This is a genomic window from Priestia sp. TRM10 (assembly GCF_057808375.1).
Window position 1 is genome coordinate 861,878 of record NZ_JBJZOT010000015.1, and the last position, 115,343, is coordinate 977,220.

At 37.7% G+C, this 115,343-nt stretch carries 125 protein-coding genes and 1 riboswitch (1 of these 126 cut by a window edge); of the genes, 14 read left to right on the forward strand and 111 right to left on the reverse strand.

What is annotated here, in order from left to right:
• Together der and ACK3CR_RS21140 are read right to left on the reverse strand one after the other, a co-directional pair.
• On the reverse strand, nucleotides 1-1,251 hold the 5' portion of the coding sequence (der, locus tag ACK3CR_RS21135; RefSeq protein WP_243517972.1) for a ribosome biogenesis GTPase Der. The gene continues 60 nt to the left of window position 1, outside the view; the window shows 1,251 of its 1,311 coding nt (coding positions 1-1,251); its start codon is at nucleotides 1,249-1,251; its stop codon lies beyond the left edge, outside the window.
• A 188-nt stretch (nucleotides 1,252-1,439) separates the two neighbouring features.
• Entirely contained in the window at nucleotides 1,440-2,042 is a 603-nt protein-coding gene (locus ACK3CR_RS21140) for a YphA family membrane protein (RefSeq protein ID WP_328122319.1), read from the reverse strand.
• Nucleotides 2,043-2,145: 103 nt separating this feature from the next.
• Here ACK3CR_RS21140 and ACK3CR_RS21145 point away from each other — a divergent pair, with 103 nt between their 5' ends.
• Nucleotides 2,146-2,280 carry a YpzI family protein gene (locus ACK3CR_RS21145; protein WP_019391668.1) on the forward strand — a complete coding sequence of 45 codons (135 nt, stop codon included), beginning with the start codon at nucleotides 2,146-2,148 and terminating at the stop codon, nucleotides 2,278-2,280.
• Nucleotides 2,281-2,322: 42 nt separating this feature from the next.
• On the opposite strand, the gene fni is transcribed toward ACK3CR_RS21145, so the two are convergent.
• From fni to prsW, 10 genes are all read right to left on the reverse strand, one after another.
• The gene (gene fni, locus ACK3CR_RS21150; protein ID WP_276517229.1) at nucleotides 2,323-3,393 is read right to left on the reverse strand and encodes a type 2 isopentenyl-diphosphate Delta-isomerase; all 1,071 of its coding nucleotides are present in this window, start codon (nucleotides 3,391-3,393) and stop codon (nucleotides 2,323-2,325) included.
• Complete coding sequence (gene rpsA / locus ACK3CR_RS21155; protein ID WP_113749155.1) at nucleotides 3,394-4,539, reverse strand: 30S ribosomal protein S1; 1,146 nt, start codon at nucleotides 4,537-4,539, stop codon at nucleotides 3,394-3,396.
• 142 nt (nucleotides 4,540-4,681) lie between these two features.
• Nucleotides 4,682-5,263 carry a lysophospholipid acyltransferase family protein gene (locus ACK3CR_RS21160; protein ID WP_243517965.1) on the reverse strand — a complete coding sequence of 194 codons (582 nt, stop codon included), beginning with the start codon at nucleotides 5,261-5,263 and terminating at the stop codon, nucleotides 4,682-4,684.
• Nucleotides 5,260-5,940, reverse strand: a complete 681-nt coding sequence (gene cmk / locus ACK3CR_RS21165) for a (d)CMP kinase (RefSeq protein WP_243517961.1) — start codon at nucleotides 5,938-5,940, stop codon at nucleotides 5,260-5,262. The genes ACK3CR_RS21160 and cmk overlap by 4 nt, the downstream gene beginning before the upstream one ends.
• A gap of 130 nt (nucleotides 5,941-6,070) precedes the next feature.
• Entirely contained in the window at nucleotides 6,071-6,247 is a 177-nt protein-coding gene (locus tag ACK3CR_RS21170; RefSeq protein WP_158512826.1) for a YpfB family protein, read from the reverse strand.
• 70 nt (nucleotides 6,248-6,317) lie between these two features.
• Entirely contained in the window at nucleotides 6,318-6,566 is a 249-nt protein-coding gene (locus ACK3CR_RS21175) for a PilZ domain-containing protein (RefSeq protein ID WP_410914112.1), read from the reverse strand.
• On the reverse strand, nucleotides 6,502-6,975 hold the full coding sequence (locus ACK3CR_RS21180) for a flagellar brake protein (RefSeq protein WP_243517959.1): 474 nt from the start codon (nucleotides 6,973-6,975) through the stop codon (nucleotides 6,502-6,504). Before ACK3CR_RS21180 ends, ACK3CR_RS21175 begins: the two co-directional genes overlap by 65 nt.
• Before the next feature lie 122 nt (nucleotides 6,976-7,097).
• The gene (gene ypeB / locus ACK3CR_RS21185; protein ID WP_243517957.1) at nucleotides 7,098-8,444 is read right to left on the reverse strand and encodes a germination protein YpeB; all 1,347 of its coding nucleotides are present in this window, start codon (nucleotides 8,442-8,444) and stop codon (nucleotides 7,098-7,100) included.
• Between the two features lie 13 nt (nucleotides 8,445-8,457).
• Nucleotides 8,458-9,429, reverse strand: coding sequence for a spore cortex-lytic enzyme (gene sleB / locus ACK3CR_RS21190; RefSeq protein ID WP_243517954.1), 972 nt, complete (start codon nucleotides 9,427-9,429; stop codon nucleotides 8,458-8,460).
• A gap of 192 nt (nucleotides 9,430-9,621) precedes the next feature.
• Nucleotides 9,622-10,296, reverse strand: a complete 675-nt coding sequence (gene prsW / locus ACK3CR_RS21195; RefSeq protein WP_243517951.1) for a glutamic-type intramembrane protease PrsW — start codon at nucleotides 10,294-10,296, stop codon at nucleotides 9,622-9,624.
• A 114-nt stretch (nucleotides 10,297-10,410) separates the two neighbouring features.
• Here prsW and ACK3CR_RS21200 point away from each other — a divergent pair, with 114 nt between their 5' ends.
• Nucleotides 10,411-11,376 (forward strand): asparaginase, encoded by a 966-nt coding sequence (locus ACK3CR_RS21200; RefSeq protein ID WP_243517949.1) that lies wholly within the window; start codon nucleotides 10,411-10,413, stop codon nucleotides 11,374-11,376.
• A gap of 25 nt (nucleotides 11,377-11,401) precedes the next feature.
• Here the strand turns inward: ACK3CR_RS21200 and ACK3CR_RS21205 are convergent, their stop codons facing one another.
• From ACK3CR_RS21205 to ACK3CR_RS21245, 9 genes are all read right to left on the reverse strand, one after another.
• Nucleotides 11,402-12,361: a YpdA family putative bacillithiol disulfide reductase gene (locus tag ACK3CR_RS21205; protein ID WP_243517946.1), complete on the reverse strand. Its 960-nt coding sequence runs from the start codon at nucleotides 12,359-12,361 to the stop codon at nucleotides 11,402-11,404.
• A gap of 144 nt (nucleotides 12,362-12,505) precedes the next feature.
• Nucleotides 12,506-13,786: a Glu/Leu/Phe/Val family dehydrogenase gene (locus ACK3CR_RS21210; RefSeq protein WP_243517943.1), complete on the reverse strand. Its 1,281-nt coding sequence runs from the start codon at nucleotides 13,784-13,786 to the stop codon at nucleotides 12,506-12,508.
• A 204-nt stretch (nucleotides 13,787-13,990) separates the two neighbouring features.
• On the reverse strand, nucleotides 13,991-14,590 hold the full coding sequence (locus ACK3CR_RS21215) for a genetic competence negative regulator (protein ID WP_488976218.1): 600 nt from the start codon (nucleotides 14,588-14,590) through the stop codon (nucleotides 13,991-13,993).
• A gap of 121 nt (nucleotides 14,591-14,711) precedes the next feature.
• Nucleotides 14,712-15,617, reverse strand: coding sequence for a MerR family transcriptional regulator (locus tag ACK3CR_RS21220; protein WP_243517940.1), 906 nt, complete (start codon nucleotides 15,615-15,617; stop codon nucleotides 14,712-14,714).
• Between the two features lie 90 nt (nucleotides 15,618-15,707).
• Nucleotides 15,708-16,460 carry a metallophosphoesterase gene (locus tag ACK3CR_RS21225; protein WP_328122327.1) on the reverse strand — a complete coding sequence of 251 codons (753 nt, stop codon included), beginning with the start codon at nucleotides 16,458-16,460 and terminating at the stop codon, nucleotides 15,708-15,710.
• A 164-nt stretch (nucleotides 16,461-16,624) separates the two neighbouring features.
• On the reverse strand, nucleotides 16,625-17,083 hold the full coding sequence (locus ACK3CR_RS21230; protein ID WP_243517933.1) for a DUF2663 family protein: 459 nt from the start codon (nucleotides 17,081-17,083) through the stop codon (nucleotides 16,625-16,627).
• A gap of 68 nt (nucleotides 17,084-17,151) precedes the next feature.
• Entirely contained in the window at nucleotides 17,152-17,721 is a 570-nt protein-coding gene (locus ACK3CR_RS21235; protein ID WP_268584484.1) for a CPBP family intramembrane glutamic endopeptidase, read from the reverse strand.
• Nucleotides 17,708-19,240, reverse strand: coding sequence for a RecQ family ATP-dependent DNA helicase (locus ACK3CR_RS21240; protein ID WP_243517926.1), 1,533 nt, complete (start codon nucleotides 19,238-19,240; stop codon nucleotides 17,708-17,710). Before ACK3CR_RS21240 ends, ACK3CR_RS21235 begins: the two co-directional genes overlap by 14 nt.
• Nucleotides 19,231-20,301, reverse strand: coding sequence for a YpbB family protein (locus ACK3CR_RS21245; RefSeq protein ID WP_243517923.1), 1,071 nt, complete (start codon nucleotides 20,299-20,301; stop codon nucleotides 19,231-19,233). Before ACK3CR_RS21245 ends, ACK3CR_RS21240 begins: the two co-directional genes overlap by 10 nt.
• A gap of 360 nt (nucleotides 20,302-20,661) precedes the next feature.
• On the opposite strand from ACK3CR_RS21245, the gene ACK3CR_RS21250 reads away from it, so the two are divergent.
• Nucleotides 20,662-20,910 (forward strand): ferredoxin, encoded by a 249-nt coding sequence (locus tag ACK3CR_RS21250; protein ID WP_019391647.1) that lies wholly within the window; start codon nucleotides 20,662-20,664, stop codon nucleotides 20,908-20,910.
• 37 nt (nucleotides 20,911-20,947) lie between these two features.
• Here ACK3CR_RS21250 and ACK3CR_RS21255 read toward each other — a convergent pair whose 3' ends face one another.
• The 15 genes from ACK3CR_RS21255 to ACK3CR_RS21325 form a co-directional block, all read right to left on the reverse strand.
• Nucleotides 20,948-21,544, reverse strand: coding sequence for an ECF transporter S component (locus tag ACK3CR_RS21255; protein WP_488976089.1), 597 nt, complete (start codon nucleotides 21,542-21,544; stop codon nucleotides 20,948-20,950).
• 143 nt (nucleotides 21,545-21,687) lie between these two features.
• Nucleotides 21,688-21,808, reverse strand: a riboswitch (FMN riboswitch).
• A gap of 104 nt (nucleotides 21,809-21,912) precedes the next feature.
• Nucleotides 21,913-22,602, reverse strand: coding sequence for a peptidoglycan DD-metalloendopeptidase family protein (locus tag ACK3CR_RS21260; protein ID WP_243517920.1), 690 nt, complete (start codon nucleotides 22,600-22,602; stop codon nucleotides 21,913-21,915).
• Nucleotides 22,603-22,750: 148 nt separating this feature from the next.
• Nucleotides 22,751-23,281: a sigma-70 family RNA polymerase sigma factor gene (locus ACK3CR_RS21265; protein ID WP_410914338.1), complete on the reverse strand. Its 531-nt coding sequence runs from the start codon at nucleotides 23,279-23,281 to the stop codon at nucleotides 22,751-22,753.
• Between the two features lie 122 nt (nucleotides 23,282-23,403).
• Nucleotides 23,404-25,170, reverse strand: a complete 1,767-nt coding sequence (locus ACK3CR_RS21270) for an ATP-binding protein (RefSeq protein ID WP_243517914.1) — start codon at nucleotides 25,168-25,170, stop codon at nucleotides 23,404-23,406.
• Nucleotides 25,167-25,883 (reverse strand): response regulator transcription factor, encoded by a 717-nt coding sequence (locus ACK3CR_RS21275; RefSeq protein ID WP_124049494.1) that lies wholly within the window; start codon nucleotides 25,881-25,883, stop codon nucleotides 25,167-25,169. The genes ACK3CR_RS21270 and ACK3CR_RS21275 overlap by 4 nt, the downstream gene beginning before the upstream one ends.
• Nucleotides 25,884-26,007: 124 nt before the next feature.
• Entirely contained in the window at nucleotides 26,008-27,192 is a 1,185-nt protein-coding gene (gene ccsB, locus ACK3CR_RS21280; protein ID WP_328122332.1) for a c-type cytochrome biogenesis protein CcsB, read from the reverse strand.
• Complete coding sequence (gene resB, locus ACK3CR_RS21285) at nucleotides 27,189-28,814, reverse strand: cytochrome c biogenesis protein ResB (RefSeq protein ID WP_243517909.1); 1,626 nt, start codon at nucleotides 28,812-28,814, stop codon at nucleotides 27,189-27,191. Before resB ends, ccsB begins: the two co-directional genes overlap by 4 nt.
• A gap of 12 nt (nucleotides 28,815-28,826) precedes the next feature.
• Nucleotides 28,827-29,354 (reverse strand): thiol-disulfide oxidoreductase ResA, encoded by a 528-nt coding sequence (resA, locus tag ACK3CR_RS21290; protein ID WP_243517906.1) that lies wholly within the window; start codon nucleotides 29,352-29,354, stop codon nucleotides 28,827-28,829.
• Between the two features lie 90 nt (nucleotides 29,355-29,444).
• On the reverse strand, nucleotides 29,445-30,179 hold the full coding sequence (locus ACK3CR_RS21295; RefSeq protein WP_243517903.1) for a pseudouridine synthase: 735 nt from the start codon (nucleotides 30,177-30,179) through the stop codon (nucleotides 29,445-29,447).
• Nucleotides 30,180-30,302: 123 nt separating this feature from the next.
• Nucleotides 30,303-30,836 carry a spore maturation protein gene (locus ACK3CR_RS21300; protein ID WP_019391637.1) on the reverse strand — a complete coding sequence of 178 codons (534 nt, stop codon included), beginning with the start codon at nucleotides 30,834-30,836 and terminating at the stop codon, nucleotides 30,303-30,305.
• Nucleotides 30,836-31,432 carry a nucleoside recognition domain-containing protein gene (locus ACK3CR_RS21305; RefSeq protein WP_019391636.1) on the reverse strand — a complete coding sequence of 199 codons (597 nt, stop codon included), beginning with the start codon at nucleotides 31,430-31,432 and terminating at the stop codon, nucleotides 30,836-30,838. Before ACK3CR_RS21305 ends, ACK3CR_RS21300 begins: the two co-directional genes overlap by 1 nt.
• Nucleotide 31,433: 1 nt before the next feature.
• Complete coding sequence (locus ACK3CR_RS21310) at nucleotides 31,434-32,570, reverse strand: D-alanyl-D-alanine carboxypeptidase family protein (RefSeq protein ID WP_410914335.1); 1,137 nt, start codon at nucleotides 32,568-32,570, stop codon at nucleotides 31,434-31,436.
• A gap of 121 nt (nucleotides 32,571-32,691) precedes the next feature.
• A complete protein-coding gene (locus ACK3CR_RS21315; protein ID WP_019391634.1) occupies nucleotides 32,692-33,162 on the reverse strand; it encodes a DUF3907 family protein in 471 nt (156 codons plus the stop codon).
• Between the two features lie 161 nt (nucleotides 33,163-33,323).
• The gene (gene scpB / locus ACK3CR_RS21320; protein ID WP_488976090.1) at nucleotides 33,324-33,902 is read right to left on the reverse strand and encodes an SMC-Scp complex subunit ScpB; all 579 of its coding nucleotides are present in this window, start codon (nucleotides 33,900-33,902) and stop codon (nucleotides 33,324-33,326) included.
• The gene (locus tag ACK3CR_RS21325; RefSeq protein WP_488976091.1) at nucleotides 33,886-34,641 is read right to left on the reverse strand and encodes a segregation/condensation protein A; all 756 of its coding nucleotides are present in this window, start codon (nucleotides 34,639-34,641) and stop codon (nucleotides 33,886-33,888) included. Before ACK3CR_RS21325 ends, scpB begins: the two co-directional genes overlap by 17 nt.
• Before the next feature lie 170 nt (nucleotides 34,642-34,811).
• Between ACK3CR_RS21325 and ACK3CR_RS21330 the strand changes: the two genes are divergently transcribed.
• Both ACK3CR_RS21330 and ACK3CR_RS21335 read left to right on the forward strand, forming a co-directional pair.
• Nucleotides 34,812-34,904: a YjcZ family sporulation protein gene (locus tag ACK3CR_RS21330; protein WP_019391631.1), complete on the forward strand. Its 93-nt coding sequence runs from the start codon at nucleotides 34,812-34,814 to the stop codon at nucleotides 34,902-34,904.
• 89 nt (nucleotides 34,905-34,993) lie between these two features.
• Nucleotides 34,994-35,524, forward strand: a complete 531-nt coding sequence (locus tag ACK3CR_RS21335; protein ID WP_243517898.1) for a DUF309 domain-containing protein — start codon at nucleotides 34,994-34,996, stop codon at nucleotides 35,522-35,524.
• Here the strand turns inward: ACK3CR_RS21335 and ACK3CR_RS21340 are convergent.
• Both ACK3CR_RS21340 and ACK3CR_RS21345 read right to left on the reverse strand, forming a co-directional pair.
• Nucleotides 35,521-35,898 carry a GNAT family N-acetyltransferase gene (locus ACK3CR_RS21340; RefSeq protein WP_019391629.1) on the reverse strand — a complete coding sequence of 126 codons (378 nt, stop codon included), beginning with the start codon at nucleotides 35,896-35,898 and terminating at the stop codon, nucleotides 35,521-35,523. The two genes, ACK3CR_RS21335 and ACK3CR_RS21340, sit on opposite strands and share 4 nt — an antisense overlap.
• A 300-nt stretch (nucleotides 35,899-36,198) precedes the next feature.
• Nucleotides 36,199-36,636, reverse strand: coding sequence for a peptidylprolyl isomerase (locus tag ACK3CR_RS21345; protein WP_019391628.1), 438 nt, complete (start codon nucleotides 36,634-36,636; stop codon nucleotides 36,199-36,201).
• A gap of 236 nt (nucleotides 36,637-36,872) precedes the next feature.
• Here ACK3CR_RS21345 and ACK3CR_RS21350 point away from each other — a divergent pair, with 236 nt between their 5' ends.
• Complete coding sequence (locus ACK3CR_RS21350) at nucleotides 36,873-37,751, forward strand: DUF1002 domain-containing protein (RefSeq protein ID WP_019391627.1); 879 nt, start codon at nucleotides 36,873-36,875, stop codon at nucleotides 37,749-37,751.
• A 40-nt stretch (nucleotides 37,752-37,791) separates the two neighbouring features.
• On the opposite strand, the gene ACK3CR_RS21355 is transcribed toward ACK3CR_RS21350, so the two are convergent.
• From ACK3CR_RS21355 to ACK3CR_RS21480, 26 genes are all read right to left on the reverse strand, one after another.
• The gene (locus tag ACK3CR_RS21355; protein WP_243517896.1) at nucleotides 37,792-39,126 is read right to left on the reverse strand and encodes a 6-phospho-beta-glucosidase; all 1,335 of its coding nucleotides are present in this window, start codon (nucleotides 39,124-39,126) and stop codon (nucleotides 37,792-37,794) included.
• Nucleotides 39,126-39,458: a PTS sugar transporter subunit IIA gene (locus ACK3CR_RS21360; RefSeq protein WP_488976092.1), complete on the reverse strand. Its 333-nt coding sequence runs from the start codon at nucleotides 39,456-39,458 to the stop codon at nucleotides 39,126-39,128. The genes ACK3CR_RS21355 and ACK3CR_RS21360 overlap by 1 nt, the downstream gene beginning before the upstream one ends.
• A 34-nt stretch (nucleotides 39,459-39,492) precedes the next feature.
• Nucleotides 39,493-40,842, reverse strand: coding sequence for a PTS cellobiose transporter subunit IIC (gene celB, locus ACK3CR_RS21365; protein WP_243517893.1), 1,350 nt, complete (start codon nucleotides 40,840-40,842; stop codon nucleotides 39,493-39,495).
• Nucleotides 40,843-40,862: 20 nt separating this feature from the next.
• The gene (locus ACK3CR_RS21370; RefSeq protein WP_488976219.1) at nucleotides 40,863-41,204 is read right to left on the reverse strand and encodes a PTS sugar transporter subunit IIB; all 342 of its coding nucleotides are present in this window, start codon (nucleotides 41,202-41,204) and stop codon (nucleotides 40,863-40,865) included.
• A 63-nt stretch (nucleotides 41,205-41,267) separates the two neighbouring features.
• The gene (locus tag ACK3CR_RS21375; RefSeq protein ID WP_243517888.1) at nucleotides 41,268-43,208 is read right to left on the reverse strand and encodes a BglG family transcription antiterminator; all 1,941 of its coding nucleotides are present in this window, start codon (nucleotides 43,206-43,208) and stop codon (nucleotides 41,268-41,270) included.
• 98 nt (nucleotides 43,209-43,306) lie between these two features.
• Entirely contained in the window at nucleotides 43,307-44,620 is a 1,314-nt protein-coding gene (lysA, locus tag ACK3CR_RS21380; protein WP_243517886.1) for a diaminopimelate decarboxylase, read from the reverse strand.
• Between the two features lie 162 nt (nucleotides 44,621-44,782).
• A complete protein-coding gene (locus ACK3CR_RS21385) occupies nucleotides 44,783-46,264 on the reverse strand; it encodes a spore germination protein (protein WP_243517883.1) in 1,482 nt (493 codons plus the stop codon).
• Complete coding sequence (gene spoVAEA / locus ACK3CR_RS21390; protein WP_243517881.1) at nucleotides 46,254-46,823, reverse strand: stage V sporulation protein SpoVABEA; 570 nt, start codon at nucleotides 46,821-46,823, stop codon at nucleotides 46,254-46,256. The genes ACK3CR_RS21385 and spoVAEA overlap by 11 nt, the downstream gene beginning before the upstream one ends.
• A gap of 5 nt (nucleotides 46,824-46,828) precedes the next feature.
• The gene (spoVAE, locus tag ACK3CR_RS21395; protein ID WP_019391618.1) at nucleotides 46,829-47,179 is read right to left on the reverse strand and encodes a stage V sporulation protein AE; all 351 of its coding nucleotides are present in this window, start codon (nucleotides 47,177-47,179) and stop codon (nucleotides 46,829-46,831) included.
• Nucleotides 47,179-48,195, reverse strand: a complete 1,017-nt coding sequence (spoVAD, locus tag ACK3CR_RS21400; RefSeq protein ID WP_243517878.1) for a stage V sporulation protein AD — start codon at nucleotides 48,193-48,195, stop codon at nucleotides 47,179-47,181. The genes spoVAE and spoVAD overlap by 1 nt, the downstream gene beginning before the upstream one ends.
• A gap of 20 nt (nucleotides 48,196-48,215) precedes the next feature.
• Complete coding sequence (gene spoVAC, locus ACK3CR_RS21405) at nucleotides 48,216-48,677, reverse strand: stage V sporulation protein AC (protein WP_243517876.1); 462 nt, start codon at nucleotides 48,675-48,677, stop codon at nucleotides 48,216-48,218.
• Nucleotides 48,678-48,691: 14 nt separating this feature from the next.
• Nucleotides 48,692-49,060, reverse strand: a complete 369-nt coding sequence (locus ACK3CR_RS21410) for a stage V sporulation protein AB (protein ID WP_081496068.1) — start codon at nucleotides 49,058-49,060, stop codon at nucleotides 48,692-48,694.
• A 40-nt stretch (nucleotides 49,061-49,100) separates the two neighbouring features.
• Nucleotides 49,101-49,721, reverse strand: coding sequence for a stage V sporulation protein AA (locus tag ACK3CR_RS21415; protein WP_061801882.1), 621 nt, complete (start codon nucleotides 49,719-49,721; stop codon nucleotides 49,101-49,103).
• A 129-nt stretch (nucleotides 49,722-49,850) separates the two neighbouring features.
• Nucleotides 49,851-50,609 (reverse strand): RNA polymerase sporulation sigma factor SigF, encoded by a 759-nt coding sequence (gene sigF / locus ACK3CR_RS21420; protein WP_019391613.1) that lies wholly within the window; start codon nucleotides 50,607-50,609, stop codon nucleotides 49,851-49,853.
• A 12-nt stretch (nucleotides 50,610-50,621) separates the two neighbouring features.
• Entirely contained in the window at nucleotides 50,622-51,065 is a 444-nt protein-coding gene (gene spoIIAB / locus ACK3CR_RS21425) for an anti-sigma F factor (protein WP_019391612.1), read from the reverse strand.
• Nucleotides 51,066-51,413: an anti-sigma F factor antagonist gene (gene spoIIAA, locus ACK3CR_RS21430; protein WP_019391611.1), complete on the reverse strand. Its 348-nt coding sequence runs from the start codon at nucleotides 51,411-51,413 to the stop codon at nucleotides 51,066-51,068. It abuts the gene before it with no gap.
• 92 nt (nucleotides 51,414-51,505) lie between these two features.
• A complete protein-coding gene (locus tag ACK3CR_RS21435; protein WP_243517874.1) occupies nucleotides 51,506-52,672 on the reverse strand; it encodes a D-alanyl-D-alanine carboxypeptidase family protein in 1,167 nt (388 codons plus the stop codon).
• A 149-nt stretch (nucleotides 52,673-52,821) separates the two neighbouring features.
• Nucleotides 52,822-54,132, reverse strand: a complete 1,311-nt coding sequence (locus ACK3CR_RS21440) for a pyrimidine-nucleoside phosphorylase (RefSeq protein WP_019391609.1) — start codon at nucleotides 54,130-54,132, stop codon at nucleotides 52,822-52,824.
• Nucleotides 54,133-54,151: 19 nt separating this feature from the next.
• Entirely contained in the window at nucleotides 54,152-54,973 is an 822-nt protein-coding gene (locus ACK3CR_RS21445) for a purine-nucleoside phosphorylase (protein WP_243517870.1), read from the reverse strand.
• 21 nt (nucleotides 54,974-54,994) lie between these two features.
• Nucleotides 54,995-56,182: a phosphopentomutase gene (gene deoB, locus ACK3CR_RS21450; RefSeq protein WP_430237653.1), complete on the reverse strand. Its 1,188-nt coding sequence runs from the start codon at nucleotides 56,180-56,182 to the stop codon at nucleotides 54,995-54,997.
• Nucleotides 56,183-56,369: 187 nt separating this feature from the next.
• A complete protein-coding gene (gene xerD / locus ACK3CR_RS21455; RefSeq protein WP_328122343.1) occupies nucleotides 56,370-57,263 on the reverse strand; it encodes a site-specific tyrosine recombinase XerD in 894 nt (297 codons plus the stop codon).
• Between the two features lie 6 nt (nucleotides 57,264-57,269).
• A complete protein-coding gene (locus tag ACK3CR_RS21460; RefSeq protein ID WP_019391605.1) occupies nucleotides 57,270-57,497 on the reverse strand; it encodes a YqzK family protein in 228 nt (75 codons plus the stop codon).
• Between the two features lie 136 nt (nucleotides 57,498-57,633).
• Nucleotides 57,634-58,095 (reverse strand): ferric iron uptake transcriptional regulator, encoded by a 462-nt coding sequence (fur, locus tag ACK3CR_RS21465; protein ID WP_061801889.1) that lies wholly within the window; start codon nucleotides 58,093-58,095, stop codon nucleotides 57,634-57,636.
• A gap of 107 nt (nucleotides 58,096-58,202) precedes the next feature.
• Nucleotides 58,203-58,841: a stage II sporulation protein M gene (spoIIM, locus tag ACK3CR_RS21470; RefSeq protein WP_243517861.1), complete on the reverse strand. Its 639-nt coding sequence runs from the start codon at nucleotides 58,839-58,841 to the stop codon at nucleotides 58,203-58,205.
• Nucleotides 58,842-58,915: 74 nt separating this feature from the next.
• Nucleotides 58,916-60,079 (reverse strand): endonuclease Q family protein, encoded by a 1,164-nt coding sequence (locus ACK3CR_RS21475; RefSeq protein WP_488976093.1) that lies wholly within the window; start codon nucleotides 60,077-60,079, stop codon nucleotides 58,916-58,918.
• A 1-nt stretch (nucleotide 60,080) separates the two neighbouring features.
• Entirely contained in the window at nucleotides 60,081-60,632 is a 552-nt protein-coding gene (locus ACK3CR_RS21480) for an NUDIX hydrolase (protein ID WP_019391601.1), read from the reverse strand.
• 74 nt (nucleotides 60,633-60,706) lie between these two features.
• Between ACK3CR_RS21480 and mciZ the strand changes: the two genes are divergently transcribed.
• Both mciZ and ACK3CR_RS21490 read left to right on the forward strand, forming a co-directional pair.
• Nucleotides 60,707-60,844 carry a Z-ring formation inhibitor MciZ gene (mciZ, locus tag ACK3CR_RS21485; protein ID WP_019391600.1) on the forward strand — a complete coding sequence of 46 codons (138 nt, stop codon included), beginning with the start codon at nucleotides 60,707-60,709 and terminating at the stop codon, nucleotides 60,842-60,844.
• Nucleotides 60,845-60,999: 155 nt separating this feature from the next.
• Nucleotides 61,000-61,920, forward strand: a complete 921-nt coding sequence (locus ACK3CR_RS21490; RefSeq protein ID WP_488976094.1) for an aldo/keto reductase — start codon at nucleotides 61,000-61,002, stop codon at nucleotides 61,918-61,920.
• Nucleotides 61,921-61,952: 32 nt separating this feature from the next.
• Here the strand turns inward: ACK3CR_RS21490 and ACK3CR_RS21495 are convergent, their stop codons facing one another.
• Nucleotides 61,953-62,174 carry a YqkE family protein gene (locus ACK3CR_RS21495; protein WP_488976095.1) on the reverse strand — a complete coding sequence of 74 codons (222 nt, stop codon included), beginning with the start codon at nucleotides 62,172-62,174 and terminating at the stop codon, nucleotides 61,953-61,955.
• 70 nt (nucleotides 62,175-62,244) lie between these two features.
• Nucleotides 62,245-63,432, reverse strand: a complete 1,188-nt coding sequence (locus ACK3CR_RS21500) for an acetyl-CoA C-acetyltransferase (RefSeq protein ID WP_124049524.1) — start codon at nucleotides 63,430-63,432, stop codon at nucleotides 62,245-62,247.
• Between the two features lie 208 nt (nucleotides 63,433-63,640).
• On the opposite strand from ACK3CR_RS21500, the gene ACK3CR_RS21505 reads away from it, so the two are divergent.
• Entirely contained in the window at nucleotides 63,641-64,549 is a 909-nt protein-coding gene (locus ACK3CR_RS21505; protein WP_243517853.1) for an alpha/beta hydrolase, read from the forward strand.
• Nucleotides 64,550-64,574: 25 nt separating this feature from the next.
• On the opposite strand, the gene ACK3CR_RS21510 is transcribed toward ACK3CR_RS21505, so the two are convergent.
• Nucleotides 64,575-64,907: an iron-sulfur cluster biosynthesis family protein gene (locus ACK3CR_RS21510; RefSeq protein ID WP_019391595.1), complete on the reverse strand. Its 333-nt coding sequence runs from the start codon at nucleotides 64,905-64,907 to the stop codon at nucleotides 64,575-64,577.
• Between the two features lie 90 nt (nucleotides 64,908-64,997).
• Between ACK3CR_RS21510 and ACK3CR_RS21515 the strand changes: the two genes are divergently transcribed.
• Nucleotides 64,998-65,207, forward strand: a complete 210-nt coding sequence (locus ACK3CR_RS21515) for a YqzH family protein (protein ID WP_243517850.1) — start codon at nucleotides 64,998-65,000, stop codon at nucleotides 65,205-65,207.
• 2 nt (nucleotides 65,208-65,209) lie between these two features.
• On the opposite strand, the gene ACK3CR_RS21520 is transcribed toward ACK3CR_RS21515, so the two are convergent.
• Both ACK3CR_RS21520 and ACK3CR_RS21525 read right to left on the reverse strand, forming a co-directional pair.
• Nucleotides 65,210-66,004 (reverse strand): SDR family NAD(P)-dependent oxidoreductase, encoded by a 795-nt coding sequence (locus ACK3CR_RS21520; protein WP_243517847.1) that lies wholly within the window; start codon nucleotides 66,002-66,004, stop codon nucleotides 65,210-65,212.
• Nucleotides 66,001-66,954 (reverse strand): MBL fold metallo-hydrolase, encoded by a 954-nt coding sequence (locus ACK3CR_RS21525; protein WP_488976096.1) that lies wholly within the window; start codon nucleotides 66,952-66,954, stop codon nucleotides 66,001-66,003. The genes ACK3CR_RS21520 and ACK3CR_RS21525 overlap by 4 nt, the downstream gene beginning before the upstream one ends.
• Before the next feature lie 231 nt (nucleotides 66,955-67,185).
• Between ACK3CR_RS21525 and proC the strand changes: the two genes are divergently transcribed.
• Entirely contained in the window at nucleotides 67,186-68,034 is an 849-nt protein-coding gene (proC, locus tag ACK3CR_RS21530) for a pyrroline-5-carboxylate reductase (RefSeq protein WP_328122357.1), read from the forward strand.
• Between the two features lie 31 nt (nucleotides 68,035-68,065).
• Here proC and rnz read toward each other — a convergent pair whose 3' ends face one another.
• From rnz to mce, 13 genes are all read right to left on the reverse strand, one after another.
• Complete coding sequence (rnz, locus tag ACK3CR_RS21535) at nucleotides 68,066-68,995, reverse strand: ribonuclease Z (protein WP_328122358.1); 930 nt, start codon at nucleotides 68,993-68,995, stop codon at nucleotides 68,066-68,068.
• A 75-nt stretch (nucleotides 68,996-69,070) separates the two neighbouring features.
• Complete coding sequence (locus ACK3CR_RS21540) at nucleotides 69,071-70,420, reverse strand: aspartate aminotransferase family protein (RefSeq protein ID WP_243517838.1); 1,350 nt, start codon at nucleotides 70,418-70,420, stop codon at nucleotides 69,071-69,073.
• A 72-nt stretch (nucleotides 70,421-70,492) separates the two neighbouring features.
• Nucleotides 70,493-72,127: a PucR family transcriptional regulator gene (locus ACK3CR_RS21545; protein WP_243517837.1), complete on the reverse strand. Its 1,635-nt coding sequence runs from the start codon at nucleotides 72,125-72,127 to the stop codon at nucleotides 70,493-70,495.
• Between the two features lie 37 nt (nucleotides 72,128-72,164).
• On the reverse strand, nucleotides 72,165-72,350 hold the full coding sequence (locus tag ACK3CR_RS21550) for a hypothetical protein (protein WP_019391587.1): 186 nt from the start codon (nucleotides 72,348-72,350) through the stop codon (nucleotides 72,165-72,167).
• 146 nt (nucleotides 72,351-72,496) lie between these two features.
• Nucleotides 72,497-72,694 (reverse strand): hypothetical protein, encoded by a 198-nt coding sequence (locus ACK3CR_RS21555; RefSeq protein ID WP_061801905.1) that lies wholly within the window; start codon nucleotides 72,692-72,694, stop codon nucleotides 72,497-72,499.
• 17 nt (nucleotides 72,695-72,711) lie between these two features.
• Entirely contained in the window at nucleotides 72,712-74,190 is a 1,479-nt protein-coding gene (locus tag ACK3CR_RS21560) for an NCS1 family transporter (RefSeq protein WP_243517836.1), read from the reverse strand.
• 66 nt (nucleotides 74,191-74,256) lie between these two features.
• Nucleotides 74,257-75,672, reverse strand: a complete 1,416-nt coding sequence (gene hydA / locus ACK3CR_RS21565) for a dihydropyrimidinase (RefSeq protein ID WP_488976097.1) — start codon at nucleotides 75,670-75,672, stop codon at nucleotides 74,257-74,259.
• A gap of 13 nt (nucleotides 75,673-75,685) precedes the next feature.
• Complete coding sequence (preA, locus tag ACK3CR_RS21570; RefSeq protein WP_243517832.1) at nucleotides 75,686-76,969, reverse strand: NAD-dependent dihydropyrimidine dehydrogenase subunit PreA; 1,284 nt, start codon at nucleotides 76,967-76,969, stop codon at nucleotides 75,686-75,688.
• Between the two features lie 17 nt (nucleotides 76,970-76,986).
• Nucleotides 76,987-78,345 (reverse strand): NAD(P)-dependent oxidoreductase, encoded by a 1,359-nt coding sequence (locus ACK3CR_RS21575; RefSeq protein ID WP_243517830.1) that lies wholly within the window; start codon nucleotides 78,343-78,345, stop codon nucleotides 76,987-76,989.
• Nucleotides 78,346-78,381: 36 nt separating this feature from the next.
• The gene (locus ACK3CR_RS21580; RefSeq protein WP_243517828.1) at nucleotides 78,382-79,269 is read right to left on the reverse strand and encodes a nitrilase-related carbon-nitrogen hydrolase; all 888 of its coding nucleotides are present in this window, start codon (nucleotides 79,267-79,269) and stop codon (nucleotides 78,382-78,384) included.
• A gap of 147 nt (nucleotides 79,270-79,416) precedes the next feature.
• Nucleotides 79,417-80,538, reverse strand: coding sequence for a tripeptidase T (locus tag ACK3CR_RS21585; protein ID WP_243517819.1), 1,122 nt, complete (start codon nucleotides 80,536-80,538; stop codon nucleotides 79,417-79,419).
• A gap of 27 nt (nucleotides 80,539-80,565) precedes the next feature.
• Nucleotides 80,566-82,107, reverse strand: coding sequence for an acyl-CoA carboxylase subunit beta (locus ACK3CR_RS21590; RefSeq protein WP_419182610.1), 1,542 nt, complete (start codon nucleotides 82,105-82,107; stop codon nucleotides 80,566-80,568).
• Nucleotides 82,100-82,516: a methylmalonyl-CoA epimerase gene (mce, locus tag ACK3CR_RS21595; RefSeq protein WP_243517814.1), complete on the reverse strand. Its 417-nt coding sequence runs from the start codon at nucleotides 82,514-82,516 to the stop codon at nucleotides 82,100-82,102. The genes ACK3CR_RS21590 and mce overlap by 8 nt, the downstream gene beginning before the upstream one ends.
• Nucleotides 82,517-82,656: 140 nt before the next feature.
• Between mce and prli42 the strand changes: the two genes are divergently transcribed.
• A complete protein-coding gene (gene prli42 / locus ACK3CR_RS21600) occupies nucleotides 82,657-82,752 on the forward strand; it encodes a stressosome-associated protein Prli42 (protein ID WP_019391577.1) in 96 nt (31 codons plus the stop codon).
• A gap of 29 nt (nucleotides 82,753-82,781) precedes the next feature.
• On the opposite strand, the gene ACK3CR_RS21605 is transcribed toward prli42, so the two are convergent.
• The 19 genes from ACK3CR_RS21605 to ACK3CR_RS21695 form a co-directional block, all read right to left on the reverse strand.
• Complete coding sequence (locus ACK3CR_RS21605; RefSeq protein WP_410914580.1) at nucleotides 82,782-83,222, reverse strand: GNAT family N-acetyltransferase; 441 nt, start codon at nucleotides 83,220-83,222, stop codon at nucleotides 82,782-82,784.
• 22 nt (nucleotides 83,223-83,244) lie between these two features.
• The gene (locus ACK3CR_RS21610) at nucleotides 83,245-84,051 is read right to left on the reverse strand and encodes a M15 family metallopeptidase (protein WP_488976098.1); all 807 of its coding nucleotides are present in this window, start codon (nucleotides 84,049-84,051) and stop codon (nucleotides 83,245-83,247) included.
• Nucleotides 84,052-84,141: 90 nt separating this feature from the next.
• A complete protein-coding gene (locus ACK3CR_RS21615; protein ID WP_410914578.1) occupies nucleotides 84,142-84,660 on the reverse strand; it encodes a L,D-transpeptidase in 519 nt (172 codons plus the stop codon).
• Between the two features lie 82 nt (nucleotides 84,661-84,742).
• Entirely contained in the window at nucleotides 84,743-85,696 is a 954-nt protein-coding gene (locus ACK3CR_RS21620) for an aromatic acid exporter family protein (protein WP_243517806.1), read from the reverse strand.
• 129 nt (nucleotides 85,697-85,825) lie between these two features.
• Nucleotides 85,826-86,542 (reverse strand): amino acid ABC transporter ATP-binding protein, encoded by a 717-nt coding sequence (locus tag ACK3CR_RS21625; protein WP_243517802.1) that lies wholly within the window; start codon nucleotides 86,540-86,542, stop codon nucleotides 85,826-85,828.
• On the reverse strand, nucleotides 86,535-87,194 hold the full coding sequence (locus ACK3CR_RS21630; RefSeq protein WP_061801917.1) for an amino acid ABC transporter permease: 660 nt from the start codon (nucleotides 87,192-87,194) through the stop codon (nucleotides 86,535-86,537). Before ACK3CR_RS21630 ends, ACK3CR_RS21625 begins: the two co-directional genes overlap by 8 nt.
• A 37-nt stretch (nucleotides 87,195-87,231) precedes the next feature.
• Nucleotides 87,232-87,987 carry a transporter substrate-binding domain-containing protein gene (locus ACK3CR_RS21635; protein WP_243520718.1) on the reverse strand — a complete coding sequence of 252 codons (756 nt, stop codon included), beginning with the start codon at nucleotides 87,985-87,987 and terminating at the stop codon, nucleotides 87,232-87,234.
• A 262-nt stretch (nucleotides 87,988-88,249) separates the two neighbouring features.
• The gene (locus ACK3CR_RS21640) at nucleotides 88,250-88,687 is read right to left on the reverse strand and encodes a BrxA/BrxB family bacilliredoxin (protein WP_061801918.1); all 438 of its coding nucleotides are present in this window, start codon (nucleotides 88,685-88,687) and stop codon (nucleotides 88,250-88,252) included.
• Between the two features lie 101 nt (nucleotides 88,688-88,788).
• Nucleotides 88,789-89,796 (reverse strand): methylmalonyl Co-A mutase-associated GTPase MeaB, encoded by a 1,008-nt coding sequence (gene meaB / locus ACK3CR_RS21645; RefSeq protein WP_243517799.1) that lies wholly within the window; start codon nucleotides 89,794-89,796, stop codon nucleotides 88,789-88,791.
• Nucleotides 89,797-91,926 carry a methylmalonyl-CoA mutase gene (gene scpA / locus ACK3CR_RS21650; RefSeq protein WP_488976099.1) on the reverse strand — a complete coding sequence of 710 codons (2,130 nt, stop codon included), beginning with the start codon at nucleotides 91,924-91,926 and terminating at the stop codon, nucleotides 89,797-89,799. It abuts the gene before it with no gap.
• Entirely contained in the window at nucleotides 91,890-93,575 is a 1,686-nt protein-coding gene (locus ACK3CR_RS21655) for a methylmalonyl-CoA mutase family protein (RefSeq protein WP_488976100.1), read from the reverse strand. The genes scpA and ACK3CR_RS21655 overlap by 37 nt, the downstream gene beginning before the upstream one ends.
• A 77-nt stretch (nucleotides 93,576-93,652) precedes the next feature.
• On the reverse strand, nucleotides 93,653-94,912 hold the full coding sequence (locus tag ACK3CR_RS21660) for a dihydrolipoamide acetyltransferase family protein (protein ID WP_328122368.1): 1,260 nt from the start codon (nucleotides 94,910-94,912) through the stop codon (nucleotides 93,653-93,655).
• Nucleotides 94,913-94,926: 14 nt separating this feature from the next.
• A complete protein-coding gene (locus ACK3CR_RS21665; RefSeq protein WP_019391564.1) occupies nucleotides 94,927-95,910 on the reverse strand; it encodes an alpha-ketoacid dehydrogenase subunit beta in 984 nt (327 codons plus the stop codon).
• A 13-nt stretch (nucleotides 95,911-95,923) separates the two neighbouring features.
• Nucleotides 95,924-96,916, reverse strand: a complete 993-nt coding sequence (locus ACK3CR_RS21670; RefSeq protein WP_488976101.1) for a thiamine pyrophosphate-dependent dehydrogenase E1 component subunit alpha — start codon at nucleotides 96,914-96,916, stop codon at nucleotides 95,924-95,926.
• Between the two features lie 18 nt (nucleotides 96,917-96,934).
• A complete protein-coding gene (gene lpdA, locus ACK3CR_RS21675) occupies nucleotides 96,935-98,356 on the reverse strand; it encodes a dihydrolipoyl dehydrogenase (protein WP_488976102.1) in 1,422 nt (473 codons plus the stop codon).
• A 6-nt stretch (nucleotides 98,357-98,362) separates the two neighbouring features.
• Entirely contained in the window at nucleotides 98,363-99,469 is a 1,107-nt protein-coding gene (gene buk, locus ACK3CR_RS21680) for a butyrate kinase (RefSeq protein WP_410914307.1), read from the reverse strand.
• A gap of 118 nt (nucleotides 99,470-99,587) precedes the next feature.
• On the reverse strand, nucleotides 99,588-100,691 hold the full coding sequence (gene bcd / locus ACK3CR_RS21685; RefSeq protein WP_243517779.1) for a Leu/Phe/Val dehydrogenase: 1,104 nt from the start codon (nucleotides 100,689-100,691) through the stop codon (nucleotides 99,588-99,590).
• Complete coding sequence (yqiS, locus tag ACK3CR_RS21690; RefSeq protein WP_243517777.1) at nucleotides 100,691-101,608, reverse strand: phosphate butyryltransferase; 918 nt, start codon at nucleotides 101,606-101,608, stop codon at nucleotides 100,691-100,693. The genes bcd and yqiS overlap by 1 nt, the downstream gene beginning before the upstream one ends.
• A 250-nt stretch (nucleotides 101,609-101,858) precedes the next feature.
• On the reverse strand, nucleotides 101,859-103,904 hold the full coding sequence (locus ACK3CR_RS21695) for a sigma-54 interaction domain-containing protein (protein ID WP_243517775.1): 2,046 nt from the start codon (nucleotides 103,902-103,904) through the stop codon (nucleotides 101,859-101,861).
• Between the two features lie 115 nt (nucleotides 103,905-104,019).
• Here ACK3CR_RS21695 and ACK3CR_RS21700 point away from each other — a divergent pair, with 115 nt between their 5' ends.
• Nucleotides 104,020-104,262, forward strand: coding sequence for a DUF2627 domain-containing protein (locus ACK3CR_RS21700; protein WP_019391557.1), 243 nt, complete (start codon nucleotides 104,020-104,022; stop codon nucleotides 104,260-104,262).
• Nucleotides 104,263-104,300: 38 nt separating this feature from the next.
• Here the strand turns inward: ACK3CR_RS21700 and ACK3CR_RS21705 are convergent, their stop codons facing one another.
• The 4 genes from ACK3CR_RS21705 to ACK3CR_RS21720 all read right to left on the reverse strand — a co-directional run bounded on the left by ACK3CR_RS21705 (nucleotide 104,301) and on the right by ACK3CR_RS21720 (nucleotide 107,052).
• Nucleotides 104,301-105,014: a glycerophosphodiester phosphodiesterase gene (locus tag ACK3CR_RS21705; protein ID WP_061801930.1), complete on the reverse strand. Its 714-nt coding sequence runs from the start codon at nucleotides 105,012-105,014 to the stop codon at nucleotides 104,301-104,303.
• A 144-nt stretch (nucleotides 105,015-105,158) separates the two neighbouring features.
• On the reverse strand, nucleotides 105,159-105,803 hold the full coding sequence (locus ACK3CR_RS21710) for a nitroreductase family protein (RefSeq protein WP_243517772.1): 645 nt from the start codon (nucleotides 105,801-105,803) through the stop codon (nucleotides 105,159-105,161).
• Nucleotides 105,804-105,820: 17 nt separating this feature from the next.
• A complete protein-coding gene (locus tag ACK3CR_RS21715) occupies nucleotides 105,821-106,663 on the reverse strand; it encodes a VOC family protein (protein ID WP_243517769.1) in 843 nt (280 codons plus the stop codon).
• Nucleotides 106,664-106,665: 2 nt separating this feature from the next.
• A complete protein-coding gene (locus ACK3CR_RS21720; protein WP_019391553.1) occupies nucleotides 106,666-107,052 on the reverse strand; it encodes a DoxX family protein in 387 nt (128 codons plus the stop codon).
• 149 nt (nucleotides 107,053-107,201) lie between these two features.
• Between ACK3CR_RS21720 and ACK3CR_RS21725 the strand changes: the two genes are divergently transcribed.
• Entirely contained in the window at nucleotides 107,202-107,519 is a 318-nt protein-coding gene (locus ACK3CR_RS21725) for a winged helix-turn-helix transcriptional regulator (protein ID WP_019391552.1), read from the forward strand.
• Nucleotides 107,520-107,581: 62 nt separating this feature from the next.
• On the opposite strand, the gene spo0A is transcribed toward ACK3CR_RS21725, so the two are convergent.
• From spo0A to dxs, 6 genes are all read right to left on the reverse strand, one after another.
• A complete protein-coding gene (spo0A, locus tag ACK3CR_RS21730) occupies nucleotides 107,582-108,373 on the reverse strand; it encodes a sporulation transcription factor Spo0A (RefSeq protein ID WP_019391551.1) in 792 nt (263 codons plus the stop codon).
• A gap of 245 nt (nucleotides 108,374-108,618) precedes the next feature.
• Entirely contained in the window at nucleotides 108,619-109,896 is a 1,278-nt protein-coding gene (gene spoIVB / locus ACK3CR_RS21735; RefSeq protein ID WP_243517767.1) for a SpoIVB peptidase, read from the reverse strand.
• Nucleotides 109,897-110,059: 163 nt separating this feature from the next.
• Nucleotides 110,060-111,769 carry a DNA repair protein RecN gene (recN, locus tag ACK3CR_RS21740; RefSeq protein ID WP_488976103.1) on the reverse strand — a complete coding sequence of 570 codons (1,710 nt, stop codon included), beginning with the start codon at nucleotides 111,767-111,769 and terminating at the stop codon, nucleotides 110,060-110,062.
• A 14-nt stretch (nucleotides 111,770-111,783) separates the two neighbouring features.
• Complete coding sequence (gene ahrC / locus ACK3CR_RS21745) at nucleotides 111,784-112,233, reverse strand: transcriptional regulator AhrC/ArgR (protein ID WP_019391548.1); 450 nt, start codon at nucleotides 112,231-112,233, stop codon at nucleotides 111,784-111,786.
• Nucleotides 112,234-112,431: 198 nt separating this feature from the next.
• On the reverse strand, nucleotides 112,432-113,256 hold the full coding sequence (locus ACK3CR_RS21750) for a TlyA family RNA methyltransferase (protein ID WP_243517763.1): 825 nt from the start codon (nucleotides 113,254-113,256) through the stop codon (nucleotides 112,432-112,434).
• Complete coding sequence (dxs, locus tag ACK3CR_RS21755; RefSeq protein WP_488976104.1) at nucleotides 113,253-115,157, reverse strand: 1-deoxy-D-xylulose-5-phosphate synthase; 1,905 nt, start codon at nucleotides 115,155-115,157, stop codon at nucleotides 113,253-113,255. Before dxs ends, ACK3CR_RS21750 begins: the two co-directional genes overlap by 4 nt.
• Nucleotides 115,158-115,343: the final 186 nt, after the last annotated feature.

Sequence of the window (115,343 nt, forward strand, 5' to 3'; positions counted from 1 at the left end):
AATTTTATTTTCTAAGAAACGCTGATATGAGAAATGCATTAGCTCTGGTTCATTTACAAATACAACAAATGACGGCGGCTTAACCGCAACTTGTGTTGCATAAAAAATCTTTAATCGTTTTCCGTTATGCGTTGGCGTTGGGTTCATCGCCACAGCATCCATAATAATGTCGTTCAATACGTTTGTTTGAACGCGCATTGCGTGATTTTCACTTGCTGTTTGAACAACAGGTAAAAGAGTATGAACGCGCTTTTTCGTTTTCGCTGATAAGAATACAATTGGTGCATAGCTTAAGAATTGGAAGTGATCACGCACTTTCTCTTCAAATTCCTTCATTGTTTTTTCATCTTTCTCAACTGCATCCCATTTGTTCACAACAATAATAATAGCTTTACCTGCTTCATGTGCATAGCCTGCGACACGTTTATCTTGTTCAATAATGCCTTCTTCTCCATCTAACACAACAAGAACAACGTCAGAGCGTTCAATTGCTCTTAAAGCACGAAGTACACTATATTTTTCGGTACTTTCATATACTTTTCCTTTCTTTCGCATTCCAGCTGTATCAATAATTACGTATTCTTGATCATCTTTTGTAAGTTTGCTGTCAATTGCATCACGTGTTGTACCTGCGATATTACTTACAATAACACGCTCTTCTCCTAAAATGGCATTCACAAGTGAAGATTTTCCTACATTTGGACGACCAATTAATGAAAACTTAATAACTTCATCGCCGTATTCTTCGTCTTCATCGTTCGGAAAATGACGAGCAGCCTCATCAAGCAAATCTCCAAGTCCTAATCCATGTGAACCTGAAATTGGGAATGGTTCTCCAAAACCAAGAGAATAAAAATCATAAATAAGCTCTTTCATTTGTGGATTATCAATTTTGTTAACGCCAAGTACAACTGGAGTTTTCGTACGATATAAAATTTTAGCTACTTCTTCATCAGCTGCTGTAATGCCTTCACGACCGTTTGTTAGGAAAATAATAACATCCGCTTCATCCATTGCAAGTTCAGCTTGCTGACGAATTTGCGTCATAAATGGCTCATCGCTAAGCTCAATTCCACCTGTATCAATAATATTAAAGTCTTTGTTCAGCCATTCAGCAGAACTATAAATACGGTCTCTTGTTACTCCTGGAACGTCTTCTACAATCGACACACGCTCACCGACAATACGATTAAAAATAGTCGATTTTCCGACGTTTGGACGACCTACAATTGCAATAACTGGTTTTGCCATAACTTTGTCTCCTTCATTTGTTCATCATCTAAACGCGATACTTTTTCTTTTAACCATCGCTATGATTTTTTATTTCAAATTTGTCTCATTTCATTTTTCAAATGTTCCGTTTTAAAAAATAAAGGACCCTTTTATTTAATAAGGGTTTTTAACCTTGTTATTTTATCAAAAACCATCATTATGAACAACTACCCTTTTTTGAAAAAGGAAGATGGTCTTTCCTTTAAACGAACAAAACTAATATAATAAAATGCTTTTTTCATGCTCTCCCATAAAAAAAGGGCAAGTGTCACAGCAGCTACTAAGCTTAAAAACGCTTCATTCCCGACTTCAGGTTTTATCCCTATCTTTCCTAGCACAATGGAGAGAAGCGCTTCTCCTATACAAGCTCCATTAATAAAGTGCCACTGCCTCGCTCGATGTGGGGCAACGACAACGCATGTAATGAGGAACATACAAGCGCTCAGAAGCCATAAGTAATCTCCAATGATCCAAACTGGGTCATAAAGAGCAAACAAATAAAAACCGCCATAAAATAGAGCAATTATGAGTGTGTATATCCAGCTTATCATATAGTTTGTTTGATTTTTGTAAGGAATGAAAGAACTTGTGAATAAAACAAGATACGCTACATTAACCTCCCAAATCTCAAAAGAAATAAACGTTGTAGAAAAAATAAGCAACAGTAAAATAAGAGCACTTAAATATGTTCTTTCCTTTGTTTTTTCCATAAAAAAAGCAAGTAAAACCCACCATATCCATGAGAACCAATAAAAATAAAGGACATCCATCCACTAACCTCCCAACATCTCCATTATGTGTAAAAACCATTCAAAATAATCGTATAGGAAGAAAACTGAGCGGGAATCCTAACTTACTAAAGGAGGGGTAACAATGGGAAAAGACCGTCAAGAAAAAAAGCTACGAGAGTCTAAACGTGTGGAGTCTGACCGTGATCAGGGTCTTCATTACAAGGGAGCAACCCATATGCAAAGCCCTGAAGAAGCAAGACAAATTAATAAACGCTAAAAAAAGGCTTGAGTATCATCATACTCAAGCCTCCTTTGTTGCTTACATCTTCGTTCGAGTTCCGTATTTGTTTAAATCAATTCCACGTGAAGATAGCCAATGATGTGTATCACCGCTAATAACGAGCGGAACCTTTTTTAGTTCCTCCACAGTTCGGCAACCAAGAGCAGCCATAATAATTTTCATTTCGTCTTGAATTGTCCAAAGTTCTTCTAAAAGACCTTCCATTCCTTTATCTCTTAGAACTCGAAGGAGCGTCCCTGCCATTCCTACCGCATTCGCACCAATACTTAGCGCTTTCACGGCATCTACAGCAGATTGAATTCCACCTGAACCAATTGTGGATATGTATGGATGTTTATTGTTTACTTCTATTAAAGATGCTGCTGTTGTAATTCCCCAACTATTAAAAAATTCGTAGTGACGGTCGCGTCGTTCATTTTCAATTTTGGAGAAGTTTGTTCCCCCGTATCCACTTACATCTACAATGGAAACACCAACATTTGAAAGTTTTTCAACTGTTTCATGGCTCATTCCAAATCCTACTTCTTTTACGACAACAGGAACGCCAACTTCTTCCACGATTCGTTCGATTCGTTCAAGTGCTTGCTTAAAATTCCGATCGCCTTCTGGCATGACAAGCTCTTGAATAACGTTAAGATGAATCTGAAAAGCATCGGCATCAATCATCTCAACAGCTCTTTTTGCTTGTTCTACTGTAGCTTCACTTCCAAGGTTAGCAAGAATAATACCCTTCGGATTACAGCGTCTTACCACTTCGTATGTTGCCGCTTCCTCGCTATTTTTAATTGCCGCCATTTGGGAACCAACAGCCATGGCAACACCCGTTTCGGCAGCTGCTTTTGCTAAACTTCCATTTATTTGTTCTGTTTCACGTCCGCCGCCACCTGTCATCGCATTGATAAAAATTGGCGAACTTAAGAAAAGCTCGCCAATTTTTGTAGAAATATCAATTTCATCAACAGATGTATTCGGTAAACTATTGTGAACAAATCTTATATCTTCAAACCCATGTGTTCGTTCTTGCCCTGTTGAAAGAGCATGGTTAATATGATCAATCTTTCGTTGTGCTCTGCTCACAATCATCACCATTTATCTCAGTTTTTTTAGCTGATCTCCAATCATTTCTCCAAGTTGGAAACCTGTTGATTCTTCTTTTTTCTCATACTGACTATAGTCTTCTTTTTGTGCACCTTTTCCTTCTTCAAGTTCACGGATGCTTAGTGACAAACGTCTTTCATTCTCGTTCACATCTAAAACTTTCACCTTAACAGCTTCGCCTTCTGATAAAACTTCATGGGGCGTACCGATATGCTGGTTGGAAATATGAGAGATATGAACAAGACCTTCTACACCAGGCTCAACTTCTACAAACGCTCCAAAGGAAACAAGGCGATTCACTTTTCCTTCTAAAACATCTCCTTGTTTGATACGGTCACTAATGTTTGACCAAGGCCCTTCAAGCGTATCCTTAATAGAAAGTGAAATACGAGAATTTTCTTTATCAACAGACAATACTTTAACGTTTACTTTATCACCTTCTGTAACAACATCAGATGGTTTTTCAACATGAGTATGTGAAAGCTGTGAAATGTGTACAAGGCCGTCAACGCCACCGATATCTACAAACGCGCCAAAATCTGTTAAGCGTTGTACTGTCCCCTCAAGAACTTGCCCTTCTTCAAGAGAATGAAGAAGCTCTTGCTTTTTCGCTACTTCCTGCTCTTCTACAACAGCACGATGTGAGAGAATAACGCGGTTTTTCTCGCGATCAAGCTCCATCACTTTTACGCTCATCGTTTTTCCTTTATAATCTTCAAAGTCTTCTACAAAATAGGTTTCTACTAAAGAAGCTGGAATAAAGCCTCGCACGCCGATATCAACAACAAGGCCACCTTTGACAATGTCTTTTACTTCAACGTCAAACACTTCTTTTGATTCTAATTTTTCTTCTAAATCGTTCCATGCTTTATCTGCATCAACAGCACGTTTTGATAAAATTAAAGCTTCATCTTCTACTTTAAGAATCTTTGCCTCAATTTTCGCGCCAACTTCGATCACATCTTCCGCTTTTTCAATATGTAAGCTTGACAGCTCACTAATTGGAATGATGCCATCTACTTTGCTGTTTTCAACTTCTACAAAAACTTGCTTTTCTTCTACTTTTGAAACGGTTCCAGTAACTGTTGCACCCACTTCTAGGTTGTTAATTTCTACACTATTCATATCTTCTACCATTGCCTTAACCTCCTTAGTTGACCAACAACTTACTTATTTAAAAGTTTGAATTTATACTGTCTTCTCGCTAGTCTACGAGAAATCCTCTTTTTTCTAACTTCTAATAAATATACCCTTTTTGTCAAGTGTTAAGCCTTAAATGTTATTGATATTTATCGAGCAGAAGACCGATTTCTTTCATTACAACTTCCGTTACTTCTTCAGAAGAGGCTCGCTCTTTTTTCATCTCGGTCACATCGATTGGTTTACCATATACAACCTGTAGTTTCTTAAACGGTTTATAAGGACCAATAACGGCACATGGAACAATAACCGCATTTGAACGAAGAGCAAAAAAGCCGACACCTGCCATCCCTTTCCCGAGCTTTCCATCTTTACTGCGTGATCCCTCTGGAAACAGACCAAGCGCTCCCCCTTCTTTTAAAATAGAAATTCCTTTGCGGAGCGCGTCTCGATCGCTAAGCCCTCTTTTAACAGGAAAAGCGTAGATTTTTGGCAGTAACGTTTTCAAAACAGGAACTTTAAAAAGCTCTGCTTTAGCCATGAAGTAGACAGGACGAGGAAACGTCATGCCTACAACAGGAGGATCAAAATTTGAAATATGGTTTGAACAAACAATTACGCCTGCATCTTTTGGAATATTTTCTTTACCGATTATTTCCACTCGAAATAGCGGGGTCAAAACGGACTTTACTACCCCACGTGCAAAACCGTAAATGCTCATGAGACATTAATCCTTTCGTCAGCAAGGTCAAGAATCTTAGCTACCACTTCTTCGATTGTTAATGAAGTTGTATCAATTTCTACTGCATCTTCTGCTTTTCGAAGTGGAGAAACTTCTCGTTCAGAATCAAGCTTGTCACGCTTGGCAATATCAAGCTTAAGCTGTTCTAAATCTGAATCAAATCCCTTCAGTTTGTTTTCTTCATAGCGTCTATACGCTCTTTTTTCTACTGAAGCAAGTAAGAAAACTTTTACTTCTGCGTGTGGAAGAACATGTGTCCCAATATCGCGTCCGTCCATTACAACTCCACCGTCTTTTGCTAACTTGCGTTGGCGGTCAACCATTTCTTTACGAACTTCTCCATGTTTTGCAACGATGGATACTTCTTTTGTTACTTCATTTGTACGGATTTGTTCTGTTACATCTTCTCCATTAATGAAGATAAGTTGACCTTGCGGAGAAGGTTTTAATGTAATATCTAACGTGTATAAAAGATCTATTAGGGCTTGTTCGTTTTGAAGATTTACTTTTGTTCTTTGCGCCTCATAAGTTAGGGCTCTATACATTGCCCCCGTATCAACATAAATATAAGATAAGTTAGTAGCGACGATTTTAGCAACAGTGCTTTTTCCTGCAGCCGCTGGTCCATCAATCGCAATTGAAATGTGCTTTTCCATGCGTCCTCCTCTAGGTATTTTAAAATTTCAATTCGTGCATATGTGAACGAAAAAAAAGCAGGGATTTCCACTCCTGCATGCTTTCCTTGAGTATCTTGTTTACTCTCTCTTTATCTTATCATACGTTCCCTTACTGGTCGAACGTTTCCACAATTTTTGTGATATTCTCTTTTGTTACACCTTCGTATTGAGGAATTTTTGAAATATATGGGCTAATAGCTTCGACCCGCAGAAGAGCCTGAGAAAACAGTAAACAAAAGAGCTGGATAATAAGAAGCTTAAAAAGAACCCGTTCTACTTTTTTCAACTATGATCACTCCATTAAGCTATAAAAGTTATTTCTTTATCCATTATGGGGCAATCATTTTTGTTTTATTCTAAAGAAGACCTTTTCTCTTTAGTTCTCTCTGTACTTCCAGCGTGTATCGAATAAGTGCCTCTTGCTCTTTAACTCCAAGCGTTAAAAACTTCACCCCGACATTATGCTGCTTTTCTATATGAGAGGGCAAAATATTAACAATCTCCGCTTCAGTTTGTATATGATAATATTGATCAGATACCTCAAAAACGAGCCAAACGTTTATTGTATCTCCCTTTTGAAAAAAAAACTCCTTTTTCTTTAACAGCTAAAAGAGCTCCGCTTGCGCTGATGTTTTTCGTTATTGTTGTAAAAGGCTCAAATGCTCCATCTAGAGAGTGAAGAGCTGCAGGAAGTGTTGCATCAACGCGGACATACTCACGTCGCTGGTATTTAACTAAGCTTTCTTTTCCTTTATAATAAAGCTGTATCATAGGAATTTCCTTTTTTATACGCCCAACAACTTCCGTTGAAAAATGGTATGTCACTCCATTCTCCTCTACAAAATAAGCTTTTAACCTTGTATGCATAAGAAGAAAGGCACTCTTTTTAGTTGCTTGATGAATAGGATAATCAATATAAATATATCCTTCTCCTTCCTCAACAACTTTGCAATAGTGCTTTCCTTCTCCGTTTACTTCTTCTAACCTCAACGATGTTCCAACCTTCAGCTCCATAAACACTCTCTTCCTCTCTACTTGTCACCGTTCCTTTTTCATATAACAGGATAATCCACTATATTTTACTAATTATTATTAAAACATGAACAAAAAAAAGAGAAAGGGAATCCCTTTCTCTTCTAAACACCATTATAAATTGGTTCTGTGTTATCCATTTTCTTCACATTTTCTTCATTTCCATTTTCAGCATTAATAAAAATACGGTATGTGTCTTTATTAATGGTTCCTAAAAACTCATAGCACAGTACTTCTTCACCAAGATCATTTTGAATAATCGCAAGTCTTTCTTCTTGGATGAGTACATTTTCATTAATTTTCTTTTTAGCTTCATCAGCGTTAAGAGCAGGCTTTGGAATTTCACGGTCATGGTGTGCAGCTAAGAAATCTGCTGCTGAAAACCCGACAATACTTCCATCTCCAAGTGAAACTTTAATTTTCACAGCATCTGGATAAATACGAACTCCTTGTCTCTCTTCTACAAATGTAAAAACTCCTACATTATCATATTGAGCACTATCAGATGCCACAAGACTTTCAAATCTTTGATCTTTTAAAAATTTCATCGCTTTATTCATTGCTGTATTCAAGCTGATATTTTGCTTATCTACGTCAACATGGCGAATAGCCCAAATTGGATAACCACCTTTTTTCGTAATATCCATATTTGTTTCTTGTTCTTTTCCAGGCTCTTGAATACGTAGGCTGTAAAATTTATAGTTTGCTCCATTTCCATTTTTCGTTACATCAATCTTTGCATTTTTGTCTAATTCGAGGAACGAGCGTGCAACTTTCTTTGCTTCATTCTCATCAATTTCTTTTCCTTTTAGTTTTGAGAAGTTTTTATTTCCCTCTTCACTGCTTGCATTTGTTGGACCAAAGTCAGTCTCTGAATATTCTCCAGCTCTCTTTTCAACTGTCTTCAAACCATCAATAATTGTGTTGTCAGCTTGAGCATCGTTTGTGGCAAGCGCCATTTCGACGTCCATCCAGCGAAGATTATCTTCTAATACTAAATTTTGTACTTTCCGTAAATCTTGCTGAATATCTGTGGACTGTTTATAAAGCTCTTCTAGTCTTCCGTACTCCTCATCTGTTAACGGGTTTTTATCTAAATCACGTACGCCAACTCGGTACGAAAAATCGCTAACATTTGAAAGAAACTCTTCTGTTTTATTGAAAGGAACAAGTGTTAAAGGAAGCTGTCCAACGTTACTATGTGCTTCAGATGTTACACGCCAAACTTCCGTTAATGCCGGGGAAAGCTGATCTCTTGAGCTCATAGCAAGCGTTGAACCCATTTTGTCATTCAATAAGCTCATATCATATGTTAAATCATGGAAAGCTCTTTGGTAGTTATTTTCCGCTTGCAAAAGAACTGCTGTTTTTTCTTTATGTTCTTGGTACCCCCAATACCCAACACCTATAATCCCAATAGAAAGGATACAAATCAATATTGTTCGTAACATATTGCTCACCTCTTTATCTACAGAATATATGTTTCCCTATTTTCTTAATTTGCGGTCTTGACCATATCCATGCACTTGTAGCAGTATCTGGATTAAAATAATATTCTGCGTTTCCTGTTGGGTCCATGCCGTTTAAAGCATCTAGAACCGCATTCTTAGCCGTTTGGTTTGGAGTAAGCCAAATTTGACCATCAGCAACCGCTGTAAAGGCCCCAGGTTCAAAAATGACGCCTGCTGGTGTATCAGGGAACGACGGGCTTTCCGTACGGTTGATAATAACAGCTGCAACAGCAACTTGACCGATATATGGCTCACCTCGAGCTTCTCCGTAGACAGCATTGGCCATCAAATTAATGTCATTTTGTGAATACCCATCAGGAACATTTGCTGCTTGTGGTTTATTAGAGTTTCCTGTTTTTGTAGCAGATTGCTGTGTCCCTTGGTTTCCACCAGCGGATGGCTGATTTCCATTAGCTCCACCACTTCCTTTTTGCCCAGCGTTATTTGCGTTTCCTTTAGACGTTCCACCTTTTGTAGAGCCTCCGCCAGCCTGTCCGCCTCCTTTTGATCCACTGCTTCCTTTTTTGGTCTGTTGATCAAGCGGCACATTTCCATAGTGCGAAAAATCTCGCCCTTTTCGGATTTGCTCTTTTACATATCCTTCATGGTACTTTGTTGCAGCAACAAGTTTTCTCTTCATTTCAGGCCCTACTAATCCATCTACTTTCATTCCAAATTCATACTGAAAGTTTCTTGATGCCCAGTACGTTCTCCATCCAAATACTCCATCAATTGGTCCAGTATAAAAGCCTACATATTGCAACCTTGACTGTAGCTCTATTACATCATTACCAACAGCTCCATGCTGAATTACTTGATTTGAAAAGGCTTTGGCTACATTTTTGTCAGAAAAAGTTGGAATAAAGACCCATTGACATATGAATAGTACAAATAAAATATTCCTTACTTTACGAAACCGAATCATCCTATACCCTCCTAAATCATACCTGATTGATGATAAGAGTATTTTTTGTAAAGTCCGCTATTTTATTCAGATCTCACCTTTCCTTCCCTTCATAAGAAAAACCCCTTAAAAGCAGGGGCTTTTAAGGGGTTTACACGTTGAAATCATTTAATTTATCTTTTTTCCATAAACTTCTAAACTTTATCTTTCACATTAAGAAGGAGTAAAAAAATCGCTCACAGGTGGTTTTGTTTTTTTAGCTTTTTTAACTTTCCATAGCCCTAATCCCCATAGAAAAACCATGAATGGAATCATTAATACCATCCAATTATCAATCGTTCTTAAGATATAGTCGTACATTCCATGAAGTAAAATGGGAATAAATAAAGAATATGTGAGCCATTTTCTACGGCTGCTTTTCCCAAAAAACTTTCCTTTTCCAAGATAGTATCCCATAACAACGCCGAAAAGAGCATGACTCGAGACAGGTAAAACTGCACGAGCAAAAGCGTCTTGCACACCGTTCGCAACAAGGTAAAGGATGTTTTCGGCAGTAGCAAAGCCTAATGAAACAGCGGCTCCATATACAATGCCGTCGTAGTGTTCATCAAATTCCACATGCTGGAAAATTGTAAAATAGAGTACAAACCATTTAAAATACTCTTCTAAAAATGAAGTTGTAAGAAAGGAATTTAAAAATGCCCCTTGCAACACTTGCTCTTCTTGCATGACATACTGTATAAACATAATAGGCAACACAAGGACTGCCCCAAAGATAAATGTTTTTAAGACAACTGAGATTGGCTCTGTTTCGTACTCATCTTTTAAATAAAAGTAGCTCAAAAGCGCCAGTCCAGGGGCAATGCCTGCTGAGATGATTGCGAGCATTCAAGCGCCTCTTTTCTCTTTTTTTTAATCGTACCATGTTCATTAGTGATTGAGAATGGTTTCAGTTAAAAGAATTTACTATTCCTAGTTCATAATTCATAAGGAGGGATAAACATGCGAAAGATTCATATCATCCATACTGGCGGAACTATTTCTATGGAAGAAGACCAAAGGGGAGCTGTTAAGCCAGGGGATAAACATCCGCTTAGCGATCTTTCAGGTTTATTTGATATTGAAATTGATGTTCAAATTTCAGAAATTTTTCGTCTTCCGTCCCCGCACGTAACGCTTGCACATATGCGCCAGCTTGCACAAGGGATTGAAGAAGCAATCCAAAAGGGTGCCGAAGGTGTTGTTGTTACACATGGAACTGATACACTTGAAGAAACGGCATATTTCCTTGATCTTGTTCTACAACAAAACGTCCCTATTGTACTAACTGGTGCCATGCGTTCAAACAATGAGCTTGGAGCAGATGGACCGCACAACCTTTTTTCAGCTGTCGAAGTTGCGCTTTGTAAAGAAGCTGGAGATAAAGGTGTTCTCGTCGTCATGAATGACGAGATTCATACGGCAGCTAACGTTACTAAAACACATACAAGTAATGTGGCCACATTTCAAAGTCCTCAGTACGGACCGATTGGAATTGTAACAAAGCGTGGAGTAAATTTCCATCATGCTCCAACATCTCACGACCATTTTCCAATTACAGAAACGAAGAAAAATGTTATTCTCTTAAAAGCTTATGCAGGGATGGATGAACAGATTTTCCAAGCTCTCTCTTCTCTTAAAATAGATGGGCTCGTTATTGAAGCACTTGGTCAAGGAAACATGCCTCCTCAGACTGTACCGCAGCTTCAAAAGTATATTGAAAAAGGCATTCCAATTGTTCTTGTTTCCCGCTGTTTTAATGGTATTGCACAAGATGTGTACGGATATGAAGGCGGTGGAAGAATGCTAAAAGAACTTGGAATTATTTTTTCAAATGGGTTGAACGGTCAGAAAGCTCGTATCAAACTCGCCCTTGCATTAGAAACAACTTCAAATCACGAAGTTCTTTCTCAATATTTCACTCAATGAAAAAAGGCGACAATGCTCGCCTTTTTTATGAAATAATATGTTTGGCAATAAGAGCTCCATGAAAGCGTCCATTTTCAATAAAGATTTCATTTGCATTATTTCCTGCTGCAATGACACCTGCAATATAAATTCCTTCAACATTCGTTTCCATTGTTTCGCTGTTAAAATGCGGGCGACCAGTTTCTTCATCACGCTCAACTCCCATCTTATTCAAGAAGGCATGATCTGGATGGTATCCTGTCATAGCGAAGACAAAGTCATTTTTAATCTTATGAACTTCTGTTCCTTTTACATATGTGAGATGCGATTCCGTGATTTCTTTCACATTTGCTCCAAACTCCATTTGCACGGTTTCATTGCGAACAAGGGCTTCAAACTCTGGCAGCACCCATGGCTTGATGCTTGGTGAATATTCAGCACCACGGTATAACACTGTCACTCGCGCTCCTGCTTTTACAAGTTCAAGCGATGCATCAATACTTGAATTTTTCCCTCCAATTACTACAACATCACAGTTGTAATAAGGATGTGCTTCTTTGAAATAGTGAAAAACTTTTGGAAGATCTTCGCCCTTTACGTTCATGTAGTTTGGATGGTCATAGTAACCAGTTGCAATGATTACCTTCTCTGCTTCATACATTTCCTTATCCGTAAAAACATGAAACATTCCATTTGATTGCTTTTCCACTTTAACGACCTTTTCGAATGCATTCACGCGAATTTGTTTACGTTCAACAACTTCACGATAGTATGCAAGGGCCTGATTACGCTTTGGCTTCCGATTTTCTGTAATAAAAGGAACATCACCTATTTCCAATTTTGCACTTGAACTAAAAAATGTTTGATGTGTTGGATAATGGTAGATTGCGTTCACAATGTTCCCTTTCTCAATAACAAGGGCATCTATCCCTTCCGCTTGCAGAGCAAGCGAGGCAGATAGTCCACAAGGGCCTCCTCCAACAATTATAACTCTTTCCTTTTTCATTGCCGCTCCTCCTTAGTCGTAAAAAAACTTCACTATTTATTAAACTGTATAAGAGCAAGTAAAATTAAAGCTTTTTTCTTATAAATTAAAAAAATCTCCTAATCTATATTAGGAGATTTTTTGAATGGATGCAAATATAGGGATTTAAATCCATCCTCTAAAACGAGAGGCTTCGGCCATTTTTCTAACGCCAACCATATATGCAGCTAAGCGCATATCAACTTTTCTCGTTTTTGATATATTATAAATGTTATGAAATGATTTGACCATTACTGTTTCCAGCTTTTGCTCTACTTCTTCTTCTGTCCAATAATAACCTTGGTTATTTTGAACCCATTCGAAATAAGAAACAGTGACGCCACCAGCGCTCGCTAGCACATCTGGCACAAGGAGAATGCCTCTTTCAGATAAAATTTTAGTTGCTTCAAGCGTTGTAGGTCCGTTTGCTGCTTCAACTACAATGCTTGCTCGTATATCATTTGCATTTTCTTCTGTAATTTGATTTTCGATAGCTGCTGGGACAAGAATATCACACTCAAGTTCTAAAAGCTCTTTGTTTGTAATTGTACTATCAAAAAGCTTTGTTACAGTACCAAAACTATCTCGTCGATCTAGTAAATAATCGATATCAAGACCGTTTGGATCATGAAGAGCTCCGTATGCATCAGAGATGCCAACTATTTTAGCTCCAGCATCATGCATAAATTTGGATAAAAAGCTGCCCGCGTTTCCAAATCCTTGAACAACAACGCGTGCTCCTTCTAGTTCAATCCCTTTTGCTTTCGCTGCTTCACGAATGCAAATTGTTACTCCTTTAGCTGTTGCTGTTTCACGACCATGTGAGCCACCAAGCACAAGCGGTTTTCCTGTAATAAAACCAGGAGAATTAAATTCATCAATTCGGCTGTACTCATCCATCATCCATGCCATAATTTGCGAGTTTGTAAAAACATCTGGAGCTGGAATATCTTTCGTCGGTCCAACAATTTGGCTAATGGATCTTACATAGCCGCGACTTAAGCGCTCAAGCTCACCAAATGACATATTACGTGGGTCACATACAATACCGCCTTTTCCACCACCATAAGGAAGATCAACGATACCACATTTCAAACTCATCCAAATAGAAAGCGCTTTAACTTCTTTTTCTGTTACACCCGGGTGAAAACGAATTCCTCCCTTTGTTGGCCCAACAGCATCATTATGCTGTGCACGGTAACCTGTAAAAACTTTCACAGAGCCATCATCCATACGTACAGGAATCTTCACTGTCATTAATCGTAAAGGCTCTTTCAAAAGCTCAAATACTTCTTCTGGATACCCTAACTTTTCTAAAGCACTATGTATAACAGTTTGAGTTGACTTTAATACATCGTTTTTATCTCTATCATCATGTTCATTGGTTTGCATTTTATCGGCAACCATTTAGAGAACCTCCCACAGTCAAATATAGTAAATGGTGCTTCTTTCATGACATAGTATACACCTTTCATATGCTGATGCAAAGAGAAAAACGCAAAATTTCACATTTAAAAATCGACTTTCTTGAAAGCGATTAATTCTTCTTTAGAAATTTTAAAAAAGAGCGACTATATGACGAACGTTCGTCATATAAAATCGCTCTTCTTTTCATGATGAAAATTTCTCAGTTATAAACGATAACGCATTCTTTTCAAGGAGCATTTTCCCATATTCATGAACGCGATATTTTGTCAGCGTTGACGGATATCCATACTCAGCCAAAAGCGCTACAAGAGTTTCTGTATCCAAATCCTCTTCATTCTCTGTGTCCACTAATAGATAAAAGTGTTTGCCATAAGAATAAAGCGTACCACTTTTCACATCTAAAGGGGAGAGTCGATTTGCAAGCTGGATAACGTCTTCAAAAGATGAAAATTCAAAGAAAATGTCCTGATTTTCATCTAGCGTTACCTGCATTTGAATATAGTCGTCCATGAAGTCATCATCTTCTTGGTCTGAGAGGTCTTCAGAACTTGTTGTTAAAATAACGACCATGCCCTGCGCTTGAAGAGCAAATACTTCAACAGCAAGCGACTGTGTTGGTTGAAAACCTAACTCTTCACTCGCCTGGTCAACCATATCTCTAAAAAGCTGCTGGACTTTTAACGAGTTGTTCCACATATCCTCTTTTGATAATCCGCGTTCTGTTAAATCATCAAACGTCAAGAAAATTTTTATCTTGTTATAATTCAGGCGCTCTAATCTCATCATACACCCTCCCCATTCGCCGAAACAACGACATTAACAGTTTAATATATGCACTTATTGAAAAAGAGTTCATTCGTGCTGTTACAATAGAGTTTACATGTTTATAAGAAAGAAGACAACCTTATTGCATTTGAATCTCTGTTAATTTTATGTTAATCCAACGTTCCCATTCTTGTTTTGAATCACCGACAATAAAAGAAAGGATGCTTTCATCTTCCACACTTGAAAAAGCAGCTCCCCCAAGGCCGATTGAAAGTGAAGGAAATTCCCGATTCACTTCTTTTACAAGAGCTATTGTTTCTTCCTGGTTTTCTTTCATTGTACATGACATAAACAATAAGAAAGGCTGAACTTCTCCAACAACTATTTTTACATCTTGATTATCGACGCTGCTCCCTAAATAAATAACTTCAAAACCCTTCATTTTTAAAAAGAGCGTAAAAATGAGTAATCCAACTTCGTGTCGCTCGTTTGGTCCACATACAGCAATTGCTCTCGGCATAATTGGTGGTGATGGAAATGAATAAAGAATAATCCCAATTCTTGTTTTAATAAGCTGTGATGCATAGTGCTCATGGGCACTTGTAATTTTCCCTTTCTCCCACAAATCTCCAATGGATATTAATAGCGACCCTAAAATATCAATAACTACCTTCTCAATTGAATAAAGACTAAAAGCTTGATCCATAAGTTGCTGAGCTCTTGTTTCTTGGAAAGATAAGAGAGCTCTCAAAAGATCTTCTTTGATTTTTGAGGTTGTTGTTGCTGTATCTTCTTCCTCTATTGAAAAAACAGCCTCTTTTTCAAGTAATGAAACGGCTTGACTAATTGTAAAACCACTATTTACTTTATCTGTTAGCCATTTTATTGTTTTTAGGTCTCGATCCGTATACAACCGATGACCTGAATCATTACGGACAGGATCTACTATATTGTATCGTCTCTCCCATGCACGCAATGTTCCAGGCTGAACACCTACAAGCTGTGAAATTGCTTTTATATTGTATTTTCCTTCTCTTGAAGCCATTGCGAACCTCCAAGTAAACATCGTTTCTTTATCTAGTTGAATTATACGTTACCAGTATTTTTGTGTAAACGTTGTATACATTTTGTATCATTAGCTTGTAATTGTAATATGGTGTGTCTGAGGCTTTGCACCAAGCCTTAGAGGTACCTTCGTTGTACCATATCCATTACTTATTAAAATAGTCGTTCCATTTCTTGTATAAACTCCCCCATGCTCGTAAGGTCCCCATCCAAAAAAGCGAATTTGTCCTCCGTGTGTATGACCGCTCAAAACGAGGGAAATGTTCATCTCCTCCTCTATCCTTCTCATAATGAAAGGACTATGGCTCAAAAGCAAACGAAAAGGAGCTTTTGCACCTTGAACAGCTTTTTCTAAATCTGCCTTCCGTTTTGAAACATCCTCCACGCCAATGAAATCAATCGAATTCTCTTTCAACAGATACGACTTTGCTTCATTACGAAGAACAGTTACCCCGTTTTTTTCAAGTAATTCTGAAAGCTCATCTTCTCCTGCTTCATAATCATTATTTCCCCATACAAAATAAACAGATGCTAAGCTTTTTAGTTTTTGCACATTTTCTGCTACTTGAAGAAAAGGCACTTCCTCTTCCGTTAAGTCTCCCCCTATAATGACCGCGTCAACCTCATCCTTCATTTTCTCAATGAGTTTGTCATCTATTTTCCTTTTATGAACATCAGAAATAAAAAAAAGACGCAGTTTTTCACGAGCGGGAAACTGCGGGAAACGGAACGTATGATACACAATTCGGTTTTCAAATGCATTTTTCCACATGTATCCTAATAAAGCAACTGGAAACAACGCCATGGAAAATATAAACTTCACGATATCTCCTCCTCTACTTCTCCTGCTTTTTCTTGGTGATACAACATCTGCTCTCCCTTAACGGTCACAAATGTTAGAGAAGAATTTTTAAAAATTTATTTTTTTATAAAAAGTATTCAAAACTCATACTATGAAAAAAAACGGAATATGGGTCTGTCCTATTGCTACTTATGCTCGTGATATAAATTTACATCAAACTTTTTCATCATCATTGCGAAAACGGCTTGTCTCGCTTCCCATCTAGTTGGCTGAGGCCAGTATTCTCCTGCTTTCTGAATAATTTCACACCGAAGCTCGTGAAATTCTTTTTCTGCCTTCTCACATTTTTCATGAACATATTTTAAATAGAAAAAAAGGCTTCCCATCACAAGAATAAACATAAAATAAATGGACCGTTCAAGCATATGAGTAAGAACGGATTGAAACGTTAACTGTTCTAAAGTTTGAAGTGAAAACCACGTATATCCCATTATTCCGACTGCCAAAAGAAGCAATAGCCCCTGTAGCTTTTTTTCTTTTTTTGTTAACGTATCAAACTTTCTTTTCCGCTTCACGACACTTTGTAATACAAACTTTGTCGCTTCATCTGTACGATGATCAAGCGCTTGAATTTCTTTATCCATGCCCACTCCTCCTACATTCCGCTTTGTTAATATAGGTATGTGGTTGTCCTAGTCATTATTATGTTTTTTTAGGCATGTTCTTCTTTTTCAATATAGCGAATATATAAAGCAAGTACAAAATCAATTACAAAATGAGCCGTCATTGTTACAAGTAAGTTATCCGTCCACCAAAAAAGCAAGCCGATCATAAAACTCATTAAAACAACCGAGCTAAACAGTACTGGTTTTGTTAAATAACGAACATGAATAAGCGCAAAAATAATACTTGCTCCAACAAGACCGATATGTGCTTGTACAACTCCTCGAAAAAGCAGTTCCTCTACAAAGGAAATAAGAAGACAAAGAAAGACAATATGCCAAAAGGAACGAGAGCGAAAAATTTGGCGGTTGATTCCTCCATCATCATAAAGATGACTTGGCAGCTTTATTGTCAGTAAAAGATCAACTGCCACAACAACAAGGGCTGGAAGCATGCCAAATAAAAAAAGCTCCCGAAAGTCAAGTTGAAAATACTCCCCTAATTCTGCTGGTTGATCATGCAAAAAGAATAAAAGCCCAACTGTGAGAAGAAAAAGTAGCCCCTGTGTGCCATATAAACTCCAAATCAGCTCTCTATCACTATACTTAGAAGTGTTCATACTTTTCCTCTTTCTGTCCTAAAAGATGTGATAAATGATTTATCCAACTATACGGTTTTTTATCCTCATTTACACATCCACGTTTTTCATATGCTTCTTCATCAATCCCACAAATGTCGCAACATAATGGCGGAGTAGGCTCGCTATCGTTCTGAAAATAATCAAGGATAATGGAACGGCGACATGATTTTGAAAGTAGAAACTTTTTCATCTCTTTAAAACGAGCTTCTTTATCATGAAGCCTGCTTTCCACAGCTTTCTGGATATTGTTAACCATTTCTTCTTTATGGTGCATCTTCGCTAGTTTCTCGTTTTTAATTATACCATTTTGCTGCAAGTGAAAACGAATAAAGCGCCAGTGAACTTCATTGATACCATAGGTCTCGATCATATCTCGATCAAGTAGCGAAACGTTCGTTCCATCTTGGTACTTTTCTAATATAGATAAAACAGCATAGCATAACGAACGGTCAGGAAGTTCGCTACTCATAAGATGAAAAGCGAGCTCGTCATCGCGCTCATCGTAAAGAACAACAGAAAAACTTTCTTTTCCGTCCCTCCCTGCTCTTCCCATTTCTTGAACGTAGCTTTCAAGCTGTGTTGGGGGGTGGAAGTGGAGCACAAACCGAACATTTTTCTTGTTTACTCCCATACCAAATGCACTTGTGCAGCAAATCACATCAAGCTGATTATGAAGAAACTGCTGTTGAATTAAAATGCGCTCATTATATGGCATCCCCCCATGATAAAAAGCAACATTCCTTACCCCATTTTCAAGCAAATATTCTGTTAAGTTTTCGGTCCAATTTCGGCTTGAGCAATAAATAAGGCAAGGTTTTTTCATTTTTTGCACATAGCGCAGTACATGCTCTTTTTTTTCTTCTATACTTTCAACTCGTTCAACTTTCATTCCAATATTAGGACGATTCACAGAATAAATAAGCTTTGTTACATCTTCTAAATGTAAATGTGCCACAATATCCTCGGTAACCGCTTCTGTTGCAGTTGCTGTTAGTGCTAAACAAGTTGGACGTTCAAGTTTTTCCCACACTGATCCAAGCATTGAATATTCTAGCCTAAAATCGTGCCCCCACTGTGAAATACAGTGTGCTTCATCAACAACAAAAAGAGCGATGCCAATGCGTTTCAAAGCATCCAGCGTTCGTGGATTTTGTAGTGCTTCTGGAGAAGCGTAAATGAACTTATATTTTGAAAGCTCGTTCACTGCTTTTTTCCACTCTTTTTCTTGCAAAAAGCTATTTAAAGCAATCACGCGCTTTTCTCCATTCATTTTAAGCTGCTGAACTTGGTCTTCCATCAGAGAAAGAAGCGGAGACACAATGAGAATCGGTTTGTTTATAATATAACCTGTGAGCTGATAGCATAGCGATTTCCCTGTACCTGTTGGCAAAACCGCTATCGTATGCTTTCCCTCTAGAAGAGAACTTATCACTTCTTTTTGTCCAGGCTTAAATGTTTGGTAGCCAAACTTTTTAAAAAGAATATCTTCTAACTCCATGTAACTCTCCTTTCTTTAGTCAAATGAGCAAGCACAAGCCTAATCTGAAAATAAGTAATAGAAGATGACACTTCATCTTTGATAGGCTTTAATTTATTTGTATTAAGCTTTAAATAAACGCGTTTAATTTCTTCTTGTTCAGCATTTGTTACATAGTCTGAGAGGCTAAAATCATCTACAAAAAGGGCAATTTCAGCTAAATGATCTTCAATCGTACTTTTTTTCAAACGACGAATTCTCATAATATCTTCAAATGACTTGTTTCTCTTCATAAGTTCATATGTTGCCTTAGCTGACGATGTTAAGGGAAGAACAACATTAAAATCAGTTAGTAACCCTTGTAGTAGCTTGTACAAATCTTTCTGCTTTTTCAACATATGAATGATAAAATGCACCGTTGCTAGTTGGCAAAGATGCACATAATGCTCATCAATATTATACTCTTTCGCAAGTTGAACATTTGTTTCTCCTGCATACTGATACCCTGAAAATTGTCGTACAAATATCTCCACATTAAGCTGTGGGGTTTCCTTCAAAATGTTCTTTAGTTCTTGAAAGAGTTGATGAGCTAATTCAGTCCGATTCTGTCCATTTCGCACAAGAAAGTTTTTTAACCATCTTAACGTTTCCTCGTCTCTTGTCACAGGAACAAATTTCTTCTCTTCGTAAACTAAATTTGAGACAGTTTGAAATAGAACAAGAAGACGTTTCCAAAAAGGGTATGTTACATTAGCATACTGCCAGCCGTTCAGTGAAGATGGTAGTTCATTAGTCGTTAACCACTTTTGTACATATTCGTGACCTTTTTCTGTAACTTGATAAATATGTTCTCCTTTGGAGATGATAGCCTCTTTTTGAACTAAGGCTGTGATCATGTTATCAAAGGATGGTTTTTTTAAATAAGGAAAAGATTGGAACAAAAAAGACAGACCGTAGATTTGCCCATCTTGGATTGTTTGGGCTGATTTCTTTCCTTTTAATAAATGATAAACCCCATATATTGTACGCTCTTCTTTCAAGCGTTGAAGACAAAATAACATTACAATATGAAGAGAATTCATAATAGATGCGCTTCTCCTTATAACATTTCTTTTTTCTTTATTTTAACATGCATTTGTTGTTCACACACTTTTTTCCCTTTGCATAGCCTATAAAGATCAATTGAAAAATAAGGACATTTTCTCTTCGTTTTTCCTTACGCCTTTTCGGGTAATACTATAGTGAACAAAATGAATTGGTTCAACAAGATATTCCTTGTAGCTTGTTATTAAGATAAGCATTAGGATGACAGAATGATTTTTCTATTGAAAACTTATCCAAACAGCCGTACAATGTTTAGTGAGTATGAAACGTATTGTTTCGTGATAACTACAATAATCATAAAATTTATATGATGGATAGAATTTTAGGAGGTCTTTATAATGGCAAAGTATACGATTGTTGACAAGGACACATGTATTGCTTGTGGTGCATGTGGAGCTGCAGCACCTGATATCTACGACTACGACGATGAAGGTATTGCATTTGTAACATTAGACAACAATGAAGGCGTTGTAGAAGTACCGGAGGCACTTGAAGATGACATGATGGATGCATTTGAAGGATGCCCAACTGAGTCTATCAAAGTAGCGGACGATCCTTTTGAAGGCGACGCTCTTAAATACGAATAGAAAAAAGCTCGTTAGGATAGTTCCTAACGAGCTTTTTTTATTTTGAAACAGATGTTGAAGGGTGAATAGAGCGTTTGGCAATCCAAGTGTGCATCTTAGCATACATAAGACCAAATAAAACTCCGACAATAGCACCTTTAATAATGTTGAATGGGAAGATAGCTGTTGTAACTGTTGCATAAAGCATTTTATCTGACATCGCTGGTGCTTGTAAAAACCATGTGTAAGCCGGTAAAATAACATAATAATTAAGAATGCTCATAACAATTGAGGTCAAAATAGTTCCTACTGCAAGACCGAGCGTAATGCTTTTACGGGTGCGAAACTTGCGAAACATAAGCGCAACGGGCACTATATATAAAACTCCAGCGATAAAATTAGCAAGTGATCCAACTGGAACACCTGTCATACTTCCTTGAACAGCATAATACAAGAAGTTTTTAATTGCTTCAACTGCAATTCCCGCTAGCGGTCCAAAAACAATTGCTGCAATAAGAGCAGGAAGCTCACTGAAGTCAATAAGCAAAAAGCTTGGGAAAATAGGGATAGGAAAATTAAGCATCATCAGTACATAAGCAATACTGCTCAGCATTCCTATCGCAACGAATTTTTGAGTCTTTTTATTTTTGTTCATAATCCTCTCTCCTTCTTTGCGATCCATCTCAAAGAAGAAAGGTTCTTGTATTAAACGCAAATAAACTCCTTCATAAATAGCTGAAGGAGTTAGCAGAGCTCGTTTAATAAACGTTTAACAATTAAAAAATTAAACGTTTGAACCTCCACCTTCTCCCTTCCAGACTGTACTGTCGGCTTTGGAATTTCACCAAATCCTGCTTTCAATGAAAGCTCGCGGGCTGTAACCGCCGGTCGGGAATTTCACCCTGCCCCGAAGATGAACCATATGTGATTTTATGTTCATTATAACTTTTCTCGAATTAAAAGTAAATTATAAAAACCTTTTTCCTTTCCTTAACAATAAAAGATCTCCTTTTAGGAGACCTTTCATTGCTGAACGATAAGCTTTTCTCCAGCATAAATCGTTGTTTCATCTAAGTTATTCCACGCTTGTAAAGTTGAAACTGATACACCGTATTTCTCGGCAATATTTGATAACGTGTCCCCTTTTTGAACAGTTGTTTTCACTTTCCCATCATCTGTTGTCTCTCCATAAACAGACTGAAAAACTTCCCTTGTAACTCCCCCTCTTAAATAAGCATAAAGCTTTTCTTCATCAAGAAGAGGAAGAGGATCAACGGCGTTCGTTTTATGTTCATTCCAATTTCCTTTATGTACTTCAAAATGCAGGTGACTTCCCGAAGACCGGCCTGTACTTCCAACTTCACCAATTATTTGTCCTTTTCTAACTGTGTCACCTTGCTTTACAAGACGTTTGTGCAAATGAGCGTATACTGCTTCATATCCATTGTTTTGTTTAATAAAAACAACATTTCCATATGTTGAGGAAGGATAGGATTTTGTCACTTTACCATTTGCAACTGTTTCAACATTTGTTCCAATAGGAGCTGCAATATCAATGCCATAATGCTTAGCATGACGTGTGCCAAATAAGTCTGTTAATATTCCCTCAGTTGGCCAAATCCACTGTTCGGCTTCTTCAGCATTTCCCTGGACAGACCCGCTTCCAACTATAAAAGCGACTATTGTTATAATTCCAAATATGCGTGCTTTCATCGCTGTAGTTCCTCCTAAAAAACATGTTTAGTCTCTGCCTTAAACTGTACCTACCATTTTAAGACATCTCCCATATACTTTACGTTTTTCAAGAGTTTTATCCAGAAAAATGTTAAAAAGTTAATGTTGTACATCACCCTTTTCTTGACTATATTTCACGCTTATATTTAAGCTTTCTTCCTCCACTCATTTCTGCCCTTAATGCTTTAAGGGCTCGATGCTGCGTTGTTTTCACTTTACTCTCTGACCATTCTAAAAAATGGGCAGTCTGTCCAACAGATAATCCACGAATAAAACGGCAAAGTAAAACAAGCTGAAAATCATTTTTGCACGTACTGAGCCTTTCATACAGCTGCTGTATCTCTTCTTTAATGAGGGTATGTTCTTCTGGAGAAAGAGATTCTTCACAACAAATGTGCTTCCGCCAACTTGATAAAAGACAACACTCTTTTAAACCTTTTTCTTTTCTAAAATAGTCTATTGCAGTATTTTTAGCAATTGTAAAAAGCCACGTCTTTTCATTACAGTTTCCTTCAAATTTACTGCAAGATTTCAAAACACGTATATACACTTCCTGTGCTAAGTCTTCTGCTTTCTCTCGATTTTTCACTGTATATACTAAAAATCGAAGCAAATCTTGATGATATGTTATATATAGCCGCTCAAGTACAGTGTTCATCATCTCTCCCCCTCCCCTAACCTTTATAAAAGGATTTAAATACTAATAAATGGTAATTTAAATTTACCTAAACGAAAAGAAAAAAGCTAGAAAAAGATGGCCCTTTTCTAGCTTTTTTCTCTCTATTGCGGCAGTCGAATTGAAAATGTTGTGCCTTTTCCTAATGTACTATGAACACGGATTGTTCCCTCATGAGCTTCAACAATATTTTTAGCAATTGCAAGTCCAAGACCAGTTCCTGCTTTTCCTCTTGTTCTTGCTTTGTCTCCTTTATAAAAGCGTTCAAAAACAAACGGCAAATCTTCTTCAGCAATACCTGCTCCTGTGTCCTGTACTTTAAGAGAAAGAGCACTAGGTAAACTTTCGACTTCTAATGTTACAGCTCCTTCTCCTTGTGTATGACGAATAGCATTGTCAATAAGGTTTGTTAAGACTTGCTCTAGCTTGTCCGCATCAATTTTCACTTCTTGTCTTTGAAGTGATTCTAACGATAAATGAAGCCCAATATTCTCTTCTTTTGCGACACCCTGAAACTTCCGAAGCACTCGTTCTGTAAACGATTCAATGTCTACTTCATCAATTGAAAGTCTAATATGACCTGCTTCCATTCTTGCTAAATCTAACAGTTCATTTACAAGACGACCCATTCTTAATGATTCATCATGGATAACTTTTGCAATTTCTTTCATTTCTTCTTCTGTTGAAGCAATATCATCAACAATTGCTTCACTGTAGCCTTGCAGCATTGATATCGGCGTTCTTAATTCATGCGAAACATTAGCAACAAAATCTTGACGAAGCTTATCAAGCCTGCGCTCTTCTGTCATATCCCTGATAACAGCAACAGCTCCACGTATTTTCGTTTGATTATACAGCGGAGACATTAGGATAACCCATGTTCTTCCTTGTACTGTCATCTCAGTTACTTGCTCCTGCTCTGTTTGAACAACTTCTTCTAACAAACGCTGCACTTTTGATGAAAGACCTGATGCATTTGTAATATCAATTTTTTGTTCATAGAGAGAAGCTTGCAAAAACTGTTCGGCAGGTGGATTTGTAATAAGAATAGTGCCATTTCGGCTAAAGGTAATAACTCCATCTGCCATACTGCTTAAAATACTTGAAAGCTGTTCTTTTTCTTGATTCAGTGCATTTAAATTATATTTAAGTTGACGCCCCATTTGATTGAAAGCAATAGCGAGCTCTCCAATTTCGTCATACGTTAAAATAGGAACTTTTGTATCAAAGTTTCCTTTCGTTACTTCAAATGCAGCTTGTTTCATTTTACGAAGAGGAGCTGTAATCCTTGTAGAAAGGAAGAAGGCAAAAATTGTCGTTAAAATAATAGCAATCCCAGCTGCTAAAAGAATAAATTTTGTTGTTTGACGAGAAGGCTCTTGTAGATAAGAAAGAGGCTGATATAAATATACGGCTCCTTTCTCTCCAGAAGACATTGTAAACGGCATTGAAACGATGTAGATTTGATCTGATTGCCCTTCTTTTGAAAGGTTTAAGGTTGTTTCTTTCTTCCTCATCTCTGTTCCATTTGCACTGTTTTTGAAATAGCTGTCTTCTTTTAAGAATTTCTCAATCTGCTTTTTGTCTTCTCGAATATTCGGTGAAAAGCTATATTCATTTCCTTTTTGTACGATAATATTTGCATCATCAATGAGATTCCATGTCGCCTTTAAAGCTAAATCTCCATCTTCCATTTCTTCTACAAAATGAGCAACTTGCTTGCTCGTACTGTTCAAATCCTCTTCGGCTTGATCAACAATATAGTTTTCGAAAAACTCAAGAAGTAAAATGGTTAGAATGAATAAAACGACAGAAAGAAGCAGAATGATTGTAATCCAAAGCTTCCCTACAACACTTCGCCAAAGTCTCATTCATTGCCAACCTCAAACTTGTAGCCAACTCCCCATACCGTTACAATCATACTTGCTGCCTTTTCTGATTTTCGGTTCAATTTTTCACGGAGTCTCTTTACATGTGTATCAACCGTTCTTAAATCTCCAAAAAAGTCATAATGCCATACTTCACGAAGAAGATGCTCCCGATCGTATACTTTATCTGGAGACTTAGCGAGGAAACAAAGAAGTTCGTATTCTTTTGGTGTTAAGCTTACTTCTTTTCCTTCAGCTGTAACCCGATGGGCATCATTATCAATTGTAAGGTGTGGAAATACAAGCAAGTCTTTTGCTTTTGTTTCCGTTGTTAAATATGATGTTTGAGAAGAGCGGCGCAGAAGAGCTTTTACGCGAAGCACAACTTCACGTGGACTGAATGGTTTTACAATATAGTCATCTGCTCCAATTTCAAATCCTTGGACACGGTTTGCTTCTTCCCCTTTAGCTGTTAGCATTGCAATTGGTGTGGATTTTTTCTCTCTTATAATTTTGCATACTTCAAGGCCATCTTTTCCAGGCATCATGATATCAAGCAAAATCATGTCATAGTCTGTCTCAAGCGCTTTTGCTACTGCATCATCCCCATTTGAAGCTTCATCAATAGCATACCCTTCACGCTCTAGATACATTTTCAATAGTCTTCTAATTCTTTCTTCATCATCTACGATTAAAATTCGTGCAGCTACGTCCATTTTCTTACCTCCTAGTTTCTCTTATGTACGACTTATTATCGTTTATTGTACTCCTAGATTCATCCCTATCATACGTTTTTATGCCCTTTCTCTGCAATTGAAAAACCTTCACAGTTGTGAAGGCTTAAGCATATGAATGAAGCCCTGCTAAAATTAAGTTAACAGCAATAAGGTTAAACATAATAATGGCAAATCCTATCACAGCAAGCCATGCTGATTTTTCACCATGCCATCCTTTTGAAAGACGGAGATGTAAAAACGCTGCATAAAAGAGCCATGTGATAAGAGCCCAAACTTCTTTCGGGTCCCATCCCCAAAATCTTGTCCACGCTATTTGAGCCCATATCATTGCGAAAATAAGAGCACCAAGAGTGAATACCGGAAACCCAATTGCTACAGAACGGTAGCTAATTTCATCTACTAACTCTGAGTTTGCATTTCGTACAAGCGGTTTTAAAGCTTCTCCAAGCCTTCTGCGTAAAACCAATCGTAATACTACATAGAGAATCAAGCCGCCAATGATGGACCAAATGCATGTATTAAGTTTAGCTGCGTTAATAAGTGCAGGCACTTCTACAAATGGGCTCAGTTTTCCTTCTGTTACAAGCTCGTGTTCGTTTGGTCCAACAAGTGCTGGAAGATGATACACTGCTTCTGCTTTCTCACCATGCTTATCAACCCACGAAAATGTTGCTTCATAATCTGCAATTCGAAAAGATGAGGTAATAATGACGAATGCAAGTGTTGTAACAAGGCTATACAACACAACTTCAAGCCAAAACGTCCTCTTCCCTCTTTTAGTTTGATCAACTTCCTTAATTAAATAGATAAGGCCTGCTGCAAAGCTAACGGCTAAGATGGCTTGGCCAAGCGCTGTTGTTGTGACATGAATATAAAGCCAGTGACTTTGCAGCGCGGGAATAAGAGGTGAAATATCCCGCGGGAACATGCTTGCATAAGCAATTAGTAAAAGGGCGATAGGAAGGGTAAAAACCCCAAGTGAACTTAATCTATACATAAAGTATAGCAAAATAAATGCCCCAACAAGCATAAGTGAGAAAAACGTCATAAATTCGAATAAATTACTCACAGGAACGTGTCCTGCTGCAATCCATCGGGTAACAAAATAACCTGCTTGTGCGACAAATCCTACAATCGCTAACAAAATACCAAATGTTGCAAATTTGTTTTTTCTATTGTTGCGCTCTACTTTTTTTGATCTGATAGCTCCCCCGAAAAAAAGCGTTGCAATTAAGTAGACGATAAAAGCTGTATAAAGTAAGTTTCCACTTAAACTAACTAAGTTCATGCCTTATCCCCTCCCTTTTTCTTTTCTTGCTGATCCTCTGGCATCACAATTGCTGTTCCTTCTATTACTTTTTCAAGCTCTCGTTTTAGTCCAAACCAGTTTTTGTTTGTATGACTTGCCATAAATAACCCTTGAGCTGTATGTTGAATCCAAATACGACGATGATTCCAATACATACCTTGAATAACCCCAATCATAAAGATTAATCCACCTAGTCCTAGTATCCAGAGGGTAGAGTCTTTATGAACAGTAAGCCCTGTCACATTTTTCGTATCAATTCCCGCAAACGTCATCTTATACTTATTCTCTCCTAGAGGTTCGACATTTTGTCTAATGGCTACAAAACTTGTTTCTCCCTCCTGCCGATCTGGGGTGAACATTTTAAACACAAAAGCCGGATTTGAAGGAGTTTTCGTTTTTGTATCAGGATTTCCTTCTTCATTAAAATAAAAATCAGGAAAATAGCTTAAAATCTCCACTCTATAGCCATCTTTTAGCTTATACGTATCTTTTGGATTATGTAAATCAATAGAGATTGTTCCAAAGCTTTCTCCACTTTGTTTGTCGTCTAACGATAGCTTCATTTCACTTAGCTCATTTAATCGGTAATCAACTTGATAAACAGCATATCCCTCAAATTTTAAAGGCTCATTCACTTTGATAGGAAAGTCTTTTTGTTTTACAAGTTTCTGATCTTCTCCTGCAATCTTCCCTTCTTGTCCTTTATAAAGGGTTACGTCTGTTTGATAATTTTTAGCTACCGCTCCTACGCGATCAATTGTTTTTTGAAATACTTCATCAGAGTCTTTTCCATACTCCTCATAGATAAATTGATTATTTTCCAAAAAATATTCCCCATTTGTACCGGGAATGGCCTTTGTTTCTCCTTCACGAAGCCACATTGTTTTATCAATATACATCCCTGGAACAACCCTAAGCATTGCTCCAATAAGAAAGATAATAAGTCCAATATGATTAACATAAGGGCCCCACCTTGAAAAACGCCCTTTCTCACCTAACAAATTGCCTTCTTCTTTTTTAACCCTGTATCCTCTCTTTTTCAACCGTTCTTCTACCTTATTAATATCGGATTCTATCGGATTTTCGGTTACGCTAAAAAAACGCTGTCGTTGTAAAAAAGATTCATGTCGGGTGACACGCTGTTTTTTCAATGCTCGATGAAGGGGAATAACTCGGTCTAGACTACAAATAACAAGAGAAATTCCAATTGAAGCAATAAGAAGTAGATACCACCATGAGCTGTATAAATTGTGAAAACCAAGTTGATAGTAAAGAGCACCAAGTGTTCCGTATTGTTCTTCATAATAAGTCGAAGGATCTGCATTAATCGGAATGTACGCTTCCTGAGGATAAATCGTTCCAAAAGCTGAGGCAATAAGGGTTAAAACAATAAGCCATATTCCTACTTTTACAGACGAGAAGAAGTTCCAAATATGATCAATTACTGTTTTGTTATACGTCTGCGATCTTCTCGCACTTCCTTCATACCTCATATCTAACAGCTTTTTAGAATTCTCACCATTTGTTGGTTTTCCACATGCTTCACATAAAATTGTTCCGTGTGGATTCACATGGCCACATTCACATTTCACTTCTTTCATGTTTCAAACCTCCTATGGCTTTATGTTATCCATATATTCCTTAATTTTTTGTTCATCAAGTCCACCTTCAAAAATATCAACAATCTCCCCTTTGGAATCTATTAAAATAGTTGTTGGCAAAGGGCCTATATCATATGCGGTCTGCACTTCTCCCCCATCATCAATCATCACAGGGAATGTAAGCCCATAACTTTTCGAAAATCGATTAACAGCAAGCTCAGTCTCATCTGCATTTACAGCTAGAATTTCGACTCCTTTGTCTTTAAACTGTTCATACTGATTTTGCATCACTGGCATTTCTTTTGCACAAGGCTTACACCACGTTCCCCAAAAATTTAAGAAAACGCCTTTTCCTTCATAATCTGAAAGCTTATGCTTTTCTCCGCTTAAATCTTCTAGGACAAAGTCAGGCGCTTTTTCCCCAACCACAACTTTCTCTTTTTCAGCAAAAAACTGAGCGTACATTGTATAGCCAACAGCGCTAAACAATATGGACAAAATAATCGTTCGAACGAGGAGACGTCTTTTTTTCTTTTTCATAAAATCCCCCTTTACATCGATAAGTTATCCGCTTACATATGCTCCTTTCACCATACTAAAGTATGGTGAAAGGAGCATGAAGCAGTTGCTTCACACTCGCTCTTTTCCTGTATCCGCAAGCGAATTTAATTTTTTTACTTCATGTGGAGTAAGTTCTCTTGCCTCTCCTGCATTTAAACCAACTAAATCTAAAAACGCATAGCGTTCACGCTTTAACTTTACGACTGGATATCCAACTGTTTCAAGCATGCGACGAACTTGACGATTTCTTCCTTCATGAATAACAAGCTCTACAATCGATGTTTGTTTTCGCTTATCAACGGAAAGAACACGTACTTTTGCTGGTGCTGTTACACCATCTTCAAGACGTATTCCTTTTTCTAGCAAGCGAACTTCATGCTTTTGTGGAATGCCTTTCACTTTTGCAATATATGTTTTTTCAATTTCATATTTTGGATGCATAAGATGATTAGCAAAAGCTCCGTCGTTTGTCATAAGTAAAAGACCTGACGTATCGTAATCAAGACGCCCAATTGGATAAATGCGTTCTTCTACATACGGAAAATAATCTCGTACAGTTTTACGATCTTTATCATCTGTTACACTCGAAATAACCCCTGTTGGTTTATATAATAAGAAATAAACAGGTTTCTCCTGTTCAATTTGTACTCCCTCAACTTCAACACGGTCCTGTGGCTTTACTTTTGTTCCAAGCTCTTTAATTACTTTGCCATTGACTCTCACTTTTCCTTCTAAAATAAGCTGTTCTGCTTTTCTTCTTGACGCAATTCCTGCGTGTGCAATCACTTTTTGTAATCGTTCCATCGTTATTCACCTCTTGTACATCTTACTTGTTTCATATATGTTGTACAAGTAGTTTTCCTTTAAAAGCTCATTCTTATCATCCATATACAGTAAAAAAGCTTCTTTTACAAAGAAGCTTTTTCATCATGCCCCAAATATAAGCGTTACAATAACAATTGCAGCAATAATTCCGACTAAATCTGCAAGCAGACCAACTTTGACAGCGTCCCCCATTTTTTTAATTCCCACCGCACCGAAATAAACGGTTAACACATAAAATGTCGTATCTGTACTTCCTTGCATAACGGAAGCAAGCCGCCCAATAAAAGAATCTGGTCCATACGTTGCAAGTAAGTCAGACGTCATTCCAAGAGCGGCATTTCCTGAGATCGGACGAATAAGTGCAAGCGGCACAATTTCAGGAGGAACACCAATCGCAAGAAGCATTGGTTTTAAAAAAGAAAGAAGCCATTCCATCGCTCCTGAAGCTCTAAAAATAGAAATAGCTACAAGCATCCCAACTAAATAAGGAATAATAGAGAAGGCTAAGCTGATTCCTTCTTTTCCGCCTTCAACAAACAGCTCGTACGTTGGTATTTTTTTAAAAGTAGCATAGATCAGAATAAAACCAATAATAAGCGGAATGAGCAAAATCGAAATGAAATTTACGATTTCCATTACTTTTTCCCACCTTTTTTCAAGCGACGAAGATAAAAGAAACGATCAAGTAAAATAGCACCAAGCATGGAAACACAAGTTGCTAGAAGCGTTGCTCCGATAATTTCAGCAGGACTTTCTGATTCATACGTAATGCGAAGAGCAATGACTGTTGTCGGTACAAGCGTTATACTCGATGTATTAAGAGCTAGAAACGTGATCATTGAACTGCTTGCTTCATTTTTTCCATTGTTCGCTCGCTTCATCTCTTCCATTGCTTTAATTCCAAGAGGTGTTGCAGCATTGCCAAGACCAAACATATTAGCCATCATATTTGACAAAATATAGCCAATTGCTGGATGATCTTTTGGAAGCTCTGGAAAAAGCCTTGAAATGAAAGGACGAGCTAAGCGAGCAAGTTTTACAAGCAAACCTGCTCCCTCAGCAATTTTCATTAACCCAAGCCAAAACACAAGAACACTAATAAGACCTAAACTAATTGTTACAGCCTCTTGTGCTCCTTGAAAAATAGCCTTATTTACTTCTTCTACTTTTCCATTCACCACCGCAAATACTAAGCCAATAACCGTGAGCAAAACCCAAATAATATTAACCATGCTACCGTACTCCTTGACCTATAAAGAACAGTTCTTTTGCTTTCTCAAAAAACGATCCTGTTTCTTTTCCTCCATGATCATAATAAATGGGCATCTCACCAAGAGCTTTGCCATCTAGAGAAATAGAAATCTTTCCAACAATCTGTGGAACATTTCTTTCATCTTTCCATTCCTTTTTTCTTGGTTTTAAAAGGGTAAGCTTCGTTTTTACTTTTTCCTGCTCTTTTTCTGTAAGAGGATAAATAAAATCTCTTTTCACATAAAGTTTGTCTTCATAAAACTTATTTTTCACACCTTCAATCTCGCCTTCTTGTACAACTTTTGTTGCTTTATAGTTATCGAACCCCATATTATACATGTAGATATGATCATCCCAGTCACTCGGTGCATTAATCGTTACAGCAATGAGGTCTAAACCATCTTTCTGTGCTGATGAGACAAGCGTTCTTTTCGCTCTTTTTGTATATCCTGTCTTTCCGCCTGTTGTATGTGGATAAAGACTTGTAAGAAGCTTATTTTTGTTTTTAAATACGCGTACATGTGCTCCGCTTTTAGTTCGATATGTTTTTGTTCCAGAGATTTCTCGGAACTTTTTGCTGTTCATCGCATACTTCATTAAAATGGCCATATCATACGCTGTTGAATAGTGATTTTCATGATCATCAAGACCGTGTGGATTTGCAAACTCTGTATTTTCCATGCCAATCTCAGCTGCTTTTTGGTTCATTAAGTAAACAAAGCCTTCTTTACTTCCTCCAACATGCTCTGCAATAGCTTCTGCCGCGTCGTTACCAGATCTAAGCATAAGACCGTAGACTAAATCTTCAAGTAAGATTTTTTCGTTTTCCTCTAGATAAATAGCAGAGCCTTCTGTTTGAATGGCATCTCGGCTTACTTTTACTTTTTTGTTCATTTCTCCAGATTCCACCGCCAGAATGGCCGTCATAATTTTAGTGATGCTCGCAATACGACGCTTTTCATGAATGTCTTTTTCATACAGAATTCTTCCTGAGCGCTGATCTATTAATATAGCGCTCCGTGCACTAACTTCTCCTTGAGCTTGACTCTTTAATGGAAAGGTACCAGCAAGAAATATAGTGACTATCATATAGCAAAGAATTTTTTTATAACCCTTCATCGTCTCCACGTCCCTTTAGCACATCATTTGTTTGTACAAGTTTATGCCTGTCCGTTTGCTGATATGATTAAAAATAAAGAAGAAAAACGTCAGCACGTGTGCTGACGTTTTTCTTCTTTATTTAATTAGCAAAATAGTTTTTTTCATACATTTGAAGTTCTTCCTGTAAAGAGAGGAAAGGCTCTTCAATGTTCCGAAACAGGACGTGAACGGAGTTTGGTGCCTCAAATCGAAAGTGAATTGCATCACTTCCTGTGTATGATGCCCTACTGTTCTCATACCACAAGTCATTTTTAGGATTGAAAAACTCAAGTACACAGCGCTGGTAAATTCGTTTTAATAGCTGCTGAGCTTGAGCGGAAGGTACGGCTTTGGTTGTTAAAAACATTGTACAAGCTTCTTTTGCTTCTAAGCAGTGTACAGAAAGTCGACGCAAGTCTGATAAAAGGAGTGGATATTCCTCTTTTTCCTTTCCTTCTCTCTCAAGAACCGTAATGTTTGTGTAATTTAAATAATGCTGAAGCTTCTGTTCAATGACGGAAAGCTTTGTTTGTGCAAACTCAACCTGTTTTTGCACGGTATGTTCTTGCATTTTTTCGCCTCCGAATATCTTTACTCTACAAATTTCATATAGTGGCCAAGCTTTGTTGCTCTTGTCATATTTTATACACGTTTTCTATAAGCGGCACTGCGATTGTCCATTATATGAAAAAATTCATCTTTTTATACAAAAAACGTCTTTTTTTTGGCCATTTACTCATTCATTTTTTCGAAAAATAAATCTGCTTCTTTTTCTACTTCTTCTTCATAAAACTCCTCTGGCAATGGAGGTAGTTCCTCAAGCGTTTTAAAGCCAAAATGAGCTAAAAAATCGTCTGTTGTTCCATACAAAATAGCTCGTCCTGCCCCTTCTGCTCTTCCTACTTCTTTTACAAGGGCTTTGGCAACAAGCGTTTGAAGTGCTCTATCTGTTTTTACTCCTCTTATATCCTCAACTTCAAGCCGTGTAATGGGCTGACGATAAGCAATAATCGCAAGTGTTTCAAGAGCAGCTTGCGAAAGAGATTGATGTGTTGGTACAGAAATAAGACGTTTTATATACTCCGAGTATTCTTTTCTCGTTGCAAGCTGATAGCCGCCCGCAATTTCTAAAACGCTCATTCCTCTTTCACTTTGATCATAGAAGGTTTGAAACTCCTCCATACATTCCTTTGTTTCTTGTAAGGAAAGCTCAAGTGCAGCTGAAATTTGTTCGAGCGTTGCCTTTTCATCACCTACTGTAAAAAGGAGAGCTTCAATAATCGGAAACCATTTCTCATTCTTCACCAGCATCTCCTCCTTGGCTTGCAGACACAAAAAGTTCATCGAAATTCCCTTTTTGTTCTACAATAATTTGGTTTTGTTTTAAAAGCTCTAACACTGCTAAAAACGTCACAACAATGTGTTCTCGTTCAGGAACAGGAAAAAGCTTAAAAAAGCTTGTTTTCTTCCGCGTTGTTCGAAGATCTTTTAAAATGTCAGTCATCCGATCTTCAATTTGAATTTCTTGTCTTGCAATTCGGGTTTTTAACGGCTTTTGAATTTTTTTTCGTTTTAATAGTTTCTGAACTGCGCTTAATATATCGTACATTGAAACGGAAAGCTCTCTGCTTTCTTGCGCTTCGATCTCCATGCTTTGTAAGTCTTGAGGAGGACGTGTAAAAACATATCCACGCTCTATATCTCGTTCTTCAAAATCTTTTGCAACTTCTTTGAAGCGACGATATTGAAGAAGACGCTGCATAAGCTCATCCCTAGGATCTTCTTCATCAAAGTCCTCTTCTAGTTCTTCAAGCTCTTCTTCTTTCGGAAGCAGCATCTTGCTTTTAATTGCTAAAAGAGTTGCAGCCATTACTAAATATTCACTTGCTACATCAAGCTGAAGCTCTTGCATCGTATGAACGTAAGACATATACTGCTCTGTGATTTTAGCTACAGGAATATCATATATGTCGATTTCGTAACGATTAATAAGGTGCAGCAGCAAATCAAGCGGTCCTTCAAAAGCATCTATTTTTACACTATATTCCACTACACTTCACCAACACTTTTTCTTTCATCTTTAAGAGCATTCTGTAACTAGTATAGAGGATTATAGTCTTCTGTCCAATAATAATTTTTGGAATTGGGTATATTGCCCAACCAAAACGAAAGAAAGAACATACTATGCTTATGTAAGAAAGATTAAAGGAGGAAAACATCATGGGTGAAAAAGGGTTTAATTGCGGAAGCGGATTTGCGCTTATCGTTGTTTTATTTATTTTGCTTATTATCGTAGGTGCAGCTTGGTGCTAATAGGTAAAAAAGGAGTTAGCAATTGCTAACTCCTCTTTATTTTGAAGAAAGAAAAACATATGCTACACTTTTTATAGGAGGTTAAAAACATGAAATTTCCACAAGCATACATAGACTATTTAGTTCATTTCCACAGTGATCGTGATTATTTTGAATGTCACGAAATTTTAGAGGACTTTTGGAAAGAAAAAGAAGCCCAACATAGAGATGAAATTTGGGTTGCGTTTATCCAAATCGCCGTTGGTCTCTACCATCAACGAAGAACCAACTTTAAAGGTGCTTATCGTATGGTTAAAAACGCGCGTCGTATTATGAAAGGTCGACGAACAACGCTTGAGGAACTTGGCCTTCATGCTGAAAAGCTTCTAGCTTCTTTAAAATCTCTAGAAGAACGCATTAGAGCAGAAAAAGCATACGAAAGCTTTTATTTCCCTATTGCAAACAACGAACTCCAGCAAGCATGCAAAAAAGAAGCTGCTAATAAACAGCTTCTATGGTGGCAGCCATCAAATTTATCAAATAAATTTATTATCGACCGACACAAATTGCGTGATCGTACCGAAATTATTTTACAGAGAGAGATGAATTTGTATAAGAAAAGAAAAAACAGGCAATGTTAAGAAATCGTTTCATTGCCTGTTTTATTATGTGCCTCACATTTTTCAAAAAATGAGGCTATATGTTCATTAGGACGAACTTCTGCATTTTTATAGATTTCCTGCACTTTTTTCATCATCTTTTTCCCAATTCCCTGTTTACGGTAAGATGGATTGACGCTAATATGCTGAACTTCAGCAACAGTGTCCGAGTGCTTAATAATGCCAATTATGCCAACAAAGTCATCTTCTTCTTTCCAAAGATAAAGCTGCCAATCTGCGTTTTGTTCATACTCTTTAATTGTTTGTTGCAGCTTTTTTAAGTCTTTTTCATTGGGCATAAAGGAAAGCAGACCCATCGCAATTTTTTCATTTGCTTTCTTGTATCGATTTAACATAAAATTCTCCTCTTTAATATAAAGGTTCAGAAAAGAAAAGTATGGCTATAAACCCTTAATCAAGTTTTTTGAATCGACCTTCACTTCGGTGTATCCACCTTATAATACAAAATAACGATTAAAATATCAATGTTTGTTATTTCAGTAATATCTTCGTTTTTTGAAGCCCCGCTGTATTATATGACTTCCTACGCATTTATTCGGAACATTTTTACGAATAACACCCTTTTATGTAAGCCCTTTCTCAAAAACCTTATTTTTTATAGAAAAGAAAGAGGAACAAAACTGTTCCTCCACTTTTTACGCATCAAAAACTTCTACTTTTTCCATAATGTCGCCATTAGACATATTTAATGCTGTCTCAATGCCGCTTGTTACTTGTCCAAACACCGTATGTACGCCATCTAAGTGAGGTTGTGGAGCATGTACGATGAAGAACTGACAAGAACCTGTATCACGGCCAGCATGTGCCATAGAAAGTGAACCTACAACATGCTTGTGCGGGTTGTTGTCTGTTTCACAAGGAATTGTTTTATCTGCAGAACCTGTCCCATTTCCAATTGGACATCCACCTTGAGAAACAAAACCAGGAATAACACGATGGAATGTTAAGCCATTATAAAAGCCTTCGTTTGCTAGTTTTTCAAAGTTTTCAACTGTAATCGGTGCTTCATTTGGATAAAGATCAAATTCAATTTTTTCACCGTTTTGCATTAAAATATAGCCTTTTTTCGCCATAGTAATCGCTCCTTTATTAAACAATTTCCATCCTATCTTACCACATAAATGTGAGAGACACGAATTTTTCCTTCCCTTCTTTTATTTTTTAAGAACATAATTTTTTTGAAACTCTTTCCTTTTTCAATCGTCTAATAATCTAGTAAGATCTTAGCCCTTCTTTTTGCTATTGCCAGAGCGAAAGAAAACATACTATAATGAACATGGCTTTTCGTCTACGAAGGAGGTTTTGAACCTTGAAAAAGTGTTTCAAACTATTATTAGCAGTATTGATCTCTTTGACAATACTACCGTCTCTTGCTTCTGCTGATGCTGCAGTTGGGGACGTGATCGTAACCCTTGGAGAAAATCTAACACAAGAACAAAAAACAAAGCTCTTAAATGAAATGGAAGTACCTCAAGATGCACAGGAAGTAACTGTATCAAATGCTGAAGAACATGAATATTTAGGGGATTTTATTCCAAAATCACAAATTGGTACGAAAGCTATTTCTTCCGCAAGTATTACCCTTGGGGAGAAAGATTCTGGTCTTAACATTACAACAAACAATATCAATTGGGTAACCGATGAAATGTATACAAATGCTTTAATTACTGCAGGAGTTAAAGATGCTAAGATCTACATTACTGCTCCATTTGAAGTTTCAGGAACGGCTGCTCTAACAGGTATCTTAAAAGCATATGAAGTTCAATCTGGTGAAGAAATTCCAGAGGATGTTAAAAAGATTGCTAACGAAGAAATGGTGGAAACAAGCCAGCTTGGCGACTCTGTTGGAAAAGAAAAAGCAGCTGCTCTAATGGCGAATGTAAAAGAAGAAATTGCAAAGAATACCCCGGAAAATAAAGAAGAGATTAAGCAAATCATTGAAAATAATGCAAATGAACTTAATATCAACTTAACAACAGGGGAAATTAACTCTCTTGTTAACTTCTTCAACAAACTAACAAACATTGATATTAACTGGAACCAAATTGAAAATCAGTTCAATGTTACAAAAGAAAAAGTAAGCGACTTTTTAAATTCTGAAGAAGGTCAATCTTTCTTACAGAAACTAAAAGAGTTTTTTATGAGTATTATTAACGCTATTCGTTCATTCTTTGCAAGTTTGTTTTAATTTATAAAAGCGTAAGAGGCTTAGCCTCTTACGCTTTTTTTCATGCTTCTACCGAATTAAAAAACTGAGGTAAATTCTCTCTGTGAGCTTCCAACATTTCATCTAAAATCTTTTTAGCAATTGTATCTGATGGAACAAGCGGATTGATTGTCATTGCTAAAAGAGCTTTTTTGTAATCTCCACTAACAGCTGCCTCTGCTGCTGTAATTTCAAAGGATTTGATCGAGCTTACAAGACCGCGGACATGAACAGGTAAATCGCCAACTGCGATTGGCTTCGGGCCGTCTTTTGTAATAACACAGTTTACTTCAACAGCTGAATCATATGGTATGCTTGCGATCGCTCCATTGTTCCTTGTATTAACAGGCTGAATATCCCCTTTATCCGTGTAAATGGAGTGAATAAGGCTGCATGCTGCATCGCTGTAATAAGCGCCTCCTCTTTTTTCAAGCTGTGGTGGCTTAATACTTAAATTTTCATCTTTATAAAGTTCAAATAAGTCTTTTTCGAGCTCCTTAACAACTTCTGCTCGAGTTCCTTCCTCTTGAGAAGCTCGTATTTCTTCTGCAAGCATCTCATCTGTTTTATAATAATAACGATGGTAACCGCATGGGATAGCATTCAATGCTTGAAGGAAGTCTGAATCCCATGCAACACCAGCAATGTTTTTCATTGTCATCGCATTCTCTGGATTCCCCATTTCTTTCAATACTTTCTCTTTAATGCTAACTCCGTCTAGAAATACATCTAAGCCAAATACCATGTGATTTAGACCTGCAAACTGAACATGCACTCGACTTTGTTCTACTCCAAGCATTTCAGCAATTTTCATTTTCATCCCAATTGGAACATTACAAAGACCCACAACTTTTGTAATTGAGCTATGCCTTAAAATTGCTTCTGTTACCATACCAGCAGGATTTGTGAAATTGATAAGCCATGCATTTGGACAAAGCTCTTCAATGTCACGACAAATCTCTAAAATAACCGGAATTGTGCGAAGACCTTTTAAAAGCCCCCCAGGTCCATTTGTTTCTTGACCAATCACATTATATTTTAACGGTATTTCTTCATCTTTTTTACGAGCATCAAGGAGACCAACGCGAAATTGAGTTGTAACAAAGTCCGCATCTTTTAAAGCTTCTCTCCTATTTAATGTAAGGTGAATATCAATTGGTACTCCTGCTTTTTTCACCATTCGTTTAGCGAGATTTCCCACAATCTCTAATTTTTCTTTTCCTTGATTAATATCAACGAGCCATAATTCACGAATTGGAAGTTCATCATATCTTTTAATAAAGCCTTCAATAAGTTCCGGTGTATAGCTTGATCCTCCACCTATTGTTACAATTTTAAGACCTTTTTTTCCTTCCATTATCTCTCCACTCCTTTAGTTGAAGTACGTTCGTATAGCTCAATCATTTCCTTTGCTAGATCTTTTACAGTTAATGACGTCATTAAATGATCTTGAGCATGAATAAGGAGAATAGGAATGTCATAATTTTTTCCTCCTGCTTCATTTGAGATTAAGCTTGTTTGAAAGTGATGAGCTTTCCTAAACTCTTCTTCAGCATCTTTTAATTTCTGATCTGCTTCTACAAAGTTTCCAACTTTTGCATCTCCGATTGCCTGCATTGCTAAGCTTTTGGCATTTCCACTATGCATAATAAGATGAAATGAGATATCGTATAGCTCTTCTTTTGTCATCTCTTTAGTCCTTTCTAGGCATTTCCTAGCCTATTTAGTTTACATTCACATTAGAATCTGTGCTTGTTAAATCCTCTAACTGACGCTCTTCTTTATACTTCTGAACATCCCACATTTTAAAGAATGGGAAATAGATTAAGAAAGCTACAGCCATGTTCACTACTTGAATAACAGCACCCGAGATTTTCCCTCCAGTTGCGAGATAACCGCTTAAAATAGGCGGTGTTGTCCATGGCACAGCAATTCCTGCGGGTTTTGCGACAAGACCTGTTTGCATAGAAACGTACGTGATGACGACAAGAACAACCGGTGTTAAAATAAATGGCACCATCATTAACGGATTTAGAACAACTGGCATTCCAAAGATAACTGGCTCATTAATGTTGAAAATTCCTGGTCCTGTTGAAAGTCTCCCAAGCTGCTTCATTTGCTGACTTCTTGCGAATAAAATCATCGCCACAACAAGGGTAAATGTTGCTCCAGAGCCACCGATATTAATCCACACTTCGATAAACTGTTTTGTTACGATATTTGGAAGCTCTGTTCCGTTTTGAAAAGCAAGGCGGTTTTCATCCATAAATGAGTACCAAATAGGATCCATTACCCCTCCAACAATTGTTGCACCGTGAAGGCCACAAACCCATAAAAGCTGTTGAAGCAGTACTGCAATCACTGTTCCAACTAGTCCACCACCAAGGGCGCCAAGAGGTTCTTGTAAAAGTTGATTCACAATATTGTGAACGCTTTCAAAGGATGTATTCTCAATGGCAAGCCGAACAATCCAAACAAGTGTAATGATGATAAAACCAGGTATAAGAGCGACAAATGATTTACTTACCGCTGGCGGAACTCCGTCAGGCATTTTAATCACAATGTTCCGCTGAATAATAAAGCGATATATTTCGGTAGAGACAAGAGCTAAGATCATGGCTACGAAGAGACCTTTACTTCCTAAAAGAGCTACTGGAATACCGCCTGTAACTTCAATCCCAGTCTCGCTTCCAGGTGGAGTGTATAAGAAACTGTATGGTGTTGCAAGCAGAAAAGCAGCTACAGAAATTGCACCTGCACTCAACGCATCAACACCATATTTTTCTGCAAGTCTGTAAGCAATTCCGAAAGAGGCAATAAGCGCCATAATATCAAAAGTAGCACTTACAGGATAGCCAAGCTTTGTTGCCCAGCTTTCCCCAAACGTCTTCCCCATAAAGTTTAAATACCCTTCAACAGGGAAGTTCGCTAAAATAAGAAACAGTGATCCAATAATTAGAAGTGGCATTGTTAAAATTAAACCGTCACGCATTGCTTGCAAATGTCTTTGTCCAGCTACTTTACCTGCAACAACCATTACCTTATCTTCTAAGAACCGATTGAACTTACTCATCTCTTTCACCCCTTCTAAGATTAGCTATTAACTAAACTTGTAGCTGTTTTCAATACCTCTGCTCCATTGCAAGTACCATAGTGAACGGGATTGATAGCTGCCACTGGGATACTTCTTTCTTCTCCAAGCTTCTTCATTTGCGGCAAAAGATAGCGAACTTGTGGGCCTAATAGAAGAACATCTGCTTCATCAATATGGTTTTTAACTGCATCAGCACTTACAGCCCAGATTTTATATTCTTTTCCTTCATTTTTTGCGTGGTTCTCCATTTTTGTAACAAGTAAACTTGTAGACATTCCTGCTGCACAACATAGTAAAATATTCATTTTTGTTTCCCCCTTGGATTCTTTTAATTTTCTTATCTTAAGATTAATATGAAAACGCTTTCATATCCACTTATAAAATTTCCGTAGCTAACGGAAATTTTATGAGTGTGAAGAACACAAAAAGAGAACGTTCATAAACTCTTTATATGTTTTACACTTCAAAAGTTTTTGTACAAGATGTGGATTGTTTACAATCTCAATGAGAAACTCATACATTTCCTTTAAATCTTGATTGCTCTCTTTTTCAACATTCAAAAGGCAAATAAACTGTGCAAATTCCTCTCCCCATTTAATTGGCTTGTCTAGTAAAACAATCGTCCAAAAGGTGGAATCTGTATACGGCTGGATTGGATGAGGAATTGCAACAAGATTTCCAAAACTTGTAGCGGAAATTTCTTCGCGCTCCATTACCGAGTTAACAAAAGAAGAAGGAACAATTTCTTTCTTTTCTAATTCACAAGCTAAAAAATGGATAACATCCTTCCTATTCTCAAACGTACGATTAAAAAAGATAAGGTCTTCCTTTATAAATTGAGCGATTTGGTGTTTGTTTTTCCTTATCGTCTTTTCAATTTTGTTTAAATCTTCTACACCTAAAATAGATTTCACTTGCACAACCGGAATAGAAGCCGTTTCAATCGGAATTGTACTGATTACAAAATCTAAAGAATGCAATGACATTTCAGAGAGCCGATAATATTCTGTTGTTCCCACAATCTCTAATTCATGACCAAATTCTTTACGAAGCTTATATTCTAGCAATTTAGCACTTCCCAAGCCAGATGCACATACAATCACACACCTTTTCCGCCTAATTTTCATACTTTTTCTTTCCAACGCTCCCCCAATATGAAGAGCTAAATAGCCTATTTCTTCTTCCGTACTATCAATCTTATATTTTGATTTCAACACTGAACCAGCTACAACTCCTCCTTCAAATGCAAGTGGATAATTTGCTTTAATTTCTGCAAGAAGAGGATTTCTTAAATTCATTCCATATTTGTGCCGATTTAAAAACGGTTTTAAGTGAAGACATAGGCCAAGAAGTAGTTCTTCATCATGCTGCAGATCAAGTTTCAATTCTTCATCTATCGCTTGTAATAATTCCCGAGCAAGCTGATACATTTCTTGATTTACTAACTCTTTTACACTAACTCCTTGCTTTTTAGAATGAGAAATTAACTTTGTTCCTAAAAGGTGAAGAGCCACATACAGAACTTCATGCTGCGGAAAAGGAAGTCCAAAGTGTTGTTCAAGCTCTTTGACAATGCATGTTGCCACTTCATATTCCTTACTTTCCTTAATTGAAGAAAACTCCTCAATATAGAAAGAAGCATAGTTTCCAGCCTGAATTCGTTTGTAAGAGATTAACAAGTGAACAACAAGATTATTTAGTGACAAATCGGACAGAATAATTTGCTGTTTATTTATTTCCTCAATCATAATGCGTCGCACAACTGAAATTTCCTGTTCTGCAAAGATTGCTCCAAGATGCTCGTTTACCTCTTTTGATAGAGAGCGCCGGTTAAAAATATATTCAGACATACAAAACCTAATTTTCACTTCCTCTCCTTCTACTTTTAATCCGTAATTGGGTTTTTGAAGAAAGACAAGGTTATAAAACTCAAGACGCTTCTTTACTTCCTTTAAATCCCCTTGCACAGTCGAGCGACTAACATAAAGTTCGTGAGCTAAATCTTCTAGTTTTATGTACTGATGAGTAAGAAGCAAGCGTTTTATAATATACACAATTCTTTCTTCTTTTGATTCAGGTCTTTCCGTTGTTACAATCATATCTTCAGCTGAGACTTTTCTCATTAATTCTTGAAATTTTCCCTGATTTTTAACACTAAGGGCATATCCTTTTCCACGAATCGATTGAATGTCAATCTCATATTGATGAAGATTTTCGTTCAATAATTTAATATCATTGCGAATTGTCCGCGAAGTAACCCCAACTTTTTTGGCTAATTCATCACTTGTAATAAAAGAAGAGCTTGCAAGCATATAGCGTAAAATCCGTCTTTTTCTATCATTCATTTCTCTTCCCCCTAATCCCGTTTATATTATTTTAGAGATAATGATTCAAAAAAAATAGAGCTCTTTTAGAAAAAGAGCTCTATTTTCCGTATTGCGTATTAAACTTTTGACTTTAATCCAACTTCATTACGAACAAGATCTTCAAACGTCTCTCGTTTGATAACAAGCTGTGCTTCCCCATTTTCCACAAAAACAACAGCCGGTTTTAGCATGCGGTTATAGTTGCTCGCCATAGCGTAACCATAAGCACCTGTACAAAATACAGCTAAAATGTCCGAGCTTTCCACTTTCGGAAGCTCAATATCCCATAGGAGCATGTCACCTGATTCACAACATTTTCCAGCAATAGAAACTTTCTCTTCATGAGGAGCATTCATTCGATTTGCAAGGGCGGCTTCATATTTTGCTTCATAAAGAGCAGGACGAATATTGTCACTCATTCCTCCATCAACTGCTACATAATCACGCACATTTGGAATATGTTTCCTAGAACCTACTGTATAAAGCGTTGTTCCTGCATCTCCCACAAGAGAACGCCCAGGCTCAATCCATATTTCAGGAATGTCAATCGTTAACTTTTCTGCTTGACTTTTGATTTCTTTGACCATTTCACGTACATACTGAGATGGAGGCAGTGGCGTATCTTCGCTTGTATAGCGAATCCCAAATCCGCCACCAAGATTTAATACACGAGGAACGAAGCTTAATTCGTCTTTCCAAGAAGCAATTTTTTCAAAAAGCTTTCTCGTTGCCATCACAAAACCTGTTACTTCGAAAATTTGTGATCCTATATGACAATGAATCCCAAGTAAATCTAAATATGGAGAGTGAAAAGCATGATCAACAGCTTTATCTCCTTGCCCATTTTTAAGATCAAAACCAAACTTAGAGTCTTCTTGACCCGTTAAAATATAGTCATGGGTATGTGCTTCAATTCCTGGAGTGACACGTAAAAGAACAGGCACTTTCCATGAATGTTTCTTACTTAACTCTTCAAGCAACGCAATTTCATGAAAATTATCTACAACAATGCATCCAATCTTTTCTTTAATTGCATATTCTAATTCTTCATAACTTTTGTTGTTACCATGAAAATGGATTCGCTCTTTTGGAAATCCAGCAAGAAGAGCTGTATAAAGTTCCCCTGCTGATACAACATCGAGTGAGAGACCTTCTTCATTAACAAGCTGAAACATTGCTAAAGAAGAAAAAGCTTTACTTGCATATGCTACTTGCGCTTCTACTCTTTCTTCTGCAAACGTCTCTTTAAACTGTCTTGCTCGCTGTCTAATGAGGGCGACATCATATACGTAGAGAGGCGTCCCGTACTTTTTCGCAAGCTCAATTGTATCTACTCCGCCTATTTCTAAATGATTTTGATTGTTCACTTTGCTTGTGCCATGAAAAAACATTCTTGCCTTACCTCGTTCCTTTTTTTGAAATATCAATCATTTTTTGAATTAAAGTTACTTTACCATATACATAAAGGTCTTTCAACATGTACTTAGGGGCATTAGACCTAGAAAAGAAAATGAACCCTACTTTATTTCTAGTAGGATTCACTTTTTATATCTCTATTCTTTTAACTTTTGTCTAATACGATTGCGTGGGTTTACAATACTTGGACGAACCGTTGCTCCAGGGACAGGCGTTCTAATAATAACTTGCAAGAAAGCTTTTGGATTGAATGGAAGCAATGGCCACAAGTAGGGTGTGTTTAAAGATTTGATATGAACAAGGTATAAAACGTAAAGCGTTGTTCCAATAACAAATCCTGGAGCTTTGAAAAGTGCCACAGCAATAAGAAGCGTAAGACGTGCAATTTTATTCGCGACACCAAGTTCATAGCTTGGTGTTGCAAATGATCCGATTGCGGCAATTGAAACATATAAAATAACCTCTGGAACAAATAATCCAACATCAATAGCAATTTGTCCAATTAGAGCAGCAGCAATAAGTCCCATCGCTGTGGAGAGTGATGTTGGAGTGTGAATGGAGGCAAGCCTCAAGAAATCAATTCCTATATCTGCTAAGAAGATTTGTAAAATCATTGGAATACGTGAGCTGCTGTTTGGACCAATAAATTTCAAGTTATCATTTAATAAGCTAGGATCTAATGCAAACATAAGCCATAATGGCAATAAAAAGATAGAAGCAAAGATAGCAATGAAGCGAACCCACCTTGTAAATGTTCCAACTCCAGCAGACTGTCTATACTCTTCAATGTGTTGCACATGATGAAAATAAGTTGTAGGTGTAATGATAACGCTTGGGGACGTATCGGAAATAATAATCACGTGACCTTCAAACATGTGTGCTGCAGCAACATCCGGCCGTTCCGTATATCTTACAAGTGGAAAGGGGTTAAATCCTTGTTTAATAAGAAACTCTTCAATTGTTTTATCTGCCATTGGAAGTCCATCAATGTCAATTGATTGTAATTCTTTGCGAACTTTTTTTACTAAATCAGGATCTGCTACATCATCAATATAAGCAAGACACACATCAAGTTTTGAACGTTTTCCAATCTTCATAATCTCATAGCGCAAGCGTCCATCGCGAATTCTTCTTCTTGTAAGAGCTGTATTAATAATGATATTTTCTGTGTAACCATCGCGCGCGCCTCGAACGACTTTTTCTGTATCAGGCTCTTCTGGTGAACGACCTGGATATGTACGAACATCAACTTCAAATCCAACATCTTCTCCATTGATCATCACCACAATCAATCCAGATAAAACCGAAACCATGCAATCTTCAAGATTGTCTAATTTCTTCACTTGCTGATGAATCAATCTATTTTCAACAATCTGTTTTACTTTCCTTGGCTCTTTTTCATGATCATTGATTGTTACAAGCGATTCAGCAATTTTAATGATGTATTGAGAATCACAAAGTCCTGTTACATAGTAAAAATGGACAGCATGATCTAAAACTAAAATTTTTCGGACGCCTAAATCAAAGCTAGCACCCATGTTTGCTTCATCTTTAAAAAACTCGTCATTATCGTAAATATTTTTGGAAATGGGCGTCTTTTGTAAATTTTTATTTGACATAACCTTTACTCCTTTCAAGAATTAACTCAACGGCTTTTAAGGTGATAGGAGAACCATGTTTAATGTGATCTTTCATCCCCATTTTTCCAATATCACCAATACCAACAACAATCGGAAGGGAAAGTTCATCTAAACAGTACACTGTATCGCCGTTTTGTTTCCCAACATCCATCTCTGCCACACCGTATTTATCTACTCCATACTCGGTAAGTTCTCCATTTCCATCAATGCTTACGTCTACTTTTGTCCATTCATTTTGATGCGTTTTCGAAGCTACAGCAATTGCGCCAAGAACGTCGATGTTTGGATGTTTTGCAACATATTTTAACGCCGTCTCTCCTGCTCCTTCCCCTAAGTAGCCACAATCATCGAACATTACAAATACAGGGCTGTGAGGAGTTTGCATAATAAGTGAAACAAGGTCTTCACCTGAGAGAATAGATGGATTTCCAAACGACTGAGAAATACAGCGTCCTCCCACTTTTTCAGCTACAAATTCAATCGTTCTTTTCGCAAATTCATCTCCATCTGTCACAACAATTACTTGGCGTGTTTTCATGTCTTTTATCCTTTCGGTTTAAAGATCAATGCAGCAAGAAAAGAGAAAAGAATAGCTGCTGAAATCCCTGAAGATGTTAATTCAAACATCCCCATACCAATCCCGATTAATCCGTGTTCTTCTGCTCCTTTCATCGCTCCATGTAAAAGAGAATGACCAAAGCTTGTAATTGGAATCGTTGCTCCTGCTCCTGCAAATTCAATAAATTTATCATATAAACCAAATCCATCTAAGACAGCTCCTGTCACAACGAAAAGAGTCATAACATGAGCAGGCGTAATTTTAATAATATCAAGTAAAAGCTGACCAACTACACAAATTAATCCGCCACAAACGAAGGCAATTAAATATTCCATCAGCTTTCCACCTCCACAGATTCGAGGACAACTCCGTGGGCAATCGTTGGAATGGTCTCTTTTTGCTGCGTCATTGTTGGGCTTAAAAGTGCTCCTGTTGCTACAACAAATACGCGCTTGAGTTCTCCCTTTTCAATCTGCTCTATAAGGTGTCCATACGTAACAACAGCTGAACATGCACAGCCGCTTCCACCTGCAAACACATTTTGATCTGGTCGATAAATCATAAGACCACAATCGTTATGTGTTGAAAACACGTTGTATCCTTCCTCTTTTAATAAATCTTTCAAAATAGGACTTCCAACTCCTGATAAATCTCCTGTCACAATTAAATCGTAGTCGCTTGGCTCTCTTCCTAAATCTTTGAAATGCTGAGAAATTGTTTGTGCTGCAGCAGGTGCCATTGCTGAGCCCATATCAAATGGATCTTTAATTCCATAGTCTGCTACTCTTCCAATTGTAGCTGACGTAATTTTTACTTTTCCTTTTTCTTTTGATACGAGAGCTGCTCCGCTTCCTGTTACAGTTGCGGTTGCTGTGTCTGGTTTTTGGCCTCCATATTCTGTTGGATAGCGAAACTGTCGTTCAGCTGTAGCATTATGACTGCTTGTTGCCGCAATAATGCGATTTGCAAATCCACCATCAACAAGAGCCGAACCAAGTGCGAGTGTCTCCATTGAAGTTGAACATGCACCAAACATGCATAAAAACGGAATTTGATTTTGTCTTGCTACAAAGTTTGCCGTTACATTTTGATTAAGAAGGTCACCTGCTAAAAAGAGATCCACATCATCGTACGTATAGTTGAGCTTTTGTATACAAGTATCAATAGCCGTATTCATTAATTTCCGTTCGGCAAGTTCCCAATTTTTTTCTCCACAGTGCAAATCATCATACGTAACATCAAACGTTTCTTTTAACGGTCCATCCTTTTCTTTCGGGCCAACCGCTGTTCCAGTTGCGTTAATATAAAGATCATTTTGAAAAACCCACGATTGTTTCCCAGTTAGAATCATTTGTTCCACCCTTTCTATAGCTATTGCATAAGATAATGTTGAAAGATATAGCGAATAAGTCCAACGATATAAGCTGCTGTAACTCCAAAAACAATAACGTTTCCGGCTAGTTTAAACATATTTGTTGCAATACCTAGCACAATTCCTTCACTTCTATGTTCAATAGCAGCACTTGCCATCGAGTTTGCAAATCCTGTTACAGGAACAGCTGACCCAGCTCCTGCAAACTGTCCGATTCTGTCATATACTCCAAATGCGGTTAGCAAAACAGCAATAAGCACAAGGGTTGATACAGTAGGGTTCCCAGCATCTTCCTTAGTAAAGTCAAAATATCTAATATAGAAATTTTGAACAAGCTGGCCAAAAGTACAAATTAGTCCTCCAACAATAAATGCTTTCAAACAGTTAAGAACATAATTAGGTTTTGGCTGATATTGCTGTACTTTCTTCGAATAATTGTCTTTCAAATTTTTATCACTCATTGTACCTTCCTCCCTTAACTTGTAAAATACATCCAATGAAATAAAGATCCTACAATTTTCCCAAGTACAATAGCCATCAATAGAATAGCAAGCCTATCATCAATTCCAATTCGTTTAGCTAGAATGGGGAAAACATTCAGAACCTCTGTCAATGCTGCTGCAAGCATGCCAACAAATATGCCATGAGCAAGTCCAATAAGCGCAATCAATGTTGGGAATAGGGGAAAATAGACAAGATTTAAGCTAAACCAAACTCCAACAATTGTTCCAGAAATAATAGCCCATTCATAGCCTTGAATATACTTCATCGTTTTTGTTAGCTGCATTAAGCGTGGTAAAATACCAAGCACTGTCAGAAATGCAACAAATCCACAGCCAACCATAAGTCCTCCGCCAAGTCCGATAACGATAGTTAATAAAACATTAACGCTCGTCAATGTGAGTCACGCTCTCATCATTTTCATTGATGATTACGTATCGGTCTAGGTCCTGCTGATAGTTGAACATTTCTACTTCTAATGGGCTTGGTTCTTCGTTGATTCGCTTCTTAAACACATGGTTAAAAAACAAAATCATTCCAAGACCAAGACCGATAGAATAAGGAACTTGAAGAAGAAGAGGTGTTTCATCTTGTTCTCCTGTTAAGATAAAGAAGAGACGTTGATGCACTGCCCTCATGCTCACATCCTCATGGAAGTTCATAATAGCTAAGGCAGCTCCAATGAAAAGAAGAAGCCAAACAACAATAAAAAAAGGAAGAGAAGCACGTTTTCTCTCAAATACCACTTCTACAATCGTTTGAGTTGGGCCAACTTGCTGTATTTCCATATTTTCCATTTCTCTAGAAATAGCTTGGATGATCCTCATAACATCAATGATAATAATGTTTTGGTCTTTTTCATTCACCTTATAAATCACTAAGCTTTCAATCTTCTCTTTCTCTTCCTTCGAGGTAAAAACGACAGCAACATCTCCTACTGTGATCTTTTCTTTTGGCCTCACTTGTACTCGATGTCTCATTTTGATGTATACTGAACGACCCACATATACCACACACCTTATAGCTCGTTTTCTCTGTACATGTAGTATGAGTTTCCAAATCTTTTCTCATACACAGTTTAAAGAGCCAAAAAATAGAAAAAAAATAAAGCTACCCTTTTAAAAAGGATAGCTTTATTCACCCATTTGTTCTTTAATTTGTTTTAAGATCTTCTTTTCAAGCCTTGAAACTTGAACTTGTGATATGCCTAGTCTTGTTGCAACTTCTGATTGCGTTTGGTCTTTATAGTAGCGCAAGTAAACAATTAACCTTTCACGTTCATCAAGATGTTCAACAGCTTCTTTCAAAGCAATTTGATCAAACCATTTATCTTCACTCTGATCTGCGATTTGATCAAGTAATGTAATAGGGTCGCCGTCGTTTTCATAGACCGTTTCGTGAATAGAAGAAGGTGCTCGATTCGCTTCTTGAGCAAGCACAACCTCCTCTGGCGTAATATCAAGGTGCTCTGCAACTTCATTGATCGTTGGTGTACGTCCATATACTTTTGAAAGTTCGTCTTTTGCTTTACGTATTTTATTGCTCGTTTCTTTTAAAGACCGACTAACTTTCACCGTGCCATCATCTCTTATAAAGCGCTGAATTTCTCCAATAATCATTGGAACTGCATATGTTGAGAACTTTACGTCATACGAAAGATCAAATTTATCCACAGATTTCAGTAACCCAATGCTTCCAATTTGAAACAAGTCATCTGGTTCATATCCTCTGTTTAGAAACCGCTGTACAACAGACCAAACGAGCCTCATATTACGATTCACAATCGTATCCCGGGCTTCTTGGTCACCATCTTGACTTCGTTTGATTAATTCTTTGACTTCATGGTCCTTTAAATATGGCTGATTCTTCTCACGCTTGACCTCCACATCCATAGGCAAGTCTCCTTAGTTGCACAACGCTTTTTGCTTTGCTAAATGCTTCTTTAAGTAAAGAGCTGTGCCATGATTTGTGGATGATTCGATTTTGCATTCATCCATAAAGTTTTCCATAATCGTAAATCCCATACCAGACCGTTCAAGTTCAGGTTTTGTTGTAAAAAGAGGTTGTTTTGCTTCTTCTACGTTGTCAATTCCATGTCCCTCGTCTCTTATGTTTAACTCAACAACACCATCATCACTTAATGTAACGGAAATATATACTGTGCCTTCTGGATTGCTGTCATATCCATGAATAATAGCGTTTGTGACAGCTTCTGAAACAACTGTTTTAATTTCTGTAATTTCATCCATTGTGGGATTGAGCTGTGTCACAAAAGCAGCAACAGTAACACGCGCAAATGCTTCATTTTGACTCAGTGCTGAAAATTGAAGGTGCATTTCATTTTTCATTTAGGCCACCCCCAGCGTTGTTAGAGCTTTTTGTTCACTTTGCTCTAATCGAATAATTTTGAACATCCCTGACATTTCAAAAAGACGGTGAACAGCTGGAGATATAGCACAAACGACCATTTCCCCTCCAGCGCTCTTAATTTGCTTATAGCGTCCTAAAATGACACCAAGTCCTGAGCTATCCATAAAAGATAGATCAGCCAAATTTAATACAATATGATTAACGTCTTTTTGCAATAAGCCGGTAATTCGCGTTCTCAATTCTTCTGCTGTGTGGTGATCAAGCTCGCCCTTCAAACGAACAAGTAAAACAGAATCTTTTACCTCACATTCAATCACAAGACTCACATTAAACCCTCCTTGCTTTCATATAATGCTTCTTTCGCTAGAAAGGAGGAGGTTTCCTTCTTCATGACAAAACTAGTTTAGATTCGTCAAATTTAGCTCGTCTTTGTAAATGTTGTAAACGTTCGTTTAAAGAAATTCCACCAAGAAGCTTCTTCCATACTGTCCTTTGCAAGAAGCGGTGAAGTTGTGACAACTTTTCCATCTTTTTTTATAATAAGCGTTCCCACTTCATCTCCTTTTTTCAAAGGCGCTTTTAAATCCTTATTCAGCTTCACTTCTTTTTTCATATTTGCTTTTCCTTGTCCTTTTTCATTTAAGATTGAAATAGGCTCTGAAGTTACAACTTTTACTGTTTTATCTTTTCCTTTTGCAACTTTCACTTCTCCAACAACTTGATCTCGCTTGTAAAGTGGAGATGTTTCGTATTTGCTGAACGCGTAATCAAGCATCTTTGTAATTTGGCTGTTGCGATCTTTAGGTGTGTCTGCTCCAAATACAACAGCTACAACGCGCATATTGCCTTTTTTAGCTGTTGCTGTTAAACAATATTTTGCTTCTTTTGTGTACCCTGTTTTTAATCCATCAACGCCATCATAAAACTTCAGCAGACGATTTGTGTTCACAAGCCAGAATTTTTTATCTGTATCTTCCCTAAGATAGTCCTCATATGTGCCTGTAAATTTTGTAATTCGTTCATATTTCAATAGCTCTTTTGCCATAATAGACATATCATGAGCTGTACTATAATGATCTTCAACAGATAAACCTGTTGGATTTTGAAACTTTGTATTTTTAAGTCCTAAATCTTTTGCCTTTTGATTCATCATGCTTACAAACTCTTCTTCAGAACCTGCAAGGTGCTCAGCCATTGCAACTGACGCATCGTTTCCTGAAGCAATTGCAATTCCTTTTAACATTTGTTCTACCGTCATTTCTTCGCCAGGCTCAAGGAAAATTTGTGAGCCACCCATTGATGCTGCATGTTCACTTGTCCGAACTTTGTCGCTCATCTTGATTTTCCCCTTATCAAGAGCGTCCATAATAAGAATCATTGTCATAACTTTAGTCATACTTGCAGGAGGAAGTTTTTCATTGCCGTTTTTTTCGTATAAAATCTCTCCTGTGTCTCGTTCAATTAAAATAGCCGACTTTGCTTTCTCAGCTAAATTTGGTGCTTTTTTCTCAGCTCCAAATGCTGTTGGTGATAAAGTGGAGACGCCTAATAAGAGAACTAGTATAAAAGAAAAGAGTTGTTTCATTGCATGTTAACCTCCATTCGTAATACCACTATTTTTTCCAAAAAAGCATATATTATACTGAATTTTGTTGAAAATAATGGAGGAAAAATCTTTTATATCCATAAAAAAACGCGGTGAAGAATATTCTTCACCGCGTTTTTTTATGGATACTAGTTTGATTTTTGAACTGTATCATAAATAAGAGAAGGAGCATCAACTTTTTCAGAAGAAATGCTAATGTTCTTTAAAATATGTTCTTTTACTTCTTGAACATCTTCTTTGTTGCTGTAAATTGTCACCAGCGACTCGCCTTTTTTCACTTCATCGCCGACTTTCTTACGAAGCATAAGACCAACAGCAAGGTCAATCTCAGAATCCTTTGTAGCACGTCCTGCACCAAGCCACATTGCCGCTGTCCCCATTTCATCTGCCACAATTTCTGATACATAACCATCTTTCTCTGCCTTCACTTCAATCTTATGTGCTGCTTGTGGAAGTTTTGCCACATCATCAACAACAGAAGGATCTCCACCTTGAGCAGCTAAAAATGTTTTAAAACTTTCAAGTGCTTTTCCATTTTCAATAACTTCCTGAAGCATACGACGTGCTTCTTCAAGAGACGAAGCTTTGTTTGCTAAGTAGACCATATAGCTACCAAGCACTAAGCATAGCTCTTCTAAATCTTTTGGACCTTTACCTTTTAACGTATCAATGGCTTCTTCGACTTCAAGAGCATTTCCAATCGCAAAACCAAGCGGTTGACTCATATCAGAAATAACAGCCATTGTTTGACGGCCAACGTTATTTCCGATATTCACCATTGATTGTGCTAGAGCTTTGGCATCTTCTAAGTTTTTCATAAAAGCTCCAGCACCTGTTTTTACGTCTAAAACAATTGCATCTGCTCCAGCCGCAATCTTTTTACTCATAATAGATGCTGCAATAAGAGGTAGGCTATTAACTGTTGCCGTTACATCACGAAGCGCGTAGATTTTTTTATCTGCTGGTGTTAAGTTTCCAGACTGTCCTACAACCGCTACTTTATTTTTATTCACAAGCTCAATAAATTCTTTTTTATCAATTTCAACGTGAAATCCTTTAACAGCTTCAAGCTTATCAATGGTTCCACCTGTATGACCTAACCCTCTGCCAGACATTTTAGCAACCGGTACTCCTACTGCTGCTACAAGAGGGGCAAGAATAAGTGTTGTAGTGTCACCTACACCGCCTGTTGAATGTTTATCAACTTTCACACCCTCAATTGCTGAAAGATCAATAGTGTCTCCTGATTGAACCATTGACATTGTTAGCTCTGCTTGTTCATTAGCTGTCATGCCTTGGAAGAAAACAGCCATTGTAAAAGCACTCATTTGGTAATCTGGAATGTCTCCTGATGTATAGCCTTCAACGATAAACGAAATTTCTTCTTTTGTTAATTCTTTACCGTCACGCTTTTTTGCAATTAAATCAACCATTCTCATGTTGGCTCATCCCCCTAATTTAGTTGCTCATTTTTCGTACGATTTCTTTTACAAATGCAAGGAAGTTTTTCTTTACTTTTTCTGTTGTTTCAATTACTTCTTCATGATTAAGAGGCTGATCTAATATGCCTGCAGCCATATTTGAAATACAAGAGATTCCAAGGACTTTCATCCCCGCATGACGAGCAACAATAACTTCTGGAACTGTTGACATACCAACTGCGTCCCCTCCAAGAATACGAAGCATACGAACTTCAGCAGGTGTTTCATAAGATGGACCTGTATTACCAACATATACACCTTCTTGAATCGATAAATCTAAGCTTGCTGCTGCTTCTTTTGCAAGAACTCGCAACTCTTTAGAATATCCTTCTGACATGTCTGGAAAACGAGGACCAAGGTTGCTATCATTAGCTCCAATAAGCGGATTGCTACCAAAGTTATTGATATGATCACTAATAAGCATCAAATCACCAGGGTTGAACGCTTCGTTAATACCTCCGGCTGCATTTGTAACAATAAGTTTCTCAACTCCAAGCTCTTTCATTACGCGAACAGGGAACGTTACTTTGTCAAAGCTGTAACCTTCATAATAATGAAATCTCCCTTGCATTGCGATTACTTTCGCTCCGTTCAACGTTCCGATAACAAGCTGCCCTGCATGTCCTTCAACAGTTGAAACAGGGAATTCAGGAATATCTTCGTATGGGATTTTTACCGCATTCTCAATTTCATCGCCAAGGACTCCTAATCCTGATCCTAAAATAAGTCCGATTTCCGGCTTAACTTGTAACTTTTCTTCAATAAATGAAGCAGCTGTTTGAATAGCATTTTTATTCATATATTCTCTCTCCCTCTTATCTTATTTTTGAGTTATTTCATTTAAAAAACTTTTTCCATGTTCCGGTAACTTAATATTAAAATTATCTGCTACTGTTGCGCCAATATCTGCAAATGTTTGACGAACATCAAGCTTCTCGCCCTTTTTCATTCCTTTGCTATATACAAGGAGGGGTACATATTCTCTCGTGTGATCTGTACCATGATGAATAGGATCGTTTCCATGGTCTGCTGTAATGATGAGTAAATCATCATCTTTTAATTCTTCCAATACTTCAGCAAGACGAACATCATATTCTTCAAGTGCATCTCCATAGCCTTGTGGATCACGGCGATGTCCAAACTTCGCATCAAAGTCTACTAAATTTAAAAAGCTTAGCCCTTCAAAATCCATATGAAGAGTTTCTACCAATTTGTCCATTCCGTCCATATTAGATGTTGTTCGAAGGGATTTTGTTACACCTTCTCCATCATAAATATCGGAAATTTTACCGATTGCAATCACGTCAAAATTTTCATCTTTAAGCTCATTCATAACAGTACGGCCAAATGGTTTTAAAGCATAGTCATGGCGATTTGAAGTACGCTCAAATTTCCCTGGACTACCAATGAACGGACGAGCAATCACACGACCAACCATATATTTTTCATCAAGTGTGAGTTCACGAGCAATTTCACAAATCTTATAAAGCTCATCAAGCGGAACAACATCTTCATGTGCCGCAATCTGCAATACTGAATCTGCTGAAGTATAAACAATAAGCGCTCCCGTCTTCATATGTTCTTCACCAAGCTCGTCTAAAATAGCGGTGCCTGAAGCAGGTTTATTAGCGATAATTTTACGACCTGTCTTTTCTTCAAGTTCAGCAATTAGCTCTTCGGGAAATCCATCTGGAAAAACGCGGAACGGCTGATCAATGTGAAGACCCATGATCTCCCAATGACCTGTCATTGTATCTTTTCCTGTTGAAGCTTCCTGCATTTTTGTATAGTAAGCAAGTGGGGTATCCTCTTTTTGGATTCCTTTAATCTCACGAATATTGCTTAAGCCTAGCTTACCCATGTTTGGCATGTTAAGTCCTCCACGATGTTCAGCAATATGGCCAAGCGTGTCTGCGCCTTTATCATCATACTGCTCAGCATCTGGAGCTTCACCAATCCCAACAGAATCCATCACAACTAAAAATATACGTTTATATGTATAAGACATAACAATCTCCTCCAAAATGTCTGGTTTGTTTATAACATTCCCTCTTTACTATCGTTTTAAGCGAAATTTATGTAAGGAGACAAGAGGTCTGACTTCTTCAGTATAACGTTTCTCTATTCAAATTGGAAGTGGTTACATTTAAGAAACTAAAAAAGGTAGAATAATGATTATTCTACCTTTTTAGTTTCTATGCTCGTGGATGAAATTCATTGTATACATCTTTTAATCGCTTTTTCGTCACATGTGTATAGATCTGCGTTGTGGAGATATCAGCATGTCCAAGCATTTCTTGCACTGCTCGTAAATCGGCCCCATTTTCAAGGAGATGCGTTGCAAACGAATGTCGTAATGTATGTGGGGTAAGTTCTTTTTCAATTTGAGCAGATAGAGCTAACTTTTTCAAAATTTTCCAAAATCCTTGGCGTGTTAACCTGCGACCATGATGATTAAGAAAAAGAGCTTCTTCTTTTTGGTTTCTTTTTAAAAGCTTTGGACGACTTTCTTCAATATATTTCTGTAACGCCTCACTTGCCATTTTGCCCATCGGAACAATTCGTTCCTTGTCTCCTTTTCCAATACACCGGACAAATCCCATTGTCATATGAACATCTTCTACATTCAAATTCATAAGCTCTGTAACCCGAATTCCTGTTGCGTACAAAAGCTCTAACATTGCTTTTTCGCGTTTTCCAAAAGGCGTAGATTCGTCAGGAGCAGTCAAAAGAGCTTCTACTTCGTCTGGTGACAGCACTTTTGGAAGAGTCCTCTCCACTTGTGGAGTTTCAATATGGACAGATGGATCCTTGTCCACAATATGCTCACGCAACAGAAACTGATGAAAAGATCGAATAGATGCAACATGCCTTGCAATAGTTTTCGAGGATTTTCCATTCTCCATCATATATCTCATAAACGCAATAATATGCTCTCTTGTGACTTCTTCAAAAGAAGAAACAGTCTCCACTTTTTTTAAGTACTCAGCATATTTCACTAAATCGCGCTTATAAGATTCAAGCGTATTTGGAGCTAACCCTCGTTCTACAACTAAATAGTGAATAAAATCTTCAATTGTAAGGTTCAATACTCTCTACTCCCCGTTATGATAAAACATCACTAATCTTTCTATCCATGATTTTTCTTCTTCGTGTACCATGTTGGCTACTTTGACAGCAGATCCTTCTGGAACATCGTAACGATGATAGTTTTGATATTCTTCATATACCCATAAAAGTGCACAGTAAAATAATACCGTAAAACTAACAAAAAGCACAAACACTTTACAAGCCTGTACTGTTACATCCCACCACGTTTTCATTGGCATCCTCCAAAAAAGATTTCTACTAAAACATATGCCAACAGGAGCAGATTTTATACCTTTTTGAGGAAGGGTGCTTGTTGTTTTATCCTAATAAAAAAAACCTCTCCCACGTCGGAAAAGGTTTTTATATCGTTCAATTCGATTCTTTTTCGTGATTCTCATTATGGCAACGATGACAAATACCATGAAATGTCAAACGATGGTCTTTAATTTTAAAGTTCCAATCGCGTTCAACGATTTTTTCTACGTCTCCAAGAAGATCGTCTTGAATCTCATCTACTGCTCCACATTCAATACATACAAGGTGATGATGGAAATGATCTGCACCTTCTTTACGAAGGTCATACCTTGATACCCCATCACCAAAGTTAATTTTGTCTACAATCTTTAATTCTGTTAAAAGTTCTAGCGTCCGATAAACCGTTGCAAGGCCAATTTCTGGAGCCTTTTCCTTGACGAGGAGATATACGTCTTCTGCACTTAAATGATCTTTTTCATTCTCAAGCAAAACTCGTACAGTCGCCTCACGCTGTGGGGTCAGTTTGTAACTTGACGAATGCAACTGCTGCTTTATCCGATCAATTCTACTTTCCATTTGCTAGTCCCTCCCTCGCCATTCATCTGTACATTATAACAGATTTTTCTCAGTAAGGAAAATAAAATGATTATCAATTAGGAAACACACATATTATTATATAATAATCATTCTAAAAAAGAAAGAGTTGTTTTCATCAAAAATGGCGATGCATATGCTTCAAGCGTTGAAGAAATTGTTACAACGGCTAAGATGAGTAGAATAACTGTACTGTAACGCATAAAAGCCGTTATCATTGTTTCACTGCCGCTTCTTACAAATTGTTTCATTAATTTTAATGAAAAAGAAAGCGAAAGGGTTGAAACAACAATAAAAAGAGGAATGAGAAATAAATTTTGCGGGAGCACGGAAACAAAAGAAAGCAGAAAGCCGTGAAAGCCCATTTGATTTACTAAGAATCCAACCGTAAATCCAATTACAATTCCCTTTAGAAAAAGTAACACAAGAACAACAGGCAAACCGATAACTGAAATACCGAGAATCCAAATAAACCCTAGGTATTTTATGTTATGCCAAAAGCTTTGCTTTAAAATATCAGCAGAATTTGCTACTTCTCCTTTTGTAACTTGTCCAAAGAATCGATCTAAATAATAAAACAAATCCTCTTTTTGCCCTAAATTTAAACTATTTACAACAACAGCACCAAACACCACTCCGATAAAGAACAAAACCGTCACAAATAAATAGACAGAGCTATGTTTTTGAATATGGTAAAATAACAACTCCTGTACACGTTGCTTATTCATTACCGTGTCCTCCTATCATCTCAAACAGTCTTTACTAGACTATATGATAGAAGAAAGAGTTTCATGAATCTTTTCTACTTCTTCACACTTCCATATTTTCCTCCTCCACCAGATATAAGATCAAGCTCGCCACTGCGGGCTTTTAAAATAAGGGCAGCAAGGGCTGGCTTCACAACTTGCGAAAGTTCTTTTTCACTAGCATGATGTAAAATCCCCATCTCACTTCCAAACGCTGCTACTAGTTTTTCAAGCGTTTTCGGTCCAATACCTGGTAGAAACTGTAGCGGTACTTGGTGTGTATAAGGGGGTCTCAGAGGACTTTCCAGGCTGTCAGCTAGCTCTTGCAACCTTTCATATACTCCCTTAATAAATGAATGATGACCACAAAATACACAGTCTCCCTTTTCATCTTCTTCCCAGAGATGCAAACACTTTTCACAAACTGTATGATGATATTTTCCTAAGGCAGGATTTAATCCATAGTTATGGGTAATTTTTCGACCTTCTATTTTCTTCAATGATTTTTCAAATTCCATAAAAGTTCGATCTTTAAGGAACAACTCATTGTACTCCCTCGCAATTTTTCCGAGAGAATGGGCATCGGAGTTTGTTAAAAATGGATATTGATGCAGTTCTTTTACCATATCTGCCATACCGGTATCAGAACTCAAACCAAGTTCTACGGCATCAATTAAAGTTGGATCGAATACTTCCGTTAACGAGCGCTGAACGCCTTTACCAAACAAGCTTTTAAACGGAGTGAAAATATGAGCTGGAATAAATAATCCTCCAAGAGTCTTAACTTTCTCTTGCACTACTTTCCCTTTTTCATAAAGTCTCTGAGTGCTTAACGTAATATTCTTCGTTCTTTCAGAAAGCCATGCTGAGAATTCGCGCATCTTTTGAATCGTTGGCATAAAAGCAAGAACGTGAATTGGTCCATGACAGTATTCATCATAAATTTCAAGCTCTGAGCCAAGTAAAACAGTCAGACCACTACCATAGAATCCGCCTTCTTCATGTTCTATCATTTCTTCTCTTTCTAGCATCTCTTCTAATTCTGAAAGAACTTCTGGAACATGACAATCGATGATGCCGATCAAATTCAGTCCTTTTTCGCTTTCCGCATGATGTAAGACATTTTGCAGCGTTAACGTAGGTGAAGCTGTAATCTTGACAGGCTGTCCTTCTCTTGTTCGACCAAGATGAATATGTAAATCAGCATAGTACTTTTTCATTTTACTCTCCAAGTACGCTTTTCAGCTGTAGATATTGAACAGCATATGCTGTTTTAGCATCATATATTTCTCCTGTTCCAATAAGAGCGATGGCTTCTTCAAGCGTTAGTTCTAACACGTCTAAGAATTCATCCTCATCAAGACTCGCTTGTTCTGTTGCCTTTTTTAAATCTTCAGCAACGTAAAGATGTACAAGCTCATCTGCGAACCCTGGTGATGTATAAAAAGAAATTAGATGTGTAAGGTTGTCTGTTGTATATCCTGTTTCTTCTTCGAGTTCGCGTTTTGCCGTTACATGCGGCTCTTCTCCTTTTTCAAGCTTTCCAGCTGGAATCTCTACAAGAATTTTATCCATCGCTTTTCTATATTGACGAACCATAAGCAGTTTATTTTCATCTGTAAAGGCAATAAGCGCAACTGCTCCTGGATGTTTTACAATCTCACGTGTACTTTTCTTTCCATTAGGAAGCTTTACTTCCTCTTCTAAAAGACTAATGACTCTTCCTTCAAAAATAGTTTTAGACTGTACCGTCTCTTCTCGTAAATGTTTCAAAATGCTTCACCTCGTTCTAGTTTTTGATACTTGCTCATAAATTTTATCATATTAGAAAGAGGTGGGAAAATCAGGTGAAAGTGTATCGACTTGATCGCGGAATCGTTCTTGTCGGAAAGGCATGGGAAATTAGAGAGAAACTGAAGCAATATGAACGCGAATTTAAGCTTGTTAAAGATTGGGTAAACAGTATTCCCTCATCAAAGCTATAGATTTCTTTTTCGCTCGTTAACATACGTTGACGAGCCTTTTTATTCACCTTTCTTGCAGATATGGAAAGGATAGCGATACAATAAGGAAGAAGGTGTTTTTATCATCAAGTGAGCGGATACATATATATTAAAGAGATAGAAAGGGATGGATTAAAATGGAAAAAAGAAGGCTAGGACGTTCGGATTTGCTTGTTAGTGTAATGGGACTTGGATGCATGTCACTTGGTCAAGATAAAGAAAAAGCAAAATCTATTATTGATGAAGCGTTAGAACAAGGTGTTAACTATCTTGATACAGCTGATTTATATGACTTCGGGACTAATGAAGAGCTTGTTGGTGAAGCAATTAAAGGAAGACGAAAAGACCTTATTCTTGCTACAAAAGTTGGCAATAAGTTTGAAAAAGGAAAAGAAGACTGGACATGGGACCCTTCTAAAGCACATATTAAAGAAAGTGTAAAGAAAAGCTTACAGCGTCTCCAAACAGATTATATTGATCTTTATCAACTTCATGGAGGAACAATTGAAGATCCTATTGATGAAACAATTGAAGCTTTTGAAGAACTAAAAAAAGAGGGCCTTATTCGAGAATACGGCATTTCCTCTATTCGTCCAAATGTGATTCGTGAATACGTAGAAAAATCGTCTATCGCAAGTGTAATGATGCAATACAGCATACTAGATCGTCGTCCTGAAGAAAGCATAGAAGATCTACTTGCAGAGCATAACATTAGCATTGTTGCAAGAGGCCCTCTTGCGAAAGGTCTTCTTACAAGCCGAGGTACAGACCAGCTGCAGCGCAAGTTTTATAATAAAGACTATTTGGACTATAAATACGAAGATCTTGAGAGAACTATTCTACACATAGCAAACGTCCGTCCAACTCACTCTCTTGAACAAACTGCCCTTCAATATTGCTTGCACAACAAAGCGGTTGCTTCTGTTATTGCAGGAGCAAGCTCTGTTGAACAAGTGCTTTCAAATACAACAGCTGCAGGTTCACTTCCATTGAAAGATTCAGAAGTTGAAGACATCAAACGTCTAACAAAAGCAAATCAATATGAAAGTCATCGCTAATATAAAAAAGGAAGCTCTATAGAGCTTCCTTTTTATTTAAAATCTTTCCACTTTAAGTTACTTTCATTTAAAAGCTCATCAAAGGATTTATTTTTCTCGCGTTGGCGCTTTTCTTCAAGGCGACGTTCACGCTCTTCTTCCTGCCTTTTTTCTTCAGCTTTTTGAAGTGATTTCTTTTTCTCCTGCAGTTTTTTGAGCACGTCGCTTCCTAATCCATCTTTAAGATGGATATCATTTTCTCGCTGTTTTTTCAAGATGGTCCCTCCTCCTATTTTAAAAATTATAAAACGAAGAAAGTTCTCTTGCAACTACAGCACACTACCTTTATACGCGTTCAACAACCGTTGCTACGCCTTGACCTCCACCAATACATAACGTTGCTAAACCTAGGTTTGCTTCACGCTTTGTCATTTCATGAATAAGGGACACTAGGATACGTGCACCACTTGCTCCAATTGGATGACCAAGTGAAATAGCTCCTCCATTTACGTTTAGCTTTTCTTTATTGAAAGAAAGCTCACGATCAACAGCGATTGACTGTGCCGCAAATGCTTCATTTGCTTCAATTAAATCAAATTGATCAAGATCAAGTTCTGCTTTCTTTAGCACCTTTTGCACAGATGCAACAGGGCCAATTCCCATAATACTTGGATCTACGCCTGCACTTGCATTCGCTTTAATGCGAACAAGTGGCTGAAGACCAAGCTCATCTGCTTTCTCGCGACTCATTACAACAAGAGCTGCAGCTCCATCATTAATTCCTGATGCATTACCCGCTGTAACTGATCCATCTTTTTTGAAAGCTGGTCTTAATTTCCCAAGACCTTCTGCAGTTGTTCCTTTACGAGGAAACTCATCTTCTGCAAATACGATAGGATCTCCTTTGCGCTGTGGAATTTCAACAGGCACAATTTCGTCTTTGAAACGACCTGAAGTAATAGCTTTTTCAGCTTTTTGCTGGCTGCTTGCTGCAAATTCATCTTGCTCTTGTCTAGAGATTTCATACTTTTCGCATAAATTCTCAGCTGTAACGCCCATATGATAATCGTTGAAAGCGCACCATAAACCGTCTGCAATCATGCTATCAACAACTTTTTGATCTCCCATTTTGAATCCATTACGTGCATTTTTTAATAAATATGGAGCTTGACTCATGTTTTCCATTCCACCTGCAACAACGATTTCTGCATCTCCTGCAAAAATAGCCTGCGTTGCTAAATGAACCGCTTTCAAACCTGAGCCACAAACTTTGTTAATGGTAAGTGCTGCCACTTCTTGTGGAAGTCCTGCCTTTAGCGCAGCTTGACGTGCTGGGTTTTGCCCTAAGCCAGCTTGTAGTACGTTCCCCATGATAACTTCGTCTACATCTTCTGCTTTGACCCCTGCTTTTTGTAACGCTTCTTTAATTACAATGCTTCCCAAAGTTGGAGCGGATACATTTTGTAAGCTCCCCCCGAAAGTACCAATTGCTGTTCTTACTGCGCTTACGATAACCACTTCTTGTTGGACCATTACTCAACAACTCCTTATGTATTCTGTATAATGCTGCACAAACAAAATATTCTACATACTTCTCCTAAACCCTTCAAAATTTTTAAATTTTTTTAACTTTTTTGTTATTCTTTGTTTTTTTACTAATTTACTGGTGATAAAAAGCGGAAAACGACTCTTTTTACTTTATGTTAAAATGGACTATATTCTAGTTAAAGGAGCTTCTCTTATGAAAAAAAGATGGATTGGCGCAGCTCTCGCACTTGCTTCCGCGGCAGGCGCTGGCGCATTTTTCACAAATAAAGTGATGTACATAAAAAAGAAAACGGAAGAACAGATTCTCGAAAGTGAACAACGCTCAACTCATTTTTCTCACGAAGAATATGAAGAGGCAGAGAAAGAACATTTTTCAGTTCCTTCTTCATTCGGATATGACATATACGGAACCATTATTGCCCCACATCCTGAAAATAAGTTTATGATTTTTTGTCATGGCGTAACGGTGAATTCATTAACTTCGTTCAAATATATGAAGCTTTTTCTAAATGAAGGCTGGAACGTTGTTTCTTATGATCATCGAAGACATGGAAAATCAGGAGGAAAAACAACAAGCTATGGTTTCTATGAAAAACAAGATTTAAAAACCGTAGTTGAGATGGTAAAAGCTAAATTTGGAGAACATATTAGACTTGGTGTACATGGGGAATCGATGGGAGCCGTTACAACACTTTTATATGCGTCTATGAAAGAAAGTAGAGCTGATTTCTATATTGCTGACTGTCCGTTCTCAGACTTTAAACAACAGCTTGTGCATCGCCTAAAAGAAGATTTTAAGCTTCCTCCATTTCCAATTATTCCACTTGCCAACATTGTTCTAAGATGGCGAGATGGCTATCGCTTAACAGATATTTCACCACTTAACGAGATTGAAAAAATAAAGAAACCTGTTCTGTTTATTCATAGCGCAGAAGATACCTACATTCTTCCTCAAATGACGAAGGAACTTTATCGAAAAAAACAAGGGGAAAAGATGCTATTTATTGCTCCACACGGAACTCATGCTCGTTCCCTTGTAGATAACTATGAACACTATGAGGAAACAGTACGCTCTTTCTTAACTAAGTTTCAGCTTCAATAAAAAAACACCTTCAAAAGGTGTTTTTTTAATTTATTGTTTTATCAATTAAGCTCATACGTGCATTTAAAATTTGACCAGGACTCTTCAATGAAAAACAATGAGCAGATTCGACATAATCGATTTTTAATTCATCATCTAAAAAAACGTTTTTAGATGGTTCAACATATACTGGCCATGCGTTTGTTTCAATTTTTTCATCTGATTCAGACAACTCTTTAACAAACCAAAGCACCGTAACACCGCACATTACGCATCCTGTATCTTCTGTATCATATTTTAATTTTAGATTTTTCTCTCCGGCGTTTGGATAAAGCTTTTCGATTTCCTGTGCTGCACGTTCTGAAAATGTAATGTTCATTTCCATTTCCCCTCTCTTTTAAACATAGTATACTATATAGTACACTTTACCCTAATTTTAAGACTCCTATCAGGAAGGTAAGCTTTCTCTATGAATAGAAACTTTATAATAAAACTCATTCACTCAACACTTGCTCAATATGATGACATGGGAACGGAGCGCAATATCTCTCCTGAAGATCTTGATATGCTAATTGATAAGTGTGAAAGACAGCATTTAAAAGACTTAACACAGCCTTTATATGAAGTTGTTCATGATGCTGTATATAACTATTTAACAGAAGATGGTGAACCTTGGTAGAGCTATTTTTGTTTAAAAGCATTTCCGCCAAGTTTCTCCACAAGGCGTGGGAAAACTTGATAAAATGTGCTTCCAACATTCATCCATCGGGGCAAATTAATTTCCCGCTTTTTTGTAAAAAGAGCTGAAACAGTTTTGCTTGCTACTTCTTTCGGATCAAGCATAAACCGTTCTACGTTTTTCTGATATTGGCCTGATTCATCTGCAACATCAAAGAAATTTGTTTTAATTGGACCAGGATTAACAGTCGTTACAAAGATTCCTTCATCTTCTACTTCCATCCGTAAGCTGTTTGTAAAACCAAGGACAGCATGTTTTGTTGCGGCATATCCACTCGATTTTGGCGTTGCAATTTTAGCAGCTTGCGAAGCAATATTAACAATATGACCATGCTGACGTTCAATCATATGAGGAAGAACTGCTTTTGTGCAAGCAATAAGACCGAGTACATTCACTTCAAACATGCCCTCAAAGTTTTCTATACTTCCTTCAACAGCATATTCAAACTTCCCGTAACCCGCATTATTAATAAGGACATCAATTGGTCCATGATGTTCGATAATGCTAGCAAACGTTTCTTTAATTGCCGAACGATCACTAACATCAAGTACAAGATAAGGTGCTTTAATTCCAAAATCATTGTCTATTTTTTCACTTATCCTTGCTAGACTCTCTTTACTGCGTGCAAGAAGGATTGGTGTTCCTCCTCTTTTTGCTACCTCGTATGCCATTTGCTCTCCGATACCACCAGAGGCTCCTGTAATAATAACAGAGCTACTTTTTAACGCGTCTTTCATACCTTTACCTCACTTTTCTTAAAAAACCATTTCCCTTGCTTTTCTACCTTTTGGATATACCCTACCTCTTCTAAATAATGAAGCTGTGCAAGCGTCATTGATAGCGTAAGAGCAAGCTGTTTCTCATATGCATGTGGAAAGAGATGCTGACAAATCTCAAACCCTGTTTTTCCTTCTTCAAGAAACGGAAGCAGAGATTCTGCTTTTTTTCTTTGCTTTACCATTCTTTCTCTTGTGAGTTCGCTCACATTTTCAATCACTTTTCCGTGTCCTGGATAAAGTTTTTGTACCTTTAAAGACAATAATCTTTGTAAAGAATTATTGTACTCGAGTTGAGGTTTCTCATGTTCCCCTTCAAAAAATGGAGGTTCAATGAGTGGGTTTGAAACGATTTTGTCGAGTAAAACATCACCTGCAATAAGCTCTTCTTTTTCTTCATGATATAGAGCAATATGATTTCCTGCATGTCCTGGCATGTGGAGAACTTTCCATCCTTTCAATAAAGGAGGAGAGGCTCCTTCAGATAATGTACCAGCTAGTTTCGCTTCTGCTCCATATTTAAACTGTCCTTCAAACCGAGGGATTTGAGACTTATAAGAATGTGGAACAGAAAGCTGTAAAAAGAGTTTTTCAAAGTAAGAATTGTACGTTTCTGCAGTACTTTTCTTATATGTAAGCCATGGCTCAATATGAGGATGACCATAAACAGGAACTGAAGGGAGATAGTGAAGCAAGCCAACATGATCTGGATGATGATGAGTTAAAATGACTTGGTCAATATCTTCAACTGTCAAATGAAGCGCTGCAAGCTGGGTTTTAAAAGCAGCCCACGCTTTTTCCGTCTTCACTCCCGCATCAATAAGGGTTATACTGTCGTTCACAATCACATATAAATGAACATCACCAATTTGGTATGGAGTAGGAACTGTAATTTGATAAATATTTTCCATCGTATCTTACTCTCCTTATTCTTCATTACATCTATTGTACACATTTGCAGACTTGAGGTCACTTTTTGCTCCTTTTCCTTTTCAAGCCTTATTGACAATATCAATTGCTTCAGTAGATAATGTCAAAAAAGACTTTCAAAACGGTATAGGTAAATGAATGAGGATACCTAAGAGGTCTTTCTGTCCTTTTGTGATAGAAAGGCCTTTTTTACGAAAAAAGGAGGCTTACCTATGAGCAAAATTATTTTTATTGGAGCTGGCTCTATGGCAGAAGCAATGATTTCAGGGTTGGTTGAAAAAAAGATGTATAGTGGAAAAGAGATCATTGTGACAAATCGCTCAAATGATGAACGACTTCAAGAACTTTCTCGGCTTTACGGGGTTACAACAAGTCGTGATTATACGAAAATATTAAAAAAGGCAAGCGTTGTTGTTTTAGCTTTTAAACCAAAAGATGTTGTGGAAAGCCTTTCACTATTAAAAGAAGATCTTTCTTCTGACCATCTTGTTATTTCCGTCATTGCAGGTGTTAGCACAGATTCGATTACAAATTTACTTGGATTTGAAGGACCTGTTATAAGAGCAATGCCGAACACCTCTGCTTCTATTGGACAATCAGCTACAGCTATTACAAGTGGAAATTGGACAAATGATAAGCATGAAAGATTAGCACGTGCTCTTTTCGAAGCTATCGGAAAAGTTATTACAGTAGATGAAGAAGCCATGCATCTTGTTACCGGCCTCTCTGGAAGCGGTCCTGCTTATTTTTATTATATGATTGAAGCCATGCAGGATGCTGCCGTTCAAGAAGGAATGACAGAAGAAACAGCAAGAGAACTTATTTTCCAAACCTTTGTTGGTGCTGCTGGCATGGTGAAAGCTTCAAATAAAACTCCTCATCAGCTACGAAAAGACATTACAAGTCCAAATGGAACAACAGAAGCAGGCATTAAAATGCTCCAACAAGAGCAGTTTAAAGAAAGCATCTCTTCTTGTATTAAAACAGCTAAAAATCGTTCAGAAGAAATGGGAAAAGACATTGAAGAACGCCTTGCAGCTTCCATTTCTTCTAGGCATTAAAAAAGGAAAAGAGATATTCTCTTTTCCTTTTTTAATGTCCTTCATTGTCTATCATAAACTGTGAGAAATCAAATGCCATTTCTGTATTCTCAAAAGTCTTCTTCGCTTCTTCTAATAAAACGAGGGCTTCTTCCTTGTGATATCTAGAACTTATATGAGTTAAAATTAGCTTTTTCACTCCCGCTTTTTTCGCTGTCTCTGCTGCTCCAAACGATGTTGAATGATAGTACTCGTGAGCAAGTCTATCATCTTCCTCTGAAAACGTTGCTTCATGAACAAGTACATCAGCACCTTTAGCAAGTTCAAGAGCATTTGTACATGGCCGTGTATCCCCTAAAATTGTGACAATTCGTCCTTTTTTTGAAGGACCAATATAATCTGCGCTTTTTAAGACACGCCCATCTTCAAGCACAACTTCTTCCTTCTCTTTAATGTCGCGGTAAATAGGACCTGGCTTAATTCCTATCTCTCTTAGCTTTTCAACTAGAAGCGTTCCTTTTGTATCTTTTTCTATTATACGATATCCATAAGAAGAAACACCGTGCTCTAACAAGCGTGCTTCAACGACAAACTGCTCATCTTCAAAAATAATGCCATCTTCTACTTCAACAAAATGAATGGGATAGCGTAAATGTGTTTCACTAACTCGCATCGAGATATCTACAAATTCTTTAATGCCTTTTGGTCCGTATATTGTAAGAGGTGTTTCTCCTCCCTGAAACGAACGACTTCCTAAAAAGCCTGGCAAACCAAATATATGATCTCCATGAAGATGCGTAATAAAAATCTTCTCAATTCTTCTCGGTCGAATAGAGGTATGTAGCACTTGATGCTGCGTTGCTTCTCCACAGTCAAACAGCCATGTTACGCCTCGCTCACCTAATAAATTTAATGCAAGCGACGTCACATTACGATGTTTAGCAGGAACTCCTGCTCCTGTGCCAAGAAATAATAAATCCACAATCTTTTCTCCTTTCTTACGAACAAAAAGCCTGTATTCTATTATACAGGCTTCGTTCCTATATTTGAAAGTTCTTTAAAGAGAATGAATTGCTTCTGTAACGGTTTCAGCAAGAATGACTATTTCATCGTCTGAAATACAAAGTGGAGGAGATAGTGTTAATACATTATTAAATCCAGCTACTGTTGCTCCATTCTTTCCAATGATAACTCCTTTATCTTTACAGAAAGAGATCACTTTATTCACTTTTTCAACATCTAGCGGTTTTTTAGTTCCTTTATCTTCTATAAGCTCGATTCCAATTAAAAGCCCTTTTCCTCGCACATCTCCAACATAGCGATGGTCCTTGACTTTATTCTGTAAAAGGTGTAAAAGCTCTTTTCCTTTTATTTTTGAACGAGAAAATAAATGTTCATTTTCCATGATTTCGATGTTTTTCAATGCAAGAGCGCAAGCTGCAGGACTTCCTCCAAACGTATTGACATGCCTAAAATAATCGTACTCCTTGCTTCCTGCAAACGCTTCATAAATATCTCGACGAACAGCTGTTGCAGATAAAGGAAGGTAGCCACTTGTAATTCCTTTTGCCATTGTAATAATATCAGGCTTCACTCCATAGTTCATAAAACCAAATGGTTCACCTGTTCTGCCAAATCCACAAATTACTTCATCTACGATAAGAAGAGCACCGTGACGCTCACATATATTTTTAACTCCTTGTAAGTACTCTTTTGGAGGCATCAAAATTCCTCCACCTGTAATAATGGGTTCCATAATTACGCCTGCAATTGTTTCGCTTAGCTCCCATGTCATTGTATTATCAATAGCCTTTACACTTTGCAATTCGTTCGCTTTTGTATCTTCTTTATCTTCACCACGATAAAGGTCTGGAGGCGGGACATGGATGAATCCTCCAGAAAGAGGTTCATATTTAAATTTGCGCTGCGCTTGACCTGTTGCAGCTAAAGCAGCTCCTGTATTGCCATGATATGCGCGATATCTTGATACAAATTTATATCGATTTCCCTCTCCTTTTTGTTGGTGATACTGTCTAGCAATTTTAAAAGCCGTTTCATTTGCTTCAGAACCGCTGTTTGAGAAAAAGACCACATATTCGCCACCAAGCATGTCGCTAATTTTTTCAGCGAGCTTTACACTTGGTTCATGACTTTGTGTAAGTGGAAAATAGGCAAGCTTTTTAAGCTGTTCATATGCTGCTTCTGCAAGTTCTTCTCGTCCATATCCAACGTTCACACACCAAAGACCTGCCATTGCATCAAGCATACGACGGCCACTTTCATCTGTCACCCAAACGCCTTTTGCTTCTTTTGCAATAATTGTATTTTCAGGATTATAAGGCTTCATTCCGTGCCAAAGATGTTTTTCATCTTTTCCTAAAATACTTTCTGTTTTCTCCATTATCATCCACATCCTTCTTGAAAGAACCTCAATTTGTTGTATACTATCTCCTCTTTTACATTAGACAAAAGACCCTTGTTACCCTTCAATTTCTGAACATTGGGAATATTTTTCTTCTTTCTTTTTTATAAAAATTTGCTCATATGCTAAAATCATAAATTCTAGAGCCATTCGCTTCCTTGGTTCCATAAAATCTTCGCCAAGAAGCTGTTCAAGTTTGGCTAACCGATGATAGAGAGTTTGTCTCACTACAAAGAGCTGTTCGGCAGTTTCTTTTTTTGAACCACTGCACGCTAAGTACGTTTTTAGGGTCTCGAAAAGCTTGCCATTATAGTTCTTGTCGTACTGTAAAACAGGATTTAAATATTCAAAAATCACTTCATGAAGAGCTCTTTGATCGGAAATCAGAGAAAGAATGCGATAGATATGCAAGTCATCGTGAAAAAAAAGATTTTCAGGTGAAGAAATTTGCTCACTGCAAATATCAGCCGTAATCTGGGCTGTTTTATAACTTTTCTCCATCTCATCTAATCGGTCAACGAAAGAACCTACACTAATAAAAGAAAAAAGCTTGGCATGTTTTTCGTATGCTTCGCTTTTTTTAAAACGCTCCAATGATTGTGTGAATCGATCTCTCCACGTTTGTTTTTGGCGCTTGTTAACAAACACAAATAAAATGTTCTGGCGATATTCTGTTATACAAAGTAGAAAACCACGTTGTTCAAATAGAGTTGTAAGAAGCAATTTTGCGTACGAAAAACTCGCTCCTTCCCACTCTACTCCTTCTTGCTTACGGCAAAGAAAAACACCTCCGCCTTCATAGTTATGAAGACCGTCTATTTTTCCGAGCTTGTGAAAGATATTTGGAAGGGACACTTCCCCTCTAATCCATTCACGCAGCCATTCGTTTTCACACCGTTTCTTTTTCTCTTCTATATAAAGATTACGCAGGAAATGCTGGGAAATCGCAAGCGCTGTTCTGTCAAGGGCAAGCATATCTTCTTCTGTAAACCTTCTGTTTTTAACTACAACATACAGCTCGCCATATTCTTTTCCTAATACTTGAATCTTTTTGCTTATTTTTCTGCTTTCTGTATAAGTGTCATCGACTATACTTTTATGTATGATGCTCCACTGCTTTGAGTTGTTTTGTTGGAAAGGTGGGAAAATATGAGTTGTGCTCTCCTTAAGGCGAAGAACAACCGTTTCTTGAAGGTATTGATGAAAATGAGACAATAAGTCTGAAAGATCATGTGTTGCTAAAAGAAGTTCTTGAAGCTCTCTCGAATATATTTCTAAACGAGCAAGAATTTCATAGTGGGCGTTAATCATAAACGTATGAACATCTTGCGTGATTTCAACGAACGGAACTTCTTGATGAAATAAAATAAGAGGAAATTTGTGTTTGTTTGCTAGATTAATAATAGAAGAGGGAATACTTTTTGTATAGGATCCAATTTCAATACATAAACCGGCAACATTACGGGTGATTAACTGTTGCAATAGAGAAGAAAAAGCTTCCTCATTTTCCTTCCAGCCTACTCCCGTCGATAAAATGAGCTCCTCTCCTTTTAGAAGATGCTCAACTTTAGGCACCTCTACAATATGAATCCATTTTATTCGACGTTCTAATCCTTCCTTTCCTGCAACGACTTCACAATGCTCAAAGTTTTTACGCTTTAAAAGCTCGCTAACGGTCAATGTTGCTTGCAAGAAATCACCGCCTTATGTTTTTCCTTATCTTAACATGCTACCCTAAATAGTGAGACATACTTTGTAACACTTCTTTACGTCGTTTTGCATGTTTTACAATTTGCTCTATCTCTCTTTTGTAAAAGCGGACGTGCGCCAAACTGTGTGCGTTTACAACTTCTAGTTTAAGTTTTTCAATAACTTTCTTTTCTTCACCTGTTAACCAATTATTCTCGTTTGACATCGTTTGTCCTCCTTTTAATAAATCTTTTTTCATTACCCTTATCGTATCGCTTTTACGCTAGTTAAAGGAACTTGTTAATAAAATGTAACTTAAAAGTTACCTCTCGTTAAAATAACGAAAAAAAGAGAGGTCCCCCCTCCCTTTTCCTACTTCATAATGTATCTCATAAAATACTTTCTAGCATCTGCTGTTAAGATATGAAGATTTTCTTCCGCTTTCTCACTATGTTTAAATGTTAAAAAAGCACCGCTTAAATTTTCTAAAACATGAGTAATTTTGTAGCCATCTTGGATTAAACGATCAATATCTTTGCGTTCTTTTTTATAGAGTGCATACTCTGACATTTCATCCCTCCTTTTGATTACGTCTCTACCTTGGAAGTTGAAAGCGGTAGCGATATTCCCTCCTCTTCCTCTAAAGGAATATCCCAATCTCTTCCTACTGTAATTCCTAAATATTTTTCATCACTAGGATCTTCAATTTCTTTTTGAGGATATTTCACAAACCACCAAAACTTTCCTAACACATAATACAAAAGGGCACCAACAAAAAAACCGACAAGAAAAGAATACGTAGAAAAGAAAGTTGCTACTCCTCCTCCAATTGCCCAAGAGATAAAGCCAGCTCCATTAAATCCATAATAATATTTATATTGTCCTTGCAGTTCATACAGTTCTTTTACATTTACACGTCGTTTGCGAAGTAAGTAGTAATCTGAAAATAAGATTCCTACAATTGCTGAAAGAATACCCCCTACAATAAGAAGAACAGTATTCAACATTTCAAACAAGCTCCAAGGTTGTGAAAAACACCCGATAATACCTGCTAAAAAAACGCCCATCCAAAACGGCATTTTAGGACCGCCAACATTAGAGAATATAGTTGCAGCTGGAACTAAATTTGCCGCAATATTTGTTGACCATTGCGCAAATACAATCATCAAAAGAAGCACACCTAATACAAAACCGCTAGCTGATTGTTGTAAGGCAACAACAGGATCATAGTTTTGGACAGCAATATAAGAAACAGCTCCAATGATGACCATGAACGTCTGGGTTAATGGGAGGGCAACCATACTTCCAATTAAAGAAGACTTATTGCGTTTGAGCCAGCTCCGTTCGTACTTTGGTGCTTTAATATAACGAGAAATAGAAGGAATATCTGTCGCAAGCGTAGCCCAAAATCCCATATTTCCCATGATCACAATCATAAAAGCAGTGAAGGCTGCAATTCCTGTTGTAGGATTTTCAATCCATGTCCAAACGTCTCTCCCTCCTTCAGCAGCGCTTTCTGATAATGTTGTATACATCCATGCAGAGATAAGAATAATAACAGGTGCTGCAAGATCGGTAAATCGCTCTACAGCTTTAATACCAAGTGCTGTATTAAGGAGTTGAAGAAGTGCAAAAAGAAGAAAACAAAGAAACCAGTTATCAAACTCTATTAGTACATTTAAGATACTGTTCATAGCTGTTGCCCCAAAGTAAGTGTTGATGCCGAACCAGCATGAAGCAGCAACACCCCTTATAACAGAAGGGATATGAGTGCCTATTGTACCAAAAGGAGCTCTCATATAGACCGGAAAAGACAGACCATGTTCAATACCGATATCTCCAATAATCGTAATAAACAAGCCAATCAAAAGAGAGCCAATCACAGTCGCAAGCACAACAAGACCAAGTGGTAAATTCTGCACTCCTGAGCCGCCAATGGCAAAAGCAGCAAGTACAACAGCCATGCTGATCCACATAAATACGAAGCTTAGCGTACCAATCTTCCGCGTGCTATGCGCAACAGGCAGTAAGTCCTTTGATTTCAAATAATTTTCTTTTCTTTTCATTTTAAGCACCCCTTCTTCCTTTTCACTCTATTATTCCTATTCATACAATAAGGGGCAAAGCCGTTTTTATAGATGAAGTGAAGCTGTCGCAGTAAGAAGACTTTCTTTATATTTTGCTCTCTTTATATAAGTACCATGACCTTTCTTACCAACTAACTTTTTGTCTCTGATAACAAATTCTCCTTTGCTTAATACAGAAACAGGATCTCCTGTAACCTCCATTCCCTCAAATGGATTATAATCTACGTTCATATGATGAGTTGACGAAGAAATCGTTCGCTTTATCTTTGGATCAAACAAAACTAAATCAGCATCTCCCCCAACAACAATGCTTCCCTTTTTAGGATATAATCCAAAAAGCTTAGCTGATCTTGTTGATACAAGATCAACAAATTGCCCAAGTGATATTCTCCCTTTTGCTACTCCTTCTGAGTATAAAATACTAAAACGGTCTTCAATGATTGGCCCTCCGTTTGGAATCTTCGTAAAATTACCGAGACCTAAGTCTTTTTGACCTTTAAAATCAAACGAACATTGATCAGAGCCAATCGTTTGCAGCTCGCCATTTTGAAGAGCTTTCCATAAATAGTCTAAATTTTTCTTTTCACGTAAAGGCGGAGACCAAACGTATTTTGCTCCTTCAAAGTTCTCCTTTTCTAAATAAGATTGATCAAGAACTAAATACTGAGGACACGTTTCTCCCCATATATCGACCCCTCGGCGACGCGCCTCTGCAATCTTAGTGACTGCCTCTTGACAAGTAACATGAACAACATAGAGCTGAGAGTTTGCCATCTCTGTTAAAACAGCTGCCCTCCCTGTTGCTTCTCCTTCTAGCTCAGGTGGCCTTGTAAGCGCATGATAAATAGGATCTGTTTTCCCTTCTTTAAGCGCTTTTTCTGTTAAATATTCAATAACATCTCCATTCTCAGCATGCACCATTACAAGTGCGCCTAGTTTTTCCGCTTCTTTTAATGTTTGAAAAAGTGTTGCATCGTCCGCTTGAAAAACATTTTTATAAGCCATGAATACTTTGAAAGACGAAATCCCTTCCTCACTGATTACTGATGGAAGCTCATTTAATACAGTGCTATTTATCTCACCGATCATTAAGTGAAACCCATAATCTATAAACGCTTTCCCACTTGATTTATCATGCCATTCGTTAATGGCTTTTTGGAGCGGCTCCCCTTTTTTAGTAAGGCAAAAGTCAATAACAGTTGTAGTGCCTCCAAAAGCTGCAGCAATTGTTCCTGTTTCAAAATCGTCTTTACTAACCGTTCCCCCAAAAGGCATTTCAAGATGTGTATGAGGATCAATCCCTCCTGGAAATACATAAAGCCCTTTTGCATCAATCATTTCTGCATGATCTTCATCAAACCCGTTACCAATCCCTACAATACGCTCTCCTTCAATACAAATATCTCCTTCAAACGTATCTGAAGCCGTTACAATACAACCATTTTTAATAATTTTCTTCATGTTTTCCCCTCCTTTATTCCGCTGCTTTCATCATAGAAACCGGCGTTCCTGAAAGCGCCGCCTGCCTCTCATTCCACGTCATTGGTTTGTCACTTAGAATTTCAATCATAGAAATGGCTCCATCAACAGGACATACGATAGAACATAAATTACAGCCAACACAGTCTTCTTCTCGCACTTGTAAATATTCTTTTCCGTTTTCACCCTTTAAGATATCAATACATTGATGTGACGTATCTTCGCAGGAAATATGGCATTTGTTGCAGTTAATACATGTTTCATTGTTAATTCGCGCTACAACTTTATGATTTAAATCCAGATCTCCCCAATCCCTATATTTGCTAACAGCTCCGCCTACTAAATCGCTTATAGCGTTCAGACCTCGTTCATCAAGGTAATTGTTAAGCCCGTCTATCATATCTTCTACAATGCTGAATCCGTGGTGCATAGCAGCTGTACATACTTGAACAGCTGACGCTCCCATGAGCATAAATTCAACAGCATCTTGCCAGCTAGATATTCCACCCATTCCTGAAATCGGTACATTTATATGAGGATTTCTTGCACATTCGGCAACCATATTTAAAGCAATTGGTTTTACAGCTGGTCCACAGTATCCTCCATGTGCTCCTTTCCCGTTCACATGTGGAATTGTATTCCAACTATGAATATCCACTCCTGCAAGACTATTAATTGTATTAATCATACTAACAGCATCAGCACCACCTTCAACAGCGGATTTGGCTGTTACTGTAATGTCCGTAATGTTTGGAGTTAGCTTTACAATTAATGGCTTTGTTGCAACTTCTTTTGCCCAATATGTTTGTTTCTCAACAAGCTCTGGTACTTGCCCCGATGCAGCTCCCATTCCTCGTTCAGCCATACCGTGGGGACAGCCAAAATTGAGTTCAAGTCCATCTACACCAACAGCTTCGACTTTTTTTACAATCTCGTGCCATTTTTCTCTTTTTGGTTCCACCATAAGAGAAGCGATAATAGCATTGTTTGGAAACTTCTTTTTTGTGTCCTCAATTTCTTTTAAATTCACCTCAAGCGGTCGATCTGTAATAAGTTCAATGTTATTGAAACCTGCGACACGCTGACCGTTGAAGCTAACTGCAGCAAACCGAGAAGAAACATTTAAAATAGGCTCTCCGAGCGTTTTCCAGACAGCTCCTCCCCATCCTGCTTCAAATGCACGCTGCACTTGGTAGCCAGAGTTTGTTGGAGGTGCTGATGCGAGCCAAAAAGGATTTGGAGACTGTATTCCAGCAAGATTTGCACGTAAGTCTGCCATTCTTTTCTCTCCCTTCCCTATGCTAAATTTTTCTTTCTCTCTGTAACACTCTTATGAATCTCATAAGCTACGTTTTTTCCTTGTTCTGCAGCTGTAACAACCATTGCATCTCCATAACCTTTTCCAAATACGATATCACCACATGCATATATTCCTTCTTTTGATGTTCTCATTGTCCGTCCCTCTACTTTTACAACACCGCCTTCATGTTCAAGGCCGAACTGCTCAATTAATGAGGTATGTCGCGTTTGTCCGATTGCTTTAATTACAACATCCACAGGCATATCAAATGTGCTTCCTTCTATTTCAACAGGCTTGCTTCGACCATCTTTTCCACGCTCTGTAAGCTTCATTTTGACACATCTTAATGCTTTTACACGCCCTTGCTCATCTCCAATAATCTCCTTTGGAGCCGTTAAAAATCGAAACTCGACTCCATCCTGTTTAGCAAACTCGTACTCAAAATCATAGGCCGTCATTTCTTTTACTGTTCTTCTATACACAATTTTCACGTTTTCCGCACAGAGTCGAACTGAGCACGTCGCAGCATCAATTGCCGTATTTCCTGCTCCAATAACAGCTACCTTCTTACCTTGAAATGTTTCTGTTAGTTCTTTTGTTTTCGTATTTTTCACAAACTCGATTGCATCATAAACACCCTCAAGCTGCTCTCCTTCTACATGTAAATGAGGAACAGACCCCATACCAGCTGCTAAAATAACAAACTCATAGCTTGATAGAATATCTTCAGCGCTTATATCTTCTCCAACTGTTGTCTCTGTTCTTATTTCTACACCGAGTCTTTCTACTTGAGAAACTTCCCAAAATGAAATTTTTTGCGGCAAGCGAAAAGACACAATACCATAAGTATTTAATCCTCCAGCTCTCTCACTTTTTTCGAACATTGTGATGCTATATCCAAAGCGTGCGAGTTCACGTGCTGCTGAGAGACCAGCAGGACCGCTTCCAATTATGGCTACTTTTAAACCATTGCTTTCTCCTTTTTGAAAAAGAAGAGCATCGTTGTGAATTGCCCAATCTGTTGCATAACGCTGCAAGCTTCCGATTGGAATTGGGGCACTATCGCTGTTTAATACACAAGCTCCTTCACAAAGTTCTTCTGTGGGACAAACTCTCGCACAGCTTGCTCCAACAGGATTTGCTTCCATAATGACGCGAGCTGAGCCTTTTATATTTCCAGAAGCAATTTTCTTAATAAAACTTGGGATGTTAATACTTGTGGGACATGCTTTAATACAAGGGGCGTCATAGCAGTATAAACATCGGTGTGCTTCATTAAGTGCCTTCTTGGTTCCTAACCCTTTATCAACCTCTTCAAAATTTTCCTTCAGCTGCTCAATGAGATTTTTCTCCATTTACACACCTTCTTTTTCTAGAATAAAAATCGTTTGTTACGGAAGAAGTGATGTCATTTCTTCATATGTTTCAGGACGGCGATCTCGATAGAATTGCCAAGCATCTCTTACCTCTTGGATAAGCTTGCGGTCTACCTCTCCAATGATGACTTCATCCCGATCTCTGCTTCCTGTTGCAACAAAACGACCGCGCGGATCTACTAAATAAGACTGACCGTAAAATTCCCCCATATTCCAAGGGGCTTCAAATCCGACTCTGTTAATTGCTCCAACGTAATAACCGTTCGCAACAGCATGTGCAGGCTGCTCGAGCTTCCATAAATATTCGGATGTACCAGCAACAGTTGCTGATGGATTGAACACAATTTCTGCTCCTTTAAGACCAAGCACTCGAGCTCCTTCTGGGAAATGACGATCATAGCATATATAAACGCCGATTGTTCCATATGCTGTCTTAAAAACCGGATACCCTAGATTTCCAGGCTTGAAGTAAAACTTTTCCCAAAACCCATATCCTTCTTCTCCAGCCCCAACATGGGGGATGTGCTGTTTTCGGTATTTCCCTAAATATGTTCCATCAGCATCAATAACAGCTGCTGTGTTATAGTACGTAGCAACTCCCACACGCTCATAAATCGGTAAGACAATTACAACGTGTAATTCTTTGGCAAGCTCCATAAATCTTTTGGTTGTAGATCCTTCTGGAATTTGTTCAGCTGCACTATACCATTTTGGGTTTTGCTCAGAACAAAAATAGGGTCCATAAAAGATTTCCTGCATACAGATAATGTTGGCCCCTTTTTCCTTTGCTTCTCTCACAAGCTTTATATGTTTTTCAATAGCCGCTTCTTTGTGAAGTTCAACAGGCTCATTTCCTTCCACATTGTGTGATGCCTGAATAAGTCCGATTTTTATTTTGTCCATCTCGCTTCCCCCTTTTTTTGTTCAAGTGTCTAAATTTTCTGAAATTAATACTTATTCTACTAGAATCCTTTCGTTTCTACACTATACACCATGTAAAATAAAAAAAGAGAGCACTACACATTATGTACAATGTGTAGTGCTCTTTTTTTAACAACTTACTTCTTGAATAAGAGCAAGTACAAGTTCACTTGTTTTAACAAGTTCTTCAATTGGCATCTTCTCGTTTGTTGTGTGAATATCTTCATATCCAACAGCTAAGTTAACCGTTGGAATACCGTGACCAGCAATCACGTTTGCGTCACTTCCACCGCCGCTATGAAGAAGACGAGATGTTCTTCCAATGCGATCAACTGCTTTTTTCGCTACTTCAACAACATGATCTCCATCTTTAAATTTGAAGTTTGGGTACATGACCGTCACTTCTACTTCTGCTCTTCCACCCATTTCTTCTGCTGCTTCTTCAAACGCTTTTTTCATTTTTTCGACTTGCGCTTCCATCTTTTCGCTTACAAGTGAACGAGCTTCTGCTAGAATATGGACTTGGTCACAAACAATATTTGTTTGTGTTCCACCTTCAAAACGACCGATGTTTGCTGTTGTTTCTTCATCAATGCGGCCAAGCGGCATTTTTGAAATAGCTTTAGCAGCAATTGTAATAGCTGAAACGCCTTTTTCAGGGGCTACCCCAGCATGAGCTGTTTTTCCATAGATTGTTGCCTGAACCTTTGCTTGAGTTGGAGCACCAACAATAATATCTCCTACTTTTCCGTCACTGTCTAATGCATATCCAAACTTCGCTGTAATCATGCTTGGATCTAATGCTTTCGCTCCAACAAGTCCTGACTCTTCTCCAACCGTAATAATAAACTCTACTGTTCCATGCTCAATTCCTTCTTCTTTAATAACTTCCAAAGCTTCAAACATTGCAGCAAGGCCTGCTTTATCATCCGCTCCTAAAATCGTTGTTCCATCACTTTTAATATAGCCATTTTCAATTTGTGGCTTAATTCCTTTACCAGGAACAACTGTATCCATATGGGACGTAAAATAAATTGTATCAACGCCTTCTTTTGTACCTTTTAAAGTACAAATTAAGTTGTTTGCTCCATGTCCTGTTGCTTCTTTGGCATTGTCTTCTTTTACTTCCACGCCAAGTGATTGGAATTTTTCTTTTAGTACTTCTGAAATTTCATTTTCGTATTTTGTTTCAGAATCTACTTTGACAAGTTGTAAAAATGTGTCTACTAAACGTTGTTCATTAAGTTTCATTATGTACTCCTCCTTAGTTTGTAGGTGTTACAGTGGAATATTTCCATGTTTTTTCGCTGGACGCTCTTCTTTTTTGTGACGAAGCATTTCAAGTGCCTTCTTCAATTTTATTCTTGTTTCTCTTGGGTCAATAACGTCATCAATCATCCCAAGACTTGCAGCAACAAAAGGATTTGCAAATTTTTCTCGGTATTCTTCAATTTTGCTTTTTCTTGTCTCTTCAGGATTACTGCTATTAGCAATCTCTTGAGCGAAGATAATGTTTGCAGCTCCTTCAGGCCCCATAACGGCAACTTCAGCGTGAGGCCATGCATACACGAGATCTGCACCTATTGCTTTGCTGTTTAGAGCAACATACGCTCCACCGTACGCTTTACGTAAAATAACGGTTAACTTTGGCACTGTTGCTTCTGAATAAGCATATAAAATCTTTGCTCCATGTCTTATGATACCACCATGCTCTTGTTTTACACCAGGAAAGAACCCTGTCACATCTTCAAGCGTGATGAGCGGAATATTAAAACAGTCACAAAAACGAATGAAGCGAGCGGCTTTATCTGAAGAATTAATATCAAGTCCTCCCGCCATAATGCGTGGCTGATTGCATACTAATCCAACTGTTTGTCCTTCTATTCTAGCAAGGCCAACAACAATATTTTTCGCAAAATTTCGGTGAATTTCAAAAAAGGTGTTATGATCTACAATTTCTTGAATTACAAGACGGATATCATAAGGGCGTGTAGGGTTATCTGGTACGATATGAAGTAAATTTGGGCGATCATCATTGGAAGATTGAACAGCAACATAGGGTGGTTGTTCACGATTATTTTGAGGTAAGTAAGACAGCAATTTCCTGACATTTGCTAATGTTTCTTCTTCACTTTGAGCTGAAAAATGAGCGTTTCCGCTTATGGCGTTATGAACATGTGCCCCTCCTAAATCTTCTGCAGCTATTTTTTCTCCTGTTACAGTCTCGATTACTTTCGGACCTGTTATAAACATTTGACTTCTCTCTTCGACCATAAAAACAAAATCGGTAATCGCAGGAGAATAAACAGCTCCTCCAGCGCAAGGGCCCATAATAACGGATATTTGAGGAATAACGCCTGAGTAAATGACGTTTCGATAAAAAACATGACCATACCCATCAAGAGATGCTACTCCTTCTTGAATACGAGCCCCTCCTGAATCATTCAATCCGATAAAGGGAACTCCTGTTTTCGCCGCTAAGTCCATTACATGCGTAATCTTTTTTGCATGCATTTCCCCAAGCGCGCCTCCAAAAACGGTGAAATCTTGCGAAAATAAATAAATAGGCCTCCCCATTATTTTTCCATATCCCGTCACAACACCTTCACCAGGGGCTTCTTTTTCATGAAGACCAAAATCATGACAACGATGTTTTATAAAAGGATTAAGTTCCACAAAAGAATCTTCATCAAGAAGCAAATCAATCCGTTCTCTTGCCGTTAACTTGTTCTTTTTATGCTGTTTCTCAATAGCCTCCTTACCACCTCCAAGTTCAACTGCTTCCTTCTTGTCGTGAAGACTATAAAGTTTTTCATACACGCTGATCTCCTCCTTTTTCACAAAGCTCAATAAGTACTTTATGTGTTGAAGATGGATGTAAAAAAGCAATAAGAGCGCCTCCGGCTCCTATCCTCGGTTTGTTATCGATCATTGTGAGACCTTTTTTTTCAAGCTCTTGTATTTTTGCTCTTATATTTTGAACCCGAAAAGCAATATGATGAATACCTTCTCCTCTTTTATTTAAAAACGAAAAAATAGCTCCCTTTTGTTCTAATGGTTCAAGAAGTTCAATTTTAGCTGATGGCGTCTCTAAAAATGCTACTTTTACACCTTGACTTTCCACAATTTCCTCCCCAATTAGAGTAAGACCAAGCAGTTTCTCATACACATATAAAGCGCTTTCAATTGAATGGACAGCAATTCCTATATGATCTACTTTTTCAATCATTGCATCCTCCCTATCATTATCGTATTCTTTCTATATCTATTCTATATGTTTCTCTTTTTTCCTTTTATATCACAACGCTTGTCGAATGCTTCAGGACAAGCTACAATGTAGACAAACAAAAGACAGGGAGTTGGCCGAAAGTGTCTAATAAGAAAATCCAAAAAACGATTGTAATGATTATGCTTGGTATTATGATTCTTTCTACCATTATGATTGGTATTAGCACATGGGTATAGAAAATGGACCTTACTAAAAGGTCCATTTTCTATAAAGATAAGGAGTAATAGAAATAGTGCTCGTCTTTTTGATAGCCCAACTTTTCATATAGATGCTGAGCACGAGCGTTATCTTTTGCTGTTTGCAAAACAATTGAATCTCTCTTTTCTTTTTTGCCGTACTCCTTTACTTCTTGTAAAAGAGCGGCACCTACTCCGCTTCCTCTCGTTTTTTCTGTAACATACAAATCATTTAAAATAATGATTCTCTTTATTCCAATTGAAGTAAAAGAAGGATACAGCTGAGCAAAACCTACAGCTTCACCTTCCTCTAAAGCTAAAAAGATGACAGATTCCTTGTTGTGTAAACGTTCATAAATAAAGCGTTCAGCAGCTTTTATATCACTTTTCTGTTTATAAAAAACACGATATTCGTTAAAAAGAACGGCTATCTTTTTATAATCTGTTACACAGGCTTCTACAATGTGCATAATTCCCCTCCGCCATCTCTTTTTATCTACTAGCTTCTTCTAATGTTAATCCTTGTTTATATAGATAAGTAGCATGTTCCTTTCCTACATACCGAATATGCCATGGTTCATAAGAATACCCTGTGTCCTCTTCTTTTCCTTTTGGATAACGAATAATATAGCCTTGCTTATAGGCATTCTCTTTAAGCCATTTTCCTTCTTCTGTTTCCCCAAATTGCTCTGTTAAAAGAAAGTTTGCCGACTGAGAAGAAACATCCATTGCTAAGCCTGTTTGATGTTCACTTGTTCCAGGAACTGCGCTGACTTTTTTTGTTTCCGCTTCTCCATACTCCTGTACATGCTGATTAAATACAGTAATTTGACGGTCATATGAACGATAACCTGAAACAGCATAAAGTTTAATCCCTTCTTTTTCTCCTTCAGCAAATAACTTCTCAAGTGCTTCTGCAGCTTCTTGTCGTAAATACTTTTTCTCCGCCTCGCCGCTAAAAGAAAATTCAACGTTAGGAACGACAAGATTCTGTGGGACAAATCCTTCTGGGAGACTTCGTTTTTTATTAACAACAAGCAACAAAGAATTAGGATTCGAAATAACTGATACTCCTTGAACTTTTTGATCAATTGTTTCCGAAAGAGCAGGAAAAGCAGGTTCACGTTTTTTCTTCTCTTTCTGCTCACTTGTTTTGGTGTGAGTAGGCTCTTCCTTTTGAAAATTAAAAGCAACAATAAGAACAATAGCTAAAATAAAAAAGAGAAAAAACAGTAAAAATAAACGCCCAAAAATCCCCCTGTCTCTTCTCATACTACGCTGAACCGGCTTCTTCTCCATACGATAGCCCTTTCCCTATTTAGATTTTGTGCTTATAGTTTATATCCTACAAGAGAGAAGAAGCAACTTTTTTTTTGCAATTTTTACAAATTAATTTTTATGCCTTAATGTTTTGACTTCCTCTATTAAAACTTGAAAAGGCACGTCTTTTTTTACAATATAAACGCTCGTTCCTTTAGGGACGTTTTCGTATAACCATTCTACATTTTCATTTGAGAGTCTAATGCATCCGTTTGTTACATATTGACCAATTGAGCTACTTTGATTTGTTCCGTGAATACCGTAAATTCTACCGTCTGTTTCACGAGCGTCAAATCCAATCCACCTTGTGCCAAGAGGATTTTCAGGACTCCCTCCTTCAATATCATTTTTCCGATAATATGGATTTTCAGCTTTCACTATAACGGTAAAAAGACCTTCTGGCGTTAGCTCTTCTGTTTTCCCAGAAGCAGCATCCACAACTTTTATAATATTATCTCCTTTAATAAACGCAGCTTGATTGATAGCTTTATTTACAATAACAAGCGGTTCTTGTTCTTGCTGATAAGCATGTGATGGAAAGAGTACAAAAGAGCAAAGCGCCAAACATAAAAACCGTAGAAGTTTCAAAAAACCCCCTCCTTTTTGCGGTTATTCTTCACTTTTCTCGTTATTCTCATACAAAAAAAAGCAAGCCTTTTCGGCTTGCTTTTTATATGTCTACTTTTAATGATTCTTTTGCTATTAAATATTGCTCCATCTCTTTCATAAACCTGTAAAGCTGTGCCCGTGCTTCAAATTCTTCACGCGTTTGGGGAAGCGGCATCTTTTGAAATTCTTTTGCAAGACTTTCAAGCTTCAGTAAAAACAGCTTTGCTGTGTTTCCTGGATGAATGGAAAGACTAAGTTCTTCCATAAACGCTCCAATCATATGACGCTGTTCGACCATTGGTTCAATTGATGTAACAACAGGTAGAATGCGTTCAATAATTTCGAACTGTTTTTCACGCGTCTTGAAATAGTGATAATAGTAATTTTCGGTGCGTCGAAAATGATTTTCAACATCCCTAAAAGACAAACTTTTTGCTTTTGCTAAAATGTTAGCTGTTTCGGTAATCTCCTGTCCCATCCACTGACTTTCATTCTTTTGTAAGTAAGATGCCATCTCGCCTAATATTTTCTTGAAATTATCTTCGATTTGGCGTTGATATGTTTTGAGCTGTCGATCTAAGCTTGGCATGTAGAGGTTAGCTATGAGTGCTACACCAATTCCTGTTAAAATAATTCCTGTCTCATTTAAGATAATACGCCATGTCACTTCACCAAATGAGTAAATATGCAAGATAATAACAGAACTTGTTACAATTCCTTCACTAACTTTTAAGAGAACCGTTGTTGGAATAAAGAAAAGAAGAAGAAGACCAATTGAGGCTGGGTTATACCCGATTAGCTCAAAGAAGATAAAAGAAAAACCCATCGCAACCATACATGCCACAAGACGTGACCATGCACTTTGAACAGATTGCCTTGTTGAACTTTTCACACAAAGGATCGTCAAAATCCCTGCTGAAACAAAATTATCAAGGGACAAAAGCTGAGCAATAAAAATCGCAAGCCCTGTTCCAACTGCTGTTTTCAGCGTACGATAGCCAATTCGAAATTTCATGTTTTGCATACTCCTATAAGTTTAAAATAACTTCTTTCAATTTGTATCACGGAATCAAAAAACGTGCAATAGGTTCTCTTTCATATTCTAAAATAAAAAGGGAGTTACTTCATAAAGTAACTCCCCCTTTTATAAAACTTTTTCTAAAAATTCCTGCGCTCTTTCTGTTTTTGGTGCTGTGAAAAACGCTTCAGGTTCTCCTTCTTCGACAAGAAGACCGTTATCTAAAAAGAAAACTCTGTCAGCTACTTCACGAGCAAACCCCATTTCATGTGTAACAATCGCCATCGTCATGCCTGTTTGGGCAAGAGATTTCATAACTTCGAGCACCTCTTTTACCATCTCAGGATCAAGAGCTGATGTTGGTTCATCAAAAAGAATGGCTTCAGGCTCCATTGCAAGCGCTCTTGCAATCGCAACACGCTGTTTTTGTCCTCCTGAAAGTCTGTTTGGATAAGCGTCTGCTTTATTTGCCAAACCTACCTTTTCAAGAAGTTCTTTTCCTAACTTGATTGCCGATTCTTTTCCAACGCCTTTAACATTAATAGGTGCATACGTTACATTCTCTAACACTGTTTTGTGTGGAAAAAGATGAAAATGCTGAAATACCATGCCAATATTTTGACGAATTTTCATCGCATTTTTCTCCGTTATCTGTTCCCCGTTAATTTCCACAAGCCCATCAGATGGTTTTTCAAGTAAGTTAAGGCAGCGAAGGAACGTTGATTTCCCTGAACCAGAAGGTCCAATGATTGCCAAAACTTCCCCGTTTTTAATTTCTGTTGTAATTCCTTTCAATACATGTGTTTTACCGAACGATTTGTGTAAATTTTCAACCTTAATCACTTTTCTTCAATCTCCCCTCGAGCTTTCTTCCGAGAAGCGTTAAAATCATAACCATCACATAGTAGATAAGACCAGCTACTAGAAGCGGCTCTAAGTAAGAGTACAAATCTCCTCCAACGATATACGCTCTACGCATAACATCTGTAACACCAATTACGGTTACAATTGCCGATTCTTTTGTTAATGAAATAAATTCGTTCATAAGCGCTGGTAAAATGTTTTTCAGTGCTTGTGGCAAAATAATGTGTCGTAATGTTTTTTGAGGCGGAACTCCTAAAGCCATTGCGGCTTCTGTTTGACCTTTGTCAACCGCTTGGATGCCTGCACGGATAATTTCTGAAATATAGGCAGCAGAGTTTAAAGCAAAAGCGGCCACCGCTGCTGGATATGCTTCAATTTTGATTCCTGTTAATTCAGGAAGACCTGTATAAATAATAATAAGCTGTAATACAAGTGGCGTTCCTCGAAAAACAGATGTATAAATATTTGCAAGCCAAGCAAGAACTTTAAATCTACTAATCTTACATAGTGCTAGGATAATTCCGAATACAAAGCCGATTAAAGCGGCTAAAACAACAATCTGTAGCGTAACCTGTATCCCTTGTAAAATGTAAGAGATGGAAGGTCCGAGCTGTTGGAAATCCAGATTCATTGTATCCCTTCCTCTCTACTCTTTTCTTCGTCTTTCATTAGTTGTTGAACCACTTTTGAATTAGTTTATCAACTTCACCGTTCTCTTGTTTTTCTTTTAGAACGCGGTTAAATTCTTTTGTTAATTCACTGTCTTTTGGGAAAGCCATTGCCATTCCTGCATCATCTCCGCCTTCCATCACAGTACCGTTTAATTCTTTATCTTTTTCTAAATACCCTTTTGCAACATTATCTTCAATAATGGCTGCGTCAAAACGTCCCGCTTTCATCTCTGATACAAGCTGTGGAATACGATCGCGTGATTCAATTGTTAGATTAACGCTTTTCTTCGCTTCTTTTGCTGCATCTTCTTGAATAGAAGAAGTTTGAACTCCAACTGTTTTTCCTTTTAAATCTTCAATTGATTTAATGCTTTTATCCGTTGTTACAATCATGTTTTTGTTTGTGTAATAAATTTCTGAGAAATCAACGTTCTTTTTACGCTTCTCAGTTGGTGTCATACCTGATAATACGAAATCAACTTGATCTGATTTTAAGGCTGTAATAAGTCCGTTAAATTCCATATCTTTTACTTCTACTTTATATCCAAGCTCTTTTGCTACCATTTTAGCAAGATCAATGTCAAAACCGACAACTTCTTCACTTTTACCTGTATCTACATATTCAAACGGAGGGTAGTCTGCTGACGTTCCCATAACTAATACTTTTTTATCTTCGCTATTTTCCTTGCTTCCGCACGCTGAAAGAAGGCCAACGATTAATACGAATACAAATAATAAAGACCATTTCTTCATCACGATAAATCCCCCTAAAATATAAATAATTAATCATATGATTTGATAACTTTTATTATTCTACTATATATTTTGTATTATAACGGAACTTTATAATTATGCAATATATTTTTTAAATATAAATTTGTTTTTTCATAGATTCCCTCATATAACAACCAATTAACACCCTTCTATATTAGATATTTAAGGAGCACACTTATAAAAGTAGTAATTTTATGCAAAAAAAAGAAGAACGATAATCATCGTTCTTCTACAAAACTATTTATACTTCCTCACAGTGTTTTTCAAATGCTTCTTGCAGCTTCATTACAACTTGCATTGGTTCATGTCCTTCGATTTCATGTCTTTCAACCATTGAAACAAGTTTTCCATCTTTTAAAAGAGCAAATGATGGAGATGATGGCGGATAGTCTGTAAAATACTCACGAGCGCGTGCTGTTGCTTCCTTATCTTGACCAGCAAAAACCGTAACAAGACGCGTTGGACGTTTGTCATAGTGAACAGAGTGAGCTGCTGCTGGACGAGCAATGCCGCCTGCACACCCACAAACAGAATTCACAAGAACAAGAGTTGTTCCTGATTGAGCAAATGTATCTTCGACGTCTTCTGGCGTTGTAAGCTCAGTATATCCTGCGGCTACTGCCTCTTGACGTGCTTGTCTGACAACGTCATTCATAAATAAATTGAAATTCAAATCCATTGTGTGCTGTTCCTCCTTATTGACCGTTTTTCTCTAACGCTTTAAACGAGTCTTTTCTCTTTATCTTAGCAACTTTTATAAAAGAACACAATGAGAATGGATTAGTCACATCGTTCATTTTTATCGGTCCTTTTTTCATAAAGGTGAATAAGCTCATATGCTCCCTCTAGTGCGGTTAAGCTTCCATGCTCCGTTCTTGTTTGAATATCATAAAAATATTTTTTCACTTCTTCATTTTCATAAAAAGAATTCCATAAATACTCTCTCACAAGACTTTCTAACCAAACATTTGACTGCTTCATTCTATTTTCGTAAAAAAGATGTCTTTCTTTCATGTATGTTTTAAACTCACAAATGATATTCCATATTTCTTCTATTCCTTCATTATCTAATGAAGAGCACGAAACAGCTTTAGGCTCCCATCCATCTTGATTGCTATGCAATAAATGAAGAGAAAGCTCATACTCTTTTCGAGTGAGGAGCGCTTGTTGTTTATTATTCCCATCCGCTTTATGAACACATAGAAGATCTGCAAGCTCTAAAATTCCTCGTTTCATCTGTTGAAGCTCGTCTCCTCCTCCTGTTAAAACAAGCAGAATGAAAAAATCAACAAGCTCTCGAACTTCTGTCTCACCTTGCCCAACTCCTACTGTTTCAACAAAAATAACGTCATATCCTGCTGCTTCACATAAAAGGATGCTTTCTCTCGTTTTATAGTGAACGCCACCAAGCTTTCCACCAGATGGAGACGGTCTAATAAACGCTCTCTTGTTTCTTGCTAATTCACTCATTCTTGTTTTATCTCCTAAAATACTTCCTCCTGAAACAGTGCTGCTCGGGTCAACTGCCAATACAGCAACATGATATCCATTGTTACAAAGATATGTTCCAAGCGTTTCAATAAACGTACTTTTTCCTGCGCCAGGAACGCCGCTTACCCCAATTCTAATCGAGTTTCCAGAAAGATGGTGAATAGCTTTTAGAATAGCTTCGGCCTTTTTTCTATGTTTTGCCGCATTACTTTCTATAAGCGTAATGGTTTGAGCTAAGAGAGCGCGATCGCCATTTTTAATTCCTTCTATATATTCACTAACCGTTTTCTTCCTCACCTACTCTCCCTCAATTCTTTTTATAATCTCTTTTAATACGTTTTCAGCAGCTTCCGGAATCACGGTTCCAGGCCCAAAAATAGTAGCTGCTCCTTCTTTATATAAAAAAGCGTAATCTTCCTTTGGAATCACTCCACCTACAATAACAACAATATCTTCCCGTCCTTGTGCTTTTAACTCGCTCATTAATTTGGGAAGTAATGTTGTATGTCCTGCTGCAAGCGAGCTCATTCCGATAACATGAACGTCATTTTCAATTGCTTGACAAGCTGTCTCTTCAGGTGTTTGGAAAAGAGGACCAATGTCAACATCAAATCCTAAATCTGCAAAAGCACTGCCGATGACTTTTGCGCCTCTGTCATGTCCGTCTTGCCCCATTTTCGCGATTAAAATACGTGGTCTTCTTCCTTCTTCTTCGTAAAATAGAGAAGTTTGCTTACGAACATTTGCAATCTTCTCTTTTTCTGAAAATGATTGGCTATAAACACCGCTGACTGATTTTGTTACAGCTTGAAAACGGCCACTCGTTTTTTCAATAGCGTACGAAATTTCACCGAGCGTTGCTCGCGCTCTAGCAGCCTCAACAGCAAGCTCTAGTAAATTTCCCTTTCCTGTTTCGGCTGCATTTGTTAAAAGAGAGAGCGTTTTGTTTACTCCTTCTTCATTCCGTTCTCTTTTTAGTGTTTGTAGCCTAGCCATCTGCTTTTCTCTTACTTTCGTGTTGTCAATTTTTAAAATCTCAAGCGGATCTTCGTTTTCATTTTTATATTTATTAACGCCGACAATCACTTCTTCACCTGAATCAATTTGGGCTTGACGTCTTGCAGCCCCTTCTTCAATTTTTAGCTTAGGCCATCCTGCTTCAATGGCTTTTAACATGCCGCCAAGTTCATTCATTTCTTTTAGATGCTCTCTCGCTCGCATAATAAGCTCATTTGTTAATTTTTCAACATAGTAAGAACCGCCCCATGGATCAATCACATTTGTGATTCCTGTCTCTTCTCGGAGATAAAGCTGAGTTGTTCGAGCAATCTCGGCTGAAAAGTCAGTTGGAAGTGCAATTGCTTCATCAAGCGCATTTGTGTGAAGAGATTGTGTACCACCCAAAACTGCAGAAAGAGCTTCAAGACACGTTCTTGCTACATTGTTAAACGGATCTTGTGCTGTTAAACTCCATCCTGATGTTTGTGAATGTGTCCGGAGCATAAGTGATTTTGGATTTTTCGGCGAAAACGGCCCAATCAACTCCGCCCATAGAAAACGCGCGGCTCTCATCTTAGCTATCTCCATAAAATAATTCATGCCAATTCCCCAGAAAAAAGACAATCTTGGAGCAAAAGAGTCAATATCAATACCAGCTTCTATTCCTGTTTTAACGTACTCTAAACCATTTGCTAGGGTGTAAGCGAGCTCAACGTCTGCTGGGGCTCCTGCTTCTTGCATATGATATCCTGAAATGCTAATGCTATTAAACTTCGGCATATGTTTAGATGTGTAGGAGAAAATATCGGCAATAATTTTCATTGACATCGTTGGAGGATAAATGTAAGTATTGCGAACCATATACTCTTTTAAAATATCGTTTTGAATTGTACCAGAAAGCTTCGCACGCTCAACTCCTGCTTCCTCAGCAACTACAATATAAAAAGCCATAACAGGAAGCACTGCACCGTTCATTGTCATCGAAACAGACATCTTATCAAGAGGAATGCCGTCAAATAAGATTTTCATATCCAAAATGGAGTCAACCGCAACTCCTGCTTTGCCAACATCACTTTCAACACGAGGATGATCAGAATCATATCCTCGATGTGTTGCAAGATCAAAGGCAATGCTAAGCCCTTTTTGTCCCCCTGCAAGGTTTCGCTTGTAGAAGGCATTGCTTTCCTCAGCTGTAGAGTAACCTGCATACTGTCTTATTGTCCAAGGCTTTGTTGTATACATTGTAGGATATGGACCTCTCACATATGGAGAAACTCCTGGCGCTGTATGAAGATGTTCAAAGTTCTCTTCCATATACATGGTGTAAATATCAATGTTTTCCACTGTTTTTCTTGTTTTAAGAGATACGGGTAAAATCTTCTCTTCATGTATTAAGAACGGTTTTTTGAAGGAAGGTCTTTTGTACATGCTTCGTCTCCTTTCAACGTTTCTATAAACAAAGCAAGCTTTGATAAAATATCCTCTTCTTTACATAGAAAGAGGCTGGATTTTCTAGGTACTTCATCCAATGCAAAAACAATTCGTTTATCAAACTGAAAAACAGAAGGAAGGTCGAACTGTTGATACAGTTCATTCTTTCCGCATAAAATATAGAAAGGTGAAAAATCTTCTTTTAAAAAGCTTTTTAAATCTTCTACTGTCGATAACACTGCACTTTCCTGCACCGTAAATCCAACAGATGTAAATATTCTAGAAAAAAATGTGATTTCTTCCTGCTCTTTATGAAGAAGTAATAGTGTAATGTGTCGTTTAGAAGGTGGCAAGGTGGCTAATATGCTGCTTCTTAGTTTTTCATAAGGAAATGCTCTTCTGTTTTCATTTAAAATAAAGAGCGATGGATTTTCCGTTCCGTTTATATAATCTGTTGTCCCTACAATTGTAATATTTCCCTTTTGGATTTCCCTTTGCTCTTTATCATGTATAATCGCTATTTCTCGCTGCCATGTTCCTTTTTTTAACGTATTAGCCATTCCTCCATCTTTTTCGATTGTTTGAAAATGACTCCAAGCTTTTTCGGCAAACTCTGCTGTTAAATTTTCAAGATAATAAGATCCTCCACCTCCATCTAATACGCAGGAAATTCCTGTTTCATAATAAAGAATGTGATGAAGGTTAAGAGCCATCCGAACCCCAAGAGGCGAGTTTCGCTCATAAGGCTCAATATATAAACTGTCCACTCCTCCTAATAGAGCTGAAAGAGATTCTGTTGTTGTACGAAGTAAGTTTGTATAAGTCATGTAGGCTGTTTTATTACGAGAAGATGTTTTAGCATGAATATGTGGAAAGATAGAAGTTGAATTAGGAATGTGAAAACATTCTAGAAGATGAATCCAAAGCGTTCGAAACGCCCTGATTTTTGCTATTTCTTGAAAAAATTCGTTACCTATAGAAAAAGTGAATGCTATTTTTTGTGCGGTTTTTTCAGGCGATATTCCGCGTTTTGCAAAAGCATCTATATAATCACACGCAACAGCAATAGCACTTGCAAGCTGCTGAGTAACGGTTGCTCCATCCTGTTCATATGTAGAGGCATCTACAATAAGCAGTTTCCTACTTTCTTCTCTATCAATATAAAAAAGAGGCAAAAGCTCGTCATAAGCTTTCTCTAATAAAAAAGAAGCTGAAGCATAATATTCACCAAGCGGGTCGCTCCCAATGATGCCTTTCATTTGTAGGGAAGCGTATTTTTGAAGAAAAGAAGCTAAATTTAAAGAAGGTTGCTTAATAAAAAAATAGGAATCTTTTTTTCTTATATTTTCTAGATATGGCGATGCGTCAATGTTTTCATGTAAGTAAAGAAAACGAGCTTCCTCTCCGTCACGTTGATAAGACGAAAAGTCTTCTGGTATGAGTGCAATCCTCCATGGCTGTTCACTATACGGACTAGAACGGTGTGTTCTTGTAAAAAGGGATGGAGCCGCTCCCTTCCAGTAAAGTGGTTCAATTTTGATTGAATCAAGGGTCTGTGAACAAATAGACTCCCATTCTCTATCTTTTAATGTTTTTTTAGCTAGTGAAAGCCAAGCATTCTCTAAAACGCTTTCATTTTGCTTCATCACATTTTCCTCCTTCTTTATTCTCTATGATAAAGAAAGATAGCTTATATAAGCTATCTTTCTTGTTTTGAGAACTTTTAGTAAAGAGCTGTCTCGGATGAAATGTTTTCAATAATTTCTTTAATTCGCGCTAGAAATCTTCCGCAAACAAGACCGTCTAAGACACGATGATCTAACGATAAGCAAATGTTTACCATATCGCGAATTGCAATCATATTATTGATTACAACAGGACGCTTAACAATTGTTTCAACTTGTAAAATAGCTGCTTGTGGGTAATTAATAATTCCCATAGACTGAACAGAACCAAATGAACCTGTATTGTTCACTGTAAATGTCCCACCTGTCATATCGTCTGAAGTGAGCTTTCCGCTACGCGTCTTAGCTGCTAACTCACTAATTTCCCGTGCAATGCCTTTAATTGTTTTTTCATCAGCATGTTTAATGACTGGAACATATAAGGCATCATCTGTTGCTACAGCAATCGAAATGTTAACATCTCTTTTTTGGACAATCTTATCTCCTGCCCACATTGAATTCACTTCTGGGAATTCTTTAAGAGCTTGCGCAACAGCTTTTACGAAGAAAGCAAAGAACGTTAAATTGATGCCTTCTTTTTCACGGAAGGAAGCTTTTACGCTCTCACGATAATTAACAAGGTTTGTTGCATCAACTTCAACCATTGTCCAAGCATGAGGTGCTTCATGTTTGCTGCGAACCATATTAGAAGCAATAGCTTTACGAACAGAAGTAAGCGGAATTTCCTTGTCTCCATTGCTAACAGAAAAAGGTGTGCTTTCTGTTATTTTAGGTGGTTCAGGTGTTTTCTCGACGTTTGATTCTTGTTTTGGCTTTGTATCAGGTACGGAAGTCTCAGATTTGACACCGCCGCTATTAATGATTTTTGTTATATCTTTACGTGTAATACGGCCACCAGCACCTGTCCCTACAACCTTTGTTAAATCAATATTATGTTCTTGTGAAAGGCGCAGAACTGCTGGTGAATAGCGCGTTTTCGCACTCTCGTCTTTTGGTTTTTCGCTTTCTTTTTCGCTTGGTTTCTCAGCTGTCTCTTCTTTATTCTCAGCTGAAGATCCTTCTACTTCGATATAACAAATAGTTTCGCCAACAGGAATTGTTTCCCCTTCTTTTGCAACAATTTCTGTAATTTTCCCTTCAAAGCTTGAGGGAACTTCTGCTGTTACTTTATCTGTTGTTACTTCTGCAATAGGATCGTATTTTTGAACTGTGTCACCGGCAGAAATAAGCCACGATGAAATGGTTCCTTCTGTGACGCTTTCACCGAGCTGTGGCATCGTCATTTTTTCGATTGCCATTCTTTTCCCTCCTTTTAAAACTCTGCAAGCTCACGCATTGCTTTTTCAATTTTATCTGGATTCATCATAAAGAATTTTTCCATTGTTGGAGCATACGGCATTGCCGGAACATCTGGTCCTGCTAAACGTTTAATTGGTGCATCAAGATCAAACAAACAATTTTCTGCAATGATAGCCGATACTTCTCCAATAATGCTTCCTTCTAGATTATCCTCTGTTACAAGCAGCACTTTTCCTGTTTTAGAAGCTGCTTCAATAATTGCTTCTTTATCTAATGGGTAAACCGTTCTTAAATCCAAAACATGAACAGAAATACCGTCTGCTGCCAGCTTTTCTGCTGCTTGAAGTGCAAAATGAACGCAAAGGCCATATGTAATGACCGTAATATCTTCTCCTTCACGCTTAACGTCTGCTTTATCAAGTGGCACAACGTACTCTTCTTCTGGAACTTCTCCTTTAATTAAGCGATATGCACGCTTATGCTCTAAAAACAGAACAGGATCATCATCTCTAATAGCAGCTTTTAGCATCCCTTTCACATCATACGGTGTTGAAGGCATGACAATCTTAAGACCAGGCTGATTAGCGAAAACTGCTTCAACAGATTGGGAGTGGTAAAGGGCACCGTGAACACCGCCTCCATAAGGAGCACGAATTGTAATCGGACAATTCCAATCATTGTTAGAGCGATAGCGAATTTTCGCTGCTTCTGAAATAATTTGGTTTACAGCAGGCATAATAAAATCTGCAAACTGCATTTCAGCAATCGGACGCATTCCATACATTGCCGCCCCTATTCCAACCCCTGCAATAGCAGATTCGGCAAGTGGCGTATCCAGTACGCGAGCTTCTCCAAATTTTTCATAAAGCCCTTGTGAAGCTTTAAATACGCCTCCTTTTACACCTACATCTTCTCCTAATAAAAATACTTTTTCATCTCTTTCCATCTCTTCTCTCATTGCGGCTGTAATAGCTTCAATATAAGAAATTACCGGCATTTTTCTTCCTCCTCTACTCACCGTATACGTATTTCAAAGCATGCTCTCCATCAGCATATGCTGCTTTTTCAGCATAGTCTGTTGCATCATTTATAATATCCATGATTTCTTTTAGCAGCTCTTCTTCTTTTTCGTCTGTTAGAAGTCCTTCTTCACGTAAATATGTTGCGAATTTAACAACTGGATCATCTTGTTTTGCTGCTTCAAGCTCTTCTTTTGCACGATAGCTTTTATCATCATCATCACTTGAGTGAGCCGTTAGACGATGTGAAACAGCTTCAATTAGTGTTGGTCCTTCCCCACTTCGTGCCCGATCAGCCGCTCTTTTCGTTGCTTCATAAACATCAAAAACATCTGTCCCGTCTACTGTATAACCAGGCATTCCGTACCCAGCCGCACGATCAGATACTTTCTCACATCCTAATTGCTTATCTGTTGGAACAGAAATCGCGTATTTATTATTTTCACACATTAAAATAACAGGTAACTTATGAACGCCTGCAAAGTTTGCTCCTTCATGAAAATCTCCTTGATTTGAAGAGCCTTCTCCAAATGTTACAAACGATACGAAGTTTTTCCCCTGCATCTTCGCCCCAAGCGCAATTCCTACTGCATGCGGAACCTGAGTTGTTACAGGAGAAGAGCCTGTAACAATGCGGTGCTTTTTACTGCCAAAGTGACCAGGCATCTGGCGTCCCCCTGAGTTTGGATCTTCACCTTTTGCAAAGCTTGCAAGCATTAAATCACGAGTTGTCATTCCAAATGCAAGTACAACACCTAAATCACGATAATACGGCGAAATGTAATCTTCTTCCCGATTGAGCGCATACGCCGCTCCGATTTGCGTTGCTTCCTGTCCTTGACATGAAATAACAAACGGAATTTTCCCCGCTCTATTTAATAGCCACATGCGCTCATCGATTTTTCTTGATAAGAGCATTGTTCTGTACATTTCTAAAACATTTTCATCTGTTAAGCCAAGTGATTTATGACGATTCTCTGCCATATAACCGCCTCCTTTAAATTAAAAGTGTATTGCTTTACCATCAACGCTAAGCGCTGCTTCACCAAGTACTTCTGATAAACTTGGATGCGGGTGCACCGCATGAGCCATTTCCCATGGTGTTGCATCAAGAACTTTAGCTAAACCTGCTTCTGAAATAAGCTCTGTCACATTTGGACCAATAAGATGAACACCTAATATGTCATCTGTTTCCTTGTCAGCAATGATCTTTGCAAACCCTGATTCTTCCCCTGAGATCAGCGCTTTACCAACTGCTTGAAATGGAAACTTTCCAATTTTCACCTGAAATCCATTTTTAATGGCTTCTTCTTCTGTTAAGCCAACGCTTGCAGCCTGTGGTGAACTGTATACACATCTCGGGATATCTTTCGAACGCATCAGTATAGGTGTTCGTCCAGCAATATGTTCAACTGCTTTTATTCCTTCATGTGATGCAACATGTGCAAGCTGAAGACCACCGATAACATCACCAATCGCGTAAATATGTGATTCTTTCGTTTGATAGTATTCATTTGTCATAATAAAACCGCGATCAAGCTCAATGCTTGTATTTTCGATCCCTATTCCTTCTGTATTTGCTTTTCTTCCAACAGATAAAAGAAGTTTTTCACCTTTAAACGTTTGCTTCCCATTACTTGTTTGAGCTTCAATTACAACTTCAGCTTCTTTTTGAAGCGTTTCTGGCAGCACTTCTGCTCCTGTTACAATTTCAACTCCTCTGCTTACTAAAGCACGGTGCATCTCTTTTGATACATCCTCATCTTCTGTTGGAAGAATACGTTCGCTATATTCTACAATTGTGACCGAAACTCCGAAGTCACATAACATCGAGGCCCATTCGACTCCAATTACGCCTCCTCCAACAATAATGATGGATGTTGGCAGGTTCTCCATTTTCAGCGCCTCATCTGACGTAATCACTTTTTCTCCGTCCACATCAATGTTTGGTAGTGTATTAGGTCTTGAACCTGTTGCTAAGATTACGTTTTTAGGAATGAGTACTTCGTTTTCATCTCCGTTTGCAAATTCTACTGAAATAGAACCTGCCATTGGCGAGAAGATGGACGGTCCAAGCATGCGGCCTGTTCCTTCATAAACGTCAATTTTCCCTTTTTTCATCAAATATTGAACACCGCTATAAAGCTTTTCTACAATTTGTTCTTTTCGCTGTTGAACTTTTGAAAAGTCAAGCTTCACTTGTGATGAAAGAATTCCATAATCTTCGCTATGTTTAGCTGTTTGAAAGACTTCTGCACTTTTTAAAAGCGCTTTGCTTGGAATACACCCTGCATGAAGGCATGTTCCTCCAAGTTTATTTTTTTCTACAATTGCCGTTGATAAGCCAAGCTGTGACGCGCGAATGGCTGCTACATACCCACCTGTTCCGCCTCCGACAATGACCACATCGTACTCTTTTGACAACGTAGTTCACCTTCTTTTTGAAAAATTTGTATTCACTTCTATTTCTTTTGGATATTTTTTTGCCCGTTCTTCTCCTCGAAGCACTCGAAGCGCTCCTTCTGTTAAGGCTTGAAGTTCGTTTTCACCAGGATATACACTAACGTCTGCTATCCAGCTTATTCGTTCTGTAATATCAGCTACAAGCTCTTTTCCATATGCGAGTCCGCCTGTTAATAAAATGGCATCCACTTTCCCTTTAAGTACAGTGCTTGCAGACCCGATTTCTTTTGCAACTCCATAGCTCATAGCTTCAAAAATTAAGCGAGCTTTCTCATTTCCTTGTCGAATCATCTCTATCACTTTTACTGCATCATTTGTTCCAAGATGGCCATAAAGTCCACCTTGACCAACAAGCATTTTCATCACTTCTTCACGGTAGTACTCTCCTGAAAAACAAATGCGAACTAAATCTCCAGCAGGAACCGTGCCTGCGCGCTCTGGACTAAATGGACCATCTCCGTGAAGACCATTATTTACGTCAACGACTTTTCCGTGGTTGTGTGCTCCAACGGTAATTCCTCCACCCATATGAGCAATAATTAAGTTAAGATCTTCATACTTTTTATGAACCGTTTTGGCATATCTTCTTGCTACTGCTTTTTGGTTCAAAGCGTGAAAAATACTTGTTCGTTCAATACCAGGAAGTCCTGAAACGCGTGCTAGATCACTTAGTTCATCAACTACAACTGGATCTACAATATAAGCCTTAATATTTAGTGACTGAGCAATGTGGTGAGCAATAATGCCTCCTAAATTTGAAGCATGCTGTCCTGCATACCCTACTTTCAAATCTTCTAGCATTGCTTCATTAACGGTATACGTACCGCCTTCAATAGGACGTAATAAGCCACCACGTGCACAAACGGCATCAATTTTTGATAAGTTAATTCCTTCTCTATGAAGAAGCTCAACAATCTTTTGTTTTCTGAAATCATACTGATCATTGATTGTCTCAAAAGGAGCTAATTCTTCTTGATTATGTCGAATCGTTTCTTCAAAAAGCGGTACTTCATCGTGAAACACCCCGATTTTTGTTGATGTTGAACCAGGATTGATAACGAGTATTCGATACATAGATTGTGACAAAGCAGATCCCCCTTATTGTAAAGTGACGCTCAAATAAGCTATGTAATATTCTCCTCTCCCAATGAGAAAGAGGGGATAAGGCCGTCACCATCTCCCCCCTAATTTTCTACATTCTGGAGCGACGCGTTAATATATGATGTTCATTTTGTAGAAATTGGCTTCGTGAATTTCTCATTCGAGCAATTCGCTCCTCTGCTAAGCGATCTGCTGCTTTGTATGAAGGGATGTTATCTCGCTCTGAGATTAATAATACTCTTTCAATGTTGTCATAGACGCCTTCTACTTTTTTTAAAGCACGCTCTCTGTTATAGCCTTCTAGTTCATCTGCAACATTGATAACTCCTCCTGCATTAATAACATAGTCAGGAGCATAAATGATTCCCATTGTATGAAGAACATCTCCGTGTCGAGACTCTTTGAGCTGATTGTTAGCAGCGCCTGCAATAACTTTTGCTTTTAATTTGGGAATTGTTTGATCATTAAGCGTTGCACCTAACGCACAAGGAGCGTAAATATCGCATTCTACACTATAAATGTCGTCTATTTCAACAGCTTTTGCCTGAAACTCTTCCACAACGCGTTTTACAGCCTCTTTATTTAAATCTGTCACGATAAGCTTTGCACCTTCATGATGAAGATGTTTACAAAGATGATAAGCCACATTGCCAACACCTTGAACGGCAACTGTTTTTCCTGCCAAACTATCGCTTCCATATGCTGCTTTCACTGCCGCTTTCATTCCTTTATAAACTCCGTATGCCGTAACAGGAGAAGGGTTACCAGAGGAACCGAACGCGGGAGAAATGCCTGTGACATAGTTTGTTTCTTGATAGATAATATCCATATCTTCTACTGTTGTGCCAACATCTTCTGCTGTAATATAGCGACCATTAAGTCCTTGAATGTAGCGACCAAATGCTCGAAACATTTCCTCATTTTTATCCTTTTTTGGATCCCCAATAATAACAGTCTTGCCTCCACCTAGATTCAAGCCTGCTGCTGCATTTTTATATGTCATTCCTCTCGCTAATCGGAGCGCATCTTCTATCGCATCTTCTTCAGAAGCGTACGTCCACATTCTTGTCCCCCCTAATGCTGGACCAAGTGTTGTATCGTGAATTGCAATAACAGCTTTTAAGCCAGACTGCTTATCTTGACAGATAACAAGCTGTTCATAATCATACTTCTCCATATAGCTGAAGATTCCCATCATGTTTCCTCCCTGCTTTCATGTTGTGAAATACAAATGGCTAAGGCTAGGGAATGAAGTTTGCTCTCGGCTGAATCTGCTCTAGATGTTAAAACAATAGGAGCTTTTGCTCCAGCGATAATCGCGCCAACTCTTGCTTTAGCGAAATAGATAAGTGATTTGTATAAAATATTCCCTGACTCAATATTTGGAGCCAGTAAAATATCGGCACGACCGGCCACCTTTCCACCAATCCCTTTATGCTCTGCAGCATAAGGCGAAATAGCATTGTCAAGTGCAAAGGGACCTTCAACAAAACAATTTGTTTCCTGTTGAAACATTTCTACAAGCTCTTTTGCGTGAAGGGTTGCGGGCATGTTTTGGTTCACAACTTCAACACTTGCTAAAACAGCTACCTTTGGATAATCCAAACCGATCGCATGAGCTACAGAAACTGCATTTTTAATGATTTGACTTTTTTCCGAAACAGTTGGGGCAATATTCATTGCCGCATCTGTAATAATGATTGGTCGTTCATATATCGGCACTTCAAACAAAGCAACATGAGACAATACTCGACTTGTTCGCAAGCCAAACTGTTTATCTAAAGCTGCTTTCAAAATGGTTTTAGTAGGGATATTTCCCTTCATCAAAACATCTGCTGTCTTGTTGTGAACAGCTTTAACAGCTTTATAAGCTGCTTCTTCAGGAGATGTTGCTGAAATAATATTAATCGCTTTGTTGTTCAAAAGATCAGAATCTACACGCTCTATCAAAGAAAGAAGTTTTTTTTCATCGCCATAGAGTTGAAAATGAGCTACTTCATTCTTGTTTGCTTCGCGTACAGCTTTGATAACTTCCATATCTTCCGCAGCAGCTACTGCTACTGTTACTCTATTTTCTTTTGCTTGGGCAATCAGCCTTGTGAGAGTACTCATAAAATAACCTTTACCTTTCGTTTAAAGTTTTAACAAAGTGAAGATTTCTCAACCAGAAAGTTGTAAACTTACTTTGTTTTTTACGAGATACGAGCAAATTTGCTCTACTCTCTATACTTATTGCAAAAAGCGTGCCAGCACTATATGTATGAAATATCACTCGTTGAAAAAGAAAAAACATGCAATAAATTGCAGGTTGAGCAATTTACTGCATGCAAATTATAACATGAATTTTATTTTTGTGTAGAATTTAGAGCTGATATTTTTCTAGTTTATAGTAAAAAGAGCGAATGGAGATGCCAAGTTGCTTTGCTGTTTTTGTTCTGCTTCCTTTATTTTCTGCTAAGGCTTGGGCTAAAATTTTCTTTTCATGCTCTTCTAAAAGAACGGCTAACGACTTATCTGTTGCTACTTTCTTTTCATCGTTTGAAGCTACCTTTTTCTTTCTTTCAAGAGTCGGAATATGTTCAACATCTATCAATTGTTCATTCATTTCCATGTAAATAATTGCTCTTCCTAACACATTTTCAAGCTCACGAACATTACCTGGCCAATCATACGATTGCAAATAAGCTAGCGTTCTATCTGTAATTCCTTCTACATTGCGTCCATAATCAGCATTAATTTTTCGAATTAAGTGATCACAAAGCTCTTTAATATCTTTTTTGCGCTCGCGTAAAGGAGGAATTTGAATCGGAATTTGGCTTAAACGATAATATAAATCTTCTCGTATTTTACCTTCTGTAATACCTCGTTCAAGATTGACATTTGTAGCTGCAATAACCCTTACGTCAATTGGTTTTGGCACAGTACTGCCAACACGGATGATTTCACTATCTTGTAGAACACGTAAAAGCTTTGCTTGCGTATTTGCCGAAAGTTCCCCAATTTCGTCTAGAAAGATACTTCCGTTATGAGCTTCTTCAAAAAGCCCTCTCTTTCCCCCTCTCTTTGCACCTGAAAATGCTCCTTCTTCATAACCAAAAAGTTCACTTTCAAGTAAAGATTCGGGGATAGCCGCACAGTTCACTCTAACAAATTTGTTATATTTTCGGTCACTTTCATTATGAATAGCATGCGCAAAAAGTTCTTTTCCCGTTCCAGATTCTCCTCTTAGGAGCACTGTAGCAGGCGTCTTTGCCGCTAACTTTGCCTGCTGAATCGAGAGCATGAATGCTTCTGATGAACCAATGATATCTTCAAATGCATATTTCGCTTCAAGCGTACGAATGATTTGGCGCGCTCTTTTCAAAGCATTCGTTAACTCTGTAATTTCAGATACATCATGGATAACACCAACGCTTCCTTTTAAAATTCCGTCTACAATAATTGGTGCCACGTTCACGAAAACATCACGCTTATGTGGACCAACTTTCATACGAACGCGGCGGACAGGACGACGTGTTTTAAGCACTTTCATATGCATGCTTTCCCCTTCTGAAATATCTGCCGTTGCCGGAAGACCGATTACATCTTCTTCTTTTAATCCTGTCATCTTTGTATATGCTTTATTAATTAAAATACCGTGTCCTTTTTCATCCACAACAGAGATTGCTTCTTCAGAAGATTGGATAATTGCTTGAAGCATTGTTTGAAGTTCTTTTACATTTGTAAGCTCTTCTGCTAAATGAGCAACATCTGTCACATCTTTAAAAATTGAAAAAGCTCCGTAAAGATGTCCTTTCTCATCCACAAGAGGAACACGTGATGTGATGATATTTCTCCCGTTATCAAGAGTGAATTTTTGATCTTTATCAACTCGTCTTGTATGAAGAGTTTCAATAAGCTCACTTGATGGCATTGTTTCATGAATATGCTTACCAACAACGTCCTTTGCTTTTAAATTGGTCATATGCTCTGCACTTTCATTTAAAAGAGTCACAATCCCTTTTTCATCAATCGCGATCATTCCGTCATGTGTTGCATTAAAAATGAGCTCTTGTTTATATGATTCTTGCTGCAGAGTTTCAATAAGTTCTTCCTTATCCTCAAGCAGAGAAGCAATAATGAAAGCAACTGTTCCTGGAATAAGAACAGTATGATTGTGTTTTTTTGCTCGTATTTTTTGAAATACGCTCTCATCTCCTGTTGTATCAATAACAATATCAACAGCCTCTGTTAAAAAAGAACTCCATTCTCTTCCTGTTGAGATTCGTTCCTTTTGTGCGAGTAACACCCCCTCTGCCCATTCGTTATAGTCAATCATTCCGATTACTTTAAATGAATCGGACTGGAGAAGCAATTTAAGAAGAGAAGTCCCTCCTTTTCCACCTCCAACAATTAATACATTTTGCATTAACATCACCTTATCGTTTATAAAAGTCGTTTTACTTTTTTCTAAAAAAGGATAAGCAAATCAAAAACTCGAATATATTTATATCGACGCCTTTAAGGAAAGGAGCATACTTTATATGATTCGTATTATTGCTTTGCTTGTTATGGTTATCCCAGGGGTTATTGCTGCATTTGGGATTAAATTGATGCGAGATATGCTTTTTGGTCAAACTGTCGAACCTTTTACTTCCCTTCCACTGCAATTTTTCATAGGCTTTATTCTATTTGCAAGCGGCCTAAGCTTTGTAGCAGGATTTGTTCTTTATCGCGATCGGAAACGAAAAAAAGTTCAGCGACGCTTTCAACGGCCTTGGAAGTAGATGAACAAAAAAGGCGGGAAATAGCCGCCTTTTAGTCGTTATTTCAATAACTCAATAGCCCTTTTAGGATAATCTGTCACAATTGCATCACATCCAGCTTTTTTCATTTCTAGCATTTCCTCTTTTTTATTCACTGTGTAAGGACGGACTTTAAGACCTTCTTTATGAGCTGCTTTAACAACAACCTCTGTAACGTTCCTACTATTTGGATGAAGACCATCACTTCCTAGATGTTTTGCATAGTGCCACGGTTCAAAAAGTTTATGGGAATACAAAACAGCTGTTTCAAAACGAGAATCATAGCTAAGTACGCGTGCCAAACTATTATGATTAAAAGAAGAAAAAACAATTCGATCTTTCAATCCATATTGATGAACTAAATCAATCACTTTCCACTCCAAAAGCGGATATTCGATAACATTATTTTTCAATTCAATATTTATAAAAAACGTTTCTTCCTTTGCCCATTCAAACACTTCAGGCAATGATGGAACCATACATTTATTATGCTCTTTAAACTTATATTTTGCATTTAACTTGCGAATATCTTTGTAAGTGAGTTCCCCTATGTATCCTTTGCCATCTGTTGTTCTGTCTACTGTTTCATCATGAATAACAATAATTTCTCCGTCTTTTGAAAGGTGAACATCAAGTTCAATTCCACTTGCACCTTCTTCAATTGCTCGTTGAAATGAAACCATTGTATTCTCAGGACATGTTCCTGCTGCACCACGGTGGCCGATAATTTCCATACTTCTCACTCCCTTAAGTTTTTGCATATTCTGTACGCTTTTACTTTACATGATTTTCAGTAAATGTTCTACTGCTAGAAGCATTCCTTTCCTTTTCCGCTCACACAAAAAAGCTAACCACAAGTAAGTGGTTAGCTTTTTTCATTAGTTATAGAAAGAAACTCGTTCTGCTAATGGTTTGAACGTTTTCTCACCTGGTGCGCTAGTTGGCTTCCCAAACGGCATTTGGGCAATCAATTTACAATTCCCTTGTACATTCCACTCATTCTTCACTTCTTCATCAATCAATGGATTGTAATGTTGAAGAGATGCGCCGTATCCCTCTACTTCCAGTGCTGTCCAAATAACGTGTTGCAACATTCCACTTGATTGTAAAGACCAGAGTGGAAAATTTTCTGCATATGATGGGAACTGTTCCTGAAGTGATTGGACAACATCCATATTTTCAAAAAACAGCACAGTCCCATAACCGCTTTTAAAGCCATTCATTTTATTTTCTGTTTCGCTAAAAGCATCTTCTGGCACAATTTTACGAAGCGTTTCTGTTGTAATATCCCAAAGTTTTTTATGGCTTTCCCCTGTTAATACGACAACAGATGCACTTTGCGAATTAAAAGAAGATGGTGTATGTTTTACAGCATGTTCAATAACTTCTTTCAATCTTTCATCTGAGATAACTTGCTCATTGCTAATCCCATAAATTGAACGTCGACTTTCTACAGCCTCATAAAAGTTAGTTCCTTTTGTTTCTTCTTGTGCACTTCCGAACACTTTTTGTAAAAATCCCATCGTTTCTCCTCCTTATATCAGAAAACTAATTTTATTTTATTTCCACTCTCGTCTTCGACTGTAAATACATCATCTTGTACTTTTACATGGAACCCAAGAGAAATTAATCTTTCAATCGCTTTGTCTCTTTGCTCTTTCGTATCGTAAAAAAGAGCAAATGATTTTAAACCTACATGTTCAGGTTGTGGATTTTTAGCATCCTTACCTGCCCAAACGTTAACTCCAATATGATGATGATAACGATGAAAAGAAAGAAAAAGCGCATGCCCTCCGTAATTCGTTACAATATCAAGACCTAAACCTTCTTTATAAAACTTCTCCGCTTCTTCAAGACTACGAACATGAAGATGGATATGTCCAATAAGAGTTTTATGCGGGAGACCTTTCCACTCTTCATCCTTTGGAAGCTCATTTAAAAGATTGTGTCCATCAAGTGGTTTTGTATCCATAACAACTTCATTATTTTGCCACTTCCATGTTGATGAATCACGATCAGCATACACTTCAATTCCGTTTCCATCTGGATCTGATAAATAAAGTGCTTCACTTACGAGGTGGTCAGATGCGCCAAGCTCAATGCCTTGTTTCAAAAAGTGCTTTAGAATTGAAGCTAAGTACATGCGTTCTGGTAATAAAATAGCAAAGTGATAAAGTCCTGTTGTTTTTCCTTGCTTTGGACTATAGTGTTCAAGCTCTTTTAAAGAAAGCAAACTTGTTTCACCATCTGCTGTCAGAAAAGCTTCTTTCTCCGTTTTTTTTAATACAGAAAATCCAATCACTTTTTTATAGAAAGAAAGGGATCGTTCTAAATTTTCAACTTTAAGTTCCACATGTTGAATTGGATAGCGTTGAAATTTCATCTTTATTTTTCCTTCTTTGCCCACAAATTTTCAAGTGAATATGCTGTGTTTTTAACAATTGCTAGATGAACAGCCATAACAAGTAACGCTAGGTCAACTTCATATCCACCAACAAAACCTGCTGATAGCTTAACTTTTAGAATAGCTCCTGCTAAAACGAAGAAGAACAAAGCTGCAATAATACGGGTTCCCACACCTAGAACCATAAGAATTCCACCAACTAATTCGATTGTTGCTACAACGTAAGCAGAGAATCCTGGAAAACCGACACTTTCAAAGAAAGCAACCGTATTTTCAATTCCTCCCTGAAATTTTTGAAGTCCATGAATAAAAAATGTAATTCCTAAAAACACACGTAAAAGTGCTGAACCTACTCTATATCCTGTCATTATACTTGCTCCTTTTCTCTGTTTGTTATTAACTTACTTTATGTAAGTTATTATATTTTTGTTATTAATTTATGTCAAGTAACTTTCTGAGTCAAAATCATTTAATTATTCATTTTAATGATTATAATAGAAGGTAGGGAGTGATACATTTGGATAGATCATTAATTTGCCCACGTTTCGAAAAAGCTATGAGCATATTAAGTCAAAGATGGACTGGATTAGTTATTTATCAACTTCTAACAGGTCCACAGCGCTTTTGTCATATTGAATCATCCATTGGAATTAGCGGTCGTGTGCTGTCTGAACGCTTAAAAGATCTTGAACATGAAGGAATTGTAAAACGCGAAGTGTTTCCTGAGACACCCGTGAGAATTGAATATTCCTTAACGGAAAAAGGAGCAGCACTAGAACCGCTTATGAATGAAATTGAGAAGTGGTCACAAAACTGGTTAGAAGCGCAAAACTAAATTACAAAAAAAGACCAATGACTAATCATTGGTCTTTTTTGCGCCAAAAAGGTCTAACCCTTTCAACTTGCTTTATGTTCAAGGCGTAATTTATCTGCTACCATTGCGATAAATTCGCTATTTGTTGGTTTTGCTTTGCTCATGCTTACTGTATAACCGAAAAGTGAAGAGATCGATTCAATATTTCCTCTGCTCCATGCAACTTCAATTGCATGACGAATAGCACGCTCAACGCGACTTGCTGTTGTGTTATATTTTTTAGCAATGTCTGGATATAAAACTTTTGTAATAGAGCCGAGTAGCTCAATATCTCTATATACCATTGCAATAGCTTCTCGTAAGTACATATATCCTTTAATATGAGCAGGTACGCCAATTTCATGGATAATGCTCGTAATATTTGCATCTAAGTTATTGCTCTTATTTTCTCGTTGCACTTTAATTGCTGAATTTTGTGGGCGAGTTGTAAAAGTTGGCGCTTTTCCGCTCACTTGGCGGATATTGTTGACGAGATTTTCCATATCGAACGGTTTAAGGATGAAGTATGCAGCACCTAAGTCAACGGCTTTCTTTGTTACATCTTCTTGTCCGAACGCAGTTAACATGATGACATTAGGTGCTTTTTCAAGCTCCATCTCTCTCAATTTTGTTAATACCGCTATCCCATCTAAATGGGGCATAATAATATCTAATAGCAACACATCAGGTTTTTGCTCTTTGACTAACGAAAGGCACTCTTGGCCATTATAAGCAGCCCCTACAACTTCAATATCTTCTTGTGTTGAGAGGTAATCTTCTAATAAGCTCACGAGTTCACGGTTATCATCAACTAAGCAAACCTTAATCTTTTTCAATATAACTCCTCCTCGATCCCATATAATAATCTACTGTGTCGATAGGTCTCTAAACTTATTCTAAATGAACAATTCGACAATGCAAGACCATTTCCTTTTATTTTTTGGATAAAAGGTGATTCCTTCCACCATTTTAACAAAAATACTGTTATATTGATAAGAAATGTCAGCACTTTAAACAATATGACAAAGGTCAAAAAGTTTCTGTTTAGAAAAGAAGAAATGACAAAAAAGACGAACTATAATTAGCTCGCCTTTTGTCGTGGATGTTCATAAATGTCTATTCCTGCTTCGTTTAGCATCCATTCAATATGGACCCCGTACCCTGATGTTGAATCGTTAACAAAAACGTGAGTTACAGCACCAACTAAGCGACCATCTTGAATAATAGGGCTTCCACTCATGCCTTGCACAATTCCTCCCGTTTTCTCGAGAAGTTTTGGATCTGTTACTTTAACTACCATTCCTTTTGTTGCTGGAAACTTCTGATCAACTGTACTTACAATTTCGACACTAAACTCTTCTACTTTATTCTCTTCAATTACGGTTAAGATTTTGGCTGGCCCCTTTTTCACTTGATTTGAAAGCGCAATAGGAAGGGGTTTGTTCACAATGTTGTTTTCTACTTGTTCCGTTAATTTCCCGTAAATACCAAACGGACTGTTGCGCGTAATGTCACCAATTACAGAACGTTCCGAAGAAAAACGAGCAAGCTTCTCTCCAGGAGCTCCGTCACTTCCTTTTTCAATCGACGTGACCGTTGACTTCATAATCTGTCCATCTTTCACAACAATCGGCTTTTTCGTATCCATATCCGAAATCACATGACCAAGAGCTCCATATTTTTTCGAATTTGGCTCAAAAAAAGTCATCGTACCAATACCAGCTGCTGAATCACGAATATATAGTCCAATTCGATAAGCATAATCTCCTTTATCCTTCAATGGATAAAGTTTTGTTTTAATACTTTGGTCATCACGAGTAACTGTGATGTTAAGTGGATCCCCACTTTTTCCTGCTTGTTTGATAAACGGAGTTACATCACTCATTTTCTCGATGTTTTTCCCGTTAATTTCAGTAATCATATCTCCAACTTGGATTCCTGCAATTTCACCTGGAGATTTTTTTCCGTCTTTTGTATCAACCTGATGATATCCAACAACAAGAACACCTTTAGAGTTAAGTTTTACTCCAATCGATTGTCCTCCTGGATATACTTTAAAATCAGGAAGAACTTTTACATCAACTTCTTTTGCTGGAAAAGCGCCTGCTTGGACAACGAGTTTGCTTTCTCCAGCATTATTACCACTGACTTGCCATGTTGAACTTTCCTTTTCAGGTTCTACTGAAACATTTGGCTGATTTGATGACACTTGCTGAGCGGACTGAATGGGCAACGTTTGATTTTCAAAAAGGGTGATGTTTGTTGGGATTTTTACATATTGCTGCACACTTGGTATAAAACCTATTACGATGAGCGAAACAAGGAGAATTGTTCCTATCCATTTTCTATATCTATCCATTGAACATTTCACTCTCCTCGCTTCCTGCCACACACACTTCTTCGTTGAATAAATAAGCACCTGAGATTGTAAAATGAAGCTTTTGCTTATGTCTTTAATGTTACCTTCTTTGCGCACAATTATAACTACGAAAAACGAGAAAAAGTAGGGAGAATTTGTCTCCCTACTTTTTCAGCTGATGTGCAAGCTCAAGCAGCTCTTTTGCATGTTCTTTTGTTAAATCTGTCACTTCAACTCCTGCGATCATACGGCCAATTTCAATAATTTTTTCATTAGAACTAAGCGGTGTAACGCTTGTTTGCGTTCTATTATTCACAGACTTTTTAGCAATAAATAAGTGCGTATCAGCCATCGCTGCAACCTGTGGCAGATGAGAAATACAGAAAACTTGTGAACCTGTTGAGATTTGGTAAATCTTCTCTCCAATAGCTTGAGCAACTCGCCCACTTACTCCTGTGTCTACTTCATCAAAAATAATAGATGTTACACCTTGATGATGTGAGAAAATACTTTTAAGCGCGAGCATAATTCTAGAAAGCTCTCCTCCTGACGCTACTTTTGATAAAGGCTTCAACGGTTCACCAGGGTTTGTTGAGATGTAAAACTCCACATGATCAATTCCGCTTTTCGTAAATTTTACATCTTTTTCACTAAGGGGCACTTCTTCTCCACGTTTAGCAAACTGAATTTTAAATACGGTTTTAGCCATATAAAGAGCTTGAAGCTCATGATGAATCTTTTCTGTTAACTCTTCAGCCAGCTTTTGTCGAATATGAGAAACATTTTTCGCTTCTTTAAAAAGTTCACTCATCAATGCCTCAAGCTGTTTTTCAATTTTAGAAATGTGCGTATCTCTATTTTGAATCGTATCAATTTCTTCTTCAATAGCATCAGCATATGCTAAAATCTCTTCCACCGATTGTCCGTACTTTCTCTTTAAGTGATTGATCTCATTTAATCTAGCTTCAATAATATCAAGCCGATTTGGATCAAATTCTAAAGCATCAAGCTGTTGGCGAATGCTGTATGAAACGTCTTCAAGTTGATAAAAACAGTTTGACACTGTTTCTGAAATTTCTTTATAGTCATCTTCTAGGTCAGCAATCTCACCTGTGTTGTTCATTGCAACAGATACTAAATCAAGCCCTCTTTGTTCCCCGTGCAAAGCATAATAAGCATCTCTGAGCGAGCTATAAATCTTTTCATAGTTCGAAATTTTAATTTTCTCTTCAAAAAGATTCTCATCTTCTTTTGGTACAAGTTCAGCTGTTTTGATTTCATTGAGCTGAAACTGAATTAAGTCTAGCCTATGGGCCCTTTGCTGCTCATTTTCCGTTAGCTTTTCCATTTGTTTTTTCAGACTTATGTATTCATCATAAAGCGAACCGTATACCCCTAGCGCTTTTTCAATAGTCGAACCACCATATTGATCAAGCAATGTTAAGTGTCGATCACCATTCATAAGGTCTTGATGTTCATGCTGCCCGTGAATATCAACAAGCGTTCCACCGACTTCACGTAAAATTGCAAGTGTCACAAGCTTTCCGTTAATGCGACAAATGCTTTTTCCGCTCGCTGTAATCGAGCGCCTTAGCACAACCATCTCATCCTCCACTTCAATTCCAAGCGACTCTGCTTTTTCAAAGCAAGGATGGCTTTTTTCAATTAAAAACAGCCCTTCTATTTCTGCTCGATCCGTACCGTGTCGAACAAATTCAGCAGAGCCTCGTCCTCCAACAAGTAAATGAATCGCATCAATAATAATAGACTTTCCAGCCCCTGTCTCCCCTGTTAAAACAGTTAATCCTTTTTCAAATGAAAGAGATAGGCTTTCGATAATTGCAAAGTTTTTAATCGATAGTTCGGCTAACACTCCTACTCACATCCCTACAGCATTTCTAAAAAGCGATTTGAAATCGTTTTGGCTTCCTCAGACGTTCTACAAATAATTAAACACGTATCGTCTCCACAAATTGTTCCTAAAATTTCTTCCCAATCTAAGTGATCAATAAGAGCTCCAACTACGTTTGCATTACCTGGCAACATTTTCATAACAAGCAAATTCTCAGCCGCATCAATTTTTATAAATGCATCTGTAAGAGCACGCTTTAATTTTTGAAGAGGATTAAAACGCTGGTCAGCTGGTAAGCTATATTTGTAGCGCCCATCAAGCATTGGCACTTTTACAAGATGAAGTTCTTTAATATCACGGGAAACTGTTGCTTGTGTAACATTAAAACCTAAGCTTTTTAAAATATCGACTAAATCATCCTGTGTTTCAATATCGTTATTTGCAATAACTTCTCTAATTTTAATATGTCGCTGTCCTTTATTCATCATTTACACCTCACATAATCTTTGAATTTGAATTATAGCTATGTATAAGAAAAAGTTTTCTTGTTTTTTTATAAGCTCTCCCTTTTTCACAAAACAATGTATGTAATACTATGTTAGCTAATTATCGCGGCTTAGACAACTTCTAAAGCAAGCCATGACAAACTTTAAGCGGCGCTATAAAAAGCACCGCTTAATTTATTACCCTTTTTTTAAAGCCGCATGCGCTTCTGTTACGGCTTGTTCTATTGTTGTTTCAGAAAAAGTTTCGCCAACTTCTTTTTCTCCACTCCACTTTAGATGAAGAAGAAATTCAATATTTCCATCTCCCCCTGTAATTGGAGAATACGTCAAAGAAGCAATATCATATCCTTCATGAAGAACAAATGTACAAATTTCTTGGAGTACATCTTCATGTACAGCTCGATCTCTGACAATTCCTTTTTTCCCAACTTGCTCGCGTCCTGCTTCAAACTGTGGTTTCACAAGAGCAACAACATCACTATTTGGAACAAGTAATGTTTTAAGAACCGGAAAAATTAATTTTAAAGAAATAAAAGAAACGTCAATAGAAGCAAATTGCGGCATTCCAAACTGTAGCTGATCTGGTGTTACATAGCGGAAATTTGTTCTTTCCATCACAACCACACGCTCATCTTGACGCATTTTCCATGCAAGCTGATTATATCCCACATCAAGCGCATAAGAAAGCTGTGCTCCATTTTGAAGAGCGCAATCTGTAAAGCCACCTGTCGATGCTCCGATATCTAACATAACTTTATCTTTTACAGTAAGATCAAATTCCTTAAGCGCCTTTTCGAGTTTAAATCCTCCTCTGCTTACATAAGGCATTACTTTTCCTTTTACAGTAAGAGGTGTATCAACTGAAATTTTTTCTCCAGGTTTATCTAATCTTTGTTCATTTGTATATACGAGACCTGCCATGACAGTGCGTTTAGCTTTTTCACGTGTTTCCACTAAGCCACGCTCCACCAATAACACATCTACACGTTCTTTTTTGGTCACCTTGCTTCAAGTCCTTTAGTCTTTTTTACGTTCACACGCTTTTGTAAACGAGTTACAACATGTTCTGTTGTAAACTCAATTTCTTCTAGAAGGCGATCAACGCTTCCATGCTCTACAAAGTAGTCTGGAATTCCCATGCGATCAATAAGTGAACTATCATACCCATGATCTGAAGCAAACTCTAATACAGCACTTCCAAAGCCACCTTCTAAAACAGCTTCTTCAATAGTCATGATCGGTTTATTTTCTTTAAAAAGCTCATGGAGCATATTATGATCAAGCGGCTTAATAAAACGAGCGTTTACAATCTTAACAGATACTCCGTTCTTCGCCATCTTTTCACGAGCTTCCATGGCCATCTCAATTGAAGGACCAAATGTTAAGATTGTGGCATCATGCCCTTCTTTTAACACTTCCCACGTTCCAATTGAAATTGTTTTTAGTTCTTTATCCATTGGAACACCAAGTCCATTTCCACGTGGATAACGTATTGCAATTGGACCATCGTTATATTGAAGAGCTGTGTACACTAAATGTTGGCCTTCATTTTCATCTTTCGGCATCATCATAACCATGTTTGGAATATGGCGCATAAAGGCAATGTCAAATACGCCTTGATGTGTTTCACCATCAGCTCCCACAAGACCTGCTCGATCAATACCAAAGAAAACGTTCAAGTTTTGACGACATACGTCATGCACAACTTGGTCATATGCACGCTGTAAAAATGTTGAATAGATAGCTAAAAACGGTTTCATGTCTTGTGTAGCAAGTCCTGCTGCTACAGTTGTGGCATGTTGTTCAGCAATTCCTACATCATACATGCGCTCAGGAAATTCTTTTTGGAAAGCTTCAAGCTTTGAACCAACAGGCATAGCTGGTGTTATTGCAACAACTCTGTCATCTTCACGTGCTACTTTTTGAACAGTATCGCTGATAACTTTACTCCACGCTGGAGGCGTGTCTTTTGGTTTAATGAAGTCACCTGATTCAATCTTATAAGGGCCTGTACCATGCCATGTTCCAATTTTATCGCTTTCAGCAGGCAAGTATCCTTTTCCTTTTTTCGTTAAAACATGCACAAGGATAGGACCTTTTGTTTTTTTAGCATAGCGAAGATTATCGAACAGTTCCTCATAGTTGTGCCCATCAACAGGACCAAGATATGTGAACCCAAGTTCTTCAAAGAACATGCCCGATACAAACATATACTTTAGACCATCTTTTACACGTTCAGCTGTTGAAGCTAAACGTCCTCCAACAGATGGAACTTTTTTAAGTAAAAACTCAAGCTCATCTTTAACCCAATGATATTTGCCAGCTGTGCGCAAACGACCTAGCACATTATGCAGTGCACCAACGTTTGGGGCAATAGACATTTCATTATCATTTAAAATAACGATCATGTCTTTTTGCTCATGTCCAATGTGGTTTAAAGCTTCCAAAGCCATTCCACCTGTTAAAGCTCCATCACCAATAATCGGAATGATATAATCATCTGTTTTCTTCAGATCTCTTGCAATAGCCATTCCCATTGCCGCTGATAAAGACGTTGAACTGTGACCTGTTTCCCAAACATCATGTTCGCTTTCATTTCGTTTCGGAAATCCACATAATCCTTTGTATTTACGTAATGTATCGAATTTACAGGCACGGCCAGTTAAAATTTTATGGACATATGATTGATGTCCAACATCCCATAAAAACTTGTCTTTTGGGCTATCAAAAATTTTATGAAGCGCAATTGTTAATTCAACAACCCCAAGATTCGGACCAATGTGGCCCCCTGTAACGGACAGATTCTCGATCAAAAAGCGTCGAATATCTTCTCCAAGTGACTCTAATTCACTAGTAGACATTTTCTTTAAAAATGCCGGATTTTTTATTGACGTAAGATCCAAATCGGATCACTCACTTTCGTACTTAGTTAGCCACACTACTTTAGTAGCCTTCCTTGAAAAAAGAGCCGCTAACACAAACGTGATAACGGCAAGAAAGAATCACTTTCTAATTTTCAAAAAAAACTAAACACTCCATAGCATAATTGTGACATTATTGTAGCATAAAAACATCTCAAGCTCAATCTT

Coding starts and splice junctions, on each gene's coding strand:
- ACK3CR_RS21140 (WP_328122319.1), bottom strand. CDS start 2,042: ATGGATGTCCTTTATTTTTATTGGTTCTCATGGATATGGTGGGTTTTA.
- ACK3CR_RS21145 (WP_019391668.1), top strand. CDS start 2,146: ATGGGAAAAGACCGTCAAGAAAAAAAGCTACGAGAGTCTAAACGTGTG.
- fni (WP_276517229.1), bottom strand. CDS start 3,393: ATGGTGATGATTGTGAGCAGAGCACAACGAAAGATTGATCATATTAAC.
- rpsA (WP_113749155.1), bottom strand. CDS start 4,539: ATGGTAGAAGATATGAATAGTGTAGAAATTAACAACCTAGAAGTGGGT.
- ACK3CR_RS21160 (WP_243517965.1), bottom strand. CDS start 5,263: ATGAGCATTTACGGTTTTGCACGTGGGGTAGTAAAGTCCGTTTTGACC.
- cmk (WP_243517961.1), bottom strand. CDS start 5,940: ATGGAAAAGCACATTTCAATTGCGATTGATGGACCAGCGGCTGCAGGA.
- ACK3CR_RS21180 (WP_243517959.1), bottom strand. CDS start 6,975: ATGGAGCTGAAGGTTGGAACATCGTTGAGGTTAGAAGAAGTAAACGGA.
- ypeB (WP_243517957.1), bottom strand. CDS start 8,444: ATGTTACGAACAATATTGATTTGTATCCTTTCTATTGGGATTATAGGT.
- sleB (WP_243517954.1), bottom strand. CDS start 9,429: ATGATTCGGTTTCGTAAAGTAAGGAATATTTTATTTGTACTATTCATA.
- prsW (WP_243517951.1), bottom strand. CDS start 10,296: ATGCTCGCAATCATCTCAGCAGGCATTGCCCCTGGACTGGCGCTTTTG.
- ACK3CR_RS21200 (WP_243517949.1), top strand. CDS start 10,411: ATGCGAAAGATTCATATCATCCATACTGGCGGAACTATTTCTATGGAA.
- ACK3CR_RS21205 (WP_243517946.1), bottom strand. CDS start 12,361: ATGAAAAAGGAAAGAGTTATAATTGTTGGAGGAGGCCCTTGTGGACTA.
- ACK3CR_RS21210 (WP_243517943.1), bottom strand. CDS start 13,786: ATGGTTGCCGATAAAATGCAAACCAATGAACATGATGATAGAGATAAA.
- ACK3CR_RS21215 (WP_488976218.1), bottom strand. CDS start 14,590: ATGAGATTAGAGCGCCTGAATTATAACAAGATAAAAATTTTCTTGACG.
- ACK3CR_RS21220 (WP_243517940.1), bottom strand. CDS start 15,617: ATGGCTTCAAGAGAAGGAAAATACAATATAAAAGCAATTTCACAGCTT.
- ACK3CR_RS21230 (WP_243517933.1), bottom strand. CDS start 17,083: ATGGATAAAGAAATTCAAGCGCTTGATCATCGTACAGATGAAGCGACA.
- ACK3CR_RS21235 (WP_268584484.1), bottom strand. CDS start 17,721: ATGAACACTTCTAAGTATAGTGATAGAGAGCTGATTTGGAGTTTATAT.
- ACK3CR_RS21240 (WP_243517926.1), bottom strand. CDS start 19,240: ATGGAGTTAGAAGATATTCTTTTTAAAAAGTTTGGCTACCAAACATTT.
- ACK3CR_RS21245 (WP_243517923.1), bottom strand. CDS start 20,301: ATGAATTCTCTTCATATTGTAATGTTATTTTGTCTTCAACGCTTGAAA.
- ACK3CR_RS21250 (WP_019391647.1), top strand. CDS start 20,662: ATGGCAAAGTATACGATTGTTGACAAGGACACATGTATTGCTTGTGGT.
- ACK3CR_RS21255 (WP_488976089.1), bottom strand. CDS start 21,544: ATGAACAAAAATAAAAAGACTCAAAAATTCGTTGCGATAGGAATGCTG.
- ACK3CR_RS21260 (WP_243517920.1), bottom strand. CDS start 22,602: ATGAAAGCACGCATATTTGGAATTATAACAATAGTCGCTTTTATAGTT.
- ACK3CR_RS21265 (WP_410914338.1), bottom strand. CDS start 23,281: ATGAACACTGTACTTGAGCGGCTATATATAACATATCATCAAGATTTG.
- ACK3CR_RS21270 (WP_243517914.1), bottom strand. CDS start 25,170: ATGAGACTTTGGCGAAGTGTTGTAGGGAAGCTTTGGATTACAATCATT.
- ACK3CR_RS21275 (WP_124049494.1), bottom strand. CDS start 25,883: ATGGACGTAGCTGCACGAATTTTAATCGTAGATGATGAAGAAAGAATT.
- ccsB (WP_328122332.1), bottom strand. CDS start 27,192: ATGAACTTAGTTAGTTTAAGTGGAAACTTACTTTATACAGCTTTTATC.
- resB (WP_243517909.1), bottom strand. CDS start 28,814: ATGAAAGAAGTGAAATGTGAATGTGGCCATGTGAATCCACACGGAACA.
- resA (WP_243517906.1), bottom strand. CDS start 29,354: ATGAAAAAGAAAAAAAGACGTCTCCTCGTTCGAACGATTATTTTGTCC.
- ACK3CR_RS21295 (WP_243517903.1), bottom strand. CDS start 30,179: ATGGAACGATTACAAAAAGTGATTGCACACGCAGGAATTGCGTCAAGA.
- ACK3CR_RS21300 (WP_019391637.1), bottom strand. CDS start 30,836: ATGGAAATCGTAAATTTCATTTCGATTTTGCTCATTCCGCTTATTATT.
- ACK3CR_RS21305 (WP_019391636.1), bottom strand. CDS start 31,432: ATGGTTAATATTATTTGGGTTTTGCTCACGGTTATTGGCTTAGTATTT.
- ACK3CR_RS21310 (WP_410914335.1), bottom strand. CDS start 32,570: ATGAAGGGTTATAAAAAAATTCTTTGCTATATGATAGTCACTATATTT.
- ACK3CR_RS21315 (WP_019391634.1), bottom strand. CDS start 33,162: ATGCAAGAACATACCGTGCAAAAACAGGTTGAGTTTGCACAAACAAAG.
- scpB (WP_488976090.1), bottom strand. CDS start 33,902: ATGCTGGTGAAGAATGAGAAATGGTTTCCGATTATTGAAGCTCTCCTT.
- ACK3CR_RS21330 (WP_019391631.1), top strand. CDS start 34,812: ATGGGTGAAAAAGGGTTTAATTGCGGAAGCGGATTTGCGCTTATCGTT.
- ACK3CR_RS21335 (WP_243517898.1), top strand. CDS start 34,994: ATGAAATTTCCACAAGCATACATAGACTATTTAGTTCATTTCCACAGT.
- ACK3CR_RS21340 (WP_019391629.1), bottom strand. CDS start 35,898: ATGTTAAATCGATACAAGAAAGCAAATGAAAAAATTGCGATGGGTCTG.
- ACK3CR_RS21345 (WP_019391628.1), bottom strand. CDS start 36,636: ATGGCGAAAAAAGGCTATATTTTAATGCAAAACGGTGAAAAAATTGAA.
- ACK3CR_RS21355 (WP_243517896.1), bottom strand. CDS start 39,126: ATGGAAGGAAAAAAAGGTCTTAAAATTGTAACAATAGGTGGAGGATCA.
- ACK3CR_RS21360 (WP_488976092.1), bottom strand. CDS start 39,458: ATGACAAAAGAAGAGCTATACGATATCTCATTTCATCTTATTATGCAT.
- celB (WP_243517893.1), bottom strand. CDS start 40,842: ATGAGTAAGTTCAATCGGTTCTTAGAAGATAAGGTAATGGTTGTTGCA.
- ACK3CR_RS21375 (WP_243517888.1), bottom strand. CDS start 43,208: ATGAATGATAGAAAAAGACGGATTTTACGCTATATGCTTGCAAGCTCT.
- lysA (WP_243517886.1), bottom strand. CDS start 44,620: ATGTTTTTTCATGGCACAAGCAAAGTGAACAATCAAAATCATTTAGAA.
- ACK3CR_RS21385 (WP_243517883.1), bottom strand. CDS start 46,264: ATGTCAAATAAAAATTTACAAAAGACGCCCATTTCCAAAAATATTTAC.
- spoVAEA (WP_243517881.1), bottom strand. CDS start 46,823: ATGAAAACACGCCAAGTAATTGTTGTGACAGATGGAGATGAATTTGCG.
- spoVAE (WP_019391618.1), bottom strand. CDS start 47,179: ATGGAATATTTAATTGCCTTCGTTTGTGGCGGATTAATTTGTGTAGTT.
- spoVAD (WP_243517878.1), bottom strand. CDS start 48,195: ATGATTCTAACTGGGAAACAATCGTGGGTTTTTCAAAATGATCTTTAT.
- spoVAC (WP_243517876.1), bottom strand. CDS start 48,677: ATGAGTGATAAAAATTTGAAAGACAATTATTCGAAGAAAGTACAGCAA.
- ACK3CR_RS21410 (WP_081496068.1), bottom strand. CDS start 49,060: ATGGTTGGCTGTGGATTTGTTGCATTTCTGACAGTGCTTGGTATTTTA.
- sigF (WP_019391613.1), bottom strand. CDS start 50,609: ATGGATGTGGAGGTCAAGCGTGAGAAGAATCAGCCATATTTAAAGGAC.
- spoIIAB (WP_019391612.1), bottom strand. CDS start 51,065: ATGAAAAATGAAATGCACCTTCAATTTTCAGCACTGAGTCAAAATGAA.
- ACK3CR_RS21435 (WP_243517874.1), bottom strand. CDS start 52,672: ATGAAACAACTCTTTTCTTTTATACTAGTTCTCTTATTAGGCGTCTCC.
- ACK3CR_RS21440 (WP_019391609.1), bottom strand. CDS start 54,132: ATGAGAATGGTTGATTTAATTGCAAAAAAGCGTGACGGTAAAGAATTA.
- ACK3CR_RS21445 (WP_243517870.1), bottom strand. CDS start 54,973: ATGAATAAAAATGCTATTCAAACAGCTGCTTCATTTATTGAAGAAAAG.
- deoB (WP_430237653.1), bottom strand. CDS start 56,182: ATGTCTTATACATATAAACGTATATTTTTAGTTGTGATGGATTCTGTT.
- ACK3CR_RS21460 (WP_019391605.1), bottom strand. CDS start 57,497: ATGAAAACGTGGTGGGATGTAACAGTACAGGCTTGTAAAGTGTTTGTG.
- fur (WP_061801889.1), bottom strand. CDS start 58,095: ATGGAAAGTAGAATTGATCGGATAAAGCAGCAGTTGCATTCGTCAAGT.
- spoIIM (WP_243517861.1), bottom strand. CDS start 58,841: ATGAATAAGCAACGTGTACAGGAGTTGTTATTTTACCATATTCAAAAA.
- ACK3CR_RS21475 (WP_488976093.1), bottom strand. CDS start 60,079: ATGAAAAAGTACTATGCTGATTTACATATTCATCTTGGTCGAACAAGA.
- ACK3CR_RS21490 (WP_488976094.1), top strand. CDS start 61,000: ATGGAAAAAAGAAGGCTAGGACGTTCGGATTTGCTTGTTAGTGTAATG.
- ACK3CR_RS21500 (WP_124049524.1), bottom strand. CDS start 63,432: ATGGTCCAACAAGAAGTGGTTATCGTAAGCGCAGTAAGAACAGCAATT.
- ACK3CR_RS21505 (WP_243517853.1), top strand. CDS start 63,641: ATGAAAAAAAGATGGATTGGCGCAGCTCTCGCACTTGCTTCCGCGGCA.
- ACK3CR_RS21510 (WP_019391595.1), bottom strand. CDS start 64,907: ATGAACATTACATTTTCAGAACGTGCAGCACAGGAAATCGAAAAGCTT.
- ACK3CR_RS21515 (WP_243517850.1), top strand. CDS start 64,998: ATGAATAGAAACTTTATAATAAAACTCATTCACTCAACACTTGCTCAA.
- ACK3CR_RS21520 (WP_243517847.1), bottom strand. CDS start 66,004: ATGAAAGACGCGTTAAAAAGTAGCTCTGTTATTATTACAGGAGCCTCT.
- ACK3CR_RS21525 (WP_488976096.1), bottom strand. CDS start 66,954: ATGGAAAATATTTATCAAATTACAGTTCCTACTCCATACCAAATTGGT.
- proC (WP_328122357.1), top strand. CDS start 67,186: ATGAGCAAAATTATTTTTATTGGAGCTGGCTCTATGGCAGAAGCAATG.
- ACK3CR_RS21540 (WP_243517838.1), bottom strand. CDS start 70,420: ATGATAATGGAGAAAACAGAAAGTATTTTAGGAAAAGATGAAAAACAT.
- ACK3CR_RS21550 (WP_019391587.1), bottom strand. CDS start 72,350: ATGTCAAACGAGAATAATTGGTTAACAGGTGAAGAAAAGAAAGTTATT.
- ACK3CR_RS21555 (WP_061801905.1), bottom strand. CDS start 72,694: ATGTCAGAGTATGCACTCTATAAAAAAGAACGCAAAGATATTGATCGT.
- ACK3CR_RS21560 (WP_243517836.1), bottom strand. CDS start 74,190: ATGAAAAGAAAAGAAAATTATTTGAAATCAAAGGACTTACTGCCTGTT.
- hydA (WP_488976097.1), bottom strand. CDS start 75,672: ATGAAGAAAATTATTAAAAATGGTTGTATTGTAACGGCTTCAGATACG.
- preA (WP_243517832.1), bottom strand. CDS start 76,969: ATGGCAGACTTACGTGCAAATCTTGCTGGAATACAGTCTCCAAATCCT.
- ACK3CR_RS21575 (WP_243517830.1), bottom strand. CDS start 78,345: ATGGAGAAAAATCTCATTGAGCAGCTGAAGGAAAATTTTGAAGAGGTT.
- ACK3CR_RS21580 (WP_243517828.1), bottom strand. CDS start 79,269: ATGGACAAAATAAAAATCGGACTTATTCAGGCATCACACAATGTGGAA.
- ACK3CR_RS21585 (WP_243517819.1), bottom strand. CDS start 80,538: ATGAAACTTAATGAACAACGTTTAGTAGACACATTTTTACAACTTGTC.
- mce (WP_243517814.1), bottom strand. CDS start 82,516: ATGATTGAAAAAGTAGATCATATAGGAATTGCTGTCCATTCAATTGAA.
- ACK3CR_RS21605 (WP_410914580.1), bottom strand. CDS start 83,222: ATGCACATTGTAGAAGCCTGTGTAACAGATTATAAAAAGATAGCCGTT.
- ACK3CR_RS21610 (WP_488976098.1), bottom strand. CDS start 84,051: ATGGAGAAGAAGCCGGTTCAGCGTAGTATGAGAAGAGACAGGGGGATT.
- ACK3CR_RS21620 (WP_243517806.1), bottom strand. CDS start 85,696: ATGAAATTTCGAATTGGCTATCGTACGCTGAAAACAGCAGTTGGAACA.
- ACK3CR_RS21630 (WP_061801917.1), bottom strand. CDS start 87,194: ATGAATCTGGATTTCCAACAGCTCGGACCTTCCATCTCTTACATTTTA.
- ACK3CR_RS21635 (WP_243520718.1), bottom strand. CDS start 87,987: ATGAAGAAATGGTCTTTATTATTTGTATTCGTATTAATCGTTGGCCTT.
- ACK3CR_RS21640 (WP_061801918.1), bottom strand. CDS start 88,687: ATGGATTTGAATTTCAATTTATTTATGAATGACGTTGTCAGACAAGCA.
- scpA (WP_488976099.1), bottom strand. CDS start 91,926: ATGTACAAAAGACCTTCCTTCAAAAAACCGTTCTTAATACATGAAGAG.
- ACK3CR_RS21655 (WP_488976100.1), bottom strand. CDS start 93,575: ATGAAGCAAAATGAAAGCGTTTTAGAGAATGCTTGGCTTTCACTAGCT.
- ACK3CR_RS21660 (WP_328122368.1), bottom strand. CDS start 94,912: ATGGCAATCGAAAAAATGACGATGCCACAGCTCGGTGAAAGCGTCACA.
- ACK3CR_RS21665 (WP_019391564.1), bottom strand. CDS start 95,910: ATGCCGGTAATTTCTTATATTGAAGCTATTACAGCCGCAATGAGAGAA.
- ACK3CR_RS21670 (WP_488976101.1), bottom strand. CDS start 96,916: ATGGCAGAGAATCGTCATAAATCACTTGGCTTAACAGATGAAAATGTT.
- buk (WP_410914307.1), bottom strand. CDS start 99,469: ATGTATCGAATACTCGTTATCAATCCTGGTTCAACATCAACAAAAATC.
- bcd (WP_243517779.1), bottom strand. CDS start 100,691: ATGGGAATCTTCAGCTATATGGAGAAGTATGATTATGAACAGCTTGTT.
- yqiS (WP_243517777.1), bottom strand. CDS start 101,608: ATGAGTACTCTCACAAGGCTGATTGCCCAAGCAAAAGAAAATAGAGTA.
- ACK3CR_RS21695 (WP_243517775.1), bottom strand. CDS start 103,904: ATGCAAAATGTATTAATTGTTGGAGGTGGAAAAGGAGGGACTTCTCTT.
- ACK3CR_RS21700 (WP_019391557.1), top strand. CDS start 104,020: ATGATTCGTATTATTGCTTTGCTTGTTATGGTTATCCCAGGGGTTATT.
- ACK3CR_RS21705 (WP_061801930.1), bottom strand. CDS start 105,014: ATGGAAATTATCGGCCACCGTGGTGCAGCAGGAACATGTCCTGAGAAT.
- ACK3CR_RS21710 (WP_243517772.1), bottom strand. CDS start 105,803: ATGGGATTTTTACAAAAAGTGTTCGGAAGTGCACAAGAAGAAACAAAA.
- ACK3CR_RS21715 (WP_243517769.1), bottom strand. CDS start 106,663: ATGAAATTTCAACGCTATCCAATTCAACATGTGGAACTTAAAGTTGAA.
- ACK3CR_RS21720 (WP_019391553.1), bottom strand. CDS start 107,052: ATGACAGGATATAGAGTAGGTTCAGCACTTTTACGTGTGTTTTTAGGA.
- spoIVB (WP_243517767.1), bottom strand. CDS start 109,896: ATGGATAGATATAGAAAATGGATAGGAACAATTCTCCTTGTTTCGCTC.
- ahrC (WP_019391548.1), bottom strand. CDS start 112,233: ATGAATAAAGGACAGCGACATATTAAAATTAGAGAAGTTATTGCAAAT.